The 114577-nt window shown below is 41.1% G+C and carries 104 protein-coding genes, 2 tRNA genes, 1 other RNA gene and 1 pseudogene (1 of these 108 cut by a window edge); 46 read left to right on the top strand and 62 right to left on the bottom strand.

Features of this window, described 5'->3' with window-relative positions:
- Window positions 1-241: 241 nt before the first annotated feature.
- The 3 genes from ACK4HU_RS07645 to ACK4HU_RS07655 form a co-directional block, all read right to left on the bottom strand.
- Window positions 242-324, bottom strand: a tRNA-OTHER gene (locus ACK4HU_RS07645).
- Window positions 280-588, bottom strand: coding sequence for a GIY-YIG nuclease family protein (locus ACK4HU_RS07650; protein ID WP_409805450.1), 309 nt, complete (start codon window positions 586-588; stop codon window positions 280-282). The genes ACK4HU_RS07645 and ACK4HU_RS07650 overlap by 45 nt, the downstream gene beginning before the upstream one ends.
- A gap of 42 nt (window positions 589-630) precedes the next feature.
- Window positions 631-704, bottom strand: a tRNA-Asn gene (locus ACK4HU_RS07655).
- 634 nt (window positions 705-1338) lie between these two features.
- Between ACK4HU_RS07655 and ACK4HU_RS07660 the strand changes: the two genes are divergently transcribed.
- Together ACK4HU_RS07660 and ACK4HU_RS07665 are read left to right on the top strand one after the other, a co-directional pair.
- Entirely contained in the window at window positions 1339-1797 is a 459-nt protein-coding gene (locus tag ACK4HU_RS07660; protein WP_409805060.1) for a (2Fe-2S)-binding protein, read from the top strand.
- Between the two features lie 19 nt (window positions 1798-1816).
- Entirely contained in the window at window positions 1817-4129 is a 2313-nt protein-coding gene (locus tag ACK4HU_RS07665) for a molybdopterin cofactor-binding domain-containing protein (protein WP_409805064.1), read from the top strand.
- Window positions 4130-4620: 491 nt separating this feature from the next.
- Here the strand turns inward: ACK4HU_RS07665 and ACK4HU_RS07670 are convergent, their stop codons facing one another.
- Window positions 4621-5022 (bottom strand): hypothetical protein, encoded by a 402-nt coding sequence (locus tag ACK4HU_RS07670; protein ID WP_409805067.1) that lies wholly within the window; start codon window positions 5020-5022, stop codon window positions 4621-4623.
- Window positions 5023-5286: 264 nt separating this feature from the next.
- On the opposite strand from ACK4HU_RS07670, the gene ACK4HU_RS07675 reads away from it, so the two are divergent.
- Window positions 5287-6147 (top strand): hypothetical protein, encoded by an 861-nt coding sequence (locus ACK4HU_RS07675; RefSeq protein WP_409805070.1) that lies wholly within the window; start codon window positions 5287-5289, stop codon window positions 6145-6147.
- 3 nt (window positions 6148-6150) lie between these two features.
- A complete protein-coding gene (ctlX, locus tag ACK4HU_RS07680; protein WP_409805073.1) occupies window positions 6151-7083 on the top strand; it encodes a citrulline utilization hydrolase CtlX in 933 nt (310 codons plus the stop codon).
- A 222-nt stretch (window positions 7084-7305) separates the two neighbouring features.
- Here ctlX and ACK4HU_RS07685 read toward each other — a convergent pair whose 3' ends face one another.
- The 4 genes from ACK4HU_RS07685 to rsfS form a co-directional block, all read right to left on the bottom strand.
- Window positions 7306-8136 (bottom strand): hypothetical protein, encoded by an 831-nt coding sequence (locus ACK4HU_RS07685; RefSeq protein WP_409805076.1) that lies wholly within the window; start codon window positions 8134-8136, stop codon window positions 7306-7308.
- The gene (locus ACK4HU_RS07690; RefSeq protein ID WP_409805079.1) at window positions 8133-8909 is read right to left on the bottom strand and encodes a UDP-2,3-diacylglucosamine diphosphatase; all 777 of its coding nucleotides are present in this window, start codon (window positions 8907-8909) and stop codon (window positions 8133-8135) included. Before ACK4HU_RS07690 ends, ACK4HU_RS07685 begins: the two co-directional genes overlap by 4 nt.
- 62 nt (window positions 8910-8971) lie before the next feature.
- The gene (ftsH, locus tag ACK4HU_RS07695; protein WP_409805082.1) at window positions 8972-11026 is read right to left on the bottom strand and encodes an ATP-dependent zinc metalloprotease FtsH; all 2055 of its coding nucleotides are present in this window, start codon (window positions 11024-11026) and stop codon (window positions 8972-8974) included.
- A gap of 67 nt (window positions 11027-11093) precedes the next feature.
- Entirely contained in the window at window positions 11094-11441 is a 348-nt protein-coding gene (gene rsfS, locus ACK4HU_RS07700) for a ribosome silencing factor (protein WP_409805084.1), read from the bottom strand.
- 58 nt (window positions 11442-11499) lie between these two features.
- Between rsfS and ACK4HU_RS07705 the strand changes: the two genes are divergently transcribed.
- Window positions 11500-12264 (top strand): biotin--[acetyl-CoA-carboxylase] ligase, encoded by a 765-nt coding sequence (locus ACK4HU_RS07705; RefSeq protein ID WP_409805087.1) that lies wholly within the window; start codon window positions 11500-11502, stop codon window positions 12262-12264.
- Window positions 12265-12340: 76 nt separating this feature from the next.
- A complete protein-coding gene (ahcY, locus tag ACK4HU_RS07710) occupies window positions 12341-13660 on the top strand; it encodes an adenosylhomocysteinase (protein WP_409805091.1) in 1320 nt (439 codons plus the stop codon).
- Window positions 13661-13709: 49 nt separating this feature from the next.
- Here ahcY and ACK4HU_RS07715 read toward each other — a convergent pair whose 3' ends face one another.
- A complete protein-coding gene (locus ACK4HU_RS07715; protein WP_409805095.1) occupies window positions 13710-14510 on the bottom strand; it encodes a hypothetical protein in 801 nt (266 codons plus the stop codon).
- Between the two features lie 79 nt (window positions 14511-14589).
- Here ACK4HU_RS07715 and ACK4HU_RS07720 point away from each other — a divergent pair, with 79 nt between their 5' ends.
- Window positions 14590-15462, top strand: coding sequence for an SDR family oxidoreductase (locus ACK4HU_RS07720; protein WP_409805097.1), 873 nt, complete (start codon window positions 14590-14592; stop codon window positions 15460-15462).
- 63 nt (window positions 15463-15525) lie between these two features.
- On the opposite strand, the gene ACK4HU_RS07725 is transcribed toward ACK4HU_RS07720, so the two are convergent.
- Entirely contained in the window at window positions 15526-16572 is a 1047-nt protein-coding gene (locus tag ACK4HU_RS07725) for a PAS domain-containing protein (RefSeq protein ID WP_409805100.1), read from the bottom strand.
- Window positions 16573-16652: 80 nt separating this feature from the next.
- On the opposite strand from ACK4HU_RS07725, the gene ACK4HU_RS07730 reads away from it, so the two are divergent.
- Entirely contained in the window at window positions 16653-17264 is a 612-nt protein-coding gene (locus tag ACK4HU_RS07730) for an HD domain-containing protein (RefSeq protein WP_409805103.1), read from the top strand.
- A gap of 33 nt (window positions 17265-17297) precedes the next feature.
- Here ACK4HU_RS07730 and ACK4HU_RS07735 read toward each other — a convergent pair whose 3' ends face one another.
- Window positions 17298-17789, bottom strand: coding sequence for a DUF4494 domain-containing protein (locus ACK4HU_RS07735; protein ID WP_409805106.1), 492 nt, complete (start codon window positions 17787-17789; stop codon window positions 17298-17300).
- A 198-nt stretch (window positions 17790-17987) separates the two neighbouring features.
- Here ACK4HU_RS07735 and ACK4HU_RS07740 point away from each other — a divergent pair, with 198 nt between their 5' ends.
- Complete coding sequence (locus ACK4HU_RS07740; RefSeq protein WP_409805108.1) at window positions 17988-20276, top strand: patatin-like phospholipase family protein; 2289 nt, start codon at window positions 17988-17990, stop codon at window positions 20274-20276.
- 396 nt (window positions 20277-20672) lie between these two features.
- Here ACK4HU_RS07740 and ACK4HU_RS07745 read toward each other — a convergent pair whose 3' ends face one another.
- Window positions 20673-21152, bottom strand: a complete 480-nt coding sequence (locus ACK4HU_RS07745) for a DUF962 domain-containing protein (RefSeq protein ID WP_409805111.1) — start codon at window positions 21150-21152, stop codon at window positions 20673-20675.
- A gap of 77 nt (window positions 21153-21229) precedes the next feature.
- Here ACK4HU_RS07745 and ACK4HU_RS07750 point away from each other — a divergent pair, with 77 nt between their 5' ends.
- Genes ACK4HU_RS07750 through ACK4HU_RS07760 form a run of 3 tightly spaced genes read left to right on the top strand, consistent with a single transcriptional unit; the run spans window position 21230 to window position 24468 of the window.
- Window positions 21230-22357 carry an NAD(P)/FAD-dependent oxidoreductase gene (locus tag ACK4HU_RS07750; protein WP_409805114.1) on the top strand — a complete coding sequence of 376 codons (1128 nt, stop codon included), beginning with the start codon at window positions 21230-21232 and terminating at the stop codon, window positions 22355-22357.
- Between the two features lie 51 nt (window positions 22358-22408).
- Window positions 22409-23866 (top strand): Na+/H+ antiporter NhaC, encoded by a 1458-nt coding sequence (gene nhaC, locus ACK4HU_RS07755; RefSeq protein ID WP_409805117.1) that lies wholly within the window; start codon window positions 22409-22411, stop codon window positions 23864-23866.
- Window positions 23863-24468, top strand: a complete 606-nt coding sequence (locus ACK4HU_RS07760) for a 3'-5' exonuclease (RefSeq protein WP_409805120.1) — start codon at window positions 23863-23865, stop codon at window positions 24466-24468. The genes nhaC and ACK4HU_RS07760 overlap by 4 nt, the downstream gene beginning before the upstream one ends.
- On the opposite strand, the gene ACK4HU_RS07765 is transcribed toward ACK4HU_RS07760, so the two are convergent.
- Window positions 24455-25081 (bottom strand): IMPACT family protein, encoded by a 627-nt coding sequence (locus ACK4HU_RS07765; RefSeq protein ID WP_409805122.1) that lies wholly within the window; start codon window positions 25079-25081, stop codon window positions 24455-24457. The genes ACK4HU_RS07760 and ACK4HU_RS07765 overlap by 14 nt on opposite strands.
- A gap of 84 nt (window positions 25082-25165) precedes the next feature.
- Here ACK4HU_RS07765 and ACK4HU_RS07770 point away from each other — a divergent pair, with 84 nt between their 5' ends.
- The 3 genes from ACK4HU_RS07770 to ACK4HU_RS07780 are packed head-to-tail and all read left to right on the top strand — an operon-like array spanning window position 25166 to window position 27463.
- Window positions 25166-25597 (top strand): sugar 3,4-ketoisomerase, encoded by a 432-nt coding sequence (locus tag ACK4HU_RS07770; protein ID WP_409805125.1) that lies wholly within the window; start codon window positions 25166-25168, stop codon window positions 25595-25597.
- Window positions 25581-26507 (top strand): hypothetical protein, encoded by a 927-nt coding sequence (locus tag ACK4HU_RS07775; protein ID WP_409805126.1) that lies wholly within the window; start codon window positions 25581-25583, stop codon window positions 26505-26507. The genes ACK4HU_RS07770 and ACK4HU_RS07775 overlap by 17 nt, the downstream gene beginning before the upstream one ends.
- Before the next feature lie 2 nt (window positions 26508-26509).
- Entirely contained in the window at window positions 26510-27463 is a 954-nt protein-coding gene (locus ACK4HU_RS07780) for a glycosyltransferase (RefSeq protein WP_409805129.1), read from the top strand.
- Here ACK4HU_RS07780 and ACK4HU_RS07785 read toward each other — a convergent pair.
- The 5 genes from ACK4HU_RS07785 to ACK4HU_RS07805 are packed head-to-tail and all read right to left on the bottom strand — an operon-like array spanning window position 27460 to window position 34538.
- Window positions 27460-28731 (bottom strand): M16 family metallopeptidase, encoded by a 1272-nt coding sequence (locus ACK4HU_RS07785; protein ID WP_409805132.1) that lies wholly within the window; start codon window positions 28729-28731, stop codon window positions 27460-27462. The genes ACK4HU_RS07780 and ACK4HU_RS07785 overlap by 4 nt on opposite strands.
- On the bottom strand, window positions 28731-29951 hold the full coding sequence (porV, locus tag ACK4HU_RS07790; RefSeq protein WP_409805135.1) for a type IX secretion system outer membrane channel protein PorV: 1221 nt from the start codon (window positions 29949-29951) through the stop codon (window positions 28731-28733). The genes ACK4HU_RS07785 and porV overlap by 1 nt, the downstream gene beginning before the upstream one ends.
- Window positions 29948-33196 (bottom strand): type IX secretion system sortase PorU, encoded by a 3249-nt coding sequence (gene porU, locus ACK4HU_RS07795; protein WP_409805137.1) that lies wholly within the window; start codon window positions 33194-33196, stop codon window positions 29948-29950. Before porU ends, porV begins: the two co-directional genes overlap by 4 nt.
- A complete protein-coding gene (gene pssA, locus ACK4HU_RS07800; RefSeq protein ID WP_409805140.1) occupies window positions 33193-33888 on the bottom strand; it encodes a CDP-diacylglycerol--serine O-phosphatidyltransferase in 696 nt (231 codons plus the stop codon). Before pssA ends, porU begins: the two co-directional genes overlap by 4 nt.
- Entirely contained in the window at window positions 33885-34538 is a 654-nt protein-coding gene (locus tag ACK4HU_RS07805; protein WP_409805143.1) for an MBL fold metallo-hydrolase, read from the bottom strand. The genes pssA and ACK4HU_RS07805 overlap by 4 nt, the downstream gene beginning before the upstream one ends.
- A gap of 55 nt (window positions 34539-34593) precedes the next feature.
- Here ACK4HU_RS07805 and ACK4HU_RS07810 point away from each other — a divergent pair, with 55 nt between their 5' ends.
- The 4 genes from ACK4HU_RS07810 to ACK4HU_RS07825 all read left to right on the top strand — a co-directional run bounded on the left by ACK4HU_RS07810 (window position 34594) and on the right by ACK4HU_RS07825 (window position 41418).
- Complete coding sequence (locus ACK4HU_RS07810; RefSeq protein ID WP_409805145.1) at window positions 34594-35640, top strand: NAD(P)/FAD-dependent oxidoreductase; 1047 nt, start codon at window positions 34594-34596, stop codon at window positions 35638-35640.
- A 21-nt stretch (window positions 35641-35661) separates the two neighbouring features.
- Window positions 35662-38949 (top strand): biopolymer transporter Tol, encoded by a 3288-nt coding sequence (locus ACK4HU_RS07815; RefSeq protein ID WP_409805148.1) that lies wholly within the window; start codon window positions 35662-35664, stop codon window positions 38947-38949.
- 15 nt (window positions 38950-38964) lie between these two features.
- Entirely contained in the window at window positions 38965-39843 is an 879-nt protein-coding gene (locus ACK4HU_RS07820; protein ID WP_409805151.1) for a YicC/YloC family endoribonuclease, read from the top strand.
- 417 nt (window positions 39844-40260) lie between these two features.
- Entirely contained in the window at window positions 40261-41418 is a 1158-nt protein-coding gene (locus ACK4HU_RS07825) for a hypothetical protein (protein WP_409805154.1), read from the top strand.
- A gap of 288 nt (window positions 41419-41706) precedes the next feature.
- Here the strand turns inward: ACK4HU_RS07825 and ACK4HU_RS07830 are convergent, their stop codons facing one another.
- From ACK4HU_RS07830 to ACK4HU_RS07905, 16 genes are all read right to left on the bottom strand, one after another.
- Complete coding sequence (locus tag ACK4HU_RS07830) at window positions 41707-42375, bottom strand: energy transducer TonB (RefSeq protein ID WP_409805157.1); 669 nt, start codon at window positions 42373-42375, stop codon at window positions 41707-41709.
- A 134-nt stretch (window positions 42376-42509) separates the two neighbouring features.
- Window positions 42510-43190, bottom strand: coding sequence for an energy transducer TonB (locus ACK4HU_RS07835; protein WP_409805160.1), 681 nt, complete (start codon window positions 43188-43190; stop codon window positions 42510-42512).
- Window positions 43191-43260: 70 nt separating this feature from the next.
- Window positions 43261-43605, bottom strand: coding sequence for a VanZ family protein (locus ACK4HU_RS07840; RefSeq protein WP_409805162.1), 345 nt, complete (start codon window positions 43603-43605; stop codon window positions 43261-43263).
- A 37-nt stretch (window positions 43606-43642) separates the two neighbouring features.
- Window positions 43643-44020: a glycine cleavage system protein GcvH gene (gene gcvH, locus ACK4HU_RS07845; RefSeq protein ID WP_409805165.1), complete on the bottom strand. Its 378-nt coding sequence runs from the start codon at window positions 44018-44020 to the stop codon at window positions 43643-43645.
- 51 nt (window positions 44021-44071) lie between these two features.
- Window positions 44072-51007, bottom strand: a complete 6936-nt coding sequence (gene sprA / locus ACK4HU_RS07850) for a cell surface protein SprA (RefSeq protein WP_409805168.1) — start codon at window positions 51005-51007, stop codon at window positions 44072-44074.
- Window positions 51008-51214: 207 nt separating this feature from the next.
- Window positions 51215-51811, bottom strand: a complete 597-nt coding sequence (gene ruvA, locus ACK4HU_RS07855) for a Holliday junction branch migration protein RuvA (RefSeq protein ID WP_409805170.1) — start codon at window positions 51809-51811, stop codon at window positions 51215-51217.
- Window positions 51808-54081 (bottom strand): NADP-dependent malic enzyme, encoded by a 2274-nt coding sequence (locus ACK4HU_RS07860; RefSeq protein WP_409805172.1) that lies wholly within the window; start codon window positions 54079-54081, stop codon window positions 51808-51810. Before ACK4HU_RS07860 ends, ruvA begins: the two co-directional genes overlap by 4 nt.
- 20 nt (window positions 54082-54101) lie before the next feature.
- Window positions 54102-55199 carry a DUF4837 family protein gene (locus ACK4HU_RS07865; protein ID WP_409805174.1) on the bottom strand — a complete coding sequence of 366 codons (1098 nt, stop codon included), beginning with the start codon at window positions 55197-55199 and terminating at the stop codon, window positions 54102-54104.
- Window positions 55200-55309: 110 nt separating this feature from the next.
- A complete protein-coding gene (locus tag ACK4HU_RS07870; protein ID WP_409805177.1) occupies window positions 55310-56701 on the bottom strand; it encodes a transglycosylase SLT domain-containing protein in 1392 nt (463 codons plus the stop codon).
- 6 nt (window positions 56702-56707) lie between these two features.
- Window positions 56708-58138, bottom strand: a complete 1431-nt coding sequence (gatA, locus tag ACK4HU_RS07875) for an Asp-tRNA(Asn)/Glu-tRNA(Gln) amidotransferase subunit GatA (protein WP_409805453.1) — start codon at window positions 58136-58138, stop codon at window positions 56708-56710.
- Window positions 58139-58156: 18 nt separating this feature from the next.
- A complete protein-coding gene (tatA, locus tag ACK4HU_RS07880; RefSeq protein ID WP_077353614.1) occupies window positions 58157-58354 on the bottom strand; it encodes a twin-arginine translocase TatA/TatE family subunit in 198 nt (65 codons plus the stop codon).
- Window positions 58355-58465: 111 nt separating this feature from the next.
- Window positions 58466-59707 carry a murein hydrolase activator EnvC family protein gene (locus ACK4HU_RS07885; RefSeq protein WP_409805181.1) on the bottom strand — a complete coding sequence of 414 codons (1242 nt, stop codon included), beginning with the start codon at window positions 59705-59707 and terminating at the stop codon, window positions 58466-58468.
- A gap of 5 nt (window positions 59708-59712) precedes the next feature.
- Entirely contained in the window at window positions 59713-60450 is a 738-nt protein-coding gene (locus ACK4HU_RS07890) for a DUF4292 domain-containing protein (RefSeq protein ID WP_409805183.1), read from the bottom strand.
- A complete protein-coding gene (locus ACK4HU_RS07895) occupies window positions 60443-62191 on the bottom strand; it encodes a tetratricopeptide repeat protein (RefSeq protein ID WP_409805186.1) in 1749 nt (582 codons plus the stop codon). The genes ACK4HU_RS07890 and ACK4HU_RS07895 overlap by 8 nt, the downstream gene beginning before the upstream one ends.
- Before the next feature lie 74 nt (window positions 62192-62265).
- Window positions 62266-63771 (bottom strand): lipopolysaccharide biosynthesis protein, encoded by a 1506-nt coding sequence (locus ACK4HU_RS07900; protein WP_409805189.1) that lies wholly within the window; start codon window positions 63769-63771, stop codon window positions 62266-62268.
- Window positions 63772-63786: 15 nt separating this feature from the next.
- A complete protein-coding gene (locus tag ACK4HU_RS07905) occupies window positions 63787-64572 on the bottom strand; it encodes an enoyl-CoA hydratase/isomerase family protein (protein ID WP_409805192.1) in 786 nt (261 codons plus the stop codon).
- A 210-nt stretch (window positions 64573-64782) separates the two neighbouring features.
- Between ACK4HU_RS07905 and ACK4HU_RS07910 the strand changes: the two genes are divergently transcribed.
- From ACK4HU_RS07910 to ACK4HU_RS07930, 5 genes are all read left to right on the top strand, one after another.
- Window positions 64783-66237 carry an NADP-dependent isocitrate dehydrogenase gene (locus ACK4HU_RS07910; protein WP_409805195.1) on the top strand — a complete coding sequence of 485 codons (1455 nt, stop codon included), beginning with the start codon at window positions 64783-64785 and terminating at the stop codon, window positions 66235-66237.
- A 226-nt stretch (window positions 66238-66463) separates the two neighbouring features.
- Window positions 66464-67753, top strand: a complete 1290-nt coding sequence (locus tag ACK4HU_RS07915; RefSeq protein ID WP_409805198.1) for a glycosyltransferase family 4 protein — start codon at window positions 66464-66466, stop codon at window positions 67751-67753.
- Window positions 67734-67916: a hypothetical protein gene (locus tag ACK4HU_RS07920; RefSeq protein WP_409805200.1), complete on the top strand. Its 183-nt coding sequence runs from the start codon at window positions 67734-67736 to the stop codon at window positions 67914-67916. The genes ACK4HU_RS07915 and ACK4HU_RS07920 overlap by 20 nt, the downstream gene beginning before the upstream one ends.
- Before the next feature lie 205 nt (window positions 67917-68121).
- The gene (locus ACK4HU_RS07925; RefSeq protein ID WP_409805203.1) at window positions 68122-69255 is read left to right on the top strand and encodes a DUF819 domain-containing protein; all 1134 of its coding nucleotides are present in this window, start codon (window positions 68122-68124) and stop codon (window positions 69253-69255) included.
- Between the two features lie 166 nt (window positions 69256-69421).
- Window positions 69422-70285, top strand: a complete 864-nt coding sequence (locus ACK4HU_RS07930) for a bile acid:sodium symporter family protein (RefSeq protein ID WP_409805205.1) — start codon at window positions 69422-69424, stop codon at window positions 70283-70285.
- Window positions 70286-70540: 255 nt separating this feature from the next.
- Here ACK4HU_RS07930 and ACK4HU_RS07935 read toward each other — a convergent pair whose 3' ends face one another.
- From ACK4HU_RS07935 to ACK4HU_RS07965, 7 genes are all read right to left on the bottom strand, one after another.
- On the bottom strand, window positions 70541-71239 hold the full coding sequence (locus tag ACK4HU_RS07935; protein WP_409805208.1) for a hypothetical protein: 699 nt from the start codon (window positions 71237-71239) through the stop codon (window positions 70541-70543).
- Window positions 71236-71859, bottom strand: coding sequence for a hypothetical protein (locus tag ACK4HU_RS07940; protein WP_409805210.1), 624 nt, complete (start codon window positions 71857-71859; stop codon window positions 71236-71238). Before ACK4HU_RS07940 ends, ACK4HU_RS07935 begins: the two co-directional genes overlap by 4 nt.
- A complete protein-coding gene (locus ACK4HU_RS07945; protein ID WP_409805213.1) occupies window positions 71856-72515 on the bottom strand; it encodes a hypothetical protein in 660 nt (219 codons plus the stop codon). The genes ACK4HU_RS07940 and ACK4HU_RS07945 overlap by 4 nt, the downstream gene beginning before the upstream one ends.
- Window positions 72512-73207, bottom strand: a complete 696-nt coding sequence (locus ACK4HU_RS07950; RefSeq protein WP_409805216.1) for a hypothetical protein — start codon at window positions 73205-73207, stop codon at window positions 72512-72514. The genes ACK4HU_RS07945 and ACK4HU_RS07950 overlap by 4 nt, the downstream gene beginning before the upstream one ends.
- A gap of 131 nt (window positions 73208-73338) precedes the next feature.
- A complete protein-coding gene (locus ACK4HU_RS07955; RefSeq protein WP_409805218.1) occupies window positions 73339-73662 on the bottom strand; it encodes a DUF5615 family PIN-like protein in 324 nt (107 codons plus the stop codon).
- On the bottom strand, window positions 73659-73892 hold the full coding sequence (locus ACK4HU_RS07960; RefSeq protein WP_409805221.1) for a DUF433 domain-containing protein: 234 nt from the start codon (window positions 73890-73892) through the stop codon (window positions 73659-73661). The genes ACK4HU_RS07955 and ACK4HU_RS07960 overlap by 4 nt, the downstream gene beginning before the upstream one ends.
- A gap of 11 nt (window positions 73893-73903) precedes the next feature.
- Window positions 73904-74251, bottom strand: coding sequence for a PadR family transcriptional regulator (locus ACK4HU_RS07965; protein WP_409805224.1), 348 nt, complete (start codon window positions 74249-74251; stop codon window positions 73904-73906).
- 94 nt (window positions 74252-74345) lie between these two features.
- On the opposite strand from ACK4HU_RS07965, the gene ACK4HU_RS07970 reads away from it, so the two are divergent.
- Together ACK4HU_RS07970 and ACK4HU_RS07975 are read left to right on the top strand one after the other, a co-directional pair.
- Window positions 74346-74858 carry an N-acetyltransferase family protein gene (locus ACK4HU_RS07970; RefSeq protein ID WP_409805227.1) on the top strand — a complete coding sequence of 171 codons (513 nt, stop codon included), beginning with the start codon at window positions 74346-74348 and terminating at the stop codon, window positions 74856-74858.
- Between the two features lie 66 nt (window positions 74859-74924).
- Window positions 74925-77297, top strand: a complete 2373-nt coding sequence (locus ACK4HU_RS07975; RefSeq protein ID WP_409805229.1) for a tetratricopeptide repeat protein — start codon at window positions 74925-74927, stop codon at window positions 77295-77297.
- A 64-nt stretch (window positions 77298-77361) separates the two neighbouring features.
- On the opposite strand, the gene ACK4HU_RS07980 is transcribed toward ACK4HU_RS07975, so the two are convergent.
- Together ACK4HU_RS07980 and ACK4HU_RS07985 are read right to left on the bottom strand one after the other, a co-directional pair.
- Entirely contained in the window at window positions 77362-78030 is a 669-nt protein-coding gene (locus ACK4HU_RS07980; protein WP_409805232.1) for an OmpA family protein, read from the bottom strand.
- 181 nt (window positions 78031-78211) lie between these two features.
- Complete coding sequence (locus ACK4HU_RS07985; RefSeq protein WP_409805234.1) at window positions 78212-78877, bottom strand: OmpA family protein; 666 nt, start codon at window positions 78875-78877, stop codon at window positions 78212-78214.
- 236 nt (window positions 78878-79113) lie between these two features.
- Here ACK4HU_RS07985 and ACK4HU_RS07990 point away from each other — a divergent pair, with 236 nt between their 5' ends.
- From ACK4HU_RS07990 to ACK4HU_RS08005, 4 genes are all read left to right on the top strand, one after another.
- Window positions 79114-80355, top strand: a complete 1242-nt coding sequence (locus ACK4HU_RS07990) for an alkaline phosphatase family protein (protein WP_409805237.1) — start codon at window positions 79114-79116, stop codon at window positions 80353-80355.
- Window position 80356: 1 nt separating this feature from the next.
- Entirely contained in the window at window positions 80357-80752 is a 396-nt protein-coding gene (locus tag ACK4HU_RS07995) for a group III truncated hemoglobin (protein WP_409805240.1), read from the top strand.
- A 234-nt stretch (window positions 80753-80986) separates the two neighbouring features.
- Window positions 80987-82027 carry a hypothetical protein gene (locus ACK4HU_RS08000; protein ID WP_409805244.1) on the top strand — a complete coding sequence of 347 codons (1041 nt, stop codon included), beginning with the start codon at window positions 80987-80989 and terminating at the stop codon, window positions 82025-82027.
- 212 nt (window positions 82028-82239) lie between these two features.
- The gene (locus ACK4HU_RS08005; RefSeq protein WP_409805247.1) at window positions 82240-82911 is read left to right on the top strand and encodes a DUF1080 domain-containing protein; all 672 of its coding nucleotides are present in this window, start codon (window positions 82240-82242) and stop codon (window positions 82909-82911) included.
- A 42-nt stretch (window positions 82912-82953) separates the two neighbouring features.
- On the opposite strand, the gene ACK4HU_RS08010 is transcribed toward ACK4HU_RS08005, so the two are convergent.
- The 3 genes from ACK4HU_RS08010 to ACK4HU_RS08020 form a co-directional block, all read right to left on the bottom strand.
- Window positions 82954-83409, bottom strand: coding sequence for an RES family NAD+ phosphorylase (locus tag ACK4HU_RS08010; protein ID WP_409805250.1), 456 nt, complete (start codon window positions 83407-83409; stop codon window positions 82954-82956).
- 3 nt (window positions 83410-83412) lie between these two features.
- Complete coding sequence (locus tag ACK4HU_RS08015) at window positions 83413-83874, bottom strand: antitoxin Xre/MbcA/ParS toxin-binding domain-containing protein (RefSeq protein ID WP_409805253.1); 462 nt, start codon at window positions 83872-83874, stop codon at window positions 83413-83415.
- 216 nt (window positions 83875-84090) lie between these two features.
- Window positions 84091-84735 (bottom strand): Uma2 family endonuclease, encoded by a 645-nt coding sequence (locus ACK4HU_RS08020; protein WP_409805255.1) that lies wholly within the window; start codon window positions 84733-84735, stop codon window positions 84091-84093.
- Window positions 84736-84966: 231 nt separating this feature from the next.
- Between ACK4HU_RS08020 and ACK4HU_RS08025 the strand changes: the two genes are divergently transcribed.
- The 3 genes from ACK4HU_RS08025 (at window position 84967) to ACK4HU_RS08035 (ending at window position 86781) form a co-directional block, all read left to right on the top strand.
- Window positions 84967-85209, top strand: a complete 243-nt coding sequence (locus tag ACK4HU_RS08025; RefSeq protein WP_409805258.1) for a hypothetical protein — start codon at window positions 84967-84969, stop codon at window positions 85207-85209.
- A 4-nt stretch (window positions 85210-85213) separates the two neighbouring features.
- On the top strand, window positions 85214-86368 hold the full coding sequence (locus ACK4HU_RS08030; protein ID WP_409805260.1) for a DUF4221 family protein: 1155 nt from the start codon (window positions 85214-85216) through the stop codon (window positions 86366-86368).
- 122 nt (window positions 86369-86490) lie between these two features.
- Window positions 86491-86781 carry a hypothetical protein gene (locus ACK4HU_RS08035; protein ID WP_409805262.1) on the top strand — a complete coding sequence of 97 codons (291 nt, stop codon included), beginning with the start codon at window positions 86491-86493 and terminating at the stop codon, window positions 86779-86781.
- Window positions 86782-86784: 3 nt separating this feature from the next.
- Here ACK4HU_RS08035 and ACK4HU_RS08040 read toward each other — a convergent pair whose 3' ends face one another.
- Window positions 86785-89745 carry a DNA polymerase III subunit alpha gene (locus tag ACK4HU_RS08040; RefSeq protein ID WP_409805265.1) on the bottom strand — a complete coding sequence of 987 codons (2961 nt, stop codon included), beginning with the start codon at window positions 89743-89745 and terminating at the stop codon, window positions 86785-86787.
- Window positions 89746-90289: 544 nt separating this feature from the next.
- Between ACK4HU_RS08040 and ACK4HU_RS08045 the strand changes: the two genes are divergently transcribed.
- From ACK4HU_RS08045 to ACK4HU_RS08060, 4 genes are all read left to right on the top strand, one after another.
- On the top strand, window positions 90290-90784 hold the full coding sequence (locus ACK4HU_RS08045; RefSeq protein WP_409805268.1) for a hypothetical protein: 495 nt from the start codon (window positions 90290-90292) through the stop codon (window positions 90782-90784).
- Complete coding sequence (locus ACK4HU_RS08050; RefSeq protein ID WP_409805270.1) at window positions 90781-92226, top strand: CCA tRNA nucleotidyltransferase; 1446 nt, start codon at window positions 90781-90783, stop codon at window positions 92224-92226. Before ACK4HU_RS08045 ends, ACK4HU_RS08050 begins: the two co-directional genes overlap by 4 nt.
- Window positions 92227-92232: 6 nt before the next feature.
- Window positions 92233-92940, top strand: coding sequence for a tetratricopeptide repeat protein (locus tag ACK4HU_RS08055; RefSeq protein WP_409805272.1), 708 nt, complete (start codon window positions 92233-92235; stop codon window positions 92938-92940).
- Between the two features lie 179 nt (window positions 92941-93119).
- Entirely contained in the window at window positions 93120-94511 is a 1392-nt protein-coding gene (locus tag ACK4HU_RS08060; RefSeq protein WP_409805275.1) for a fibronectin type III domain-containing protein, read from the top strand.
- A gap of 327 nt (window positions 94512-94838) precedes the next feature.
- Here ACK4HU_RS08060 and ACK4HU_RS08065 read toward each other — a convergent pair.
- The 6 genes and pseudogenes from ACK4HU_RS08065 to ffs form a co-directional block, all read right to left on the bottom strand.
- Window positions 94839-95060 (bottom strand): annotated as a pseudogene (locus tag ACK4HU_RS08065) (S8 family serine peptidase); the annotation flags it as partial.
- 61 nt (window positions 95061-95121) lie between these two features.
- On the bottom strand, window positions 95122-96507 hold the full coding sequence (locus tag ACK4HU_RS08070; protein WP_409805278.1) for a S41 family peptidase: 1386 nt from the start codon (window positions 96505-96507) through the stop codon (window positions 95122-95124).
- Window positions 96508-96576: 69 nt separating this feature from the next.
- Window positions 96577-97287 (bottom strand): cell division ATP-binding protein FtsE, encoded by a 711-nt coding sequence (locus tag ACK4HU_RS08075; RefSeq protein WP_409805281.1) that lies wholly within the window; start codon window positions 97285-97287, stop codon window positions 96577-96579.
- Between the two features lie 3 nt (window positions 97288-97290).
- Entirely contained in the window at window positions 97291-97494 is a 204-nt protein-coding gene (locus ACK4HU_RS08080; RefSeq protein WP_409805284.1) for a fructose-6-phosphate aldolase, read from the bottom strand.
- Between the two features lie 166 nt (window positions 97495-97660).
- Window positions 97661-98320, bottom strand: a complete 660-nt coding sequence (gene fsa / locus ACK4HU_RS08085; RefSeq protein ID WP_409805287.1) for a fructose-6-phosphate aldolase — start codon at window positions 98318-98320, stop codon at window positions 97661-97663.
- A 138-nt stretch (window positions 98321-98458) separates the two neighbouring features.
- Window positions 98459-98545: signal recognition particle sRNA small type (gene ffs / locus ACK4HU_RS08090), an RNA gene on the bottom strand.
- A 138-nt stretch (window positions 98546-98683) separates the two neighbouring features.
- Between ffs and ACK4HU_RS08095 the strand changes: the two genes are divergently transcribed.
- A complete protein-coding gene (locus ACK4HU_RS08095) occupies window positions 98684-100324 on the top strand; it encodes a M28 family metallopeptidase (RefSeq protein WP_409805290.1) in 1641 nt (546 codons plus the stop codon).
- Window positions 100325-100464: 140 nt separating this feature from the next.
- Here the strand turns inward: ACK4HU_RS08095 and ACK4HU_RS08100 are convergent, their stop codons facing one another.
- From ACK4HU_RS08100 to ACK4HU_RS08110, 3 genes are all read right to left on the bottom strand, one after another.
- The gene (locus tag ACK4HU_RS08100; RefSeq protein WP_409805292.1) at window positions 100465-101022 is read right to left on the bottom strand and encodes a pentapeptide repeat-containing protein; all 558 of its coding nucleotides are present in this window, start codon (window positions 101020-101022) and stop codon (window positions 100465-100467) included.
- Window positions 101023-101185: 163 nt separating this feature from the next.
- Window positions 101186-101998 carry a creatininase family protein gene (locus ACK4HU_RS08105; RefSeq protein ID WP_409805294.1) on the bottom strand — a complete coding sequence of 271 codons (813 nt, stop codon included), beginning with the start codon at window positions 101996-101998 and terminating at the stop codon, window positions 101186-101188.
- Between the two features lie 202 nt (window positions 101999-102200).
- Entirely contained in the window at window positions 102201-102761 is a 561-nt protein-coding gene (locus ACK4HU_RS08110; protein ID WP_409805297.1) for a hypothetical protein, read from the bottom strand.
- Between the two features lie 270 nt (window positions 102762-103031).
- Between ACK4HU_RS08110 and ACK4HU_RS08115 the strand changes: the two genes are divergently transcribed.
- A complete protein-coding gene (locus tag ACK4HU_RS08115; protein WP_409805299.1) occupies window positions 103032-103724 on the top strand; it encodes a ferritin-like domain-containing protein in 693 nt (230 codons plus the stop codon).
- A gap of 24 nt (window positions 103725-103748) precedes the next feature.
- Window positions 103749-104570, top strand: a complete 822-nt coding sequence (locus ACK4HU_RS08120; protein ID WP_409805302.1) for a ferritin-like domain-containing protein — start codon at window positions 103749-103751, stop codon at window positions 104568-104570.
- 508 nt (window positions 104571-105078) lie between these two features.
- On the opposite strand, the gene ACK4HU_RS08125 is transcribed toward ACK4HU_RS08120, so the two are convergent.
- Window positions 105079-105609, bottom strand: coding sequence for a GNAT family N-acetyltransferase (locus tag ACK4HU_RS08125; RefSeq protein ID WP_409805305.1), 531 nt, complete (start codon window positions 105607-105609; stop codon window positions 105079-105081).
- Between the two features lie 511 nt (window positions 105610-106120).
- Here ACK4HU_RS08125 and ACK4HU_RS08130 point away from each other — a divergent pair.
- The gene (locus ACK4HU_RS08130; RefSeq protein ID WP_409805308.1) at window positions 106121-106750 is read left to right on the top strand and encodes a hypothetical protein; all 630 of its coding nucleotides are present in this window, start codon (window positions 106121-106123) and stop codon (window positions 106748-106750) included.
- A gap of 529 nt (window positions 106751-107279) precedes the next feature.
- On the opposite strand, the gene ACK4HU_RS08135 is transcribed toward ACK4HU_RS08130, so the two are convergent.
- The 3 genes from ACK4HU_RS08135 to dinB form a co-directional block, all read right to left on the bottom strand.
- A complete protein-coding gene (locus ACK4HU_RS08135) occupies window positions 107280-107531 on the bottom strand; it encodes a DUF2442 domain-containing protein (protein ID WP_409805311.1) in 252 nt (83 codons plus the stop codon).
- A gap of 1 nt (window position 107532) precedes the next feature.
- Window positions 107533-107793: a DUF4160 domain-containing protein gene (locus ACK4HU_RS08140; protein WP_409805314.1), complete on the bottom strand. Its 261-nt coding sequence runs from the start codon at window positions 107791-107793 to the stop codon at window positions 107533-107535.
- 100 nt (window positions 107794-107893) lie between these two features.
- Entirely contained in the window at window positions 107894-109084 is a 1191-nt protein-coding gene (gene dinB / locus ACK4HU_RS08145; RefSeq protein WP_409805317.1) for a DNA polymerase IV, read from the bottom strand.
- Between the two features lie 439 nt (window positions 109085-109523).
- Between dinB and ACK4HU_RS08150 the strand changes: the two genes are divergently transcribed.
- The 4 genes from ACK4HU_RS08150 (at window position 109524) to ACK4HU_RS08165 (ending at window position 111748) form a co-directional block, all read left to right on the top strand.
- A complete protein-coding gene (locus tag ACK4HU_RS08150) occupies window positions 109524-109730 on the top strand; it encodes a hypothetical protein (protein ID WP_409805319.1) in 207 nt (68 codons plus the stop codon).
- Between the two features lie 2 nt (window positions 109731-109732).
- Window positions 109733-110143: a type II toxin-antitoxin system VapC family toxin gene (locus ACK4HU_RS08155; protein WP_409805322.1), complete on the top strand. Its 411-nt coding sequence runs from the start codon at window positions 109733-109735 to the stop codon at window positions 110141-110143.
- 215 nt (window positions 110144-110358) lie between these two features.
- Window positions 110359-111054 (top strand): XRE family transcriptional regulator, encoded by a 696-nt coding sequence (locus tag ACK4HU_RS08160; RefSeq protein ID WP_409805325.1) that lies wholly within the window; start codon window positions 110359-110361, stop codon window positions 111052-111054.
- Window positions 111055-111283: 229 nt separating this feature from the next.
- Window positions 111284-111748 (top strand): methylated-DNA--[protein]-cysteine S-methyltransferase, encoded by a 465-nt coding sequence (locus ACK4HU_RS08165; protein ID WP_409805328.1) that lies wholly within the window; start codon window positions 111284-111286, stop codon window positions 111746-111748.
- A 158-nt stretch (window positions 111749-111906) separates the two neighbouring features.
- Here ACK4HU_RS08165 and ACK4HU_RS08170 read toward each other — a convergent pair whose 3' ends face one another.
- The gene (locus ACK4HU_RS08170) at window positions 111907-112419 is read right to left on the bottom strand and encodes a RidA family protein (RefSeq protein WP_409805331.1); all 513 of its coding nucleotides are present in this window, start codon (window positions 112417-112419) and stop codon (window positions 111907-111909) included.
- A gap of 540 nt (window positions 112420-112959) precedes the next feature.
- Here ACK4HU_RS08170 and ACK4HU_RS08175 point away from each other — a divergent pair.
- On the top strand, window positions 112960-113784 hold the full coding sequence (locus ACK4HU_RS08175) for a universal stress protein (RefSeq protein ID WP_409805334.1): 825 nt from the start codon (window positions 112960-112962) through the stop codon (window positions 113782-113784).
- On the opposite strand, the gene ACK4HU_RS08180 is transcribed toward ACK4HU_RS08175, so the two are convergent.
- Window positions 113785-114577: the 3' portion of a hypothetical protein gene (locus ACK4HU_RS08180; protein WP_409805337.1), read on the bottom strand. The gene runs 131 nt beyond the window's last position; only the last 793 of its 924 coding nucleotides appear in the window; the start codon falls outside the window, past its right edge; its stop codon occupies window positions 113785-113787.

A 114577-nucleotide genomic window follows, 5' to 3' on the forward strand; every position in this document is an offset into this window, starting at 1 on the left:
ATAATAGAATTTGCTTTAAACGCAAAAAGCCCTGCATTTCTGCAAGGCTTTAGCTCCCCCTCTAGGGCTTGAACCTATCCCGTAAGTACGGGACATGATTAATCCCGCACGTGCGGGACTCTAACCAACTGAGCTAAGGAGCCAGAGATTTCAAAGTAATAAATGAAAACGGTAAAAAATAAGGTGTGCCGATAATAGAATTTGCTTTAAACGCAAAAAGCCCTGCATTTCTGCAAGGCTTTAGCTCCCCCTCTAGGGCTTGAACCTAGGACCCCATGATTAATCCCGCACGTGCGGGACTCTAACCAACTGAGCTAAGGAGCTAGAGGGAATAAATTGAGGACCGATTTGCTTCTCAATTAGTTTCCTCGACTTTTGTTTTTTAATAAAGGATTCGATTTTTAAGGCATCGCCTCGACCACCAGGTATTTCAAAAATAGCCTGAATCTCCCAAGGCCTTCCTGATGTGGTTGATTTATGGAATTTCCCAGAATTATGTTCAATTAACCTGCGAAAAGGGTCTTCTGATTGCCCGACGTAGTATTTGTCAGTTGAACTTGAGTGGAGGATGTAGATAAAAAATGGCATAGATAAAAATAAAAAAAGCCTTGCAGAGATGCAAGGCTTTAGCTCCCCCTCTAGGGCTTGAACCTAGGACCCCATGATTAACAGTCATGTGCTCTAACCAACTGAGCTAAGGAGGAATATCTCTTATTTCAATCACTTTGACTCTATGATTAATCCCGTACTTACGGGACTCTAACCAACTGAGCTAAGGAGGAATATCTCTTATTTCAATCACTTTGACTCTATGATTAATCCCGCACGTGCGGGACTCTAACCAACTGAGCTAAGGAGGAATATTTTCTTATTTCAAATCTCTTTGGCTCATGATTAATCCCGTATGTACGGGACTCTAACCAACTGAGCTAAGGAGGAATTTTGTTTGTTTTCGACTTCCCTTTTAGAAATCGTGTTGCAAATGTAGTCTATCCCCTTTTTATTCCAAACCTCTTTTTGAAAAAATCTTGGAATCTCTTGCGTTTACCTTACTTCTGTTTCTTTTTCAGGGACTTATTTTTTTCAGGTTATAGAGTAAAGCTCTACATGGCTAAAATTGTATCCTGAGAAATCTTCGGGAATTGGTATTTTTACATGAATCCCTTATGCTATTGAAATTTATAAAATCTATTGGCAAACTCAGGCTATTTCAGTCTCCGGTCTCCGGTCTTCCAACTCGTCGCCTAGAAGAAGTTCGTCTTTTGGCATAAGGACCAGTCCAACTATTTCAATTCTTTTCCCTAACTTTTATATTCCCAAAATAGAAATTACCAACCTATGGAAAATTACACGCTCTCAATTAACGGAAAATCGCAGCAAGTCACTGCCTCTGAAGATATGCCCCTGCTTTGGGTCATTCGTGATTTATTGGACTTGAAAGGGACCAAATTTGGTTGCGGTCAAGCCCTTTGCGGTGCTTGTACTATCCATTTGGACGGTGAAGCGGTTCGTTCCTGTAGTCTTCCTATTTCACAGGTTGGATCTGGGAAAATCACCACGATCGAGGGACTCTCCGAAGCAGGTGATCATCCACTTCAAAAAGCTTGGGTGGATCATGTCGTTCCGCAATGTGGCTATTGCCAATCCGGTCAGATCATGAATGCGGCAGCTTTGCTCGCAAAAAATCCAAGTCCTTCCGAATCGCAAATCGAATCGGCTATGGAAGGTAATCTCTGCCGCTGTGGTACGTACAACCGAATCAAGGACGCCATTGTCACCGCTTCCAAATCCCTCTAAATCCTAAATCAACAAACTCATGATGCCTAAATTGCCATTTTTGACAAAGCATGCTTCGACTTCCTGCCTACCGGACAGGCAGGCGCTCAGCACAAGTGATCGCAGTGAGATCTTTAGAGCTTCAAGACGGGATTTTCTCAAAATCGGCTCGCTAGCAGCCGGAGGATTTGTATTGGGAGTCAACTTCCAGTGCAGTGGGCCAAAAGGTGAACTGATCACCTTCGCTCCAAACGTATTTGTAAGTATTGGTTCGGATAATATTGTCACCATACTCGCTCATCGATCCGAGATGGGAACGGGTATTCGAACTTCCCTTCCGATGATCGTTGCTGATGAATTAGGAGCGGATTGGACTAAAGTAAAGATCGTGCAGGCCGAAGGGGACGAAGACAAATTCGGCAACCAAAATACAGACGGTTCTTTTTCCGTCAGGATGTTTTACGAACCGATGAAAAAGGCCGGAGCCACAGCCCGACACATGTTGGTGCAGGCCGCAGCTACGGAGTGGAAAGTAGATCCTTCCGAATGTGATACCGAAGCCAGCCATGTGATTCTAAAGGGTTCGCGCAAAAAAATTCCTTTTGGTGACCTCGTTTCTCAAATTCAAACCATGGAAATCCCAAAGCCTGAAGCTCTGGTGATGAAGGATTTTTCCAGCTACAAGCTCGTAGGAACTGATGTTCCAATTTATGATGGAAAAGATATTGCCACAGGTAAAGCCAAATTTGGAGCGGATGTGAATCTGCCTAATATGCTGATTGCTGTGGTTCAACGAAGTCCGGTTGTCGGTGCTAAGGTTGTCACCTACAATGATGAGAAAGCACTGGCAGTTCCTGGAGTAAAGAAAGTTGTAAAAATAGATGGCCCTGGGCTTCCAGCAGGTTTGGATCAGCCCTTGGAAGGAATAGCAGTCTTGGCTGATAATACCTGGGCCGCTATCAAAGGAAGCAAGGCTTTGGAAATTGAGTGGGATTTGGGTCCAAACCAAACCTACAATTCAGCAAACCAGCTTCAGGGAATGCTGAAAAGCACCGCATCTAATGGTACGGTCAAGCGAGAGCGAGGAAACTTTAATCAAGCAAAATCATCTTCAGGAATGGTCCTTGAAAAGACCTATTTAGCTCCTTTCTATGCGCACTCAACCGTTGAGCCTCCTGCCGCAATTGCAGACGTGAAGGCTGACGGTTCGGTTGAAATATGGGCGCCAAGTCAGCATCCACAGTGGGCAAGGGGAGCAGTGGCGGGAGCTTTGGGCATAGATGTTTCCAAAGTCAAATTAAATGTCACACTTTTAGGGGGTGGATTTGGGCGCAAGTCCAAGCCGGATTTTGTCGTGGAAGCTGCTTTGCTATCCAAGGCGGCTGGAGTGCCTGTTCGGACCCAGTGGACCAGAGAATGCGACCTACACCATGATTACTTCCATTCCCACAGTGCTCAGCGAATCGTTGCGACTTTGGATGGTTCAGGCAATCTGACAGGTTGGAATCACCATACTGTTTTCCCCGCTATTGGATCGGGTCTCGATGCTGCAACTCCTTCAGATGGAGAATTGGATTTAGGATGCCGGGATTTTCCTTATGACGTTCCAAACATTCGAATCGAAGCGCATAAAACCACCGCTCATACTCGGGTAGGTTGGCTTCGTTCGGTAAGTAATATTCACCACGCTTTTGCGATCTGTACCATGTTGGATGAGATTGCCGAAACTCGCAGAGTTGATCCGATTGATCAGGCCATCCAACTTTTGGGTGAGGACAAAGACCTTGCTTTTGCAAGTGAAATGGTAGGGGAATATGGAAACTATGGGGAGAAAATCGAAGACTTTCCATGGAATACCGGACGCATGCGAAAGGTCATCGAAACAGTAGCAGAAAAGTCAAACTGGAAACAGAATCTTGCCGCGGGTAAAGCTGTTGGATTTGCGGCACACAAGAGCTTTCTTACCTACGTGGCATGTGTCGTAAGGGTAGAAAATGATGCCGCGGGTAATCTAGTCATTCCGGAAGTTCATTATGTAGTGGATTGTGGAATTCCGGTAAATACTGATCGAATTCGATCTCAGTTTGAAGGAGGAGCACAATTCGCAACTAGTTTGGCGATGACTTCCGCCATTACTTTTGAGAACGGAAAGGTGCAGCAAAACAACTTTGATACTTACAAGGTCATTCGAATGCCTCAGTCTCCAAAAAAGATCCATGTGCATATCATTCCAAGCATGGAAAAACCTACCGGTGTCGGCGAACCCCCTGTTCCGCCATTTATTCCAGCTCTGGCTAACGCAATCTATAAATTGAGCGGAAAGCGGAATTATGAATTGCCTTTTAAGGCATAATTGAAGTAGGCAGTGGTCAGTGGTCAGTCGCGGTTCTCAGTAGACCGGCTTTTGTGTAAGTTGTAAAGAGTAAGTGGTAAGTAGTGAGTTGTGCTAACGACTTACAGCTAACTGCTTACTATTCACAAGTTACAACTCATTAGCATTGATACAACTGCCAACTGCGACTACCTACTGATCACTGAGACTTCTAAATAACCGCAAAGTTGCGCAAAGGAAGAGAGATTAGTCATTTGTTACCTTTATCTGAACACCTAGGGTTTTGCAGTAACCAATCGTTTTCAAGGGTACAAAGTAAAAAAGCTAAAGCTTTTCTAGTCTCCGCGTTCAATTCATCTGGGTTCTAAATGAAAAAAATCAGCAGACTGGGTTGAAGAGTAAATGGCAAGTCCTTAGCACACTTTACGACTTTCCCCTAACAACTTACTGATTACAATTTTTGTAGAGAAAACTCTGCCAACTGAGACTGCCAACTGACCTACTGCTATTGCCTACTGGTTCTTCGCACTAAAATTTCTCGTGAGTGTCTTAATAAACTTCAATTTCCGGAATCGTAGCGCAGACCAATCCTCGTCAATGGCAATTTGTCTCACGCCTTCGTAATCCATGTCTCCGACGATCTTCCAACCCGAATCTCGATTTATTTGGGGTTTATATTTTTTTGATGTCCCTTTTGGGTAAGCCATCCAAATTGCCTCATCACCCGGAGAAAGTGCATTCATTTCTAGGAAGTACTTTCTCACTTCTTCTTCAGTCTGGACAAAAGCGATCATGAAGGTTGGTTTTTCATCAGGTTCAGATAAGAAGCCTTCTTTTTCCCATGAAATAAAAAGTGAGTTTAGGTCATTTGGAGTGTTCCAAATCCGGATTTTCATCCCTTCCTTAAAATACATTTTCTTTAAAATTGGGTCCATCTTGAGATTAAATTAAGTGTTTAATAATTAAATTTAACAGGAAGGAATCGGACTTTTTCAGACAAAAACCACCTTTTCCCGTAATTTTACTCCGGCCCCGCTTTCTTACTGGCATTTTAAATTTGCTATTTGAAATCCCGAGAGACGATTGATTGTGAATTCTTCGGTCTCCGGTCTTCCATCGGGTTATAAAACGATAATTCGTTTAGCGGCAGATTATTATATTTCCTCATATCTGATTCAATGTATAAATTACTTTCTTTCTTCGTCTTACTTTCTTGTTCAGGTTTTGCGCAGCAAAAAATTGATTCTGTCTACCTGCCTGGAATTACCATTCGTACGATCGACAATCCAGTTTTGGAGGAGATGAGTGGCTTGGCTTTTTCCAAAAATCATCTTGATAAATTCTATACGCACACAGACAGTGGAGGCGAGGCAGCGGTTTATGTCTTGGATTCTTTGGGAAATGAGATTGGAAAAATCATTTTGGAGGGAGTTGAGAATCGGGATTGGGAAGATATTGCGGTTGGGCCCGGTCCCAATGGAAAATCCTATGTCTATGTTGCGGAAATTGGAGATAACGCTGCGGTTTACAAATCAGTGAAGATTTATAGGTTTTTGGAACCCGCCAAAATTGAAAAGAAAATCACGGTTAAACCTGAGGTGCTGAAATTCACCTATCCTGATGGTGCCATGGACGCTGAAAGTCTTTTTGTGGACCCTATCTCCGGGGATTTGTTTGTAGTTTCAAAACGGGATAAGAAAAACACCCTGTTTAAGCTTAAATCTGATGATTTTGGGAAAAAAGATGTGGTGGCTAAAAAGGAGGGGAAATTGACTTTTACCAGCGCAACGGCAGCAGATATCAGCCAAGATGGAAGCAAGATTCTGATCAAGAATTATTTTAAAATTTTTTATTGGGATCGAAAAAAAGGTGAGTCAGTTGCTGAGGCTCTTTCAAGAGCCCCAAAGGAATTGCCCTATGTGCCAGAGCCGCAAGGTGAGGCCATTGGTTTTCAGCCGGACGGTAAAGCTTTTTATACGATCTCTGAGAAGCGATATAACATTCATCCGATTTTGTATCGCTTTCCAGCCAAAAAATAAGTCATGCAGACTAGTTCCACGATATTGATGGTGCGTCCGGCAAACTTTGGATTCAATTCTGAGACGGCGCAAAATAACTTTTACCAAAAGCAGGATTCTCGTTCTCAGGAAGAAATCAGGGCTTTGGCCCGATCAGAATTTGATGGCTTTGTAGCAATGCTTCGCGATCAGGGCGTAAATGTGTTGGTCGTAGAGGATACTGAGGAGCCGGTTAAAACTGACTCTGTTTTTCCAAACAACTGGTTTAGTACTCATCCCGATGGAAAGTTGATTCTCTATCCGATGTTTTCTACCAATCGAAGACTGGAACGAAGAAAAGACATCATCGAGCAGTTGATGCATTTGGGATTTAAGGTCAATGAGATCATTGATCTCAGTTTTTTCGAGGAAAGTGGACAGTTCATGGAAGGCACCGGCAGTATGGTGATTGATCATCAGACCAAAGTGATTTATGCCTGTTATTCAGAGCGAACGCATCCGGTTCCATTGGACTATGTGGCGAAGATATTGGGATACGTTGTGATAGGTTTTGAAGCCGCTCAGGAGATCGATGGTGAAGTCAGTCCTATTTACCATACCAACGTGATGATGCATGTAGGGACAGATTTGGCTGTAGTTTGCTTGGATAGCATTCCGAAGTTGGCAGAACGAAGGAAAGTGCAGGAGTCTTTGACTAAGTCCGGGAAAAAATTGATTCCGATCACAGCCAAGCAGAAATTCAATTTTGCCGGAAATATGCTGGAAGTCAGCAATGATGGAGGTGAAAAATTTACCGTGATGTCTCAGGCGGCTTTGGATTCTTTGAATGTGGGACAGATCCAACAAATTGAAAAGTACACGACCATCATCAGTCCTTCCATTCCTATCATCGAAAAGCTCGGAGGGGGCAGTGCGAGGTGTATGATGGCTGAGATTTTTTTACCTAGGGATCAGTAAATTAGGTGCCCACGTGAGTGTCTCCACTCACGTGATTTTCGAATCCCATAGGTGATGTCGCCATTCAAGAAATTATCAGCTTCACTGACTGAAACCTACTTGATACAGCGCTTTACTAATCCAAAAGAAATGATATTATCAATTGAGTAAGCTGTGAGTGGCGACACTCACTTCGGCGGAGAGACACTTACTTCGGCAGAGTGTCACTCACTTAGGCAGACGTTATTTTATCCTCTTTAACCTCTCAGGCAGCGCATAAACAAGAATCCGATCCTTCTCCACAAATGTGATAATATCCTGACCGATCTGAACAGATCCTAAATTTCCTGAAGGTAATTCGCCCAAATCTAAAAAAGCTTGGGACGTAAGCGAATACCCTTTCAGATTTTTACCCTCAACCCAAAATAAATTCTCTTTGTAAAAGCACATTCGTTGCTCGATTTGAATCGCTACTTTTTTCAAATAATTACCCTGATTGTCAAAGATGAAAATGCCTGACTCTGGTACATTCATGAAAAGTCGGTTTTTAAATTCTCGAATCTCAGTCACTCGTAGATTGTCTGAAGCTAAAATCAAATTCAAAGGCTGAGACTGAATGATTTGTTTTCTGAGATAGTCTACACTTTTTAAAGACAAATCGGACTCATCCCAAACCCAGATGACATTGTTATTTCCAAGAGTAGCTGCCTTCGGCAAAATAACATTGTCGAGCAAAAGGCTATTCTCAGCAATGGGATTAAGGAAGCGATCCATTACCCGATATTCCTGTAAGTCCGAAGAGAAAGTGAAAATATTGACCGTCCAGGAGGCTTCTAACTGCTGAATTCTAGCTTGCCGTGGAGGCGAAAAAAGGTTGATCTCTTTACCTGATTTGCTAAATAAGTAAATATCCCCTGATGCGGTACTGGCGAAAATCTGATCTCGAGTATCTAAGGAAACTATTTCCAGATTTGATAGGTGAATTTCGGCCAGGGGTGATCTTAACTCCAGAATTTCCTGGGAGTAAAGCCCAGTAAATAAGTTGCAAAACAGGAATGTCAGTAACAGTCTCATTTCTCGAAAGTCAAAAGCTTACCGCCTGATGCGTCAAATTCAAGATACGTGTTTTGAGTAACCCATTCTCCAAGATTGAAGTAGGTGGACTTTTTCCCAACGGGAAGCTCCAAAGGCAAATGCCGATGTCCAAAAATATAGAAGTCGTGTGGAACCTTGGCATCTATTTCCCTACAATACTGCCAAAGCCACTCGTTTTCATTCAGAAAATGATTTTCATTTTTCCCCATGTTTGAAATCCGGCTGCGGCTTGACCATGCTTTCGCAAGTTTGATGCCTAGATCAGGATGAAGCCAACGGAAAAACCATTGTGCAGTGGGATTTGTGAAAATTGACTTCAGGTATTTGTAGGACTTATCGCCCGGACCCAAGCCATCTCCATGACCTACCAAGATTTTGTGACCAGCTACTGTAAGCTCAATGGGATGCTGATAAACAGGAATTCCCAGCTCCTGAGTGAAATAATCTTTCATCCAGAGATCGTGATTTCCTGTGAAAAAAAGAATCGGGATTTCTTGGTCTCTGAGTTGAGAAATCTTGGAAAGGAAGGGAATAAATCCTTTGGGAATTACTTGTCCGTATTCAAACCAAAAATCAAATATATCACCTACCAGAAAAATCGCTGCGGCATCTTCTGCAATCGAATCCAGCCACCGAATGATTTTTCTTTCTCTGATTTTACTCTGTGCTGCATCCGGTGCTCCAAGGTGAAAATCAGAAGCAAAATAGAGTTTTTTACCCTTCAAAGGGAAGTCAAGAGGTGCAGCTTGCATGTACTAAGTTAATGTCTTGGGACAAAAATAAAAAAGCCCCAATCTGAGTGGGGCTTTTTTGATTATTTTTCTGCTTTTACTTCTGATTCCTCTGTTTTTTCAGCCTCAGGATCAGCAGGAGAGATATCGTCTTTTACTACATCTTGCTCAGTTATTACCTTGTCTTTCTTATTGGTGAAAGCCTGATAGGTTGTTTCTCTTTCAAAAGGACGTTTACCGATCAATTTTTCCAGATCTGCCTGGAAAAGGATTTCTTTTTCCAAAAGCTCCTTTGCAAGAATTTCCAGATGCTCTTCATGTTCTTTCAAAAGATCAATGGTTCTGGTATATGCAAATTGAATCAATTTACTCACTTCCTGATCAATCATTTCTGCAGTTGCCTCAGAGTATGGCTTGGTCATTTTATAACCATCAGCCTTACTGTCGTAGAAGGAAATATTTCCCAATTTCTCGTTCATTCCATATACTGAGACAATGGAATAGGCCATTTTGGTAATTCTTTCCAAATCGCTCAAAGCGCCTGTAGAAATTTTGCCAAAGATGATCTGTTCAGCTGCACGTCCACCGAGGGTCATGCACATCTCATCAATCAACTGCTCGGTTTGATATAGAAATTGCTCTTTTGGCAAATATTGAGCATAACCTAAAGCTGCGACACCACGAGGTACAATACTCACTTTGACCAAGGGATCTGCATGCTCCAAAAACCAGCCAGCCACTGCGTGACCTGCTTCATGGTAGGCTACAATTCTTTTTTCTTCAGGAGAAATGATTTTAGTCTTCTTTTCCAGACCACCGATCACCCGATCCACTGCATCCTGAAAATCCTGCATGTCAACCGCAGTCTTATTTCTTCTGGCTGCGATCAAAGCTGCTTCGTTACACACGTTGGCAATTTCAGCACCTGCAAAACCAGGAGTCTGAGCTGCCAATTTTTTAGGATCAATATCATCAGCAATTTTGATCGGCTTTAAGTGGACTTTGAAAATTGCCTCACGCCCGTTGATATCCGGCTTGTCAATAGAAATCTGTCTGTCAAATCGGCCCGCTCTCAATAATGCGCTATCCAATACGTCTGGCCTGTTGGTAGCGGCAAGCACAATTACACCTGAGTCCGTACCGAAACCATCCATTTCGACAAGGAGTGAATTCAAGGTGTTTTCACGCTCGTCATTTGAACCTGGCATTTGACCTTTTCCTCTTGATCTGCCGATTGCATCGATTTCATCAATGAAGATGATACATGGTGCTTTCTCTTTTGCTTGCTTAAACAAGTCACGCACTCGAGCTGCACCCACACCGACAAACATTTCAACGAAGTCGGAACCTGAAAGAGTAAAGAAAGGAACTCCAGCCTCGCCTGCAACAGCTTTTGCCAGCAAGGTTTTACCTGTACCCGGAGGGCCAACCAGCAATGCACCTTTTGGAATTTTACCACCTAGTTTGGTGAATTTTCCTGGGTTCTTAAGGAACTCGACAATCTCCTGAATTTCTTCTTTGGCCTCATCCAGTCCTGCTACATTGTCAAAAGTGATTTTCACTTTATTTTCTGCATCGAAAAGTTGGGCCTTAGATTTTCCGACATTGAATATTTGTCCACCCGGACCTGAAGGGCCTGCCATTCGACGCATCATAAACCAGAAGAATACGAATAGCAGGATCAAGAATCCGAAGCTACCGAAGTAGCTGCTCCAATTTTCCTCATTTGTTACTGAGGCACCAATTCTATTTTCTACTTCAACTTGCTCTTCAAGTGCTTGAAAATCTGTTTGAAACTTATCCGAGGTAGTTACCTGAAGGGCATAGTGGGGCCCGGTAGGATTAGCAAAGGAGGAGTTTGCCTCGAGTTCTGTTTTATATTTTGCGTTTTGAAGTGCAGCAGGCTTTAAAGTGACATCCACCCGATTCATATTTCGAATGATGACTACTTTAGCAATATCACCGGACAAATACATGTCCTCAAATCTTTTCTGAGTGATGTCGATTACGGCACCTCGCTGTTGAATCCATGTCAACCCCAAAAGCACCATGACTGCAGCAATGATTAACCAGAGCTGGATATTGGGTTTCTGTGGAGATTTAGGGATTATACTTTTATTCTTATTTTTATCGCTCATCGCTCTTTTGGTAATTCTTAAAACTTATGCTAAAACGGATTTACCTTTTGAAAGTTTATCCGAAATTTTAATTGATTTTGGTGGTTTTGGCGTCACCCCAAAGTTCTTCTAACCCGTAGTAATGTCTTTTTTCTTTCAGAAATATATGAACAACCACATCAAAATAATCCATTAATACCCATTCACCATTTGCTTTTCCTTCTAATCTCTTGGCTGGTTTTTCGTTGGCTTTCTGAATCTCCTCTTCAATTGATTCAGAAATGGCCTCTAATTGGGTATCGGAATTGCCTGAACAGATTACAAAAAAGTCGGCTACCGCATTCTTTATTTTCCTAAGATCCATTATTAAAATTTCAGAAGCTTTTTTTTCTTCCATTCCTTTGACGATAACCTTGCTCAGCGCTTCTGCTGTCATATATTGATTTAATTTTGCGATGCGGAAATGATTGTTGTATTAGTCCAACCGAAAATTAATGTATAAAATTCTTGCCAACACGATTTTTTTGGGGAAAGATGTTCTTTTCCTGCCAGAGTGTCACTCCACAAATGACAAGGCACTTGAACTTATCCGTCTAGGTAAGGCGAATGAGGGATCAATTGTGATCTGTGCACATCAGACTCAAGGTAAGGGACAGCGTGGAAATAGTTGGGAAACCCAATCAGGCCAAAATTTGACATTTTCCTTGGTCCTTAGACCTGAATTTTTGGATGTGTCTGAGCAGTTTTTTCTGAACATGATGATATCTAACAGTATTCGAAAATTACTTCAAGAATACCTGCCAGATCTCAAAGTTAAGTGGCCAAATGACCTAGTCGTGCCCGATCATGGAAAAATAGGAGGTGTGTTGATCGAAAATATCGTGAGTTCAGTGGCTTGGGAATACGCAGTGGTGGGTGTGGGTCTGAATATCAACCAGCGAATTTTTCAAACAAACAAGGCAACTTCTTTGTCATTATCCACGGGTGGCAAGTTTGACTTGGAAGAGCTCTTTAGGCTTCTCATAGCGCACATAGAACAGGGCTACATTTCATTGAAAAAAGGCAAAACAGAGACCGTTCGAAATGATTATCTCAATCATCTCCATCTTATAGATCAATGGGCGATCTTTATGGAAAAAGAAATCCATTTTGAAGGAAAAATTACGGGTGTTTCAAAAGTCGGAAAACTTCAAATGATACTCAGAGATGGTTCCGAGCGTTTTTTCGATTTGAAAGAAATCGCCTTCCCAAATCTCTAAAGCCGTTTTCTATTCCCGATTTTAAGCGGTAACTTTGCATCCATCGAAAGTTTTTAATTCTTTAACTATCAATCACATGTCAGAAATTAAATCTGAAAAATTCATTCAGTACAAAGTAAAAGACATCTCTCTAGCTGAGTGGGGGAGAAAAGAAATAAGGTTGGCTGAGTCAGAAATGCCTGGTCTAATGGCTCTAAGAACTGAGTTTGGCCCAACCCAGCCATTGAAAGGCGCAAGAATCGCAGGATGTCTTCACATGACTATCCAAACTGCGGTTTTGATTGAGACGCTCGCTGCTTTAGGTGCTGAGGTGACTTGGTCTTCTTGTAATATTTTCTCAACGCAGGATCATGCAGCTGCCGCTATTGCTGCTGCTGGAATTCAAGTTTATGCTTGGAAAGGTCAGACTGCTGAGGAATTTGATTGGTGCATCGAGCAAACTTTATTTTTCGGCGAAGAAAGACAGCCATTAAATATGATTCTTGACGATGGTGGTGACTTGACCAACATGGTATTGGATCTATATCCCGAGCTAGTAGCTGGTATCAGAGGGCTATCTGAAGAGACCACTACGGGTGTTCACAGATTGTATGAGCGAATGAAAAACGGAACACTTCCGATGCCTGCAATCAATGTGAACGACTCAGTGACCAAGTCAAAATTTGACAATAAATACGGTTGCAAGGAATCTTTGGTAGATGCGATTCGTCGTGCTACTGACGTGATGATGGCAGGTAAAGTGGCCGTTGTGGCAGGATATGGTGACGTTGGAAAAGGTTCTGCTGCATCTCTAAAGGGTGCGGGTGCTCGTGTGATTGTGACTGAGATAGATCCAATCTGTGCGCTTCAAGCTGCTATGGATGGTTTTGCTGTGAAGAAAATGGCTGATGCTGTAAAAGAAGCTGATATCGTGGTGACTGCGACCGGTAATAAGGACATCATCTCCGGTTCGCATTTCAAAGCAATGAAAGACAAGGCAATTGTATGTAACATCGGCCATTTTGACAATGAAATCGATATGGCTTGGTTGAATAAAAACTACGGTCATACCAAGAATGTGATCAAGCCTCAAGTTGACCTTTATGAATTGGATGGAAAAGAGATCCTAATTTTGGCTGAAGGCCGATTGGTAAACCTTGGCTGTGCTACAGGTCACCCATCTTTTGTAATGTCAAATTCATTTACGAATCAAACTTTGGCTCAGCTTGAACTGTGGGCTAACCATAAAAATTATGAGCCCGGTGTTTATGTACTTCCAAAGCATTTGGATGAGAAAGTAGCATTCCTCCACCTAGCCAAATTGGGTGTGGAATTAGATACTTTGTCTGACGATCAAGCGCAATACATCGGTGTGGAGGTAGAAGGACCATTCAAGCCGGAATATTACAGATATTAATAAAGAGTAAAAGTTGCTTAAAAGGGCCTCGGAGAAATCCGGGGCTTTTTTATGGATTAAGCTGAAGGGTTCTTCCGTCTGGTAAGGTTGAAGTCACAAGTGTATTACAAGCTTCCTTTTTTTCAAATCTGACCATATAATCAAGGCTTCTGGAATTTCCTCTGGAAATTATCCAGGTTTCTTTTCCGGATTGGGGTAAGGCCCAACCTTCTCGGTAACAGGAAAAAAGTTGCTCTTTTGCCTCGGTGATTACTAATGAAAAATCCCTGCCAGCGGGATTTTTTCCTTCTACCCGTCCTCTGGTACTCATAGCAAATGGTCTAAAACTAAGGCGAGCTACAGAATAGGATAGCGACCCAGATGCTGAAAACCCTAGATTTTTTTCCAATTCAATTCTTAAGTTTTCAAAGGTTTCCCGATTTTCACCAATTGATGGATTTAAAAAAATTCGGACACCATCAATTTTGGTCTTGCCAAATGAATAATCAGCGTAGGTAAGTTTCCAAGAGGGGTTTGCCGTAGTTGAAGTGGAAAAATCCAAAATAATCTTTCCACTCCTTGGAGTTTTGTTTCCTTCTTCACATTCCTGTGGATTGGAATAGTCCAGTTCGATTTTTCGCGTGTCAATATTCCGAGTGATTTTTGGGCAGCCTGGTAAGTCCTCAGGAAGCACCCTGGCATAATCTCCAAAAGAAATGTTTCCTATGTAGCTACTCTCGCTCAATGCTTCAGAAAATTGAAAAAACTGATCTGCTTCTTTCGTTAGATCAGTTTCAATATTTCTGCTGACATCCTCGGAGCAGGATCCAAAAAAGATCAAAACTGAAATTAGTATTAGGTATTGCTTCATTTTACTACAGTATTTGAATTTCCTTTCAATTTCCGAGCCTGATTGCTATCTTGGACTAAAACGAAATAATTATATCCAGATGAACTTTAACGAAGGAATGCTCCGTGAAGGAGCGCTTAAAGGTAAAAATATTCTTGTCACAGGTGGTGGCACTGGTTTAGGAAGATCTATGGGTGAATATTTTTTGCAATTGGGAGCAAATTTGGTGATCACTTCCCGGAAATTAGACGTCCTGGAAGAAACAGCAAAAGAAATGATGGCTAAAAGTGGCGGCAAAGTACTGCCGCTTGCTTGTGACGTCCGAGATATCGACCAAGTAGAATCCATGTGGGATAAGGCAAAAGCTGAATTTGCTCAAATTCATGTCGTCTTGAATAATGCAGCTGGAAATTTCATCAGTCCTACCGAAAGATTGTCCACCAATGCTTTTAATACTGTTTTGGATATTGTTTTAAAAGGCACCTCACAGGTTACACTCACAGCAGGCAAGGACTGGATTGCTCAAAAACAGCCAGGTACATTTTTAAATATAGTCACTACCTATGCTTGGACAGGCTCGGGTTATGTAGTGCCATCTGCGGCCGCTAAGGCTGGCGTTCTAGCTTTGACCCGTTCACTAGCGGTGGAATGGGCCAAGTATGGGATACGGTCAAATGCAATAGCTCCTGGACCGTTTCCGACAGAAGGTGCCTGGAGTAGATTGTTGCCGGGTGATTTGGTGAAAAAATTTGATCCGGCTAAAAAAGTTCCTGTAGGAAGAGTCGGGGAGCATCAGGAGCTCGCCAATATTGCAGCGTATCTCGTCTCTGATTTTTCAGCTTATGTCAATGGTGAAGTGATTACCATCGATGGTGGAGAATGGCTCAAAGGTGCCGGCGAATTCAACAATTTGGACCAAATTCCCCAAGAAATGTGGGATATGATGGAAGCATCTAGAGGAAAAAAGCCATGAGCCCCAGCATAGTTTGGGGCTATTTAAAGGCTAAATGGAAAATCAGGAATTTGTAATAAAAGATCAAGTGGAACCTATACCTCGCTCCCAGGATTTATTTTGGTCTACGGATTCTTTGATACTTTTCTTGAGTGCCTCGTCAAGTTGTTTAGATTCCGTCTTTAATATATCCAGTAGCTTTCTGGATTCGGGCGATTGTGGTTCAATATCCAGTATTTCTAAAACCCCAAGAATATTTGCTACTCTTGCCCTTAACGAATGGGATTGCTGGAAAGCCAAATCCCTTAAAAAATAATGATGCTCTCTCAACCAAATTTCCTGTTTCTTTTTTTCGGTAATGTCAATTAATAGCCCCTGCACTTTTAATGGCCATCCTTGCTCATCCCATTTGGTAGTTTTTCCATAGCCAATCACCCAACTGATCAGATTGCCTTTGGAGACAATTCGAAATTCTTTTCTAAATGGAAGGTTACCAGTAGTTTTAAAGTGTAAAGCCAAGTCTCTAAAAAGTGAAGTATAATCATCGGGATGGATGTGCTTTTGCCAGGATATATTTTTCAATCGGAGAATCTCTTCTTCAGAGTAACCCAACATTTGAGCTAATCCACTACTGATATAATCTGTTTTGGTGGAGGGATCAAAATCCCAGAAACCCAGAAGTTTGTTTTCGAGCAGAATGTCTACTAATTCGTTGCCATTGGTTGTGCCGTCAATAAATTCTCCAAGTCCTAGGTTATAGGGCCGAAGTGGTTCTATCGGGTGTCCCAAACCCAGACATGTCCCATGGTCATTTGAAATGAAAAAAAACTCCCATTTGGTTAATGTTGTATTTTCGTTTGGATGATTGATTTTTTGTAAATCCACAAGGAAAGATTGGTGGCTATTTTTCCAAGCTTTTATTCGCTGATTTTCATATTTTGACCAGTCGGAAGCTAAAAAACAATCTGAAAAATGGACCGGCTTTTCCTTATGGTCAAAAAGAGAGGGTACAGGTCCAATGCCGGAATCGGAAGACAATACTTTCCCATACTTATCTAAGGTCACCTGAAGAAAATACTCCGAGGTAATGGCTAGGTTACTTAGGACTTTTATTGATTCCCATTTTTGCATCTTGCAAAGATAATTGAATTCTTCGTTTGAAGTATATATGACAATAAAATTTATACAAAATACATAAAAATATATTTATAATGGAAATTTCTTCGCTTTTATTAAATCGATCGAGCTTTGGTAATTCGAAAAACATTGGAAAAATCTTGACTACTGAGGAGGCAAAAAGTTTACTTGATGATTGGGTAATCAATGTAAAACTCAAAGTGCATATGAAGCAAGTTGGTCATCTGATGAAAGCCTATGCACTTTCAAAAGCCTATGAAGACATAGAGGTACAAAAGTGGTATCTCGCCGGATTGCTTCATGATGCGGATTGGGATCAGTGGCCTGATCAGCATTGCAAAAAAATCATTGAGGAACTGGAGGTCAGAGAAATTGATCCAGCGGTCATTCACGCCATAGCCGCTCATGGTCATAGATATTTTGGTGTTGAACCAGTCACTGAGATGGATAAGATGCTATATGCTTTTGATGAGCTTAGTGGATTTATTCATGCATATTCCCTGATGCGACCGGAAGGATACGCAGGTATGGAAGTTAAAGGTGTTAAAAAGCGATTGAAGGATAAAACCTTCGCAGCTCAAGTCAGTAGAGAGGACATCCAAGATGCAAGTGAACGAGTAGGAATTGCGGTAGAGGAACTCATTCAATTTGTTATTGAAAATCAGGCAGCAGCAGATCTATCCTAAAAAAAAAGGCCGCTTTCTGGCGGCCTCATAAATCTATTCTTCCTCAACTTGAGTCACTGGCTTGAAGTTTCCCGAAGGAAGCTGATCAGCTACTTCATCTTTTTCGAAGGGAAATACTTCTACAATCGGACTTTCGGTGATGTCAGGTACTCTAAAGCTCACTAACATGTTACTCAGACTTTCCTGAATTCTATCATAGGCCTGACGCACATCCTCTGCGGTCACAATCATATACTGCGTCACTTTCTTTTCTTTACCATTATCTCCATCAGCGATCAAATAGGTGATTTTACATTTGTGCCACTGATCTGCATCCTCGTAGAAAAATACATCCACAATGTTACTCTTGCTGATGCCAGTCACTTGAAAATCTCCCCTTATTTGAGATCCGAGTCGATCGTAAAGGATTGCCTCAGCTTCTGTAAATGAAACTGCGTCTACTAGATATTGCTCGGAAATGCTTTTCAGCAGACCCTCTTCATTTTCTTTTGCGTACTTTACTTTGCACAAAAACCAGGTTCTCATCTTTTTCTGTTTTAATGTGTCGAAGGTACTTTTTCTAATCTAAAGCTGCGAATGATTTATGGGGATATCTTTTGAAAATATCTTAAAGAAACTATCAATCAACTCTGAATCAGTTACAAAGCTTGACTTTAACTTGTTGGCTCGTATTAAGTAAAATGATTTCTTAAAAAAGTTTATCTTGTTCTCAACAATAGGTCCATGCGAGAAAGAATTTTATTCAGTTTCCCTGTTCAGCTTTTCATTCTGCACCTTCGAAAAAACCTAGCGCTATTGCTGGTTTGGGTTATTTTGGCAGGAATAATCCTCGAACAATTTGGTGTCGTTCTGGGTATTCCCTTTCTTTTTCTGGACCCTGAGTATCTCCATGAGGTTTCGTGGCTGAGTTTTGCCTTGATGGGAGTAGGCTTAGCTATCCTGACCATGGCTTTTCACATGACTACTTACATTGTTGATGGGAGGCAGTTTAAGTTTTTGGCAGTTGTGCCGAAGCCTTTCATCCACTTTTGTATTAATAATTCAATCGTCCCCTTACTTTTTTATTTGCTGTATATCATAAAGTTCATTGTTTTTCAGCTTGACAATGACCTGCCATCTGACTGGGATGTATTAAAGTATTATTTGGGTTTTTCACTCGGTAGTATTTTGAGTTATGGGTTGATTTTCGGCTATTTCACATTTACCAATAAGGATTTCTTTATTCTTTTCGCTGGCAATCTGGATAAGAGACTTCGAAAAGTTCGCCTGACACGTGCCACCGTTTTAAGCCAATACAAAGAAATTAAGAACAAAAAAGATCAGGTGATTACCTATCTGGACTTTCGATTGAGATTGCAGGATGTTCGTCCGGATCTGGCTCGATTTGATTCAAAAATGTTGCTTCGGGTATTTGACCAGAATCATTTGAATCTTTTTCTCATTCAGAGTTTCCTGATTCTTTTTGTCTTGTTTCTGGGTTTCTTCAAGGAAAAGGAAATCCTTCAGTTTCCCGCAGCGATGAGCGTTACTCTGCTTTTGGCGATATTAGTGATGCTTGTCGGAGGTTTGACATTTTGGTTGAGAGGTTGGGCTACCTTTGTAGTGATTCTATTGATATTCTCAGCTAACTATTTTTCAAATTTTTCCTTTCTGAATCGACCTCATGAGGCTTACGGGATTGACTATTCCCAAGCGCCAACCCCCTACACTTTAGCTAGACTTGACTCTTTGGTTCATCCTGATACTTTGATAAAAGATCGGACAAATACGCTGGTCATTTTGGATAATTGGAGATCAAAATTTCCTGAAGACTCTTTACCCAAATTGGTTTTGGTAGCAGCAAGTGGGGGAGGGCAGCGGGCAGCCCTTTGGACCCTGCATGTGCTTCAAACTATTCACAAAGTGACAAATGGGAAAATCACTAAACACACAGAACTTTACACAGGAGCTTCCGGTGGAGTCTTAGGTGAAGCATTCTTCAGAGAGATTTACTTGAGGTCACTTTCCGATTCATCGATTGATCCTATGAATCCGGAATATTTGGACCAAATCTCTTCGGATAATCTAAATTCGATCATTTTCACACTCTTAGTTAATGACCTTTTGATCAGAAATCAACGATTTGAATATCGGGGGTATAGCCACTTGAAGGATAGAGGATTTGCCTTTGAGAGTCAACTCAATTCAAACACCAAAGGAATCATGGATAAGCCTATGATTGACTATCGTCAACCCGAATTTGATGCGCTTATTCCGCTACTTCCTGTCACTGCACTCGTTACAAATGATGGGAGAAAATTGGTGATTTCTCCGCATTCCATGTCGTATTTGGGGAGTTCGACCCTCGGTAAAACCGGCATTGAAGAAAAAAAACAGTCCATAGATTTTCTCCGATTTTTTGCTAATCACGACCCGGGAAATCTTCGTTTTTTGAGTGCGCTTCGAATGAGTGCCACTTTCCCATTTATCACACCCAATGTAGAACTCCCATCAATGCCTACAATGGAAACGATGGATACCGGGTTGTCTGATAATTTTGGGGTGCAGGATGCTTTAAGGTTTCTCTACGTTTTTCAGGATTGGATTGGAAAAAACACCAGCGGTGTCGTCCTCGTGTCCATCAGAGACTCTCAAAAATCAGCCGAAATTCCACAAACTGATCTCCCCCGGATATTTGAAAAAATCTTTAATCCCCTTAAGAATATTTATACCAATTGGGACAACGTACAGACCATTCAAAACGAAGTATTATTCAATTACATGAATGAATCCATGCCTTTTGATATGGAGCGAGTGGAATTTGAATATGCTCCTGAACAAGTCCAAACCGGTGAATTAACTGGCTCACAAGAGACCATGCAGCGTGCTTCATTAAATTGGAGACTGACGGCCAGAGAGAAAAAATCAATCCTGACCAGTATTGAGTCCTTTAGGAATAGGCGATCCATTGAGCGAATTCGGGAGATCTTTCCGGTTGATCAAACTGATAGCGTTCCTAAAATTAAAATTTGACTTTCAGCTTCTTGTAATAGAAACCCCCAACCAATGGGGAAAGACCTAAAATCTAACTTTTTGTCCTCTTTGATCGCCTGTACAGATCAGCCTGACCACCGTGGGAAGCAAAAGAATCGGTCTTTGAGGGTTTTTTAAAGAGATTATTCAGTTGGTGGCTGACTAGCGCAAATCAATAAAATTCAATATGTATATCCGCAATTCTGCCAGTAACCAAATTTTATTAAGTTTCACCTCGGCTTCGCTCGGTGTCCGTTAGTTTTGCTTTTAGGGGAGGGGAGGTATATGCGGCTGTGCCGCATATACCTCCCCTCCCTTTAATAACCTGAAATCCGGTGGCCGAGCGAAGTCGAGGCCATTTTGATCTACTGGCAAAGAAGCGGATAATCAGAAAATTCAATAAGCAAGCCCAATTTTTTTATAAATGAAATGCATCAGCCAAGCTGGACCAATCAAAAGGAACTGAAGATCTTTGAAAAAAGAGGGTTTCTTCCCCTCGATTTTGTGTCCGAAAAACTGGATTATCCATGCGATGACAAAAATTCCCAAGCTGATCATCCATAGTTTTCCGGGGAAAGCAATACTTAGGAAATTGGCCAATGCGAGACAAAGTGCTGAAAAAAACAGCATCCCCAAACTCAAGGGAACTGATAGTGAAACGTAATAAATCAAAGTGAATATTAAAAAAATAGTGGCCCAATTGGCAAAACTGCCAAGAAATGATAAAGGCTCAAATAAAATACCCGCTGGAATGCTGAATATTAAACCAACTACACTGAAGAAAATAGCCGGAACACAGAACCAGTGAATCAGTTTATTGGTCTCATTACGATGACTTTCGCCGTATTCTTCAAGAAATGAATCTATTTTTCTCATGGTTTTTCGGATTTAATTAAGGTAGTTTTGATTCAAATTAGTTAACTCATTTCAAATTTTAAACAATCCGCAGAAAGATGTTTAGTTACTGGGAACAAAAAAACTTCTTTAGCTATGACTTAATTGTGATTGGATCGGGCTTTACCGGGCTTTCTACAGCGATCAATTACAAAAAGAAACACCCAAAAGCGAGTATTTTAATTCTGGAAAAAGGGGTTTTCCCAACGGGTGCAAGCACAAAAAATGCTGGATTTGCTTGTTTTGGAAGTCTTACTGAGATTTTGGATGATTTTTGGAATATGAATCCCAAAGAAGTGACTACTCTGGTCGGGAGGCGATACAAAGGCTTACAACAGATTCGCAAAACTTTTGGTGATTCAGTACTTCGGTACCAACATTCTCATGGCTTTGAACTTTTGGAGGAAGAAAATTTAGCCGCTGTTGATCAGATTTGGGAAGTAAATAAGATGCTGAAAAAGATCTTCAAGAAAGATGTCTTTAGTCTAGTGAAAAAGCCGGAAAAATTTGGGTTTTCAAGTAGGGTTAAAACGGTCGTTGAAAATCATTTTGAAGGAGAACTTGATCCCGGAGCTTATTTGGGAGCACTTTGGGCCAAGGCATCCAAATTGGGTGTTAGAATTTTGACTGGGGTTTCCGTGGTGGAAATACAAAAAGATGCAGGAATAGTATTGGCTGAGAATACTGGGAAAAATAAAGTCTTTGAATTCAAGGCTGAAAAAGTTGCCGTTTGTACCAATGCATTTTCCAAAAAACTTTGGCCTGAGTCTGAGTTGGAACCCGGCCGTGGTCTGGTGTTACTCAGTAAACCTCTAGCGGACAAGATTCCATGGAGGGGTTCTTTTCATATGGACAAGGGGTATGTTTACTTTCGGGAAATTGACGGTAGATTGCTGCTCGGAGGTGCTAGAAACAAAGATTTCGAGAAAGAAAAAACGCTGGAATTCGAAACCAATCCCAAAATAAAAAGTCATCTCGAAAGTTTGGCAAAAGAAGTGATTTTCCCCGGAAAGGCTATCGAATGGGAAATGGAATGGACTGGAATTATGGCCTTCGGTCCAAAGAAAATCCCACTCATTCAGCCTATTGGAGAAAAAACTGCTGCCGCTGTCCGTCTCGGAGGTATGGGGGTAGCGATTGGTTGGCAAGTAGGAAAAGAACTTTCTCAACTTCTTTCGAAAATGTAATTGATTTTTTTTCCTTAGATTCAAACCCTTCAAACGTCCGGATTAAACTGAATGAAAGTCCCGCAAAAAGCTCCAAGTATTCTAGATGCGCTGATTCCAATTATTTTTTTAATTATTCTCCTAGTCATTAATATTCAGATTTTCGGCACGGATAGTTTATCGGGATCCAATCAGATGGTATTAATCCTGTCTTCTGTAGTTGCAGGGTGTATCGCAATTTTTAGACTGAAAATAACATGGGAAACACTCCAGGATGGAATCGTAAAGAGTATCAGTTCTGCGATGAGTGCTATTTTGATTTTATTTCTGATAGGATCGCTTGCCGGTACTTGGATGCTAAGTGGAATAGTACCTGCGATGATCTATTATGGGTTGAAAATCCTCAGTCCAGAAATATTCCTCGGGGCAGCATGTATTATTAGTGCAGTAGTTTCTATTGCAACCGGAAGCAGCTGGACTACAGTGGCGACAGTTGGCGTGGCATTATTGGGTATTGGGAAGGCACTGGGATTTGAGGAAGGAATAATAGCAGGAGCAATTATTTCTGGAGCGTATTTTGGAGATAAAATGTCCCCCTTGAGTGATACGACAAACCTTGCCCCAGCCATGGCAGGTACGGACCTTTTTACTCACATCAGGTATATGGCCAAGACGACCGTTCCTTCCATTTCAATAACTTTAATCCTCTTTGTAATCATTGGTCTTAATTATGAAACGGCCGGCAGCGTAGATGATGTGAAGGCAATTTCTGATACTATTTTGGCGAACTTCAATATTTCGGGGTGGCTGTTTATAGTTCCTCTTGCTGTTTTGGCGATGATTGTAAAAAAAGTACCTGCCATCCCAGCCCTGCTTGCAGGGGCACTACTTGGAGGGGTTTTTGCATTAATTTTCCAACCTGAGATAGTGGCACGTATTGCTAATGATACTGGTTCATATGCCTATTTGGGATTTAAAGCAGTGATGATGGCGCTCTATGGGGAAATCGCCATAGTGACCGACAATGCCATCGTGAATGAACTTCTAGTCACGGGAGGAATGTCAGGAATGTTGAATACCATTTGGTTGATTATTTGTGCGATGGTATTTGGGGGAATTATGGAAGAAAGCGGGATGTTGCGAGTCTTGGCAGAAGCTATTATCAAAAAAGTCCATTCCGTTGGTTCATTAATTGCTTCCACTGCCGCGACCTGTGTGTTCTTTAATATCACCACTTCAGATCAGTATTTGGCGATTTTGGTTCCTGGAAGGATGTATGCAGATGTGTATCGAAAGCGTGGACTAAAACCTGAAAATCTCAGTCGTACCTTGGAAGATTCAGCAACTGTGACTTCGGTATTAGTCCCATGGAATACCTGTGGTGCTACACAAGCTTCAGTCTTGGGTGTTGCTACTTTAGTCTACGCCCCATATTGTTTTTTCAATATTATCAGTCCGTTTATGACCATCCTGTATGGTTATTTGAAAATTGGAATTCGTTATTATGAGCCGGAAGAAGAGTTGGTATGATTCCTTACAGTATTAGCAAAGAAGAAGTAAACGAACTGCCCCTTGGGCAGTTTGAAGGTGAAATTTATTTAATTGATCATCCCGATCAGGTGGAGGAGGCTGTTGACTTTTTGGAGGAGCAACACATCATTGGATTTGATACCGAGACTAAGCCCGCCTTCAAAAAAGGACAATTCAACCATGTTTCGCTGCTTCAATTATCCACTACCGAGCAGGCATTTCTATTCAGAATGAATAAAATTGGTTTTCCGGATTCTTTGAGAAATTTGATGGAGAAAGAAAATCTTATCAAAATCGGTGCAGCAGTCCATGATGATCTAAAAGGACTTAGTAAGCTTACAGACAGCTTCTACCCTCAATCTTTTTTTGATCTAAACGATGAGCTGAAAAAAGTCGGTTTTCATAATGTTGGGGTTAGAAATCTCAGTGGAATGGTCTTGAAAATTCGAATTTCCAAATCAGAGCAAGTTTCAAATTGGGAATCTGAACTCCTCACCGAAAAGCAGCAGCGCTATGCAGCTACAGATGCCTGGGCCTGTTTGAAAATCTTTAATGTTCTTAGAGAAGAAGGTTTTCTCGATGAGCTTTTTAAGCGGTCTTAATTTCTAGTCCGTCAATTTCTCCTAATTTCCCGAAGACTTGATCCGATAATCCCTCTTTAATTGAAAGGATGATTTTGCAGTCCAATTCCATTTCTTGGGCAATTATCTCCAAGTTATGAGCTTTGACTACTTTCATGACTTCATTCATCAACTGGTAGGAGAATCTCAGTTCTATCGTGACTTTTATCCATTCTTCCACGATTTGGTTTTCCTCGATGGCAAGGGCTGCTGAAGTTTTATAAGCTTGGATCAAGCCACTGACGCCAAGCTTGGTGCCTCCAAAGTATCTAACCACTACAATCAGTACATTGGTGAGATTGTTTGATCTGATTTGGCCTAATATAGGGTCACCTGCTGAATGATTGGGTTCACCATCATCGTTGGCCCTGTAAGTATCCCCGTTCCTGCCCAAGACCCAAGCATAGCAGTGATGAGATGCATCAAAATAAGTCTTTCGAAGTGCTGCGAGCTGCGTTTTAATTTCTTCCTCCGAGCTTACTCTAAAACTGAAATACAAGAATTTGCTCCCTTTGTCTTTAAACAATCCTTCACTATTCGCTGCTAGCGTCAAAAATGAATCAGAAAGAAATTGATTTTCGGAAAGATTATTCATCTATGCGGTTTGGAATGAAGTGGTGAAAATAGAAAATTAACTTTTTGCTAAAGTTCATTCCCGTGATTTGTCTTATTTTTAGCTATGATAAGTGAAGAATTGAAAATGGAAGGTTTGAAATATCAAGCACCACGATTGATAGATATTCCAGGCCATATCAATGATACCGGATCTGTTCATTTTTGGGAAAATATTCAACTTTTCCCGCAGGGAATTCTTCGGTGTTTTTGGATATCAGGAGTAAAAGAAGGCGAGTCTCGTGGGAATCACGCACATAAGCGAGAGTCTCAAGTGTTAATAGCAATTGCAGGAAAACTTGAAGTCAAGGTCAGTGGTGTTGATGGAAGCAAGAGAGTTTTTGTGCTTGATAAACCCAATAGAGGTTTATTTGTGCCTATTTTTAATTGGATTGAAATATATTTTTCTTCGGATGCGGTACTATTAGGACTTGGAGACCAATACTTTTCAGAGGACGAATACATAAGAGATAAAAGCGATTTTGAAAACCTACGATAAAGCACTTTCAGATCTTCATGAATTGCTGGTAGTTCCTTCTGTGGAGGAGCGTAGAGCCTATTTCCTGAGAAATTGTGAGACAAATGGGTTTGCTACACAATTGGATTTTAAATGGCTCAAAAAGGGCAAGTCCAAGGCTTCTTTGACTTTAGCGATTTCTGAAACTGAAGCAGTTTCGCTTCCAATGTCTCCTTTTGGAGGAATCTGGATTGAAGATCTCCTTTCGTCTGAGGCTTTGGAAGCCTTTATTAAGGCCGTTTTGGAAGATTTGAGGGGACGGAAAATTTCCTGTATTCGCATTTCCCAAGCACCCAAACCGTATGAGCCTAATTTTGATTTGATTAATTACATCCTGTTCAAACTAGGATTTAAGCAAGAATCAATTTTGAGCCATCAATTTTTTATCGGTAAAAAGAAAATTAAAAAATTTGTCCTGAAGGAGAATTCCAAATACTCCAAAAAAATAAAGGAATTGGGATTAAAGATCGAGACGGGGCCAATTCAGAACTTTGGTTTTCTTCAGGAAATTAGGGCATGGAATAATGCCAGAGGTTACAATATCTTATTCGATGATGCTAGATTGATTAGTCAAGTTTCAGATTTTCCCGAAAGATATTTTCTGGTCAGTATTTTGAAAGATGGGAGTCCAATAGCCCATATTCTAGGCGTGAAATTGACTCTGGATTCCATTTATTATTTTCTTTCTGCCACTTTACCAAAATCGGAAATTAAGAATCTCGGAGAACTTGGTCTTTTCCACCTTTTTCACCTCGCCTCAGATCAAAAATTGAATTTTGTTGATTTAGGGTCCTCTGATTTGAATGTTGGACCCAATCATAGTCTGATATTCTTTAAGTCCCGTTTTTCCAACGATATTAGCAATAAAGTCACTTGGACTTTGACCCTTTAAAGATGGAAAGCACTGGTCTGGTAACGATTATCTGTATTGCATTCAACCACGAAGAATGGATCGAGGAGACATTGGAGAGTGTACTCAGACAGGACTATTACCAAAAGGAATTGATTGTTGTGGATAACGGAAGTACTGATGGTACAGCCGAAAAGATAAAAAATTGGGTAAATAGGTCTTCTGAGCATTTACCTGTTGAGGCTATTTTTTATGAGGAAATGCAACCCTATTGTCAGCTTTTTAATCAGATTCTTTCCAGAATAAACAGCCAATACGTAGTGGACTTATCAGGGGACGATGTGCTCTACCCGGATCATTTACAGTCCTCTATTTCTGAATTGAAAATGGTCCCGTATGCCGGATTTGTATTTTCGGATGCTTATGTTTTAGATCAAATGGGAGAGGTAACGACATTCTACAAACGAAACTTAAGTGGAGACCTGATCGAAGAGATAGAACTAAGCAACATCTATGAGACACTGATTCAAAAAAATTTAATTTGCAGCCCTACAGTAGTTTTCAATACAACTATCCTCCGAAGGGAAGGTGGGTATGATGAATCTCTCTATTATGAAGATTTTGATATACAGGTCAGGCTATCAAGGAATCATCCGGTGGTATTTTCCAATCATATTGGAGTCCTAAAGCGCAAACACAATAAATCTATGTCAGCAGGCCAATATCAAAGCTATCATTCCAAGATGCTCCCCAGTACAGTGAAAGTTTGCTCAAAAATCCTTGGAATGAATATTTACCCAGAAGAAAATCAAGCCCTAAAACGAAGAATACTATACGAACTGAAGCATTCACTTTGGTCTGCAAATTTTGATTCGGCCAAAGATTTAGTAGATCTAGGAAATGAGTTGGGGATAAAAAACCTTAGATTTTTGTTTTACAAGCTTTGGGCATCCCTGCGATGGGATATTTCATGGCTGTACATGAAACTTACTGATTAGCCTACGACCACTTCAATAAATGGTGGATTACCAAAATACTTTTGGCCGACCGTGAGAATTTCTTCAGTAGTGAATCTTCTTAAGAATGCAAGCTTCTCCACATAAAAAGTAAAGTCCAATCCTGAATGGTGAACAGCTCTGAATCGATCGATTAGGTCAAAGGATGAGCTAAATCGACCAATCATTTGACCAATTAAATAATTCCTGACTACCTCCAATTCTTCTGAAGAAACAGGCTCGCATACCAATCGATTAATTTCTTTATAAATCTCAGTGATCACTTCAGCCTTAAAGGCTTTTTGGACGTCCGCACCGATCACCCAATAGCAGCTTTCTCCTATTTCTGCCAAAGAAGAATTGATGCCGTAGGTATGGCCTTTTTCTTCTCTGATATTTTTGATCAAACGTGACCCAAAGTATCCTCCCAAAATCGTATTGAACACAGATAATGCCTGAAAATCAGGATGTGTTTTTGGAATTGACCAACTGCCCAGACGAATACTGCTTTGCAATGCTTGGGGTCTTATCTCATCTATTTTTAAAGTAGTTGAGATGGTATGGAGAGGGGTCGATTTTTTTGCACTTCGAAATGGAAATGAATTTAAATCAGCAATTATTCGCTCCAACTCTTCATCATTTAGGTTTCCGCACAGGAAAAATTCTGTGTCTATCAGTAAGTTGTTTTGAAAATATTCAAGCAGGTCCTGTCTGTCCACATTATCTACATGGTCCTCATTGATTTCCTGTCCATAAGGATGCTCATTTCCATAGAGCGCTTTTCTGAATAAATGACTGGCCCGAGATGCTGATTTTTCCCGATCCATTCGGATTCCTAGTTTGCGCTGGGATTTACGTTTCTGGAGACTCTCATCCGGGAAGACCGCTGCACTAAAAAGCGAACAAAAAACAGGCAATACTTTGTAAAGATGCTTCGTGGTAGTCACCAAGCTCATTCCCTCATGTGAATAGGTCACTAGAGGATGGACTTCAGTAGCGTGGAAGTCAAAAAATTCTGAAAGTTGAGATTCTGTTAGATCTTTTGTGCCTTCAGTCAGCATTTGTAATGTGAAGGAAGGTACTAATGATTTACCTAATGGAAGATCCTGTCTTTGACTTTTCCCGATTACTTCCAGCTTAACAGCGTCTAGATTGGGTGTGTAAACGAAATAAAGTGAGCGACCATCCTTTAGCTTTTTCTGCTGCGGAGCAGGCAACTCAAAATCCTCCGGAACGATAAATTCAGGTGCTTTTGATCTGTCAAGAAGCATTAATTGCTGTTAATCGTGTATAACAAGGAAAACCGGAGGGTTTCTGCTAATGGGTGATTTTGGGTTTGAGGTACTAGGTAAGAAAAATCAAATCCAATTTTTTTGAGGTCAAATCCCAGTCCCATGGTGAAATATCTACGTCCTCCTTTACTCTGATTTTCATAAAAATATCCTGTGCGAAGAGCGAATTTTTCAGCATACTCATATTCAATTCCTGCAGAAATGGTGAATTCTTTTAATTCTTCTCTAAACCCATCTGGTGCATCCGAAAATGAACCAAACATTCCGGAGATCAATGCTCTATTCGGGTCTTTCCCATTCCCAGGAGCAATTATTAGATTTCCATTTTCATCAGTCTTAAGCGTTCCATCTTGATTTGTTTCATATAATGGTGGGGTAGGCACCATTAATTTATTGAAATCAAGCGCAAAGGTGATTGAGTTGACGGGGTCAAGGTTTATTCTATAGGCAGTCCCTACTCTTAAGTTGGTTGGAATGTAATCTAGGTCCTCTGCGCTGTTGTATGTGATTTTAGGTCCGATATTGGTGATTGCCATTCCCCAAGACCACACTCCATCTCTTGCTCCTGTAAATACAGGCTTCTGATAATAAAGTCCTATATCAGCACCCACACTGATACCTGCTCTAGCTTCTGATCCACCGGCAGAGGAAATTGCTCCGGAAAGGTTGGAATGAATAAATCTTGCAGAAATCCCCAAACCCAGATTTTGTGACAATTTTCGGGAGTAAGTCCCTCCGATGGCAATATCGCGGGGGTTAAATTCTCCCAAGGTATTGCCAAAGCCATCTGTCAGCTGAATACTTCCCATGTTGAAATATCTCAGATCAAAGGCAAAGGCTGAGTTTTCATCGATTTTCTTGAAACCTGTGAGATAGCTCACTGACATGTCATTGACTAACTTGCCTAGCCATGGAGAATAAGAGAGGGAAAATCCCATATCATCCTTTATGAAAGCCAGTTTTCCGGCATTCCAATGTGCAGAATTAGCATCAGGGGAGGTGGCTACACCTACGTCACCCATTGCTGAATGCCGCGAATCTGGTGCAAAATTCAAAAATGGAACGGCAGTGGTAATAACCCTTCTGTTGGGGTCTTGACCTGAAATGATGACACTGTTCTGCGCAAAAGAAGAAAAACCGCTTAAGGCGAAGACAATTAAAAATATGCTTTTAAAGCTTTCTATGTCCTTTTTGTTCATCGAATAACTATTTTACCACTTACGGAATCTGAGGTTAGGTCGGATTCTGATTGTAGCTCTAATTTGTAAATATAAGTTCCTTTTGCTGGATATTTTGTTTGGTTTTGCAAAAATATCCATGATAAATCTTGGATATTTTCCTCAGCTTTAATCAAACGATACGACTCCTTAAATAGTATTTGCCCAGTAAGTGAATAAACTTCAAGTATGATATTTAAGTTTTCTCCGCGCCGATTATGTTTAATTTCAAAATTACTTTCTGTAGAAGCGGGATTGGGATAAACTTTGTGATCTGTGATTTTTAGTGAATTGCTACCTTTAATTCCCACTTCAAATGTGATAATGCTCTCATTACCAACATTATCCCATGCTCGAATGGTGACTGAATTTTTTCCTTCCAGGAAACCAGCAATGGTGATTTTAAAAGTCCCTTCTTGATAGCTGCCGTTCTTCGCAATATAATATTCATTCAGAATAACTGGTATTTGATCATTCAGTTGGATAGTCAGGTTTTGACCGGGAATAAATCCTGATACATTCATCCCGCTCTGATCGATAAGTGTAGCTTCGATCTCGAGTGTAGGGGAAGGAAAAATAAATGGTGCCGCATTTTGACCATTCACTTTAGGAATGATTTGAGGTCCACTCGTATCTTGATTGTTCGTCAATTTTTTCCCACCGACCAATTGTGAAAGGCTACCTATTGCTTGCAAGCCAGAACTAGAATCCCATCCTCTGATTCTCAACTTGCCATTTCCAAATTCAGGGTTGATGCCTATTGGCACTAAGAATCTTGCTTGTAGGATACCCGATTCAATTTTTCCCTGACCTCTGAAGACTAATACGGCTTCTTCTTCAAACTCAAAGGGAGAACTTTCATCTCCTAAAGTTTTCTGCACAACAGGTTTGTCCCTCACCTCAATTTGATACTCACCATTGAATCCGGCCTGGAAAGACTGAGTCAATGGATCTATGATTTCTGCTTTGAGCACAATTTCTTGGAGGGCTTGAAGGGTATCTGCCTGAATTCCATTCTTGGCATCCTCTATCGAGGTGATTTTTACTTCAAGTTCAGGAAGAGCTAATTTCAAGCTAGGATCACCCAAAAGCGAAAAATTTCGATTCAAAGAGCCATTAAGGCTGCGATTTTTGGTGTTTTTAAAAATTGAACCTAAGTTTTGATATTGCTCATCTTCTTTTCTGAAAACTTCCTCAATAAATGCTTCGTTCAGCGTAAAATTTACACTGCTGAAAACAGGCCTTCCTGTGGTCAGTAATGCTACTGCTCCTTTATTTCGAGCAAAAAGCAATTCCTCAGCCGCTGACCGGATGAATGGACTATCGTGTCTTCCAAATTCACAGGTAGCAGTAACCCAAAGGGCTAAATTTTCCTGTTTTGCCCAATCGGCAAGGTCCGAAACCTTAAAAATCTCTTCAGCTGTCAAAGTGGTTTCGTTCCCGTGTCCAATGTAGTTCAATATCAATGTCCCTTCGTCCAGAGTTTTTTTCAAGGCATCTTTGGCTTGAGGTGAGCGCTGATTGGTACCCGATTTTACCTGCTCAAATCTGTCCAGATAAAGCTTATTCAACCGAAATTCGGGGTGGTTTTCGTTTAAATAGTTGGCATGAACCTCAGCATCTCGAACGTGAATATTGTTGTCTGCATCATCAGCTAAAAAAGTCACCGTTGAAGATTTGGGCGATCGAATAGGGTTAGTTTCATATCGAATAATTTTCTCCACCATTTCATTTGCCTCTGCAAAATTGATCGCAGGAAGTCTGCCTACACCGATTTGCATCTGCTCATCACCCTCCCGAGTTTCAATCCATTCCCCCTGCCCCCAATCGACCAATCCATAATAATCATCTGAACTGAAGGTGGTCAATGGATTGAGGCTTTCTCTACTGCTGTAAATAGGAACAAGATTTGGCCTGCCACCAAGTTTTCCTTTGTGGTCAAATGTTCCTTTTCCAAGGATTAATACATTTTCGAGTGTTTTATTGGTGTGATAAGTAAAAGCTATAAAATTTCGGATTGCGGTCAGATCAGGATTTCCATAGCCAAAATTCCTGTAGATTTCTTCAGTCGTGGCAACTAGGGTTTTTATCCCCATGTTCTCCTTATGGTTTTTAAGCTTATTTGCCGAGGGGCGTAATAATGGCGAGCAGATTATCAGAAGTTCTGGAGAAATCTCAGTTTTCCTCAAATCCATCGAAATCGATTTGAATTCCTTGATTTCTGTTGTTTTCTCGGGAGAGAATATCACCCATTTTTTTCCTGTCGCACTGTTACCAGAAGTATTCCCAAAAGCTAAGGGCATATATAAATTACTTACTTCCCAAGTTTTGAATGTGGCCTTTAGTGATATAGCTTTTGGTGATTCGGATTCAAAAATCCCTTCAGTAAGCTTTTCATTGGAAAAAGGAACACCCACAACAACATAGTCGAGGAATCCGGCAGATTCAGATCCTGTTCCCTGAAAAGTAAATCGGATTTGAGAAAGTGAATTGTTTGTAGGACTGATTTTCAAGTCGAAACCTACTTCCCGGCCTTTGATCCCATAAGTGGAATTTGGAATGGCAAGAAATCCAACCTCTGATAACAGTTGATCTCCTGTAAGCATCCGCATGGTGGAGGCTGAAAAGGATTGAGCCATTAATTTTCCATGCAAAATCCAGGGAGAATTGGTTTCTGATCTTAAGCCTAAATTGATATTGAAGCTTTGCCCTTGCCGGATGGGATTTGAATACCATGCCCTCCCTGAATTCAAAATATTATTTTTTTCTTCCTTGAAGGTTTTGAAGCTATACCAAATCTGGTTGGGATCAGCTGGCACTGATTGACCCTGCAATTCTGATATTCGTATTGGGCTTTCTTTTTTCCCAATCAGAAAACTCAAAGAATCTGAAAATAAATGATGAGTATAGCTGATTCCTTCTTCAGAGAAAGTGAGAGAATTCGGACCGGAAAGAAAGAAATACAAGTTTCCTGCAAACTCAAAAGCGGGGATTTCTTGTAGTTCAAGTTGTTCCGGTTGCAGTTGCTGAGGAAGCATGCCCGGATACCCGAAAATACTGACTTGAGAAAGATTGGCGAAACCTAGTTTAGCTGCTTCTTGAGTTGAAATTTTATAAACACCTTGTTCTTGGACTTTGAATTGAAAAAAATCTGACTGCGCAAAAGAACGCTCAGCGTAAAGACCTAAAAACAGACTCAGAGCCCAAAGTGTAAATTTCCTCCTCATTCACTTCCGATTGCATTTTCGACTACCGATAGTCCAATATACGCCAAAATCACCAGCGGGATGCCTGCGAGTTGAAGCCAGGCGAATATCCCTATACTAATAAGTATGAGGATGTACCGAAAAATGTTTTTCGAAAAGGAAAGGCTTTTGAATTTTAATGCAATGAGTGGGATTTCAGCAATCAAAAGTAACGCAAAAGCCCAGGCCAAAATGATGAGTACAATTGGAGAAGAAAGCCATTGTTCAACAAAAGTCCATCGAATAATAAGGTAGGGGAGTGTGCTTAGAAACAAAGCATTTGCCGGTGTAGGCAAACCAATGAAGCGGTCACTTTGGCGCGTATCCAGGTTGAATTTGGCCAATCTATAAGCGGAAAGCATCGGCACAATCAGGGTAAAGTAAGGCAAATAGGACTCTGGTTCTGATTGGTTTTTTGTCATCATAAACAGAATCATACCCGGCAATACGCCAAAAGAAACCACGTCAGCGAGAGAATCCAGTTCTTTTCCCATATCACTCTGAACTTTGAGCAAGCGTGCTACAAATCCATCAAGAAAGTCAAACCCCGCCCCAATCAGCACAAAGAATGCACCGGAAAGAATGTCGCCATTCAAAACCCAAATAATGCCAATCACTCCGGAAAGAAGATTGAGAAGCGTCAGTAGGTTTGGTATTTGAGCTTTTACGTTCATAATGTCGCCCGCTCTCCCACGAATGGGTTGTGGATTCTTTCAAAACCAATTTGTGTCTCTGGCCCGTGTCCAGGATAAATAATAGTTTCAGCCGGAAGGGTCAATAGTTGAGATTTTATTCGCTCCAATAATAGTTGGTGATTTCCGCCCGGGAGATCTGTTCTGCCAATACTGCCTCTGAAAAGTGTGTCTCCTGCTATGACTTTTTTACTTTCTTCATGATAAAAAACCACATGACCTGGTGCGTGGCCAGGTACAAAAAGGATCTTTAAAGTTTCTTCTCCCACATTAAATTTCTCGCCCTCGACTAGGAAATAATCTGCTTCGGAAGACTCATATCCCTGAAAACCGTAATTGGGAGCATAAACTTCTACCGATTTCAGGACAGGTATTTCTTTTTCATGAATCCAAAGTGGAACTCCAAATCGTTTCTTTGCCCAAGCATTGCCCAAGACATGATCAATGTGACAATGAGTGTTCAACAAATGGCTGACTTTAAGTTGGTTCAATACGATAAAATCCTCCAGCTCAGTTCTTTCATTTGCGGTATGACAGCCGGGATCGATTAAAGCAGCTTCACCCCGATCGTCGTAGAGTAAATAGGTGTTTTCTTGAAAAGGATTGAAGGTGAATGATTTAATGTGGAGCATTTTTAAAGTTGGAGTGAACGCAGCAAAGTAAAGAATTATGCCTTTAATTTGGATTATGGAAATTGATTTTTTGATTATTGGGCAGGGCCTTGCAGGTACCGCATTGGGATATAGGCTGGAGCAATTAGGTCAGAAAATAGTGATTTTTGATCTTCCAGGATCTAACAATAGCAGCAGGGTGGCAGCAGGTCTATATAATCCAGTGACCGGTCGAAAAATGGTCAAGTCATGGATTGCAGAATATCTTTTTCCTGAAATCGAGCCCTTTTATCAAGAACTGGAGCAAATCACAGGTAGGGAATTTCTCACAAAGAAAAAAATCTACCGCCCCTTTCTCTCAATCGAGGAGCAGAATGAATGGATGGGACATTCAAGTGATCCTAAAATCAGTATGTTCATTGATCAGATTTTTACCAAAAGTCAATATCCAGAACTTCGCGATCCATATGGAGGAGTTCTTCTTCAAATGTCCGGGTGGCTAAATATCAATGAATATTTGGATGGGATGGCTGACTACTTTGGTGATCGCTTGCATGCTAGGGAATTCAACGAGAATTTGCTCGAAAAGACTTCTGGAGGCTGGAGATATGAAAACTTTCATTCCAAAAATTTAATCTTTTGCAATGGACTTGGTGCATTAAAAAGCAGATTTTTCAGTTATTTACCGTTCGCTCCTGTGAAAGGAGAAATCTTGGAAGTAGCGCAGGACTTTGATCCCGATTTTATTGTAAATAGGGGAGTTTTCAGAGTTCAGCTGAGCAAGGGAATTTATCGCGTAGGATCGACTTACACTTGGCATGATTTGGAGACTGGACCTTCAGAAACCGCAAAAAAGGAGATTCTCGGGAAGTTATTAGAGGTGGTACATGTTCCTGTGGAATCGGTAAAAAGTCATAAAATTGGGATAAGACCAGCGACAAAAGATCGAAAACCATTTCTTGGCAAACATCCTATAAAAGATAGCGTTTACATGTTCAATGGTTTCGGCGCTAAAGGAGTGTCGCTAATACCATATTTTAGTAAAATGATGGCTCAATATCTGGTTAAATCTCATCCAATTTTGCCTGAGGTGGATATAGCTCGGTATTTTAAGTATATTTAAAACCTATCAATCTCGATCTGAATGCGATACTTGGTCTTTCGACTTTTGATCTTAGTCTTATTCTTTGGAAGCTACTCCATTTCTTTGGCTCAATTTGACCAAGAAAGGTTTGGGAAAAACCGTGTTCAGCACAAGGAGCTCACTTGGTATTTTTACTCCTCCAATAATTTTGAGGTTTATTACTACGACCGTGGTGGAGCTAATGCCAAAATGGCAATAGAATATTTAGAGTCGGAGTTTGATAAGCTGACTCAAATGATTGGCTACGTAGCTTACACCAAGCCAAAGATTTACATTTACAATTCACCCGAAGAGGGACTTCAAAGTAACCTAAACCTTAATGTCCAAAAGTATACCGAGGATGGTCAAACCAAGTTTACCCGGCTGATAGCAGAGGTTTCATACAAAGGACGTATCGACCAGTTCAAGGAGGATATCATTTATGCGACTGCCAAGGTAATTATTCGTGAAATGCTATATGGAGCTTCGGTAGCAGACGCTTTTCAGGCTAATTTGATCAATGATTTCCCGCAATGGTATATTGATGGAGCTGCACTCTATCTAGCGAAAGGCTGGAGTAGAGAAATGGATGATTTTATCAGGAAGTATTTAAAAGAAAATAAAAATCCAAAAATTCTGAATTTAACAGGAATAGAAGCGGCTCTTGTAGGACAATCGATTTGGAACTATATCTCTGAAAAGTATGGACGAAGATATGTGTCCAGCATATTAAATCTCTCTAGAATCAACAGAAATGAGGAGAATAGTATCGCGAATACAATTGGTGTAAACGCCAAAGTTTTTTTCGATGACTGGAAAAACTACTATCTCAAAGTAAATGAACCAGTCTATGCTTCATTCAAAAATGTCTCTCCAGAATCAGCGCTTGCCAAGACATCTTCACGAGTAGATGGTGCCATCAGTGATGTGAAATTCAGTCCCGATGGGCTCCTCCTAGGTTATGTAGTGAATAATGCTGGTAAATATAAGGTGATCGTTCGTGATTTGTCCAGTGGTTCGGAGCAAACAATTTTCCAAGGTGGAGCGAGTTACGATGAACTCACTCCAAATCTCTATTCACCTATAATTGCTTGGAGAGATTCTGCCAATTTGGCTATTGCTTCCTTCAAAAGAGGATTTACAACATTGAGGCTAAGATCGATAGATGGCACAAATCAGGATAAAATCTTTCTAAGGAACATTACCCAGATTCTTAGCCTTGATTTTAATGAGTCAGGTAGGAATATGGTGCTCTCAGCCATATCCAATGGCAAAACTGATATTTATACCCTTAATGCGAGAGGCCAAGGAAAGCGTTTGACCAATGATTTATTTGATGATTTGAGTCCAGCCTTCCTCAATGATTCGGTTATAGTTTATTCTTCAAATTTTGTCGATTTGCCGGATTCCGTTTTGACGGCTACTCCTGACATTAATTTACTGCCTAATCAATACAACCTTTTCAAAATGGAGGTTCTTAAAGACACTACAATTTTGACCAAGTTGACAAATTCCAACAGTAAAAATATTCATCCCCGAAAGGTGAACAGTAATACGCTCCTTTTCCTGAGTGATTTGAGTGGAATCACTAATCTTATGCGATTCAACATTGGGAATCAGGTATCCAATCAAATATCAGCATATGATAAAAGCATTGAGGTCTACGACGTAAGCAGTAGAATGAACAAAATTGCCTACGCGCTTCGAAGTGGTAAAGAATCCCACCTTTACGTGGAAGGCTATAGCGGAGTGGACCAATTCACCCCAAGTACTCCAAGGGTACAGCTTTCACAGGCCAAAGAACTGAATGAACGCCTTGCTGCTAGGAGACTGCTTGAACAAAGAGCTAATGCAGCATTACCTTCACCGCCAGCTGCTGAAATAGAAATACAGCAAGTCCAAATTGACACTACGGCCACAAGTAAAACCTCCTCTATCAGTTTGGATCGTTTGAGATTTGAATCACGAAAAGGAGTCAATACCGAGAATTATACTTTCGACACCTTGCCCCCGCTTCCTAATCGAGCTGAAAACATTAGACCAGAACAGAGTAGAACAAATCTTCTGGAAACATTTAGAAGGCAATCGTTGCAGAAGCGTGTGACAGGACCAAGAAGAATGGACCCCCAATTTTTCACAAACAATATCAATACTAGGTTCGTGGTAGATCCTCTAAGAGGTTTTGGGATTAATCTTAATGGTAAAATGACTGATATTCTTGATAACCATATGTTTTCAGGCGGGATCATGCAATCATTGGATTTCAATTCCGGCGGAGATATTTGGTTTGAATATGAATATTTAAAAAGCAGACTTGATTTCAGAGGTAGGTTTGATAGAAGGACGATTCAGCTTTTTGAAATTAACTTTTATCGTCAAAAATATGTGTTGACCAAAGTCGAAGCAGGAGTTTCCTATCCATTAAATGTCAATTCCAGGATCTATGTGGCACCGTTGATAGCAAAGACTCAGTATTTTAACCTTTATTCAGATTCTTTAATTTTCGGTCAAGTTCCCGAACAGAATCGACTTGATGTCAATTATTTAGGAGGAAAAGCAGAATTTGTCTACGACCGAACTGAGCCTATGGGACTCTATTCGCATACTGGATTGAAGGGGAAAGTTGGATATATGCACTACCAAGGATTAAATAATAAGTCCCGATCCTTTAGTAATTTTTATCTTGACGTGAGAAATTATCAAAAAATCCATAAGAATATTACACTTGCTTCTAAGCTTTATGCAGGCTCATTTATGGGAAATAATCCCCAAAGTTACCTAGTTGGCGGAATGGATAATTGGATTTTCAATCAATTTTATAGCCCTCCCATAAATAGACCTGAACCTTCCCCTGTTCGTAATCCAGCAGGAAACGAAAATTCAAATATTCTTTTTGCTGACTTTGTTGACCTCAGAGGATTTGATTATGATGAAATAAGGGGTAGAAACGTAATTACATTTACCACAGAACTGAGGATACCGCTCTTTACTTATCTGACCAGAGGTAATATCACGTCAAATTTTGTGAGAAATTTCCAACTTGTCGGTTTTTACGATATCGGTTCTGCTTGGAATGATTTTGCTCCATGGGAGCGAGTAAATGACCAGAATACTGAAGTAATTAGTACCGAAGGTTCACCATTTGTTGTGGTGCTAAACAACTTTAATAATCCATGGCTGCAAAGTTATGGGGCTGGATTAAGGACGGTGCTGATGAACTATTATGTCAAATTTGACGTGGCTCGTCCCATCCGAAATTATGAGGCACAAGACTTAAGGTTTTATTTTACCTTAGGGTATAATTTCTAATTTTCATCCTACACTATGATCAAATCAATGACCGGCTTTGGAGTAGCCGGATTTGAGAATGAGCAAATGATGATTCAGGTCGAAGTTCGATCGCTCAACTCAAAATTTTTGGATTTATCCATTCGCAGCCCAAGACAATTTTCTGACAAAGAAAATGAGATTCGGACTTTAGTCCAGTCCATTTTAGATCGTGGAAAAGTCAATGTATCTATAGAGTTTGTACCAAAAGGAAGTCAAAACCTCCCCGTTACAATCAATCAAGCACTTTTTAAGGCATATTTCAACGAGTTTAAAAACTTGGCAGGACTAGTTGGAGAGAAGTCCGACGACCTATTTAAGCTTGCTTTACAGTCTCCAAATGTGATCACATCTATTCCGATGGAGCGTGAGGAAAGCCAAGATTGGGATCAGACTAAGCTGGTATTGGAAGAAGCTTTGAAAAAGTGTGATGGCTTTCGAAAAGATGAAGGAGCTTCATTATTTGCCAAACTTGAAGAAAATATTTTGGTGATAAGATCGGCCTTTGAACGAGTAAAGCAGGAAGAACCAATCCGAAAAGAGCGCATCAAACAGCGAATACGAAATCATTTTGAACAATGGATGGATGAAAATTCTTTTGATGCCAATCGCTTTGAACAAGAATTGATCTACTACTTCGAAAAACTTGACGTGACTGAGGAGCTGGTAAGATTGGAAACACACCTAAATTATTTCATAAAATCGCTCCGTGAGGAAATTAGTCAGGGAAAAAAGCTGGGATTTATCAGTCAGGAAATAGGAAGAGAAATCAACACAATCGGCTCCAAGGCAAATGATGCCGAAATTCAAAAGCATGTCATTCTGATGAAAGATGAGCTAGAAAAGATCAAGGAGCAATCGCTTAATGTGTTGTAGAAACTTTGGAAAAATAGGGGGTTCCTTTTTGGTTTTTTAACTGACCGGTTAACAAATTTTTAGTTGTTCTTTTTTTCAGAAAAGCGGATAAGATTATCTTTGATTAAACGTTTAATCTATCTATCTAAGATTAGACAATAATCTAAGTTTCTATTTCCAGCATTTTTAAAATCCAACATAATGAAAATTATAATTTCAGCCCTGCTCACATTCGTTTGCTTTATCGGTCTTGTTGCGAACAGTGCAGCGCAAAGTAAAATTAAAATGGAATTGTATGGAGGCCCGCAGTACAGTTATCAAAAAAGCATAACGAGACTGGGACAACCGCTGAACACCAATTCACAGATAGACTATCATTTAGGGATTAATTTTTTATTTGGTCTCCGAGATAACTTACAGCTAAGCTTTCAATCGGAAATGATAAGACCCAATTTTAGCTTTGATTATTTTCCTGCTTTTCCAAGTTTGACCCCAGATTTTCAAGTCCAAAGGATAGACGCCTTAGGTAATTATCGACTAGGGATTCGGAAAACATGGGAGCAGGGTAAGCATGCATTTTATGCTCAGCCCTCGGTCGGATTTACGGTAAATAATTACTGGGATTTTGCAAGAACAGATTCTACTTCATTCTTTTTTGCCAATCGGGAAACCAAAATAGTCGGAAATGTAGGAATGGAGGCTGGAATGAAATTTAATACTAGAAGGAAAAATTATCTTTTGGTAGGCTTAAGGCATCAGTCAGGTCTCAGTTCACTCAATCCAATTGAAATAGGTCTTTATGCTGGTAATTCTCAGGCTCAAGTTCAGCGACGCGGCTCTTACACAGGCATGTTTGTGGGTTACGGGATAGACTTCAAAGGAAGAACCAGAGACGAAAAACTTGAAGAGAGACTTGAACGACAAGAAAACAAATCTGCGAAAAGAGAAATTGCCTGGGGGAGTGGACCTTATTTGTCAGTCAATGGACTTTTAAGATTTCGTCCAAAATCAGAGCGTGAACCTAACCTGGAATTTTCCCACATTTCCGGTGGATATGAGTTTTTGGGAGGGTACACTTTGGGGTCTTTTAGTGTGGAATCTGGCTATAGCAAATTCAATGCATACACCAACGTCAGGTTGCCTGGTGGTTTGAATATAAATACTCCTACCAACTATTCAGTGAGTGCTATTCCAGTAAGATTGCGTTATCACATGGATATTGGTGATAAGAAAAGATTGCGCTTGGGCACTTCTTTAGCCGCTTTTTATACTTTAGATACAAAAGGAAGGATTTGGTATGAAGGTGCTATTGGTGGATATAGTAATACAACCTACAATTTAACTTCAACTCCTTTGGACCAAAACATCCAGGGCAAGCTATTTTTTAATGCAGGTGTCTTTGCTGAGATTCCGATTTTCAATTCCAGCATGATTACCTTTAATTTTTCCAGAAACTTTGGAAGTCCTGAAGTAGGTAAAATCAATGTTTCCGGAAATGTCAATGCAGAGCCCGTAAACTTCGATTCATCCGGTTCATTAAATGGCTGGATTATGGAAGTGGGGTATAAATTGCCACTAAAATCACTGTTTAAATAATGATCAATGGACAATGATCAATGAACAATGGTCAATTACCAATGCTCAATTTATAATGATTAATGCTAAATGACCAATAACCAATAACCAATTTTCAATGACCAATTTTCAATGACCAATGCTCAATGACCAATTTTCAAGTAGACCAATGCAAAATGACCAGTTATCAATTCTCAAGTGAGTTTCAGGAGTATTATCCTTGAAAATTGACCATTGAATTTGAGAATTGGACATTGGAAAAAAAGTCTGCATGACCCCATGCAGGCTTTTCAATTAAAAGGAGTTGGTTTAGTTAAGCTTGAATTTAATGGGCATAGTCATTCGGGATCTCACAGGTTTACCGTGATGCATGGCAGACTTCCATTTAGGAGAATTTCGGACCACTTCTAGGGCTTCTTTGTCAATTAATGGATCAACTGATCTTACTACTTCTACATCTTGAATACTTCCATCTGTATTGATGACAAATCTTAGAAAAACGGTTCCATCAATTCCCATTCGTTGCGGCTGCTTTGGATACGTTAGATTGGCTTTTAAGTAAGCATACCAAGCATCCATTCCGCCCTGAAATTGTGCCTGAACTTCTGTGAAATCCAAGATCTCTGATGCAACTTCGATAGTAGGAGGGCCTTCAAAAATTAGTTCAGGTATTTCTTGATCTCCTGAAAAGTTGATGTCAATTGAGATTAAGTCTTCAATTTCAATGTCATCGTCTAAGATTTTGATTTCAGGGGCAACAATCGGAGGCGGTGCCTGTGGGGGAGATTGAATGGTAATAGGAATTACTTCCGAGTCCCAATTCGAATTAGAATTTGAAATTTCCAAAAGAGGTTTTTCTTCATAAGCCTTCCATTCAAAGGCTGCCAAAACTGCACCGACTGATATAATCAGTCCAAAATTTAAAAAGGGAGCGTACCATCTTCGAAGGTCCGACCCGAGGTTCTTTTTTAATTCCATGGTTCTTAGCGTTTTATTTTAATAAAAGCTACAACTATCACTGGGAATTACCTATTTCAATAACATTTATTAACTATCTAAAAAGGTGTTAAAGTTTATAAAAAAAAAGACCCGATTTCTCGGGTCTAATATTTTTAGCTAAGCTTGAATCGAATCGGTAGTCTCATTCGAGTACGAACCGGACGGCCTCTTTGCTTTCCAGGCTCCCACTTAGGAGCTTCCTGAACAACTTTTACAGCCTCTTCGTCGCAACCTCCGCCGATACCTCTCAAAACTTCAACGTCTTGAATGGATCCATCAGTGTTGATAACGAAAACAACGATCACAGTTCCTTCGATACCCATTCTACGGGCTTGAGTTGGATATTTCAGATTTTTGGAAAGGTATTGATTCCAGCCTGACATTCCCCCCGGAGGATTTGGTTGAGTTTCTACGACGTCAAAGATTTGATCTGCCTTTTCTTCCACTGGAGCTTCAGCAATAATCACTTCCTTGATTTCAGTAGTTTCTTTCACATCCACATCGAAATTCACATCGATTTTTTCCTCGATTTCAATTTCATCTGGAATTTCCTCGATGATTGGCTGCTCCATTGGTGGTGGAGGCGGCGGCGGTGGTGGCTGTTCGGTGATAGGTATATCAAGCAGCTCTTCGAAATTGTCATTTACGCCGCCCAAGTCCTTAAGTCCTGAGTCATCAAATGACTTGTATTCGAAGGCAGCAAGAGTAAGACCTACAGCTACTGCTAGACCAAGATTGGTAAACATACCGACCTTCCTGGTGATATCAGCGCTTGGAGACTTTTTTGCTTCCATGGTGAAATTGGTTTATACTAATTGAATTTCTTTTTAAAATCTGAATAACAAGTGTAAGAATTATTGAAGATTATTCCAAAATGTATTTAATGAACGGCCATTTTAAATATGCTAATAATCCCAAACTAGCTCCTATTGCGTTGGCAATCATATCCATTATCTCAAACGATCGATTCGGGATAAATTGTTGTGCTAATTCAAATCCGATCCCACAAAATATCCCAAACAAAATAAAATTTTGCCAAATACGGGGGTTTCTATAATTTATCTGTTCCTTTTTTATCCCAACACCACTCCAAAGATAGGCCAACAGGAAAAAAGAAATCAGATGTATGGCTTTGTCCTGAAAATCAAACAAAGCAACTTCTGGGATTTTCTCACCTGGTGTGAGCATACCAAATGCCAGGATGATCAACCAGGTTATTGCCAGAAATATTCTCAATGATTTAAATTTATTCGCCTACAAGTTCAGTGTATTCCTTTGCATCCATAAGATCATTACCTGATCCATCTGAGATTCTTACCTTGATCATCCAGCCTGATTCATAGGGCGAGTCATTGACTAATTCCGGAGATGAATCCAATGCTTCATTGAATTCGATGATCTCGCCTGTCAAAGGCATAAATAGGTCAGAGACAGTCTTCACGGCTTCCACAGATCCAAATACCTCTCCTGCTTCAATTGTCTCGCCGACTGTCTCTACCTCAACATATACAATGTCCCCCAATTCTTTTTGAGCAAATTCAGTGATACCGATGGTAGCTACTTCACCTTCGATTTTTACCCATTCGTGGTCTTTGGTGTACTTTAATTCTTGTGGAAAATTCATGATTAGTTTTTTAGATTGTCAAAATTAAAAGGAATCAGATTAGATTGAAATCTATTGTGATAAATTAAATCTTAGCTGTCCCCCAAAAGCTGTGGAAGTTCTTCTAAAGGCTGTTGTTACCCTAGGATCATTGATAGTTCGTTCAAAGTAAATGGTAAGATTTAGGTTTTGATTGACTACATAACCAACTGTTGGTCTTAATTGAATATTTACGTTGCCGTTGGTGACAGTACTTCCTTCTTCTATTTTTCGCTGAACTTGCCTTACGTCTACTACTTTGGAATCCAGTCTGAGTTGAAGGTCATTTTTGAGTACCTTTTGTCCTCCTTGAACCTTAAATGGCACTTTGACTCCAGCCTTGGTATAGGCTAAAGTTAATCCAAAGTCACTGCTTTTTTGCTCTGTGACCTGGGAGTTTGAAAAATTCAAACCAAGGTTTCGCTCTCGATTATAATTAATAGCCACATTTAGTCGGTCTTTAGTCAATAAATCAATTCCTATAAATGGTGCAAATCTTTCCGAAAGCACAACTTGGTTCAAAACATAAATTGGAATAAACTGCCCGTCGTCATTAGTAAGATCTGGTCTTTGGACATTTTGTAATCTATTAAATAGCTCCAGTCCTTGCTGATATTGCAAAGAATTGGAAAAATTACTCACATCGTAATTGGAAGAGTAAGCATGGGTAAGATTAATGCTACTGAATTTTTCACTTAAACCTTTCAGTCGTGACAGACCTCTGTAATCAACTCTCCAATTTGGAAGAGGAGTTTTTGGAAATGGATTAAGATTTACATTATTCGGATCCTTTCCCAAGTAGGCAGCAAGGAATGACGGAATCAATACATCCTGTCCGTTTAGCCCATATTCACCTGAACCAATTGCCGCCTCATCCAATCGGGATTTGATGATGGATCGATAATTTTCAAAATCCGTAAATAGTGGGGAATTATTTCGTGAATCATCTCTTTTAAATGTAGTTCCAATCATGATGCTCGAAATAGAATATGAGCCTAGACGATTTGGGCTGATGCTTTGGTAGTTTCCTGGATTTTCGAGTGAATTTCGAAAGATCTCCTGATAATCTCCAGTTTCACGTTTCCTAGCTTCAAGAGTCACCCTAAAGTCACGAATTGGTTCTACTATGCTGGTTAGCCTTAAGTTAATCGCCCTATTTTGTAGGAATGGCTGGGTCAATTCAGCACTTGGGGCAATTTCCCCATTATTGGCAAGATCGTATCGAATGTTAGGATTTTGACTGCCAAAGAGGAAGGCCCACCCTGGATTATTCCATGCTCTGTCCATACCGAGTAGTCCGGTATTTGGCATATATCCAGGCAAGAAAGTCCCATCAGTTACCCCATAATTGAAGGTGATTTCCTTGGTCATCATCAGGAACTTCAAAAGTTTGCTACTGAATGGTGTGCCAATTGTATCTTCCGCAGCCAGCGTAGTTCTTCCGGGTATACTCGGACGTTTAGGAGCATTCAGGGCTGCAAGTTTTTTGTTTTTATTGTAAAGTTTCATCAAGTCAAACTTCCCGGTCAGACTTTGATCCCGAGTGTTTTGAATTGCATTTCCTAAGGTGTCCCTTTGTCCGATCGCACCTGTCTGCCAAGTATAACTTGTGACATACCGATAGTCCGTTTGGATCCAGTCTGTAAGGGGTAATTTATTTAGAGGCAGGGAATAATTAAGCGTGGCCATGTGGTTGTAATTCATAACCCTTCCAAATCGCCAGGCATTAAATTTTATTGAATCTCGCTTTGCCTCCGAATCTATATCGCCCTCTGGTTCATCTACCACAGCACTTACTCGGGAATCAAAATCTACCCGTAAGCTTTTGGAAAGGTCCCAGTTAACATTAAAGGAACGGTTCATAAAAAATGATTTCTGGAAGAGTGGATCCACCCCAGCGGAATTCAATTGGTCATTTCTATATTGTGATCTCAGGAATCTTCTATCCACATCCAGCCTTGCCAGCACCAGAGTAGGGGATAGGTTAAGATTAAAATCTTTGATCAATTTTAAAAATGGAGAAGTCATTCCCTCTGCATTTTGAAATGGTGCTACTACCCATTCCTTAGGTTGGTAGCTGTAAGTGATATTGCCCCGATTGGTTTTGAAATCATAACTCTGAATCTGAGCATTAGTCTGAGTCACTGATCCAATCGCATATGAAAAAGCAAAATTGGACAGGTCATAGATCCTGTTTGGAGCATCTGGATTGCTTTTGATTTTCCGGACATTATTGAAACTTAAATTCCTCCTTTTCATCTGATCTTGAGCGATATTGCGATATTCAGCACGCTGGTCATCGGTTTCAAATTTTCCTAGGGCAACCTCAAAAGGTACGTCTGGATTGAGTGGATCAAACTCGGGTCTTGATGAGGTGTTCTCAATGGAAAAATACATGGGAATACTTACCCCTAAAGCCTCTGGTAAAAGTTTGTTTACTTCAACATTTGTCGAAATGTCATATTGTGTAGTTGCTTGACGGGTACGCTGTGAAAGCTTGGTTTCCAATCCTCCGAATCCAATGGTATTGTGTCTGAATGAAGCAGAAACGACGGCTATGTCTGCGATTTTTGCATTCAAAAATGCGTTTGCGGCCCAGCCGTTGTTCTCATTCTGTCCCGTTACTCGAAGTTCATTTGCCCAAAAGCAGAATGATTTCGAAGACCCAATGCCTATCCCGGGATTCCTTGCCCCGAGCATCATTCCCTGAACCATACTCAATTCCGGTCGGCCTACCACAGTTACTTTGTACTGTCGGATATTTTGTGAATAGGGAAGATTAAGTGGAGCCCGATTATTATCCCGGTCTACTTTGACTCCAACAATCTCTTGAATGGCAATGTCAATTTCATTTTCAAGTGGCCAAACCGCACGAGGATCGTTTGTTCCTAAAGGAGAAACAACAAGAGGAACTTCAATTTCATAGTAGTTATCTGTGTAGTCTGTTCCTAATCGTAAGAAAGCGGTGATTTCGCCATCTTGCGCATCCTCGCTGTTAGCATGAAAGAACATTTTGATTCTTTCATACTGCACCAAGTCGATGGTTAGGTTTTTGAACACCGCTCGGGCATCTTTTGGACCTAAATCTTCCACACATACTCTAAGCGATTGCTCGTTTAGTCTTCTTTCGACGGTGGAAGTATTGTCCCGATCTCGATTGATTCCTGGAGGCAGTACGTAAGGACTGGATTTGTCACTTCCTTGTGCATTTTGCTCGATGTTAACTACATCTACTACGACATTGGAATTGTCAGGCTCCGGGATTTCAAAAAAGCCCTTCTCAAAAAGTGATTCCTGAAAGACCCGCCATTGACTCCCTACCATTCTGAATTCCGCCATTCTCAACACCACCGGCTGCTCAAAATCAGTCAAATAGGTTCTCATCCAACGGATCGATTTAAAGCCAACTATATCACCCTCCACTCGATCCGGCTGTCGGACTGGGATACGGAATAGATACCAATTGACCTCTTCACCTCTTTCATTGTGAGTAACCTGGTCCACAATATAATTTTGCCCTACATTTAATTGTCCGGGTCTCAGGTCAATCTCATATTCGTAGTAGTTTTCCAGTTCATTGATTGTGTTGTCAGAGTTTAAGTCCTCATTGTCAGGCATATTACCTCCAGATTCTGTATAAGGTAGGTTTGGGTTAGCCGAAACAGGTGTATTCCCCTCCATGCCGTTAAATTTCTTATAGCGCTCCAAGATTTTTACATCAGTCTGATCAAATCTCGAGTCCAAATAATATTGGAAGTTATCTGCTGAGACATCTTGTAATATGGTATTTCGTGCTTGTTGTGAGACATTGAGTCGGTCCAAAAATCTGCTTTGAAAAAATGCAGGTTCATCGGCATTTTTCAATCCATCCAGTCCTACGTCTTGGTTAGCTCGTGAGGTCTCAGAATTATCAAATGCCGGGATCAAAAACTGCTTTCGGGTGATTCGTCCCCATTCATTTTGACCAGCTTCGGAGGGATCGCCATCGGCAGGAAGACCATTTTCGAATGCATGGCTTCCATCTTTCATCACGTCCTCGGAGATATCTCCAAGATTGAGGAACAGTTTACCTCCAGTGGTATTATTTTGATTAAATACCCCATCCAAAACTCGTCCATTTTCACCAGGCAGGAAAGGGTCCATCAGCCAGAATTCGATGTATTCGATATTCGTTCTATCAAAGTCTACTTCGGTGGTGATCGCACGGGTTACTCCACCGTAGTTAAGTTTTGGGCTTGGCAGTAAACCATCAATGTTCAAATTTGGATTATAATTAAACATGCCTCTCTCACTTGGAAAATAGGCCATTTCAAAAAGTGGTTGAGGAACCACTATTACATCCCGATCTTGATTTTTAAAGATTTCCTGAGGAATTACTCTTCTGACATAATGGTTCCTTTTGTCTTGAGGGCTTAGATTGGTAGGTACTCCGGGTCCGCTTTCTCTATAGAAGATGTTGTCAATATTGTACCATGCTAATCTTGCTCTTCTGTAGGCATTTCCAAGATTATCTTCTGTTTGATTACTTAGATCAAATTTGTTTCCTACGGTTTTTGGAGTTGCTGCAAGTTTCCAGTTTTGATTCGCAGCAGCACCAAGGAAGAAAGGTGTGACAGCGGCTTCAAAGTCATCAATGTATGATGCAGCATCACCAGCTACTGTATTGGATGTTCCAGGAAGTAAGTGGGCAAATTCAGCATTGAATTGAACCAGTGATTTCTCTTTGGTACTAGTGAATGGTAGCGCATCTGCTAGCTTGGTCAGGAATCTAGATTCGTCATTAAAGTTGACGTCAAGACCCCAGAGACTGTTTCTCAGCGTCTCATTGCCTGTAGCGATTCGAGTTACGTTTGGACGTTCGTTCAGGTATAGAAAGGTTCCTCCGATATTTAATTTTGGGCTAGCTAGGTAATCTAACCTTGTTCCAAGCAAACTGCGTGTTTGAAAAGAAACCAAATCTGCCTTTTCGAAGCTTATATTGATCTGTTTTCCGGACTGCAGGATGGCGTCATTGATGATTACCAGACGGCCGACATTGTAGTCTATCGTGAAATCTACTCCTTCAGTCAAAGGAATATTACCTGCCTGTACGATGACGGAGCCCGGAGCAATGTTTAATCCGGGAAGTTGAATTTCACTTGCAGAACCAGCAGTTAGCCGGCCTTTGATGAAATACTTATTTAATCTGGTGACGAGTTCAGCATCAGCCTGAGTAGTGCGATAAAGTGTATCATAGACGTATTTGTCTTTTAGGACCAATTCCCCCGGAAGGAAATTTTTCGCAAGATTTGATCCGAAAGGTTCTAGGACTGGGAAAATCAATAAGCCTCGGTCAGAAATCATCGTGATTCCCTCCACGAAATCGAAATTCCCATCTGGTGCAGGGTCATTTTGTGGGTTGAGGTTGTCAAGACCCGTTAGCCGAATTAGCGGTTTGTCTTTTACATTGGCTCCCTCAAGTAGCGATGGATTGTCCAAACCGGTACGGTCATCACGATAGATTACCTGTAGCTGAAAACCATCTCTGAGAATTTGGCTCGCATTAAGACTGTAGACGTTTTTCATCATCAAATCCCAAGTAGGAACTCTGGGATTGATTCGAGCAGGACGGAGTAGTTTTAGAAAAATGAGTTCGTCTTCTCGTCGAGTTTGGTAGTCTTCTGTCAATTCACCGACTTTGTAAACTTGACCGTTGTAAGTGTATTCGAAGGAAACTGCCAGAACTTCATCGTTTTGGAGTCTTCTGAAAAGAGAAACATAACCCAACTGGGGATTAAAGAAAAACTCCGTCTGATCTAGCTTTCTTGCACCGTTTATCTGTTCAAAATCTACTCCCTTTCTGAGTCCAAGACTAGATTCCATCGCTCTTGACCCCGTATCAAATGGACGGAATGAAGCGTTATTTGCAATATTGGAATATAGTAGGTTGGCGTTATTTGCAGCGGCTCCCGGCGTGCCCGTCCCGATAGAAGGATTCGATGGATTGAGTAGTACCCTACCTTCACCCAGATCCATGAATGCGGCGAAATTCCGTAGGGTTTCCGTTTTGGTTGCCCTGTTCATGATATACACTTCTATTCGGGTCACATTCACTCCCGAAAGCACTTGGGGAAGACCTCTTAGCCAGCGTTCGTAATTGTCCCGGAAAAAATGAGAAAGGAAGAAATGGCGGTTTTCGTCATATCTGGACGCCTGAATATCAAAGGATCTTCCCTGACCATTTGCATCGATGACCAAGTTGTCTCTACGGCCCCGTTGAGTAGAAGCCACCGCCGTGACATTTAATTTACCAAAGCGCATCTGAGTTTTCAAACCAAACAGGTTCTGTGCACCTTGGATCAATCGGTTTTGAATCGGCATGCTGACATTGCCTATTTCGACAGATTGAATGATGTCTTCATCAAAGCCATCGTACTCTAGTTTGAGTTGATTTTGGAAATCAAAAGAATTATTGGAATCAAAATTGGCCCCTATTTTTACTTTTTCACCCATTGAGCCGTTTACAGCCATTTGGATTTGTTGCTGAAAATTGAAGCCTCCATTCTGTTGCTGCCTGATTGGAAGGGTAGGGTTGTCTATACGCCTAAATATTGCTCCAAAATCCAGGTTGACATAGCCCGTTGGGACAATATTGATCTCGCTTCCTCCAAAAATTCGATCAAAAGAAGGACTTACAGTCATGGGAGGAATCAAACTACGACCGGCTACGGCACTTTCTCCGTCCATTCCACGAGCGCGGGACCGCCAATAATCTTGCCTTACTCGATATTGTTGGATCTCTGAAAATCGCTCAAAATCGTATTCTTGCTCATTGCCATATCTAGTGGTGTCAAGCTGGTCTACGATGTTGTACCGAAGTGTAGAATCAACAATTACCTGAACTTCCTGATTTAGTGGAGGGATGGGAATAAATGGGGATCTATGTTGAAGGAATGGATTCCGCTGGGGATATAAGGGATTTGTCCTCATATTTTGCCAAAGCAAAAATGAAGGCGACAACCTACGGATATTCAGGGAATCAAGTCGGGATTGGTTGCTGTCTCCTGATACTTGTTGGGCTTCAGAAGTTGATATAGCAAATGCAAATCCCAACAGGATTAAGAGAACAGGTCTTTGACTTCTGATTTTTCCCCTGCAAAAAGTCAGTAACTCCTGAATGTTCAATCCAGCTTCAAATTAAGGTGTCTTTAAAGATGCTTTAATTAAATTTTCTAAGGAAATTTCCCCTTCGGTTTTTTTGAGTATTTGAGTGATATTTTTCTCAGCCACAGCTTTTGGGAAACCCAAAGTAACTAGCGCTTGTAACGCCTCTTCCCGAACTTTATTGCTTGACTTTAAGAATCCCAATGGAGTGGATGATTCAGACCCACCTTGTTTGCCGACTTTGTCTTTTAATTCTAAAATAATCCGTTGGGCTGTTTTGACTCCGATACCTTTCACGGCTTGAATTGTTGCTACATCACCGGAAAGTATGGCTTGCTCGATTTCTCCTGTATCCAAAGAGGATAAAATCATCAATCCTGTGTTCGGCCCGACTCCATTGATGGAAATCAGAAGAAGGAAAAGTCGTTTTTCCGACTCCTCTTTGAAGCCATACAGGGTGTGAGCGTCTTCCTTGATATGTAAGAAAGTGAGGAGCCTGATCTGTTCCTCATCCTTGATTTTACTGTAAGTCTGAAGTGAAATTTTCACCTGATAGCCCACACCTCCAACATCGATGATGACATAGGTAGGGTCTTTGAAGACAAGTTTGCCACTTAAGTACGCGATCATAGGACTCCCTCAGAAGATTGTGCGTCTACTACTGCAATGGCTACCATATTTACGATTTCACGTATCGAGCTTCCAAGTTGAAGTATATGGACTGGTTTTGCCATTCCGAGCAAAATTGGGCCTATCGCTTCTGAATTCCCTAGCTCTGCGAGAAGTTTATAGGCTATGTTGCTGGAAGCTAGGTCAGGGAATATCAGGGTATTAACTTGATTATCAGCTAGAGAAGAGAAAGGATAAACTTCACGCTGAAGTTCCTGATTGAACGCCACATTGGCTTGCATTTCGCCTTCGATGATTAGTTCGGGATATCTGGCTTTTGCAAGGGCTGTTGCCTTAGCCATTTTCGCCGGAATTTCTCCTTGAGCTGAGCCGAAATTGGAATAGGATAAAAGCGCAATTCGTGGTTCCATATTGAAAAACTTCACCGCATTAGCAGTCAAACCTATAATCTCCACTAATTCCTCAGCGGTTGGATTTAAATTTACTGTGGCATCGGCAAAGAAATAGGGGCCCTTAGGAGTATTCATAATATACATCCCTGCTACACGATTTACTCCTTTTTTTACCCCAATTGTTTGAAGGGAAGGGAGAATCGTTTTCGGGTAATCCCGGGTCAAGCCGGAAATAAATGCATCTGCAAAACCAGTTTCGACCATCATCGCACCGAAGTAATTCCGCTCTCGTACGAGTCGGTTTGCATCAAAGAGTGTCATCCCTTTGCGTTGTCGCTTTTGGTAGAGGAATTTACCGAACTCTTCGATCATCGCAAACTCTTCCATCGGATCAACAATTGTTGCATGGGCCAAATCCAATGCATTATCCTCAATGAGAGAAAGAATTTTTTCACGATTACCGAGAAGTATTGGAATTGCAATTTTTTCATCCCGAAGCATCTGTGCGGCTTTAAGGATTTTTAAATTATCAGCTTCGCCAAAGACGACACTTTTTGGATCTTTTTTTGCTCTTCCAATCACAATTGACATAAGTCGTTGATCAATGCCAATACGCTTTTGAAGTTCAAGTTCGTAAGCTTCCCAGTCGTGGATCATATTTTTCGCCACACCGGAATCGATGGCAGCTTTTGCGACAGCAGGAGCTATTGTGGTGATCAGTCTCGGGTCGACGGGTTTGGGAATTAGATAAAGTCTTCCAAAAGCCATATTCAAATCACCATAGGCTTTATTTACAATTTCTGGAACAGGCTCTTTTGCTAGCTTAGCGATTGCTATTGCTGCAGCAAGCTTCATTTCTTCATTGATTACCGTTGCTCTGACATCCAAGGCACCTCTGAAAATGTAAGGAAAACCTAAGACGTTGTTTACTTGGTTAGGATGATCTGAACGGCCTGTGGCCATTATGACATCTTCTCTTGCCGCTATTGCTAAATCATAGGTGATCTCAGGATCAGGATTTGCAAGGGCAAAAACAATCGGATTTGGAGCCATGGACTTAATCATGTCTTGGGAAATGATATTCCCAGCTGAAAGTCCTAAAAAAACATCGGCGCCTGGCAAGGCTTCACTTATGTGAGTGATATTCTTATTGGTGGCAAAATCTGCATGGATATCAGTAAGTCCAGGCCGATCAGTACGGATCACACCATCTTTATCGCAGACGATGATGTTCTCTTTTTTAACACCAAGACTGACATAAAACCGCACGCAAGAGATAGCAGCAGCTCCGGCACCACTTACTACAAGCTTGATTTCATCAATTTTCTTATTAACGATTTCGAGGCCGTTCATCAATGCTGCTCCTGAAATAATCGCTGTACCATGCTGATCGTCATGCATCACTGGGATTTTCATCTGCTGCTTGAGCGTCTGTTCTATTTCAAAGCATTCGGGAGCCTTGATATCCTCCAGGTTGATTCCTCCAAAAGTCGGTTCAAGAGATTTTATTATTTGAATAAGTTTCTTCGGATCCTTTTCATCAATCTCAAGATCAAAAACGTCAATTCCTGCAAATTTTTTGAAAAGTACAGCCTTACCCTCCATGACTGGCTTGGACGCTTCAGGTCCAATATCGCCAAGTCCCAGTACGGCTGTCCCATTGGAGATTACAGCGACTAGATTCCCTTTTGCAGTGTATTTATAGACGTTTTCTACATCCGCCTCGATCTCCTTGCAGGGTTCGGCCACTCCGGGGGAATAGGCAAGTGCAAGATCGATTTGACTGGAAACTGGCTTGGTAGGAATTACTTCTATTTTCCCCGGTGAACCTTGACTGTGGTAATTTAGGGCGTCTTGTTTTCTGATTTTAATGGTCATAGATGGTGTATAGACAAAAGTCAGGCACCCTGGTCTTCTTTCCAGCTAATATCAGTATTGAGCAAAACGGTTTGAATCTCACGGAGTGCATCTCGGTGTATTTCGTTGGGGAAATAAACAAAGCCTTCCATGTAGTAAAGTTTGCCTTTTGCTTGATCCACCATTACATATCCGAGGTAAGTTCCCCCCATACTATTATTGTTGGTCTTCCAGGTGCCCCTGATTTCCACGGTAAAATTATCATTTATCACCATGTTTCTGAATGCTGGTGGAATTTGTTTTTCACTGACCACATAGGAAGTTGGATCTTCCGGGTCTCCGAAAATATATTGTTTGGTGATGGAGTCCCTGAGGCTCAGTATGTTTACAGGGAAGGTTTGCTCTTCAGAAGTGTAGTCAGTTTCGAAATAAAAAATACTGATATCTGGCCTTCTTTCAGTGGGTGTAGGAGATCTCATCCAAAGAAAGTTGTTAGTAGCTTTTACGACTTGATAGGAAGCAGGCGCACTTATCTTTATCCCAAGGTTTGTTCTAGCTTCGTATTCCGCTGCCGAGTTTTTCCTGGAAAAAAGTGGTTTTTCTAATCTTCCTCGTTCTCTTACTTCAAATAGATTTTGTAGTCTGTCCTTATTTTTGCGCAGATTGGTGATGAGTTCATCTTCTGTATTTCCAAATAGATAGAGGACTTCCTGTCCTGTAGCATATTCATCTTGCATGCGAAGGGAATATAGACCTGGATCAGCTTGTGCTTTTTCTTTGGATTCTTTGGTAAACTGGGAATTGATCACTTGACTACCACCTCTTTTGTCATCAAAAGTGGTCACATAGATCAGGTTAGTATATCTTTTGAGCATAGAATTCATCGCTCTGGGATCAACACGAACTACTTTGAACATGCTCTCTGATCTCAGCATTCCAGGCAAATCAGCTTCAAAAATTTCTCTTAACTCTTCACCCACAGGACCTGCCCACTTCGTGGAATCTATTGCTAATAGGATTTCGCCGACTGAACCCCTTGCTTTAGGTTTGGACCCACCAAAACCATCTTTTCCCTCTTGATCGCAGGAAATTAGAAGGATTGACATCAAAAATAGAATGGAATAATTTAATGCTTTCATTGTTTTCCTTTTTAGAAATAGTATCAATATAATTACTAAAAACGGTTTGTGATTGTTTTTTGCAATTAAAAGGTAAGTTAAATAACTTTAAAAAAATAATTCCATCTCAATTATCCAATCACAAGTTTTTGACCAGGTTTAATATTATTGGAATTCAGGTTGTTGAGTCGTTTGATTTGCTCTACAGAAAGTGAGTGTTTTTGGGAAATGATCCAAAGCGAATCACCGGGACGGACAGTATATGTTTTTGGATCGATCGATTTAGAATTATCAGCTAGGGTGGATGAGTTTACCGTTTTTCCTGAATTGATGTAAATGATTTGGCCCACCTTTATCAGGTTTGAATTTAAATTATTCCACTCCTTCACTTGGGTGACACTTACACCATGCCGTGAAGCAATAGATCCCAATACATCGCCAGACTTAACGGTATAAGCAATTCTTCCAGTGGATGTATTTGCCACCGCTTTTTCTACAGGCACTAATGTGGTAGTGGCGTTAGAGGCAATCAATACCGAGGGTTGATTTCCTAGTGAATCACTTATCCACGCCAAATTTTCTTTGAGGAATGGAGCTTTAGTTCGTGGAATCTTCACCTCCATATTGCGATTACTCAAAGGAATGTTCTTGTTTTTAACTGATGGGTTTAATTCCTCAAGGTCTTTGAGGCATATTGCCGTTAATTCCGAAAGCTTATCAAGGGAGAGCGCTCTTTCAAATCTGAATTTTTCATACTCAATAGGGTATGTAGGTTCTTCCAGGTTGAAATTGTGTTCTTCTAAATGATTTAATAAGTATATGAAGGCCTGTACCTGAGGGACATAACTTCTAGTTTCTTTTGGCAAGTGGTTATAGATCCCCCAAAAAGTGGTTTTTCCTCCTGATTTCTTAATCGCCTTTCTCACATTTCCCGGTCCGCAATTGTAAGCTGCCATGGCCACCTCCCAATCTCCAAACATTCGATAGAGTGATTTAAGGTATTTGGCTGCTGCATCTGTCGATAGTTCTGGGTCCATTCGGTCATCCACATCAGCATTTACGTTCATGCCGTACATTTTGCCAGTTGCGGGCATAAACTGCCAAAGGCCCATTGCACCGACTCTGCTTTTGATTTGTGGATCCAGTCCGGATTCTACGATAGCGAGGTATTCGATCTCTCTTGGCATTTCATGCTTAGAAAGTGTCTCTTCAAAAAGAGGAAAAAACTTTTCCTTCCTTGCCAAAACCATTTTGGTGTAGTCGCGATTCCTGACAGTGAAATATTGGATAAATGAAAAAATACGGTCATTCAATTCAAAATGCATTTCATTTTTCATTGCCTTGATCCGTTGATTCACCTCTTCATAAGTGAAGTCTGGAATATATTCATAATGATAATTTGGGAAAATCTCATCAGTCAAAAGGGTGGCTCCGTCCAATGGAGATTCTTGAGAAAAGCCTTGGGTCAGTGGGGTCATGCAAGTAATGGCAAGAATGAACAGACTGCGGAAAGGCGTTTTCATATTTTTTTAGTACGGAGTTAATTCTGTAAGATAATTACTGAAAGCATATAATTCAGCTTCTTTAAATGAATTTGAAATCACCTGAAGCCCAATTGGCATTCCCGATTTATCTTTCCCGTTGGGAATTGAAATCGCCGGAACTCCTGACACTGAAGCTTGCACTGTAAATAAGTCCTCCAAATACATCGCTACAGGGTCACCGCTATGCTCACCAAACTTAAACGCTGTGGATGGCGTAGTCGGCATAATAATATAGTCAAATTCATCCAAAAGATTCTCAGTAAATTCTTTTATTAATCTTCTGACTTGTTGAGCCTTAGTAAAATAGGCGTCGTAATAGCTCGCTGATAGGACAAATGTTCCAAGCATTATTCTTCTTTTTACCTCTTCACCAAATCCTTCGCTGCGTGTCATTTTGTACATGCTTTCCAGATTATGGGCATTTGGGGAGCGATAGCCATATTTTACACCATCAAATCGGGAAAGGTTGGAACTTGCTTCCGCTGTAGTGAGGATGTAATAAGTCGGAAGGACATATTTCAAAAGAGGAAACTTTACTTCGCTTACCTCATGTCCTTCAGATCTCAATCTCTCCAGAATTGAAAGTGTATTTTCCTTGATCTCTGGCTGTAATGCTGAAGATTCAAGTGTCTCTTTCAGGTAAGCCACCTTTGCTTTTTTCTCAAAATGCAAAAGTTCGCTGTAATGAAACACCGGTTTTCTTGACGAGGTGCTGTCAAACTCATCGTGTCCAGCCATGATTTCCATGACCAAAGCGTTGTCTTTGACGGTCTTGGAGAAAACTCCAATTACATCAAAAGATGATGCATAAGCAATTAATCCCCAGCGTGATACTCGTGAATAGGTGGGTTTCATTCCGATAATTCCTGTGAAAGCCGCTGGTTGTCTAACTGATCCACCTGTATCTGTTCCTAAAGAAACTGTGCAGAGATTTGCCTGAACGGCTACTGCGGAGCCACCTGAAGAACCTCCGGGAACCCGGCTTTCATCAGCAGCATTGAGCACTTTGCCATGAGCTGAGTTTTCATTGGAACTGCCCATTCCAAATTCATCGCAATTGAGACGTCCGATAATGATGGCGTCTTCGTCGATCAGTCTTTGAACAGCAGTAGTGGTAAGTTGGGATTGAAACCCTTTGAGGATATTGGAAGAAGCGTTGGCCTCGTGTCCTGCATAGCAGAGGACATCTTTGATTCCAATGACCATTCCAGCGAGTTTGCCGGCCTTTCCTTTGGCGATTTTTTCATCGATCAGGTCTGCCTGGTCCAAAGCAGATTGCTTATAAACTTCAACGAAGGCGTTGAGATGCGCCTTCGTTGTAATGTTTTCTAAGTAATGGGTAACGATTGTACGGCAATCAGTTTCTTTGTTTTCGAGCGATTTCTTGATTTCGTCGAAAGAACTAAATTTTTCCAATGGAATTGACTTCAAGGATTACTTCTTTTTGTCTTTCAGACCATCTTCAAGATCGTTCTGAATTTCTTTAGTAGCATCTTTGAATTCTCTGATGCCACGACCCAGTCCTCGGGCCAATTCAGGGATCCTTTTGGCACCAAACAGCAGGAGGATAACGACAATGATCAATACGATCGAACCTCCGCCCATGTTTTGAATGAAACCTAATGTAGTCATGATGGTGTGTGTGTTTAAGGATTATTGTTGTAAAGATACAATTGTCATGCGCTTAGTCAAAGGTATGTGGCAAGACTCTTCTTCTTTTTTATGAACATACGATATTAATTTCTATTTGGACGTAATCCATGTTGCAGGGTCCATGATCTGAAGTCCCTTCCATGTCTGGAAGTGAACTTCCGACTGTCCATCGGTATTGGTAGCCACCTGACCTATAACCTCTTTGGCTTTGACGGCTTGCCCTACTTTCACGGAAATATTCTTCAATCTACTGTACATCGTGAAATATTCCCCATGTTTAATTATTACAGTCAGGCCATATCCCGGGATGGTTGAAATTTTACTCACTGTCCCGTCAAATACAGTTCTCACATTTGAGTTGGGTTGTGTACGGATCTCCAGACCATCACTCTCTTGTACGATTCCTTTCAAAGTAGGATGCGGGTAAGTTCCATAGCCTTGCGACACAAATCCAGTCTCCACAGGCCAAGGTAATTTTCCTTTATTTCCCGCAAAAGAACTGGAGAGCGCTGCAGCCTCTGGAGTCATCGGCATACTAGTTCCAGCTGATTTTGTAGTGGTGGTATTGGCTTTTTTGGATTCAGCTTCAGCCCGACGGATTTCGTCTTCAATCACTTGTTTGATCATGCGATTGAGTTGCTCCTGTTGTTTTTTGGTTGCTGTGATTTGGCGTTGGATATCTTTTTCCTTTCGTGAAAGCGTATTGACCACCCCTTGTTGACCTTTTCTCAGCCGCTCTAATTCTGCCCTTTCTTTTTGCTCCTCGGATAGGACTGTGATTTTTTCGGTCTTTTTTTGATCTAGAAGCTCACGTGAAGCAACCAACTCAGCAGATAGCTTTTCGATCTGTTCGGCTTGCTGCTTTCTACTGTCACTATATTGCTTAAGATATTTCAAACGCATGTATAGCTGATTGAAAGTACCCGAGCTGAATACAAAGGCTACAATTGAAAGTCCTCGATTGAGTTTGGAAGAGTTATATATCATCCGGGAATATTCCGCCTTCAGGTCTTTGAGCTGAATCTCCAATCCGGAGATTTTCTTTTCTGTTTCGGTGATTTCTTGATTGATCAGCCGAACTTCCCTGTCCAAGGTATTTACAAGTTTGGTTTGGGTCTGAAATTGTCTCGTCAGCGCATTGAGTTCGCCAAGGGAAGTCTGTTTGGTAGCGGTAGTCTGCTTGAGGATGATGTCAAATTCCCTTAAACGAGCCTGAACTTCAGCTTTCTCCCGCTCCAGTTCTTCTCTGGATTTTTTTGTTTGAGAAAAAGTCTCAACACTTCCAAGAGTTAGGAAGAAAAATAATAATGGAAGAATTCTATAAATCCGCATAGTGATTAGAACCTGAAAGGAAAGCTTAGAGATTCAGAATTTGGATCTATTGAGGTCCATTCAAGGTGGATAATTGTATTTTGGGTTCCTCCTGGTAGTTGGTAGGCAAGTTTGAATAAAACTTCGGCTGGGAATGGTTGAGAGCCAGCGTTTTGGAACTTCGGAAAACTAGCCAACATAGAACCTCGGTCGTCCAAGGAGTTGCTGACCAATTCGGAAACCTTACCATGACTGGTTTCTATTTTGGAAAAATATCTCACCTTGTCCCGAACTTGTGTTAACTCAAATTTTCTCCCGATTCTTAGCAATCTATCCTGATAATCAAATTCAAATGGAACGTTGGCCCAAAGTACGTTTTGAAACAGTTCAAGTGACAACTTTAATCCATAAAACTGTTCGAACTCTGCATAGGTTAAGTTGATATTTTCATTCCCTATTCGGTCACGAATCTGAATTCTTTCTTGTGTAAAAAACCCGCGAATTGCCTCCATCCCCATTCCCGGTGACATGGTGAACCATAATACACTGTCTTTTTTTGCACGGAGACTTAATGAGCCACGAGTGACTTTGCCGTTTTCTTCCTCGATTACGATTTTAGCTTTGGCGCTGATGTAATCATACTGAGCTTCTACAGGTTGGAATTCCTCCATCTGCCCGTCGCCTTCATAGAGCACGATCTTTCGGGCGCATGAAGTCATTGAAATGACCAAAACTGTCAAAAGACCTATAAAAAGTCTATTCATGGTATTTTCCATCTTTAATCTTTTGAGTGAGTTTTTCTGAGGCCTCGGAACTTCCTTCTGCTTTTTTCCACCAAGTCACTGCTTCAGATACTTTGCCTAAGTGGAATAATATATCGCCATAATGCTCCAACATGACTCCACTGGGTTCTGATTCGTTTTTTATGGCCAATTCCATGTATTTGGACGCTTCTTCATAGCTTCCCATCTGGAAAAGAACCCAAGCGTAGGTGTCGAGATAGGTGGCATTGTTAGGATATTTTTTTATTACTTTTTCAGCCATTGTACGCGCCTTTTCCAAGTCTCTTTTCTCCAACGATAGAAAATAGGCGTAATTGTTTAGCAATTGATCATCATTTGGATTGAGTTCTAAGGCTTTATCGAAAAATACAAAAGCGGAATCTTTTTCTCCCAAGTTATAAAGCGAATTTGCCAAAGATCCATAAGCAACTTGATCTAACTGTGGGTTTTTGCTTGTATTTAATTCTATAGCCTTTGAAAGTGAAATGACAGCTACTGAGTCTTTCTTTCGGGCTGACTTGACTACTCCATCATAAAACCAAAACTCAGGCGAGGTGGGGAACTCATCCACCCCCATGATTGTGAAAGCCTCAATTTCCGCAAAGTCAGGACTGTCACCGAACGAATTCAATATCACCTGCTCCAATATCGGCGCATTTTTTGGCTGGACACGAAGCGATTCCTTATAAAAATTCATCGCACCAATATCGTCTCCATTTTGCTTTTTTCGATCTCCAATTACCTCCAACACCATAGCATCCTTGCTATTGAACTCTAACAGAATGGACTCCATCTGGTCCAACAGTGCCTCGCGATGAGAGGTCTTCAACTCCGCAAGTAAAGATTTAAAGGTTTTAGCTTTGATTTCTCCATCGAGATCAGGACTTTTTAGGGCGGAAATCAGATTTTCATTTGCCTTGGCAAGTTCTCCCTTTTCTTTGAGCAAAGTGTAGGACGCCATTTGGAGTTCTGGTTGGTTGGGATATTTATGAATTTCTTCAGTAACCAAATTCAGCGCTTCCTCCAATCGGGCATTATTGTAAAGGACCTCCACTAGATTGAGTACATAGTTGGGATTGCCTGGGAAGGCATCGATCAATTTTTCACCCTCTCGAATGGCGTTTGGCAGGTCGTTTTTTCGTAAATAAATCCGCTGTTTCTGAACAGTGAATGGTTCCCTTATTCCAAAGTAGACTTCTGCTCGATCCAAGACCACCAAGGCTTTATCAAATTCTCCGGCGTTGAGGTAGATGGAGGCAAGGTCTAGGTTATATTGCTGATTACTTTCTCCATCATCCATAAGTCGATCCAAAATTTCGGCTGCCTTCAAAGGCTGATTGAGATTGGTATGGATCTCTGCCACCATCAGGGAGTAGTATTTATTGTCCGGATCCTTTATTGCCGCTTTTTCTGCAAAAGGAAGGGCTTTTTGAGCCTGATCTGATCTGACTAACACCTCGGCGATCTTATAACTTATAGCTGGCTCCAGTGGCGAGAATTCCAAAGATCGATTAAAATAGAAATATGCTTTTTCTAAATCCCCCAATACCAGTGCTTTCTGTCCCTCAATAAAATATCGACTTGTTTTAGTCTTATTTTCCTGAATTTTGGAGTCTTTCTTTGAAAGGGCTTGCTGGGCAAAACCTGTGGTCCAGCTTAAGGAAATAAGAGAAACAAAGTATAGAAATCGGATAATTTTCACGTTGACTTGGGAGAGCAGCATAAGTCTGCAAACATAATGCCTTTTGCTTAAAATGGCTGGAAAATTCGATAATTGACGCAAAGAGATACGTTGTATTAATCCGTTTGTTTTCCTCGGATTAAAGTTGTCAGTCGCTTTTTTTCTAAAAGTCCAATAATGATTATGAATAGAAGAATCAAGCTGTTTTTTGCCAGAAAACCTAGTATTAAAGAGTCGATTTTGAGATAGAATCCGACGTAACTAAACCCAAAAGCTATAAGAAGATATAATACTCCCTTTCCCGTTTGATAAGGTATTGGAAAGTGCTTTTGTCCGAAGTAGTAACATAACACGGTCATGACTAAGTAACAGAATAATGTACTGAGTGCACCGCCGAGATAGCCCAAAATGGGCACAAGAGTAAAAACGACGATCAAACTGACCATAGCGCCAACAAGTGTAATATAAAAGCTGTATTTGGTTTTATCAGTTATTTTAAACCAGATAGAGAGGTTGAAGTAAATTCCCAAAAGCAAATAGCCCATCAACAAGACTGGAACAATATAGAAAGCGGAATCGTAACCCTCATCTTTTGGAAAAAGATAAGCGACCAAGTCAAGGTTAACCGAAATTGCTATCATCAATACCGAACAGAAAATAATAAAGGCATGCATCACCTGCGCATAAAGCTGAGGGGAGTTTTTATCGGTAGACTTTCCGAAAAAAAACGGTTCTGCCGCATACTTAAAGGCTTGAATTACCAAATTCATCAGAATAGCAAGTTTGATACTTGTTCCAAAGATCCCTGCAGCCTCTCTTGTATTGAGTCCGGGATAAAAGTTTTCCGGAAGGAGATATTCAAATGAAAGTCTGGAAACCAGTTCGTTAGTGACACCTGCCAAACCCATAAAAAGCAAGGGAATGGCGTATTTCCACATGGGTTGGAGGATTTCCTTATCCAGAGAAAAGCGAAAAAACCCAGCTTTCCACCAGACATAAGGAATGATAAGCCCGTTGGCAAATAGGTTAGCCAAAAGAATATATTCCACTCCCCAGTCTAATTTGTATCCAAGAAAATCAGTTGGCAAATTTCCATTTGAAATCAAAATTGGTATCCAAATTATAAGCAATAGGTTGAAAAAGACATTGAGTAGAACGTTGATCATTTTGGCTCCTGCAAATGCAAAGGCACGATTTGTCAACCTCAGCTTCGCAAATGGAATAGCCAAAATGGCGTCAAAAGATAAAATTAAAGCGGTCCAACGAAATAGGTAAGCCTGTCCGGGATAATCCATTACTTCCGCAAGCCAAGGTGCGGCTAGAAATACGCTACTTCCAAAAATGAGCGTAGAAATGACTAATAGGGACTGTGTGTTATTGTAGACCTTTTCGGGATCGAGATTTTTCCCGGTGGAAAATCGGAAAAATGAAGTTTCCATTCCGTAGGAAAAAATGATATTTAAAAATCCTATGAGTGCGTAAATTCCTGTAAAAGAACCGACTACTTCCTTGTTGAGATAGGAAGTATAAATGAAAATCATTAAAAAATTAATGGATCTAGCCAGAATACTGCTCAGCCCATAGATTGCTGTCTGTCCGGCTAATTTTTTGAGATTACTCATGTAAGAGCAAGGAGCCTACTCTCCTCTGAAAATTGGTTTTCTCTTTTCCAAAAATGCGGTTGTTCCCTCCTTGTAGTCTCCGGATTTTACACATCTGGCAAAACTGTTAGCTTCAGTTTGGAATCCATTTTCATCCGGAAGGAAAGCAGCATTGACACAATCCACGACCATTCCGATAGCTAAAGGAGCCTTACTCATAATTTTGCCAATGACTTCCTCCGCTTTTTCCATGGCTTCTGCTTTAGTTGGAAGCACATGATTGACTAAGCCAAAGGCTTTGGCTTCTTCTGCCCCAATCATATCGCCAGTCATCATAAGTTCATTGGCTTTACCTCTCCCTATTAGCAGAGTGAGACGTTGAGTGCCTCCGTAACCTGGAATGATTCCTAGGTTCACTTCCGGCTGTCCGAATTTGGCATTGGCAGAGGCTATTCTCATGTGGCATGCCATAGCTAATTCACAGCCTCCGCCTAAAGTAAAGCCATTGGTGACGGCAATTACAGGCTTATGACAGTTTTCGATCATGGCAAATATCTCCTGTCCGTTTTCAGCAAATTTTCTTGCGTTCACTTCGTTTAAGGAAGCGATTTCGCTAATGTCTGCTCCGGCAACAAATGATTTTTCTCCAGAACCGGTCAGAATTACGGCCTTGATAGATTTGTTATCTACAACCTCCTCAAAAATTTCTTTCAATTCTGCCAAAGTAGCATAATTGAGGGCATTCATTTTGTCCTCTCTGTTGATAGTAAGGTAGAGGACGCCATTTTTTTCTTCAGTCAGGATGTTCAGATATTCTGCCATGAGTTAGTTAGATGTTCCAAGCAAATATACGCTTAGGGGAGGCAAAGCCAAATTTACGCACTTAGAAAAATCCAAATTCAGGTAATAGGTTAGCTTTACTCAAGAAATTTAAACTTGACCTTAGAGGGAAATAATTGCGGATTTGGGTCGTTTTCAGGCATTTTTGATTACTTTTGCAACATTAAATTTTCAACTAAATTCGCAAATAATATGTCTTCAAAAAGAAAAATTACAGTGGCTTATGGTGACGGAATCGGTCCGGAAATCATGACAGCTACTATCAATATTTTGGAAGCAGCAGGTGCTCAACTTGAATATGACGTGATCGAAATAGGTGAACAAGTCTACCTAAAAGGAATCAGCTCAGGCATGGAACCAAGTGCTTTTGACTCACTGCGTGAGACCAAAGTTTTTTTGAAGTCCCCTATTACCACCCCTCAAGGAGGCGGATTTAAGTCACTTAATGTAACTACCCGAACTTCATTTGGACTTTTTGCAAATGTTCGCCCATGCAAAGCTTTTTCGCCTTTCATCAGAACTCACTTCCCAAAAACTGACTTGGTCATTATTCGTGAAAACGAGGAGGATCTTTATGCTGGCATCGAGCACCGCCAAACTCAGGAAGTGGTTCAAAGCATCAAGTTGATATCGCAGCCAGGTTCTGAAAAAATCGTCAGATACGCATTCGAATACGCTAAAAAATACGGAAGAAAGAAAGTGACTTGTATGACCAAAGACAACATCATGAAGTTGGCTGATGGACTATTTCACAGGACTTTCGATGAAGTCGCTAAGGAATACCCTGGCATCGAAACTGACCATAAAATCATCGATATCGGAACCGCATTGATAGCGGATCGTCCGGAGACCTTTGATGTGATCGTCACATTGAACTTATATGGTGATATCATTTCTGATGTGGCAGCTCAGGTGACCGGATCGGTTGGACTAGGCGGGTCTGCCAATGTTGGCGATGAAGTGGCGATGTTTGAAGCGATTCACGGCTCTGCGCCTGACATAACAGGAATGGGTATTGCTAATCCATCCGGTTTGCTCAATGGAGCGATCATGATGTTAGTACACATCGGTCAGCCTGAAGTGGCTGAGAAAATTTCCAATGCTTGGATGAAAACTTTGGAGGATGGAATCCACACAGGTGATATCTACCAGGAAGGAATTTCCAGCAAAAAGGTCGGTACACAAGACTTTGCGCAAGCAGTAATAGAACGCTTGGGTCAATTGCCTTCAAGTATGGTGCCTGCCTCATTTGACAAGGACGACACTGCACCGATGAATACAAAAGTAAAAGGTAAGGCTTTCCAGAAAAAAGAATTGATAGGGGTTGATGTCTTCATTGATTGGAATGAAGCGGGTCGAAATCCAAATGTGATTGGAGAAAGATTGCAAAAAGTCAACGCCGACGGACTTCAACTCCAACTCATCACCAATCGTGGTGTCAAAGTCTTCCCGGCTGGGATGAAAGAAACTTTCTGCACGGATCACTGGAGAGCTCGCTTTGCAAAATCAGATCAGTCTAAAGTGACCCATACTGAGATTCTTGACTTGCTGGCTCAAATCAATGAACTTGGTTTTGATACTATCCAAACTGCAAATCTCTATTCCTTTGATGGAGTGAGAGGCTATTCGCTTGCGCAGGGAGAATAAAGAGATTTACGATTTTTGATTTACGATTTACGAGGCGCACAAAAATCTTTGAGTGCGCCGAGGCGTACTCGAAGGCTTGATAAAAGTGACCCTCGAATTTCGAATAGTTAATATCGAACACCTAATGTCGAACATCGAATAATGAAGAATAGGGGGAGAGGAAACTTTTCCCCTTTCTTTTTGAGGCGTTTCCCCTAATTTCAAATTTCAAACTTTAAATCCTCTAATGTCCCGACGTGTCCTCATCATCACCTATTATTGGCCTCCGAGTGGAGGTTCGGGTGTGCAGCGTTGGTTGAAATTTGCCAAGTATTTGCCGGATGCAGGTTGGGAGCCTGTGATATTTACTCCTGAGAATCCAGATTTTGATTTGAAGGATGAGACGTTGCTCAAGGAAATTCCGATGCAACTCGAAGTGATGAAATTTCCGATTTGGGAGCCTTATCAGCTTTTTTCCAAGATAAAAGGAAAGTCAAAAAGTCATCCTGGAAGATTGATGGAGCAGAAGGAGCGGGGCTTTTTAGAGAAAACTGCCATCTGGATGCGGGCAAATTTATTGGTCCCAGATCCTCGCGTTTTTTGGGTAAAACCCTCAGTTAAATTCTTGACAGATTTGGTGAAAAGTGGGCAGTTTGAGGCGGTGATTACTACTGGACCGCCACATAGCATGCATTTGATCGGACGAGACTTGAAGCGGAAAACGGGAATCACCTGGATTGCTGATTTCCGTGATCCGTGGTCTCAATGGGAGTTTTTGGATACGCTTCCCATGAGTTCATTGATCAAAAAAAAGCATCAGCAATTGGAGCAAAGTGTGCTGAAGGAAGCCAATGCGGTTTTGACCATTTCTCCGACTTTTCAACAAGACTTGGAAAAACTTGCTAATCGAAAAATCAAGCTTTTGACAAATGGGTACGACCCCGCAGATATTCCTTTGGGCTTTTCCCCGAAGAAAAAGGAGAGCGGAAAACTCCACCTCGTCTATTCTGGAATCATCGATGCGATCCGAAATCCCATTCCGCTGATGGAAGCCATGAAGTCTGAATTTGAAAATTCCGGGGAACTAATCGAATGGACTTTTGTAGGAAAAGTAAGTGAGCAAGTTCAAAACTATGTTAAGTCGGATTCTTGGTTGAGCACTAGAATTCACTTTGCGGGATATGTTTCGCATCAGGAAGTTTTTGGGTTTTATGCCAAAGCGGACGCCTTGGTATTGATTCTCACAGATACCAAAAATGCCCAAGGAAATATCCCCGGGAAGCTTTTTGAATACTTGGCAACAGGTATTCCGGTCATGGCCTTGGGAGATCCAATTGGGGATTCTGCTCAAATTTTGAAAGATTCGGGTGGGGGGGAAGTGATTGCGCATACTGATTCAGAGGGAATCAGAAAGCGGCTTCGTCATTTATTGGAGTCTAATTCTACCGAGACCAAATCCGCCGATTTGGAGAAATATTCCCGAAGAAATCTCAGTTTTCAATTGGCCAAAATTCTCAATGAAAATACCATTTCTTGATTTAAGCCGAATGGAAAAAGACCTGAAGGAACGATTGAAAAATCGATTTTCCGAGGTTTTGGAGGCTGATCACAACGCCCATCTTTTTGTTATCCAAACAGAAAAGCGAGATGAGCTCAAAACTTTTTTGGCTGCAAAAGGTATCGGAACAGCGATTCATTAACCGATGATTTTGCCGGATCTGAAGCCATTTCAGTGAAGGAGACTTTATAAATGCCAGAAAACTTGCAAATCAAGGGCTTTCTCTCCCTTTAAATCCTTTGTTGAAAGAGGAGGAGGTAGAGTTTATTAGTAAAATGATCTTGAAATTTTTTGACAAGTAGTAAACCCCACGTCATTCATTTTCTGAATTTTCGTTACTTTCCATCATGATTTTCACGCAAGAGCCAATTTTTATTGCGGCTACACTCTGTATCTCAGTCTTTTTTGCGAATTGGCTGACGCGTTTTCCTTGGGGCAAAACTGTCGGCACACCGATTTTGGTGATTGTTCTCTGTGCGATCTTCTCCAATTTCGGGATCATACCGAGTGCGATGGATGGAAGTTCGGTTTACGATGGAGTTTTCCTGTATTTGGCGCCTTTGGGAATTTTTATAGCACTTCTTGAAGTGGATCTGAATAGCGTAAAAAAGGCAGGTCTTCCACTCCTTTCCATGTTTTTGCTTGGGGGAGTTGGTACTGTGGTGGGAGTTTTAGTGTCTTGGGTTGTCGTCAACCCTGCCGTAGAAATTGGAGATTTGGCACCTGCAGTGGCTGGAATGTTTACCGGAACATACATAGGCGGCTCAATCAATTTCAATGCTGTTGCGCTTCATTACAAGGTTAACGAATCTGGAAATCTGTTTGCTGCTACGACTGTGGTGGACAATCTGATCGGTACTCCATGGATCATTGCCACGCTGATTTTACCCAAATATTTGCAGAAATGGTTTCCAAGAAAAAAGCTGGCATCGGCAGCTACAGCGGTGAGGAATGACGGAATTGAATCCATTTCCATCAGTTCTCTGGCTTCTATTCTAGCCTTGGGTTTGCTCGGGATGACTGTGAGTAAGGTATTGGTTTCCTATTTCCCGCAAGTACCAGAGATTATCTTTCTGACGACATTAGCTCTGATTCTTGCACAATTTCCTTCAGTTCAACAGCTCTATGGGAAACATACGTTGGGATTCTTCTTTATCCTGATCTTTCTGGCAGTGATCGGTACTTTGTGTGATTTTAGGGCATTGTCGGGAGTGGGGAGTTTGGCTGGGACGCTGATTCTATTTGTCGGGCTTCTGGTTTTAATTCACGGCGTGGTTATTTTTGGAGTTGGAGCCCTGTTCAAAATGGATTGGGACGTGATCGCTGTGGCTTCGCAAGCAAATGTGGGAGGGAATACGACGGCGATTGCAGCGGCAGAAAGTTTAAATCGACCTGATTTGTTGATTCCCGGTGTGTTGGTGGGAAGTTTGGGGAATGCGCTGGGAACCTATGTAGGTTTTGCCGTAGCAGGAATTTTATGATTATCAAGTAGCTAGACTTTAGTATCAAGAAATGAGACAAGAGACAAGAAGCAAGATTATTAAATTTTCAATTATCAATGACCAATTTTCAATTCTCAAGGAATGATTACCGAATAACTTAATAACCGATAACTCAATAATCCAGTAACAAATAACCCAAAAGACCATGGAAGCCAGTATTCTCACTCAGCTTTTTTTGCCCCTTGCCTTAGCTGTAATCATGTTTGGGATGGGCCTGAGTCTCCGGTTTGGAGATTTTAAACGGATTTTGATCTATCCCAAAGCAGTAGCTATTGGTCTTACCAATCAACTTGTCCTGCTGCCTTTGGTGGCTTTTGGCTTGATTAAGGTTTTTGGTTTGCAAACCGAACTTGCTGTCGGTCTCATGATTTTGGCTGCTTGCCCTGGAGGAGCTACTTCCAATTTGATCACGCATTTAGCAAAAGGCGATTCTGCACTTTCAATCACTTTGACCGCTTTTTCTTCCCTGATTACTGTATTGACGATTCCTTTTATCGTCAATTTTGCTATCCTTTATTTTATACCAAGCGGTGAGGAGCAGCAGTTGAATGTGTTTGGAACGGTGATTTCTGTGATTTTCATTACGATAATTCCTGTAGCAATTGGAATGATGGTATTGAAAAAAGCTCCTCAACTTGCGCAAAAGTGGGATGCTCCATTTCGAAAGATTTCCGCCATTTTCTTTGTGATCATTTTGCTTGCTGCGATTCTGAAAGAGCGGGAAAACCTGATTGAATACTTTGCTGAAGCAGGTCCGGTAGCGCTTACACTTAACCTTGCGACCTTAGGGCTTGGGTATTTCAGTGGAAAAATATTTGGCTTGAGCAAAAAGCAAAGCACCACGATTGCGATCGAGTCAGGAATTCAGAATGGAACTTTGGGGATCACTATTGCTGCGACACTTCTGGTAAATTCCGTCATGACCATTCCCTCCGCGATTTATGGTTTGCTGATGTTTGGGACAGCAGGGGTAATTATATTTTTGGGGAATAGAAAAAGCAAATCTTAAGATCCAAAAGGCGAGAAACAAGGAGCGAGACGAAAAATATCTAGTTTCTGAGTTTGGACTTTCGGTGGGTTGAGACACTCACCGAGACGGAGGTTTGGAGGATACAAGGTGGAGAAACAAAAGGCAATACAAGAAAAATGAGGGATTGAATTTTTCTTTTGGCTTTGAGTTTAGGTTTTCGTTCCTGTGAGTGTCTCCACTCACAGAACAATTTCTCTTTAACTTGCCGATGAATTATTTCCTTTCACAGAAGCTTTAACTTTCATGGATGGCTTTCAAACGCTGAGTTTCCTCCGCAGCTTCTTTGATGATATTTGGCAAAAGAAAAATGGAAATCCAGCAGATAGACGTAACAATAATGGTGATCCAAGCCATGATGCCCTCAAAACTTACTTCCATTGGGATTTCAGTTCCTGTCAGGTATTTGGTTCCGTGAAATGCTAGTTGCAGTATTAAATGCATTCCCCACATAAAGCTAAAAGCGTGTTTAAAAACTGCGTAGTTTTTAAATTGCCTTCCGACTCGATAATAGTAGATAAGGAAAAAGATCACAGTGATCACCAATGCAATCACACCCCAGCCAGGAGCAGTCATCGGCTCACCAAAAAGCGTAAAATTCCTACTTGCAAAATATAAAGCCCAACCCAATAGAACCAGATAAGTCACTCGGTAGGAAGTTAAAAAAGACCTTAAACTAGTCCAATATCTTGACTGAAACTTCTTTTGAATTCCTTTTTTGTAGGATTCCTCCAAGTCGCTGAAGCCAAAAATCCCAAACTCGGAATGGGTCTTTCGGAAAGCTTCTTCCAGACTCAGTTTTGGATTTTCTTCCATCAGTACCTCAACCCGACAGGCGACATGATCCAGGATTTCGTATTGCACATCGATCTCATCATAGCCTTTGAAGGAAATGAGTTTTTTGAGGGTTGTGATTTGGTCGGGGGAGAGATTCATGCCGTTTTCAATTTTTTGAATTGGCGGTAGATGTTGGTATATCCGGAACAAAGGATGAAAGAGAAGCAAGCTGTCATTGAGAACAGAAGTTGTTGATTGTTTAATTCGGTCCAAGTAAGCCACTCAAGTCGGAGAAAGAACTGCGAAAGTGAAGCGATTAGGAATAAAATATTTGCAGCAGTCAGCAATCTAGAGTTGCCAAAGTATTTATTCCCCCAAAGCACTAAGATAAAGCCGCTATAGCAAGCGATCAGGAATGCGGTTTTTAGCACAGTCTCGGCAAATTCAGGCGTGTTTTTCGAGAAAAGATTGATGAAAGAGCCGATGATAAAAGTCATTACTATAGATTTTACCAAAAGTCTCAAGTCACCGATATTTCCAAAAAACTCCTTCACAGCGTTTAAGTGAGCTTGTAACAGAAGGCTTTGTTGAAATTTTTTTGGATTGATTTCTGTCATGGCTTTTTGGAGCAACTTTTCAAACTCATCCTCATGGCTAAGTTCTGACTCGATTTTGCAAGCGATGTGATCAGCTAATTCGGACTTGATATCCAAATGATGGATTTTTTCCAAACCAATCTGTCGCTGAATCTGGGAGAATTGTGATGAGGTTAGTTTCATACCACTTGAAGCTTTTTATTGAACACTACCTTGGTAAGAGTTAGTAGAAAGATGGCTTGAGAAATGATAAGGAACATGATAAATAAGTCAATAAGCCAAAAAGTGTTATACCCAGAAATCCACTTAGCGCCAAAGTATAACCATGAGTAGGAAGAAAGCGGAAAAACCATTCTTCCGAAAAGTTCCGCAGAGATGCAGGACATCGGCTTATGTCTTGAAATTGAAAAATTGATTGCGCTTTTGATAGCCACCCAAGCCCAAATTGCTATTGCGCTGAGTAGGCTGATTAATCCTGTTGCAGTCATAAGATCAATCAAACCAAACTTAAAATAAATTGCAGGAAAGGTACAAATCAATATTCCTGAAAGGGCTAATTCCCAACAGCTTAACTTCCAAAAAGTCAGTGAATCCCATTGCAATTGAGCAATTTTTCTGCTGGTGGCTTTCCGAAGTTCCTTCTCCATCCCTTTCACCACCGACCACGCAAAGGTTTCATTGAGTTGCTGGAAGGTAGCCTCAAACTCCTCGTCGGACCTTTTCTCCAGTTCGGTGAAATAGTGATCCCGAATCTCATGATAGATCTCGAGATAGTGGATTTTCAAGCTTTCGAGCCTTTGATCGATTCGGGCGATTTCTAGTGAAGAAAGTGTTCTCATATCAAAGCAGTTTTGGATTTGATTTTCCAGGCTTCGTGGATAGTCAGGGTATGCAGAAATAGAAAAAACGAGAAAAGTAAAATAATCAAGGTCATCCAAGGACCGGAGAAATCATCTATAAAACCGAGGTTTTTTGGGGCTAAAATGAGAAGGCTAAATAGGTTTATTGGAAGTATCGAATTCAATAACAAATAAGAAGACTCACCAGATGTTACGATCAAACCCATTGATTTAAAATTGAAAATTGATTTCAATTTCCTAAACTTCCTATTTGATTTAAAGCTCATGCTTATCGCATAGATGAGTACAAAAACAAGGATTGGAATTATTACTCCAAAGAAGTAAATGGTGGTTGGAATCAGCGATGCACCTAAAGATGCTGCTAAAAACAACAAAATAGTGATCACGAGTTTTGGCCATGTGAAATAGCTTTTGGTTAGCTTCCATTGGAATGAGCGAATCGAGCTGTTTATGTTTTTATAGAATTCTTTTTGAATTTTTTGACAATAATCATAAGTCCATTTGGATTCCAGATTTCGAAGGTCTAATGAGAAATTTTCATCTGGAAGGCTTTCTAAATGAGTAACATAGTGGTCATAAATCTCTGCCAGCAACTCCAAAACTGCAATCTCCTTGGTAATGATTGCTTTCTGTACCGATTTAAATTCTTCTTCCGATAATTTTCTCATCATTCAAAAGATTGAATTTGGTCTTGAGTTAATATCAGCATGGAGTGATCATTCAAATGATTTAGAATTTCCTCCATATTCAATCTGAAGTAGCTCCTAAGCTCCCTAGTTTTCATGTGTTTATAATTTTTTCTTTATGGCCACACCCGCCTGCCGGCGGGCAGGTGGAATCTCGCATTTCTGATAATCATCCCAGTGATTGACGTTCTCATCATGCTCGATTTCATATTCCCAAGTTTCACTAATATTACTTTTTGTGGCTTTCTGCTTTGAATAAATGAATAAAAGAAATCAATATCTTTTGTAATAAGAATTAGTTCATTTTCAAATGCATACGTGATAATTTCAGAGTCTTTTGATGCATTTCCTTTGGGTAATGAACTTGATAAATGGACCTCAAATTCAGAGAATTCTTCTGCAAGGGAAGGAGGGATATTTGCATCGAGAAGGAACTTCATGCTGCAGGAACCCGAAATTCTTTATGATCTATAGCTTTAGATGCATAAGCCAAGCAAGCCAAAATATCTTCTTTGGTCAATTCCTTAAATTCGGTCAAAACATCCTCGATGCTATCTCCACCTGCCAAATATTCTAAGATTGAACTAACCAAAATCCGAGTACCACGAATGGCTGGTTTACCGTGAACTACCTCTGAGTCAATGGTGATTCTTTCAATTAGATTTTCCATTTGATTACTATTTAAAGTGAATATTCCGGCTTCAAACCCGGATTGATAATTCGTTGCATATTTTCGACAAATGCTTGAAGTTCGGCCAATTTCGAGCTGACTTCCTTCTGTCCGTCCTTGGTCAGGCTATAGTATTTCCGCACCCGATTGTCCACTTGCTGGATTTCGGTAGTGAGCAGTCCCTCAGCTTCCAGTTTGTGTAGGGCAGGGTAGAGGGCACCCTCGGTGATTTTGATCTCGCCAGCGGTGAGTTCCTTCACTTTTTGGGTGATTTCGTAGCCGTACATCTTTTCATTTTCCTCGAGAAGTTTGAGAATAATGGTCTGAAGGCTTCCTTTGATCAGATTACTATTGGACATGGTATGTTAAATCTTGCTTCGAATATATCAATTCCTTTTATACATAAGAAACTGATGTATATTTTTTTCTTTGATTTTCGAGTTATTTCAAACCATGATTCACATCCGAAAAGCCACCTCTGAAGATCTTGGAGACCTACTCCACGTAGCCCGAACCTCTTTTCTTCAAGAATTCACTACAGGAAACAAACCCGAAAACGTCCAAGCCTATCTCAATGAAGCCTTCACATTGGAGCAATTTGAAAAAGAGCTTGACAATCCCTCTTCCATCTTTTTTGTGGCAGAAAAGGCTGGAGAAATCATTGGCTATACCAAGGTCAACCAAGTGCCGGCACAGACAGATATTCATGATCCGGATAGTTTGGAGATCGCACGATTGTATGTGCTGGAGGAGCACCTTGGCAGCGGTTTGGGTAGGCGGCTATTGGACACGGCCATTGATTTTGCGAAGCAAAATGAGAAAAAATACTTGTGGCTTGGTGTATGGGAAATGAATGCAAGAGCCATCCGATTCTATGAAAAAAATGGCCTCCGAATCTTCGGAAGCCATCCATTTCCATTTGGAGACGAAATCCAAACGGATTTTTTGATGAGGTTAGACTTGTAAAAATTGAAGCCTTTTTTTTAGCTTAGTACCTGCTAGTAAACAGAATAGGATTTTTAACTTCAACTTATGAAAAACAAAATCTGGATTTGGGTTTTAACCATCGCACTTTTTGGTACCCTCCTTTTTGTCCCCTCCATTAATTTTGAGTACACGCTTGACGATGAACTATATGCCGAAAAAAATCGGGTGACGACAAAAGGATTAGAAAACTGGACAGAGCTTTTTCAATATGGATCCATGAATTTCTTAGAAATTGGAGCGACAAATACAGGAACGTATCGGCCATTTACCCTATTAACCTTTGCTGTAGAAAACGAACTTGAAGGAAAGTTTAATCCTAAAGTCAGTCACACCATAAATTTGATTCTTTATTTCGGTCTGTTGCTGGTGTTAGGTTTTCTGCTGGCAGGATTAGCAGCAAGAAGAAATCTTCCTTGGTGGTTTCCAGCTTTAGTTTTACTTCTTTTTGTGGTACATCCCCTGCATGTAGAAGTAGTGGCATCGGCCAAAAGTCGTGACACCTTGCTTACTTCTCTGCTTGCTTTCAGTTCCATTTTGATTTGGTGGAAATTTCAGCCAAATCTTAAATTAGTTCACTGGATCCCCATCGTGTTTCTTTATTTCCTTTCGCTGGTTTCAAAAGAGGAAAGCATTCCTTTAATTGCTGTGGTAGGTTTGATTTCTTATTTTTTCCTTGGGAAAAAGCCTTTGGACTCAGTCAAGTCAGTGCTCCCTTTTCTAGGGACAGCGGCAATTTATCTAGCCATTCGCAGTTTGGTATTGGATAGTGGTTCCTCCGCCTATGAATCCTACGTCAATAGCGTTTTGTATATAGCCAATGGATCAGATCGTATAGCTACTAACTTTTTCATCTATCTCCAGTATATCAAACTTCTGTTTTTTCCACATCCGCTTTCATGGGATTATTCATTTAGTCAGTTGATTGTCCAAAATTTTTCCAACTTATGGGTATGGGTGAGCATCTTTTTTTTCGCAGCCTTGATTTGGTTGGCTATTCGAGGTTTAAAGGATAGAAGCTTACTCAGTTTTGGACTGATTTTCTACTTTGCTACATTTTCCATTTTCGCTAATCTGGTGCCTTCCCTGACTATAGGTTCTAACATGGGAGAGCGATTTCTTTTTATTCCATCCCTGGCTTTTGCCTTTTTGATGGTTTTTGTTCTGTGGAAACTAGGTGAAAAACTTTGGCCTAAGAAAAATTTTCTCTTTCCAATATTAATCCTTGCTCCGGTTTTGGTTGGGTTTACTTGGAAGACGATCGATCGGACTCAAGTATGGAAAAACAGTTTAACGCTTACCAAAACTGATGTGATTAATGCGCCTAGAAGCTGGAGAACTCACACGTTTTATGCTATCAATCTTGGCGCAATCGCAAAAGACTTAAAAAGTGAAAATCCGGACTCATCGCAAAATCTTTTCTTGGAGGCGAAGCTTGAATACGAAAAAGCTTTCGATATTTTGGGTCCCAATATTCCAGTATCTCAATACCTAAATAATTATGCTGAGGTATTGATTTATCTTGGGGATACTGTTCAAGCTGTTTCCATTCTGGAAGAAAGTGCCCGGAAAAATCCAAAAGCTTTTTATTCTTTGTTTCAGTTGGGTAGAATTGCCTATGAAAAAGGGGATTATGACAAAGCTGAAAATACATACCTCCAAGCTTTAAACTCAGAAAGACCAGATTTTGCACCACTCTACAGAAATCTCGGTATTACTTTTCAACGAAAATCAGAAAAAGAAAAAGCAATTGCGGCATTTGAAAAATCACTGGAATATTGGGATGCCCCTGAAGTTCGGAGGGTTTTAGGCTTTCTCTACTCTGAGACTGGAAATATCCAGAAGGCATCAGAATTCTTAAGTACAAGTGCTGAAAGTAATCCAGACGAAATAGTGTTTATCAACTCAGTTTTGAAGGGAAACGAGGCATTTTCTAAAAATAACTTTCAGGCTGCTCTAGTCGAATACCAAAAAATCGAACAAATCTTTGATCAAGTGGATGGAATATCTAAGTTTCCCTCTTTCTATGCAGCTTATGGTAAATCTCTTTTAGCATCAGGTGATACCGCAAAATCAAAGCGCTATTTCTTGCTTGCAATCAATGAAATAGATTCACTTGATCCTGTTGTTTATACCAATTTGGGAACAATTGCATTTATGAAGGATAAGAACTTTGCTGAAGCCGAGAAATATTATAAAAAAGCTGTTGAGCTAAGTTCTACAGATCAATTTGATGCTTATTCCAATTTGGGGATGGCTCAGCTTGCTCTGAGAAAAGAAGAAATGGCTGCCTCATCTTTTGAAAAAGCGCTTCAGTTTGGTTCAAACAGGGCGATTATCGCTAACCTTTACCTTATAAATAAGAGTATCGGAAATCAGGATAAAATGAATTTTTACGCAAATCGATTAAACCAAAAATAAAATAAGCCTCGATGAAGAAGCTTATTTTTTTCTTGGTCATAATTAATAATTTTTTTTGCTTAGCTCAACCCAATTGACCTCTTTTTGCCATTCGCTGCATTTTCTTGTTTGCGTATATCGCAACTTCGACTCGACGATTTTGGGCCCTACCTGATTCGGATTCATTTGAGGCCACGGGACTTGATTCGCCTAGTCCGGTACTATTCATTCTGGAGGTAGCTACTCCTAAATTCCCAAGGTAATTTTTGACCGCAGCCGATCTATTCCGAGATAGAGACAAATTGTAGCTCTCTTCCCCTACAGAGTCTGTATGTCCTTCGATGAGAATTCTAGTATCCTCATATTTCTTTAAAGTGGAGGCTAGATTTTCTAAATTCCCTTTTGAGGATGAATTAAGCGTAGCTTGATCAAATCCAAAAAGCAAGCCTGAATCAAAGGTGATTTTGATTCCTTCTCCAACTCGCTCTACTTTGGCACCTTTAAGATCTCGGCGAAGTTCTTCGGCTTGTTTGTCCATTTCCCGACCGATAATGGCCCCAGCGGAACCGCCTATTGCAGCACCGACAATAATTCCTGTAGCAGTATTCTTTTTGGAAAGCAATCCTCCTATCACTCCGCCTGCCGTTCCTCCGATGGCTCCACCTTTGACAGCATTGCTTGTCTTACAGTTTAGGCTGACAAAAGCCATTGAGATAATTAACAAAAGAGAGAAAAATTGATTTTTAGTTTTCATAGGGTGTTGGGTTATCAATAAGCAAATTTAATCTTTCAAATTCAATTCTCATTCCAACACAAACAGAACTTAAATTCTCAATTTTTACAAAAAAAATTGGGGAATACTTCACCAATTATGGTCAGTATCCCCCAATTTAATTTTTAAACTCCTCAGGAAGAATTCTCAGCCTTTTATAAGCTTATTCTCCGCCTTCAGCCTTTTTGGCTTCTTCTTGCATTTTTTCATTTGCAAGAATTCCGATTTCTACTCGACGGTTTTCGCTTCTACCCTGTACAGTTGTATTATCAGACTTAGGGACTGATGGGCCAAAACCACGTGTTGCAATACGTTCGGAATTTACTCCTTGATTTATAAGATAAGTCTCTACAGATCCCGCTCGCTCAATTGATAGCTTCATGTTATGTTTGTCCGTACCTGTATTGTCTGTATGACCATCAATAATGATGTTGGTTTCAGGATATTTCTTCAAAGTTTTGGCAAGGCTGTCCAGGTTTGCTCTAGAAGAAGGATTAAGTGTTGATTGGTTAATGCCAAATAATAGACCTGAGTCAAAGGTCACTTTAATACCTTCACCTACTCGTTCTACTTCTGCCTGCTTGAGATCTCTTTCGAGTTCTTCGGCTTGCTTATCCATCTCACGGCCAATGATAGCCCCTGCCGATCCACCGATTGCTGCACCTACAATGACTCCCGTTGCTGTATTGTTTTTAGATAGTAGTCCACCTAATACACCACCTGCGGCACCACCAATAGCACCACCTTTAACAGCATTGCTTGTTTTGCAACCAATTGTCGCAAAAGCTAAACTAGAAACAAGAAGAAGACTTAAAATTTTATTATTCATTTTCATAAGTTGAGGTACTCCGCAGTTTTAGATTTGAAATTGCTTAATGCGGCCTTATAAATTACTCAATACTTGTACCATTTCGATTGGTGTCTCTGAAGCCTGATTTGATCATAAAGAATGGGGATAATAAACCCGATTTTGCGGAAATCCCTCTTGTTTATTCCCATTTGGAGCAAAATCCTTGTAATAATTGGATACGTAGGTGGGTCAGGGTATTTTTGGAGAAAAAAGTCATGCGTCGAGTCCTTTTTTTTCTACTGTTATATCCAGGAATTCAATTCCAGGTTTTCGCTCAAGCGAAAGAGCCCATTGTCATCATGATCTCATTGGATGGCTTTCGCTATGACTATGTGGAGCGGTTCCAACCCGAAAACTTGCTTAGGTTTATTTCTGAAGGAACGGCAGCCAAGGGCTTGATTCCATCTTTTCCTTCCAAAACTTTCCCTAATCATTACACAATTGCTACCGGTATGCTTCCCGAGCATCATGGATTGGTGGATAATTCATTTTATGAACCATTCAAAGATCAGGTTTACAACATGGGAAATCGGGAAATTGTCCAAGATGGGTATTGGTATGGTGGCACACCGATTTGGGTGCTTGCAGAAGAAAATGGAATAAAGGCAGCCAGTTACTTTTTTGTTGGTTCAGAGGCTCCAGTAAATGGAATCAGACCGAGTGAGTATTATGATTACAATGGAAATGTGCCTAATCTCACGAGGATTTCTAAGGTGTTTGAATGGATACAGCTACCTGATGCGGAACGTCCAAGGATGGTGACTCTATATTTCTCCGACATGGATGATGTGGGTCATGCCTATGGTCCATCAAATGATGAAAAGCTGAAGGAGCGACTATACAAGCTTGACAGGGAATTAGGAGCATTATTCGAAGGTCTGAAAAGTTTTGATCTACCGATTTCCATTATCCTGGTTTCAGATCATGGTATGGCTGACGTCCACAAAGACAAATTGATCAACTTAGATCAGCTGACAGAAGGCATCAAGGCAAGGGTAGTAAATAATGGAGCTCTGGCACATGTACATTTGGAAAACCCCAATGAAAAAGCCAAAGTAATCAAGCTACTAAAGTCACGTGGAGGAAATTTCATTATTGATGACTTGGCCAAAAATGAGAATTACACAGATATTACCAAGTATCCTCAGCGTTTCGGGGATTTTTTGATCATCCCCGAGATGGGCTATTATTTAGCGGATAACCGTAGTATGCTTCGTTATCAAAACCGATCAGCGATGATAAAAACCGATGTATTTGGGGAACATGGTTTTAGTCCTAAATATCAAGAAATGTGGGGGATTTTCTATGCCAAAGGACCAAGAATTAAAATGGGTAATCAGGTAGATCCTTTTCAGAATATTCATATTTACCCACTGTTATGTCAACTCTTAGGTCTTGAAATTCCGACTGAAATTGATGGTAAGAAAGAAGTTTTGGATCCGGTTTTAATCGATTAACATGGACAAAATAGCCATTGGAAGTCGGAAAGAGGTTGATTTTTTAGTCAGAAGATTTTACGATCGTGTCCGGCTTCACTCCGATCTGGGACCAATATTCAATCAGGTAGTTGCTGACTGGGAATCTCACTTGATTCATCTTTCTGACTTTTGGGAAATGATTCTTTTGCAGACTGGTCCGGGTGCTGGGAAGTTTAACCCCGTCAAAGTTCATCGAGAGGTAGATGCATCTGTGAAACACTCTATTGAGCAAGCCCATTTTGGAAATTGGCTGGAACTCTGGTTTAGCACTATTGATGAATTTTTTGTGGGAGAAAATGCAAATTATGCGAAAGAACATGCCCGAAGGATGGCACACATTCTTTTTTTTCGAATTTGGGAGGCTAGAACAAAGTAATTCTGCAATAGGATTAGACTTTTATTGGAAAAATATCACGAAATACTTTTTACAATCAGCTAAATGAATTTTTAATCCCCTGAAATCAAGCATGACGCAAAGCGACACACACTGGAATGATTATAAAGCATGCGAAGATTCCATGTGGCCTTTAAAAAACAAATTATAGACACATGAAAAAGAAGTGAATCAGGAAAAAAGTGTAATTTAAAATTGTGAAAATCAAATAAACTTATGCAAAAGCTTTTTTCGATTATCGTTTTTCTGATCCTTTTTTCAGCACAATCAGTTGTTGGTTTCCAAACCAGTGCCCTATTTCAAATCGATGACCCTTTGCCAATAAAAATGGCATTTTCCGTTAAGGATCTTCGGAGAAATACCAATGATTCTACCTATATGGATTCTTTTCTGATGATTGAATCCAGCCCAGGAAAGTGGGACTCCATTCCTTTGGAAATGAGAACCAGAGGTAATTTCCGACTTGCCAACTGCTATTATCCACCGATACGGATCAAGTTCAAAAATAAGCAGATCAACGGAACGGTATTCGAGAAAAACAAAAGTCTAAAACTGGTAATGCCCTGCCAAAAAGGTAAAGGGGCAGATTCTTTTATTGGTAAGGAATTTCTGGCCTATCAGCTTTTAGAGGATATCACTCAATACCATTTTGATACAAGATTGGTTAAACTTAAACTCACTAACCTAGACGACAAAAAAACCGGGGAGATAGAAATGTTAGGTTTTTTAATTCAGGACGATGATGAAGTGGCAGACCGTTTTGGAGGAAAGATCGTCGAAGGAAGGAAAATCTTACCTACAATCATGCAGGATTCTGCTACTGTGAGACAGGATTTTTTCCAATACATGATCGGAAATACGGATTTTTCCACCCTTTTTCTTCACAATCAGAAAGTACTTCAGCTAGACGAAAAAACAGTCATTCCCTTGGCATACGATTTTGATATGAGCGGATTAGTGAATCCCCCATATTCTCAGGTAAGTGAAAAATTAAGTATAAAATCAGTTACAGATCGGTTATATCGAGGTTTTTGTAGAGATGAGGCTTTTTTACAAGTGATAAGACAAGAATTTTTGGCTAAAGAGACTCAGTTTTGGAGTACTGTTGATCGACACCAGCTATACTTATCAGATGCTGATATGAAATCCACCAAAAACTTTCTTAAAGGGTTTTTTGATGTGTTGAAAAATGATCGGCTGTTTAGGGACCAAATTGTAAAGGCATGTAGAGGAGCCGACGGTTCGGTTCAAAACTAGAACTTTCAATTTCTCCTATTTCAAGGTGAATTTCTTTGAGGGCATTTATATTTAAGTTGGAATTTGGACTTGTAAAAAAAAATTCTAAAAAGAATTCGACCAATAAATTCATTGGCCTTTGGAGGTCATTCGCCTATTAAAGGCAACGCAATTATATAATTTGAAGCTGGGAAAGTAATTTTTTGGTAGATTGGTGTTTAACATTATACCCAATGAAAAACCTATTTCTTCTCTTTGCTTTTATCCTAGGAATTCAAACCGCAGCAAATTCCCAAGTTTCTTTGTTTGACGGCAAAAGTCTGTCGGGTTGGTACATGGATGTACCTGATCTGCAGAAAGACAGTTCTTTGCGAATACCATTTATCGTCAGAGATGGGCTTTTGGTCAGTTTGGGGACTCCACAAGGCCATTTGATTTCAGAAAAAAGTTACGAAAACTACATTCTGGAATTTGAATATCGTTTTGCCGGAGAACCTGGAAATTGTGGTGTTTTGGTTCATGCTTCTACGCCAAGGTCATTATACAATATGTTTCCTAAGTCTATCGAAGTACAGATGATGCACAGCAATGCAGGAGATTTTTGGTGCATCCAAGAAGATATTCAAGTGGATGATATGGAGAAACGACGCGGGCCTAAGGAAAATTGGGGCGTGTCTGAGGGTAAAGAGCGGCGAGTAATGAATCTGACTGATAATTCAGAAAAGCCGCTTGGTGAATGGAACCGAATGAAGATCAAATGCGAAGGTGACCGAATCACTGTTTGGGTGAATGGTGACTTGGTAAATGACGGATATGGTGCCACTGCTCAACGAGGTCAAATTGCACTTCAGGCCGAAGGGGCAGAGGTTGAGTTTAAGGATATTGTTTTAAGTAGGTTGAAATAGGGAGAAAAAATTCAATTTTTAATTTTTCTTACTTCAAAAAAATCACCTTAAAAGGCACTTGTCCAGTTCAAGTGGATAGACTTTAAATTCAAGTAAAGAGAAATTTTCAGAAAGTGGATTGATCACATAATTCAAAGAACTTGGATCCACCACAGAGGGTATGGCAAAGCATAATACTCCAGATTTCAGTAAAGCCGTTCCAAATTCCATCGATGCTCTTACAGCTGGGATGTGGTTCCAGTCCAATGGTAAATCAACAGTTTTTGGGGTGAAAATTAGGTGGTCAGGAATGCTGATTTCCATGATTGAATAGCGTATATATCGCTCTGAGGAAAGCAATTCAGGGTCAATAGTCAAGCGTTCCAATAGTGAAGCTGAGACACTTGATCCTGCATAGACTGCCGGAGTGCCGGGGAGATTCCATCTCCCTCCGTAGATTTTAGCACCTTCACCACTGGCGTCGCAGTATTGAGTCAGTGCAAGTCGGTAGACCTTCATCTGTCAAATAGCAATCCCGTGCTGTAGCCGCATGATCTCTGCCTTGAGAAGGTCAAGACCTGCCGAGACATCAATCAAATCAAGCGGGGTACGATTACCCAGCGAAAAAAGTGGCCGCTCCATCCATCTTCGGAAACCCTCGCGACCAAAGTAATTAATCCCTATTGCATAAAGCTCAGCTAATTCGTAGAGCTTCTCTGACTGTCCAGTGTCAAAAACATCCTTGCGCTGCAAAGTCTTGGCAGAGACTCCCAAGGCATCAGCAAGCGTAATGTAATCCAAGCCCGAAATCTCCTTGAAGCTCTCTAAAGAGCTTTTGTCAAGGCCATTGCGAAAAGTATCAACCCGATTGAGCGGCTCATCCAACCAATCAAAATCTACTCTAAGAATATCTTGAGCAGATAAATGGGCCTTTTGGTAAACTGCAATTGCAGGCTCGCTGACTTTGAGGATTTTTTTTGCCATGACTGAAATCGGTAAAATGTCCTTTAATATAACGTAATTTGTCTGATTTTTGATTTATTTCGCCACGATAATTTACAAACGCAAGCAAAGATTTTTTATTCAAATCTTCTAGAGAGTTGTTTTGGCTTTTTAGAAATGTGGGGAGTTTACAGAAATGGTCTATACAATCTCAACTGTAAGTTTTCACTGTTAATTTTGCTTTTTCCCCTCTATCTATTAGCAAATGAAAGGTTGTTTTAGAGGCGGAAATTGAAAACAGATATTTTCAAAAACCTCAGTCAAGTCAAGTTTGAAATCGGAGATTATTTTGGATTCGACGATTTCTCCGATGGTAAAAAGTTTCGAAGGAAGATATTTTCCCTCAACCAAAGTATAAATCATCAAGGTGCACTCATTGGGATGAATAACCCAATATTCTTGAACTCCGGACTCCTCATACACCTCGTATTTGTTTTGGATTTCTTTTCGGTTGTTTCCGGGAGAAAGGATTTCAATAATCAGATCCGGTGCCCCGATGCATCCGAATTCGTCTATTTTTTCAGGATCACAAATCACGCAGATATCAGGCTGCACTACGGTGTCAATATCCTCATTTCTTTTGGATTTGACTGGAAGGCGAACATCAAAAGGCGCACAAAAGGCCTCGCATTTTTGGCCTTTCAGGAAGTTGTAAATAGTGTTAAATACCATGGCTAAAACTCGCTGATGATTAACACGAGGAGCAGCGGCTTGCTTGAAGATTTTCCCCTTGATCAATTCCACCATTTCATCCATTTGCCAAGTTAGGTAGTCGGCATAGGTATAGTGCCCATACTCGGAGAGGGGTTCTTCGACTTTGTTGGGTAGCTCGGGCTTTTTCATAAGTTAAAAATAAGGAAATCATGGAAGAAGAAAGCCTTGAAAGGTCTTTTCTGAACGCAGGAAGCCTGAAGCGCAAAAAAAAATAAAAATATTTCGGAAAAATTTGCTTTTCTAGTTTCAGGGGGGGGGTATTTTAGTTTAAAAATCAGACCAGGCGCCAGTATTTTGATTTTTAACGGGTTAAACAATCCCGCCCAGCGTAGTGCGAATGGGTTTTAAAACTTAGTTATTATGAAAAAGTTTGGGATTTCAATTTTGGTTTCGGTACTTACGCTTTTAGTAAGTCCTATGATTTCTTTTTCTCAAGGTCTACCTCCATGTAGTGGTGGCGTTCTGATTTCAGGAGGTCCAGGTTCTGGGCAAGCGTCAGTTTATGATTGCGGGTCCTATATCCAAGTAATCAGTGCCACATTACCAGGCGGTGGCTGTGCAGGTGCCCATAGAGATTGTTCAAGTACTCCTCCAACTCCTTAATAAAATGAGGCAAGTAATTTTGTTAGTTATCAATATTTTATGGTTTGTGATTTCTTGCAAACCTTCTGAAGAGTCAGCCCAGGAGTCTGGGCTGATACTTTTAGATACAGTTAATATAAACTTGGACGGTCAATCTGCACCAAGTCTTTTATTTAACCAAGTAACAATTAGAGGTGAAGAGGAGCTTTTAGTAAACCTGAATCAACTTTCTGGAAGTTTAGATTTATACGATCTTGCTACTGGTGATCTTAATCAAAGAGTAGCTATACCTTCAGAAGGGCCAAATGCAATTATGGGGGTTTCTGGATTTTATGTACTCAATTCGGATTCTGTTTTCCTCTTTCCCAAGATGAGTTTTAACAAAATGGCAATTAGCAATTTGGATGGGTCAATTGTCAATTCTTTTTCACCAGAATTACCTTTAAATAATGAAATTGGAAAGATTTTAAATCATTCTTCCACCAATTCATTACCTACGTTTTTTCATGATGGAAAAATCTATTTCGATCAATTAACGCTTAAAAACACCACTCAGGATGGTACGTTAAATCCTGACTTTAAGGTGACAGGCTTTGTAGATTTTGGAGCAGATTCAATTCGACTATTAGAAAACTCAGGATATCCTTATTCCTATTTGGGCAAGACTTTTTCGATTTATGCGGCTGTTCATTCCAGAGTATTAAATGACATCGGTAAACTTGTTTACTCATGGGGAGCTTTGGATAGTTTGGTAATTGTGAATTCAAACTGGGACATTGAAAAAAAAGTCTTTTCTAGGAGTAAATTTAAATCCAAAGATTTTCCAGAGACCCCGAATGCAAGTCTTGAACAAGAACTTGAGGCAGTTATCGGAAATGGGTATTATGGAAGAGTTATGTTTGATCCATTTCGAAATCTTTATTATCGGTTTTATCATATTGGAAGAACCTATTCATCAGAAACTGACAATTCAATTGCTTCAATTTTTAAAAATGACTTTAGTGTTTTGGTTTATAATCAAGATTTTGAGTTTTTGAGTGAAACTAAGTTTGAAGGAAAAACTTATGATTTCTATCAAGCATTTATTGGTCAGAAAGGTCTTTATCTACCAAAGCTCAATCAATTTTACGACAAGCTGAATGAGGATTATATAGTTTGTGATATTTATGTTGCCAAATGAGTCGTATTTTTTTGTTTTGTTTTATTGTTTTTTACTCATGTCAACCTAATTCAGAACAGGGTAGTAAAGCTCAGCTTTCTGCATTCCTAAATAGTTTTCCAGGAGCAAATTTTAATAAGTTCTTGTTTTTGTATTTAGATGGTTGCAATAGTTGTCAAGGATTTCAAAAGCAATTGTATGAGGAGGCTTTATTGGACAAGGATTATCAGATTTTTTTGGTGACTCGTTCTACCAAAAAGGGAAGATTGACGTTCGGATTGTTGCCAGAAGGGAAAGTGTTTTTTGATGATAAACTAAAAGCGCTTGATTTTGGATTGATTACGGGGTTTCCTGTCGTTTACCAAAAAGATCAGCTTGGGAATTATTCCAAGGTAGAAATAAGCTTTGATCAGGTTCATCTAGGATTACCATAAACGCTAATCCCCCGCATTCCAGTACGCCATTCGCTCCAGCATATTCACTTCTATCGAGAAGAAGTCAAATTCTTCGGTCACTTTTCCCTCGATTCGGTAGATTGCCCGGCCTTTGAAGGGATACTTTTTCACTATAGGAGGGAAGTGCACCGTGTCGATCCAGTCACCGTCCCGATCCAGAAAAGTCCCGAAGTTCATCACTTCACCCTTCACGGTTCGGGTGTATTTCACTGTGACGAGATAGCCAAGGATCATCACCGTTTTCCCTAGATGACTTTGCAGATCTTTGGCTTTGATGCCTTGAATGCTTTGATCCTTGACCAGGTGAAAAGGGGAGTCCAGCGGAAACTCCAGAATATCGATCTGATCGAGAATTTCCTGCCGGATATCCACAGCTTCCAAGACTGGGATTTCAGGTTGGCGATTACCAAAAGAAAGTCCTCCTGTGCGGAAAAGCTCATTGGTTGCCGGAATAGCTTTCTTCTTGTTCAGAATAAAGTGAGCTTCCCAGAGGAGTTCCTGCTTTGTTTTTCCTGTTAATCGAAAACAAGTCATCCGGATCAAGATTAGGAGCTGCTCCAGACTGATCGCCACTCGCGCCACAAAATCCGCCAAACCTAGAAAATCCCCATTTTCACGACGCTCCACGAGAATCTTTTCTACCGTCGCTTTTTCCAAAAATTTCATGTGGATCAGGCCCATGTACACGGTCTTTCCTGTGATGCGGGTCAGGTATTCGCTTTCGTTGATATGTGGAGCCTGAATGTCGGCTCCGTTCATTCGCAGCTCATGAATGTAGAACTCAGTGTGGTAAAATCCCCCGAAGTTATTGACCACGCCCACCATGAATTCCAGCGGAAAATAGGCTTTCAAATACATGCTTTGATAGCTCTCCACGGCAAAGGAAGCCGAGTGACCTTTGGCAAAGGAATATCCTGCAAAGCTCTCGATCTGATACCAGACTTCAGCTGCGACTTTGTCCTCCCGACCCATTTCCTTGCAGTTGCTGAAAAACTTCTCCCGAATCCGCTGAAACTCATCCTTGGAGCGCGACTTTCCACTCATGCCTCTTCGCAGCACATCAGCTTCGCCCAGACTCAGCCCCGCGAAGTAGTGAGCCACTTTGATCACATCCTCCTGATAGACCATAATCCCATAGGTTTCGGGCATGATCTCGGCGAGTACGGGATGGGCCATTTTTCTTCGCTCTTCATTCACGTGACGCAGGATATATTCCCGCATCATTCCGGATCGCGCCACTCCGGGCCGGATGATCGAACTAGCCGCTACGAGTTCCAGGTATTCGTCTGCTTTCATCTTGGCCAATAGCATTCGCATGGCCGGAGACTCCACGTAGAACGCCCCGATTGTGTGACCCGTCCGCAGCATTTCCTTGATTTTCGGGTCTTTTTTGAACTTGTCGACTTCTCGAATGTCCACTTTCACGCCTTGATTCTGATAGATCGTCTCGATCGCAGACTTGATGTGGCCAAGTCCCCGCTGACTCAGAATGTCAAACTTGTGCAGGCCGATATCCTCCGCGATATGCATGTCGATATGAGCGAGTGGAAAGCCTTTCGGCGGCATGTCCGTCGCAGTATAATAGTGAATGGGTTTGTGTGCAATCAAAATCCCGCAGGCATGAATCGTCAGATGCGAAGGCATGTCGTGCAGCACCTGACTGTACTTGATGATCAGCTTGCCGAATTGATCGGGTTCATAGCCCTCCTTGTTTGCAAAATGGATCAGCGACTCGATATCTGACTTAGGCAGGCCGAAGACTTTTCCCAGTTCGCGAAAGACGGAGTTGTACTGAAAGGTGCTGTAGGAGCCCAACAGTGCCACATGCTCTTCTTTGCCTCGATTGTACTTTTGGAAAATGTAATCCGTGACCTCATCCCGATCTGTCCAGCTGAAGTCGATGTCAAAGTCAGGGGGATTTTCCCGATAGAGATTAATGAATCGCTCGAAATACAAGTCCAGCTCGATCGGATCCACATCGGTGATTCCGAGGCAATAGGCCACGATGCTATTGGCACCGGAACCCCGACCTACGTGGTAGAAGTTGCGGTGCTGCGCAAAAGTGATGATGTCGTAATTGATCAAAAAGTAGGAGACAAAGCCCTTTTGCTGGATGAGTTCGAGCTCTTTTTCGATTCGTTTGCTGACTTCCGGCTGTAGGGCGGGATAGCGTCGCAGTGCGCCTTTGAAGGTTTCCTGCCGGAGAAAGTCGAAGTCCTCCCAGTCCGAACCCAAGATGTCGCGACGGTTTTTTACTGCCTGAAAATAGAACGAGAACTGGCACTGTTCCAGAAGTTTTTGGGCATTGACGAGCAAGTAGCTGTGGCTTTCGCAGCGGGAGACCATGTCGGCATAGCTGTAGAATTGGTCAGTGGCGTCGCCTTGCGCTTCTTTGGGGAGCTTGCTTAGGAGCGTATTGAGATCGATGCTTCGCAAAAGGCGATGCGCGCTAAACTGGACTTTGGATGAAAAGGTCGCCGGTTGGAGTAGAACGAGCTTCTCTTTTTTTCTAAACCAAGGAGAAGAAATCAGCCGATTAAGCTGTCCGGGATGTACGCCTATAAATTCATTTTCCCGCAGGGGAATCAATTTTTCAGGCAGAGGATATATGACAAAACTGTTTTCAAAAGTAGGAGCTCTGGATGTAAATTCCTTTTTGTGAATGAGATGATCGGAGAGGTGCTTGTTGAGCTCATAGAATCCTTCCTGATTCCGGGCCAAGCCGATGTACTGCTGTTGAGTTCCATTGCGGAAGTCGATGCCGATCACGGGATGGATACCGCCTTTTTGCGCAGCACGGATAAATGGAAAAATCCCAGCGGTGCAGTTGATGTCGGTGAGGGCAAGGGCATCGAGTTTTTTACCTTTCGCCTCAGCGATCAGCGCTTCCACAGACATCGTCCCGTATTTGAAGCTGAAGTGAGAATGGCAATTGAGAAACATTTACGATTTACGATTTTGATTTACGAGGTGTAGGAGAACCTTTGAGGTTTTTCATACCTCGAAGGTTTTGAATTTTAAATCCCGAGAGCGGAAATACGCTTCGTGAAATATGCGTTGCGAAATAAGCTTCCTGCGGAAGCGAGATAGTTTCAGCATTGGTGCTGTCCTGCTTCTCCAGAAGCTGGACTTAACGTTGTCACTTCCAGAAAAGCGGGCCTACAATTGAATTTTGGATTACAAATCCTATGATCGGACCTCGGGATTACAAATCCCGAGGAGCGGGTGCCCGAGGCAGTGCCTCACTGCCTCTTATTTCCGTCTTAGATTCAAAATGTTAATTATTTTAACATTTATATGTTTATAAATTAGACAAAAGGATTGGAATCATGTCAAGGGCTTGACTGATTTTTGGAGGAAAATGTCGGGAAAGGGAGGAGAATATTTTGATTAACCCATCACACACAAGCGAAAAAATTCACCAAAAACACGGTTGATTATCCCGTGTTTTAGATTTTAGCCACCGAGCCGGATAATCTGATTATTTTTGCATCAAAATATAGAACTATTGGATCAGCAAGCTATCGTCAAAACCTTCCGTGAAAACGGCCAAGTAACCATCCGGGAAGGAAACGGAAAGAATCTCACCCTCCTGAAAATGGAGAATTGGAAGCCCGAAATGGGATTTGACTGGACTTTCCTCTTGTTCGATATGTTTCAGATCCGTACTGTTTGTGAGCCATTTGCAGAGGTGTCGCTCGATGTAGTGGAGTTTGCGTCAAAGCCTACCATCTACCACAGTCCTGTCAGCCGAGTGATTAAAAATGCCCCAATTCAGGAGGGAAATATCAGTTTTTCCCTGATCCGAGAGCCTAACTGGAACAAATTGCTTTTCCAGATTTCGCAGCCCGTTTTGTCAAAAATCGGTTACGTAACAAAAGAGGCAGACGCTCAGACCGAACTTTATTTTCCGCTTTTGGGCCCCAGCACCAAAGAAATGTTTCTGGGTCCGGAAGGCGATGTCAAAATTATTAATCGATGAATTTCAAAACCAAGCTTGACGAGCTCGAAATATTTAGAAAAGTCGCAAATGCCGGTAAAGCACTGGGTATCAAATCCTATGTGGTCGGTGGCTATGTGCGTGATCTGATTCTCAATCGGCCTAGCAAAGACATCGACTTTACCTGTATTGGAAGTGGAATCAGCCTTGCGCAAGAGGTTGCTAAGTCCTTTGATCAGCATGTTCCGCTTTCTGTTTTCAAAAATTTTGGCACAGCCATGCTTAAACTTGACGATTGGGAATTGGAGTTTGTCGGGGCAAGAAAGGAGTCCTATAGACTGGAATCCAGAAAGCCAATCGTGGAAGATGGGACCTTGCAAGAGGACTTAGAGCGCCGTGATTTCACGATTAATGCGATGGCCATTTCGCTTAATTCGGAAGATTATGGAGATCTGGTTGATCCCTTTGATGGATTGGGCGATATCAAGCGAAAAAACATCAAAACACCACTGGAGCCAGGGATTACATTTTCGGATGACCCGCTGAGAATGATGCGAGCGGTTCGTTTTGCTTCGCAGTTGAACTTTGATATTGAAGCGGAAACGTTTTTTGCCCTATCAGAAAATGCAGCAAGACTTCAGATCATTTCCGCGGAGCGGATTATTGATGAATTAAACAAAATCGTTGCCACGCCAAAACCTTCCTATGGCTTTAAGCTTCTGTTTGCATCCAAGCTGCTTCATGAGTTTTTCCCTGAAATGGTCGAGCTTCAAGGTGTGGATTCCGTTGATGACAAATCGCACAAGGACAACTTCTATCATACGCTTCAGGTACTCGATAATCTCTGTCAGATGTCGGACAATCTTTGGCTTCGCTGGGCTGCGATCATGCACGATATTGCCAAGCCTGCCACTAAGCGCTTTAACCCAAAAGTGGGCTGGACATTTCACGGACATGAGGATAGAGGAGCTCGAATGACTCCTAACATCTTTCGCCGGATGAAGCTTCCGATGGATGACCGGATGAAGTATGTGCAAAAGCTTGTTCGCTTACATCTCCGACCGATTGCTTTGGTCAAGGATGAAGTGACGGATTCTGCTATGCGTCGGTTGCTTTTTGATGCTGGGAATGATATTGAGGATTTGATGATGCTTTGTCGTGCAGACATTACTTCCAAAAACAACAAAAAAGTACAACGCTATCTGGAAAACTTTGACAAAGTCGAAGAGAAAATGAAGGAAGTGGAGGAAAAAGATCAAGTTCGCAATTTTCAGCCTCCTATCAGCGGAGAAGAAATCATGGAAACTTTTGGGCTTTCACCCTCAAAAATCATCGGAGAAATCAAGGAAGAGATAAAAGAAGCTATATTGGAGGGCAAAATTCAAAACAATCCCGAGGAAGCCAGGAAACTTATGTTAGATATTGCCCGTAGCAAAGGCGTAGTTCCAAAGGATCATACATCAAATCACCTTTCAACAAATTAATTGACAATGAAGCGCACATTTCTACTGCTGCTACTGGCCTTTTGTGCCGGAAACTTAGCTGCTCAGACAGCAAATGATTCTATTCCAAGATTAGACGCAAAAACAAAAGCTGCCTTAAATGCAGCTGATCAAACTGTTTACCAACTGGCTATGCGATATAGTGACCTCAGTATGGCTAAGAACAAACTCTATGACTTGATGGTCCGAAATCCGGAGAATTCTCGTTACATGGAAGCTTTGGCAAATATTTATTTTGATAATAGTCAATTCGCTTCGGCCGCTTTAGTTTCCATTGATTTGCTTCAAGGCAACGATAAAAATGTCGGCGCGCTGGAGATTGCTGCCTATTCCCTGGAGCAATTGGGAGCTTTGGATCGGGCACTGCCCCATTTTGAAAGCTTATATTTATTGACCGGTGATAATTTCAGTCTTTACAAATCTGCCTTTATTCAATTTAATCTTCAGCGCTATGAAGAAGCGATGAACTCGGTCAATATGCTAGTGAAAAATGCCAAAGAAGACGAGAAAATTGGCTTTCCAAAATCTCAAACGGAAACGCAGGAAGTTATCATGAAAGCAGCTGCACTTAATTTGAAGGGTTTGATCTATTTGGATCAAAATTCTAAAGCCGATGCAAAAACTGCATTCAATGAAGCAATTGCCTTAGATAGTAGCTTTGAGCAAGCAAAAGAGAATTTGAAGAAAACAAATTGATATCTATCACTTAGAAATATAAAAGCCGGCCTAGTGCCGGTTTTTTTGTGTTATTGGAATGTCAGGAAATATTTAGGATATCATTATTTTTTTCAGATCAGGATAGCTAAAGATTATAAATTGAATAGCTTAGAGAGCTTAATTTAGCTTTAATCCTGTTTTATCAAGACTCTCTTTTCATGATCGCCTCAAGAATATTCCTATTTCTATCGCTTTTTCTTTTTCTTTCCATTCAACTTTTCGCTCAGGAAACCAAAGTTTACAAAGAGCCCAAGTTCCATTTCGATTGGTCAAAACCTTCAGAATATCCTGATCGAATTGTACTGAATTTTGGCCAGAATCCTGCCACAGAAGTGAATGTGACGTGGAGGACAAATACCGAAATTTCTACTGCTTATGCAGAAATTGCGATCGCAACCGCTGCTCCTAAGTTTTGGAAAAATGGAAAAACGATCAAGGCTAAAACGGAAGTTCTGGATGCCAGGTCTATCCAGACTGCTGAAGTAATTGCTCATTATCATTCTGTAGAATTCAGGAATTTGATTCCTGACACCACTTATGCATACCGAGTAGGGGATGGAGAGCGATGGAGTGAGTGGTTTCAGTTTAAGACGGCCTCCGATCAAGCTGGGGATGAATTTTCATTTCTGTATGTAGGCGATGCACAGAATTATGTCTTGGAACTTTGGTCTAGGTTGATCCGAGAAGGATTCAGAAAAGCGCCGGAAGCGACATTTATAATTCACGCAGGTGATTTGATCAATACTGCTCATCGCGAACAGGAATGGCACGAGTGGTTTACTGCGGGTGGATTTATCCATAGTATGATCCCTTCAATGTCAGTGCCGGGTAATCACGAGTACCGGGCAAAAAATCAAGAAGAAGCAGATAAAAGTCAAAGAAGCCTTTCTGTTCAATGGAGGCCACAATTTACTTTCCCTCAAAATGGTCCAAAGGAATTGGAAGAGACAGTTTACTATATGGACTATCAAGATGTTCGATTTATCTTTTTGGATTCCAATCGAGATCATGAGATTCAGGCGATATGGCTAGAGGGGATTTTATCAAAAAACCCAAAAAGCTGGACAATTGTAAGTTATCATCATCCGCTTTTTTCCGCATCCAATGGAAGGGATAATGAAGGGCTGAGGAATCTTTGGAAGCCAATATTTGATAAATATAGAGTGGATCTAGCACTGCAGGGTCATGACCATACCTATGCACGGGGAAGAGTAGCTCCGGGAGAAAATGTCATGGACGGTTTGAATATGAAAGATCTGACGGGAACAGTTTATGTGGTTTCAGTATCAGGAGGAAAAATGTACGATATCGGTGACGATTGGACAGAAAAAGGAGCCCAACGAGACCGGACAGCTGAAAATACCCAGCTATTTCAAGTGATTACCAAAGTGGGCAACAGACTGAAATTTGAATCTTTCACAGCTGTGGGTGAACTATACGATGCATTTGAATTGGTGAAAGGAGACGATGATCTCAATCAATTCATAGAACTCCGAGTAAATGCCGTACCTGAGAAAACCCATTCCAACACAATTCCCTACAAAAATTAAGGGAAAATCATGTAAGCGATGGTGGTTGTAATTAGCGACAACAAAAAACTCAAAGCCAAAATTTTCAGGTGATTTGATTCTACATGTTTGCTTCCTCCATTTAGATCCTGAACCATCCGTCTCATGGGTCTAATGGCCAATTGGACAACCGCCAGACATCCAAGAAAATAAAACATAAGTAGAATTAAAAAAGATGCAATTGCTTCCATATCAGCAAGGTAACCCTCCTAGATTTCAGAAAAAATGATTTTTGATAGGTTTAACAATTTCTTAACATAAAAAAAGTCGGCCCTTTTGGTCGACTTTTTCATCTTATTGAATTGATGATTAACGGACTGCAATTGGATCTGGATTTCCATCAGGGTCATTCTTGACGGTCCCTCCAGATTTCACCGTTCCCAATAGTAGTATACCTGCCACATGGGGTGCCGCCATGGAAGTTCCGCTGATCGTATTATATCCTCCGCTTTTCCAAGTGGACGTAATTGCAGATCCTGGAGCGCAATAATCTACCGGAGGGTTGCCGAAATTTGAGAAGGTAGACCACTTGCTCGATGGCTTTGACAGATGGATCTTTTGCCGGCACAGCGTATTGTTCGTCTGAGAGAGCTTATTTTCCAATTGGACTTTCCAACATCAATCCAGCTCTAATTTTGGTATCCAGAGTACTTCCAACATCGATGCGGTCAAGTTGCTGAAATCTCGCGCCAGTAGGTAGGCCCGTAATATGACTGATGGCCGTTCTGAGTAATAACTCAGTCACATCACCAAAAGGGCGAAGTCTTTCTTGGCTTTCTTTTATTGTAATATTTGGGGTGAAGCCGTTGGAGTAGTCGGATTGATCCAAACTGTTGAAGCTCTGAGAAATAATGGGTAAAATTCCGTAAAGATTTTCTTCATTTTCTTCGTCTTCAAAAGCGACAGAGCCTACATTTTTACCTGTTGTTTTGTCTCCGATAATAAAAACGTCCATGTAAGGTTTTAAACCGTTGATAATCAATTCAGAAGCAGAGGCAGTTCGCGATGAGGTCAATATATATACTCTATTTCCTTCAAGAGTATTTCCGAGATTTTGAGCCTTATTTCTAAATAGTGTTTGAGCATTGCGGAGCCCTTCAACATTTTCAGTCAGGAACTTATTGTATTTAGTTTTTGAAAATACACTAGCTGAACCCACTCCAGGAGCAATCAAGCTTGCTAGGTTTACAGCAGAAGAAACAAATCCACCTCCATTATACCTGAAATCCACGATGAGGTGATCAATATTTGCGGCTTTGAATTTTGCAAAAATCGCATCCATTTCATTATCATAGACAGTACTGTTTTGCCCAGGACCAGGAGCGAAGAAATGATAAACCACATATCCGATTTTTTCATTGTTCAATGTGTAGACCGTATCCAGGAAATTTGGCTTCTCTGCTAATTGGACGGCAGTGAGGCTAACGTCAGCTTGCGCAACAAAAGCTTGTGCCTCCTTATCAAACCGCAAATACGAAAGTGTATGCAATCCATCAATTTCCTTGAGTAAATCTCTAAAATTGTTTATGGTAATTGTTTTACCATTGATTTGAGTGATCACATCCCCTCTTCTAAGATTTACATTTGATGCGGGGCTATTCTTTTTGATGTAGGTAATCTCAGCTACGACATTATTACCTGTGGGATTTTCCCTAAAGAGAATGAACTCGTAACCTGCGTCCAAATTTATCCCGTTGAGTGAATTGATCAATTCCTGATAATTAGGGAAAATAGCTGAAAAGCGATCAGTAGGTCTAAATAAAAGTGCTTCAAAATAATCTTCAGGGTCAGATGTTTCAGCTATCGGGGTACCCATATTTTCTACCCAAAAGTAGACCTGCTTCATCACACCCAAAATCCAACGGTTTGCAGCTGCATTGGAGTCAGGGTCTACACTAGGAAGTTTGTCCTCTTTGTCCTGGCAGGAGAATAATACAATCGCAATAAGTGGAATTAAGAGGAATTTGGCGAGTTTCATGGGGAATCAATTAGACTCTCCCAAACGTTTACTTTCAGGAAGTTGTTTTACATGAAAGAGTTTTTTCTCTCAAAAAGAAGAGCCAAAAGAAATATCATTGACCTGACTATCAAGCAATCTCCCTTTCTCACACTTCAGTACCCGATAAGGAAATTTACGGAGTAGCTCATGGTTGTGGGTTGCCATGAGGATGGCAGTTCCTTTTTTATTGATATCCTGAAAAAGTCTGAAAATTCCGTCAGCAACATCCGGATCTAAATTTCCGGTAGGTTCATCTGCCAAAAGGATGGAAGGTTCATTCAATAAAGCCCGGGCAATCACTACACGTTGTTGTTCCCCGCCTGAGAGTTGGTGTGGCATTTTTTGCAATGAATCAGTCAATCCGACTTGGATCAACACATCACCAATTCGTTCTTTGATTTTGACTGGATCGGTCCAACCTGTCGCTTTTAGGACGAAGGATAAGTTTTCCTGAATAGTTCTGTCCCCGAAAAGCTGAAAATCCTGAAAAATGATCCCGATTTTTCGACGCAGAAAGGGAACTTCGGTATTTTTTATTTTCGTCAAGGAATAGCCTACGATTTCTGCAAGGCCAGATTGGAGTTTGAGGTCTGCATAAAGGGTTTTGAGCAAGGAACTTTTTCCGCTTCCTGTTCGACCAATAAGGAAGACAAATTCGTGTTGCTCAACTGAGAAATTGACATCAGAAAGCACGGGAGTCTCTCCCTGAAAAATAGTAGCCTGCATCACCTGAAGTACAGGTTTGGTACTGAAGTCCATAAGTTAGAGATCTAGTTTTTGAAGTTTTCCGAATGGAAGGTTTTTGATCACTTCTTCAAGCTGAAGTTCTTTACCTTCCAGTCCAAATTTTTCAATGTTTTTGAGGGGTCTGTCTGCGCGGAAATAGGCTACCAAAACGAAATTTATATCTCGAATTTGAATATAATCGGGGATTTTAGCTTTCCCTTTTACTTTAATGATATACATAGAGGTAGATTGAAAAAGAGACTGTCTCAAAAGGATTATTTATGTCAGCCTGAGCATCTTACCAACGAGAGTTGGGAAGTACGAAGGCGATTTGTAGCGAATACTACCACATTTCGACTTCGCTCAATGTGACAATCGGTATTAATGAGACAGCCTCTTTGTAGAATTATTTTCCGGCTGCTTTAGCATGGTCTGCCAGAAACTGTGCCAGACCTGAGTCGGTAAGTGGATGCTTGAGTAATCCTGTGATTACTTTAAGTGGACAGGTAACGACGTCGGCACCTAACTCAGCACATTTGATCAGGTGCATAGTGTGACGAACGGATGCTGCAAGGATTTCTGTCTCATATCCGTAATTCTGATAGATATGAACGATCTGTCCGATCAGTTCAAGGCCATCGAAGGAGATGTCATCCAAACGTCCGATGAAGGGAGAGAGGTAAGTTGCCCCGGCTTTGGCAGCAAGAATTGCCTGACCTGCTGAAAAAACAAGTGTACAATTGGTGCGGATTCCTTCACCGTGGAAGTATTTGATGGCTTTGATGCCGTCTTTAATCATTGGAATTTTCACGACGATTTTGTCATCGATTTTTGCCAGTTCTTTTCCCTCACGTATCATTCCGGCATAGTCAGTAGCAATCACTTCAGCAGAAACTTTGTCATCAACAATGTCACAGATTGCTTTATAATGAGCTCTAACTTTTTCATCGCCGGTGATGCCTTCTTTGGCCATCAGGGAAGGATTGGTAGTCACACCATCCAAGACGCCGAGATCATAGGCTTCGCGGATTTCGTCCAGATTGGCGGTATCAATAAAGAATTTCATATATATAGGTTTTTTGGTGAATGCTTGGCAAAACGCGCAAGCTTAAAATTGATTTACTTTTGGCGTGTGAGCAAAGTTAGAAGATAAATCAGGATTAGGAATTCCAAAAAGTGGATGAATCGGAAAATTTAGGGCAAAAAAGAAGCGGCATCGCACCGCTACAACCGCTTACCCTTGCTTCCTTCCGGACCTGGGGGATTCAGCAGGAGCTGGTCGTGCCGCTAGGTCACAAAGGTAAACCAATTTTCACTTGAAGCAATGTCTCCTTTCCAAATAGAATCTATACTTCAGGAAATCAACTTATAAAAGTTTTAACTTGGGTTTTATTACCCAATTTTCCCCACCAACCCCCGACTAAACAGTATGAAGAAATCTCCTGTATTTGCTTTTTTGATTTCTGCTGGGCTTTCCGCCTGTCAAGCTCCCAAAGATTCAACGTACCAATTTCAAGTATCAGACTTGGAGCCCAACCTTATTACCCTCTCTTCAGATGAATTTATGGGACGAATGCCTTTCTCTGAAGGAGAAAAAATCACCACCTCCTTTTTGGAATCTGAATTCAAAACCTTGGGTCTGGAGCCGGGAAATGGAGATTCCTACTTTCAGGATGTTCCTATGGTATCTATCGTCAGTAAGCCTGTTGGGAATATTGAATTGAAAAATGCAAGCAAAGGCATTTCCTTGGAGGGATTTAAGGATTTTGTCGTCTGGACTCAGAAAACCGACTCCTTGGTAGAAGTCAAAGATGCAGAAGTGGTCTTCGCTGGCTTTGGAATCGTGGCTCCCGAGTATGGCTGGAATGACTATGCCGGACTGGATGTCAAAGGCAAAATCGTCGTGGTTTTGGTCAATGACCCAGGTTTCGGAACAGAAGATGCCTCTTTTTTCAAAGGAAATACCATGACCTACTACGGTCGCTGGACCTATAAATATGAGGAGGCGGCGAGGCAAGGGGCTTTAGGTTGCCTGATTGTCCACAATACCATTCCTGCAGGCTATGGATTTAATGTGGTTCAAGGCAAACACAATGCTCCGATTCTCTATTTGGATGACCGGGGAAATGAAGCCTACAAAATGGGCTTTGAAGGATGGATCACACTTCCCACAGCTAAAAAACTATTTGAACTTGCGGGGCAGAATGAAGGTGAGCTTTTGGCGAAAGCCAGAAAGCCAGGTTTTCAAGGCATTCCTTTAGGAGTTAATCTTTCTGCAACTATGGAAGTGGAAGCTGAATACAATGTTTCCCAAAATGTGGTGGCCAAAGTCACCGGCAAAACCAAACCCGATGAATACTTGATTTATACTGCGCATTGGGATCACTTTGGCATCGGCAAACCAGATGAAACAGGAGACAGCATTTATAATGGAGCTTTGGATAATGCTTCAGGAACTGCAGCATTGATTGCTTTGGCAAAAGCCTTTAAAACAGATGCTCAACCTGATCGAACAGTAATTTTTCTAGCTGTCACAGCTGAAGAGCAAGGGCTTTGGGGTTCGGCATACTATGCCCAAAATCCAATTTATCCCAAAGAAAAAACAGTCGCCAATATCAATATGGATGGAATCAACCCTTACGGGAAAATGAAAGACGTATCTATCATTGGTGCAGGCCAAAGTGAAATGGAAGACTTGCTTGATGTAGAACTGGAAAAACTGGGTCGATACAGTGCTCCCGAACCCAATCCAGTTGCAGGTTACTACTTCCGCTCAGACCATTTCAACTTTGCCAAAATCGGAATTCCAGCCTTGTATTTCGGAACGGGAATCGACCATTTCGAAAAGGGAAAGGAATACGGAAAATCGCTTCAAGACGATTATGTGGCCAATTATTACCACAAGCCTAACGAACAATATGATCCTGAGCGATGGAATCTTGATGGTGCAGTAGATGATGTGCAGTTACTCTACCATGTTGGAAAAAGCCTAGCCAACTCTGACAAATGGCCGGAATGGAAAGCCGGGTCGGAGTTTAAAGCGGTGAGGGATGGGTATATGAAGAAATGAGCAATTCTCAATTACCAATGGTCAATTCTCAATTCTCAAATACCAATGGTCAATTCTCAATTACCAATAGTCAAGTGCTTTTTCCTTGAAAATTGAATATTGAACATTGAGTTTGCTCATTGAACATTGAAAATTATTTTTCACCCCACCTTTATCCCATATTTCCCCAACAACCCCGGCAAGCCTTCCAAGTCAAATCTTGCGCCTTTGATTTTGTTGGTTTCGGGATCGAGGCGATAGTTTTGGGCTTGGCGAAAGTCGGCTTTCTCAAGATTTGTTCGGTCAAAGACTACACCTGAAAAATCTGAACCCTGAAATTCTGCTCCCGATAAATCAGATTGAGAAAAGTCCACCTCAAGTAACCGACATTTCCTGAAAATGGATTTTTTGAGTTTGAGGTTGAAAAAATTACAATAATCCAGTTGACAACCCTCAAAATTGAATTCCAGCAAAAATGGGTTTGCTGCATTGAAATGAACTCCGAGAATTTTACAGGTTTCAAATTTTACCTGCCTAAAACTGACAGATGAAACCTTGGCATTACTCAGATCACAGTTCTGAAATCTGCAATTCTCGAAACTGCAACCGTGAAAATTTAGATTGGAAAAATTACAGCCTACAAAGGTGCAGGCTTCATATTCCCCAATCTGAAAATCAGAGGCAGAAAGATTTTGGTATGTCTGGTCGGAAAGAAACATTGGCTAGAATTTAAGCATTTCTTCAAACACTTTTATTCAGTGTTCGTCATTCAGAATTTTAAAATCTTCGAACTACCTTGATAAGTGATTGTATATTGCGGCCTCTTCGAAAGGATTGATGCTAAGTTCCAGATCGTAAATCGTACTTCAAAAATCGTACTTCTCAAAGTCCCGCCAAATCCCATTTCCTTATTGTTTCTTTAATCAATCCCGCCACTTTAGCATTGACTTTTCTGAAGTATTCTTCCGCTTGTGCCTGATTGAAATTAGGGTAGCCTTGCCCTTCCTGATATAATCCGATAGAGGATGGAAAGGGTACGGCTGACCAAGTATTAGGCTTGGGATAAGCTGTGGCTTGATCGGGATTGTAACGCTCCTTGTGAACCAACGTCGGGTCAATTGCTTGGATATAAGCCGTCTCATTTAATCCAGCATGTCCGCCATCTTCTTTGAAAACTTCCAAAGTCACATCTGAAGCGTAGGACCACCAGTTGATTACAAGCGTCCGGATTCCAAGTTCATTAGCTACTTCTGCGGCTACTTTTTGGAGAACGGCAGTCTGTCCACCGCCATGTCCGTTTAGGATAATGATGTTTTTGAATTTGTTTTTTGCCAAGCCTTTCAAAATATCCCGGATAAATGGTGCATATGCCTCTTCTGAGATTTGAAATGCTCCGGGAAATGCTGCCATCGAACCAGTAATGCCATAGTTCAGGGTAGGAGCGACCATGGCATTTAATCCTTCGGCGATGTCCATTGCCATTGCAAAAGGAGCGGTGTTGTCTGCACCGTTATTGATCACGCCGTGGGGTTCTAGGGTTCCAGTAGGTAGCAAGACTGTATTGATTTTATCTGGAACAAACTCTGCGAATTCCATCCAGTTGATGCGATCCATCTCTCTGGTAGAGATTTTTTGCTGCGCAAAAGTGGAATTGACTGAGAAAAGTAGAAAAATGCTTATCAATAGTAATTTCATAGCTGATAGATTTTCCTTAAAATTAAAGGCTTTCCTTCGGAATCAAGCTATCAGGAAAAGGCCATTTCTCGTACGCTTTGATTAAATTCTGTTACCCCGCAGTCTATGTCTAACAGACCACCTAACTCCAATTTCGGTCTATAAGCACACAGACCGAGGCAGGCTAATGAAAAAATTTTGGCTTTCCTTCGAAATTCAGCTATTATGGATATGACATTTGGTGAATGATTTGTTTGAAGTCCTCTGCTTCCTTTTTGGCGGTTTGCCACCTCTTCCAAGCAAAGAAAAACAGAGCTGCTCCTCCGATATAACCTAAAAAAGGCACAATAAAAATCATACCGATTCCCCCAAGAATCAGAAGGATCTGCACCGTAAGGTTGAGGAACATCTTTTTGACTTCTCCCTCATCAAAAAACACCTGATCTGTTGTATGATTTTTGACAGCAAGGTAACTTCCATTCGACTTTCCTTTTTTGATTCCCCAGAAAACTGTGACTTCATTGCCTTTTCGACAGGCAAGGTTGAAATCCTGAAGCTGAAAGGACCTTTCCTTTCCTTCTTTATTGGTAAGGAAAAGTTGATCATGAATCACGGTTTTGGATGTGATGGATATAGGTGCTGTGCCTCCTGTACCTTGATATGTAGCACCTCCGCCACCTCCACCACTGACACGGGTCTCCATATTTTTACCACTTTCTTCAACTTTTCCTGAAAATGATTGAAGATCAAATGCTGTTGCTCCGCTGGGGTTGAAAGATTTCATTTTGATCGATGTTTAAGTCAAAATTTAAATTCAAGCTGATTTCAAATAAAATGAAAAGCGGTAACTGAGGGGGTTTTCAGAATAGCTGGCTAAAAGAATTTATTATTTGAGATGAGGGATTATAAAATCAGATTTTAAAAAAGATATAAATCCACTCAATCCAACCTTTCACTTGACTTCGTATTTCTTAGAGAATTATCAAAGTCAGGTCAAACTAACCTTTGATTTTTTAAAAACTATAACCAAGTGATTAACCTAAAACACACCACAATGGAAAATGAACTGATCAGGCCGCAGGGTTTGGTGAAAAATGCAAACAGACGTCAGTTCCTGAGAATGGGAACGATGACAGTCGCAGGAGCAGGATTGCTTTTGATAGGATGTAATGATGATAAGGATATTATGCCTGATGGCATGGTCAGTCTTGGATCAGGGGATACAGGTATTTTGAACTATGCTTATGCTTTAGAGCAATTGGAAGCTGCATATTATGCTGAGGTAATGAAAGGAGGCTATTTTGCCAGTGCAAATGCTGAAGAGAAAACTATCATAGGAGATCTTGAGAAGCATGAAAGAGCGCACCGGGAATTTTTCAAGGCAGCATTAGGCACCAGTGCCATCGGAGTATTGGAGTTTAATTTTAGCAGCATTGACTTTGGTAGCAGAACATCTGTTTTGGGAGCAGCCAAGACTTTTGAAGACTTGGGTGTAGCTGCTTATAATGGTGCTGGTCAGTTTTTGGAAAGTTCAGATTTTCTTTTAATCGCCGGAAAAATTGTATCTGTAGAAGCTCGTCACGCAGCGGCTATTCGAGATTTGATCAATCCAGGTACAGCGGATTTTGCAGGAAATGATATCATTGATGCAAATGGTTTGGAGCGTACATTAAATTTCACACAGGTGCTTACAGCTGCCAGTGCTTTCGTAAGGACTAAGATTGATTTCAGTCAGCTTCCAAAGTAATCCCACTATTAAAACACAAAAGACATGAATTTAATTAAATTATTAGATACAATGTGCCCGGACACGCAAAGTGCCGAGGACCAAGACCGTTTCTACTCTCGTAGAGACGCATTTAGACAGTTTGGAGATTTTGGAAAGAAGGTTGCTCTTGCAGCCGTTCCATTGTCCATCTTTACTTCCATTCCTCACATAGCCAAAGCAGACACAGCTAGTCTGATTGGTGCTTTAAACTTTGCTTTGACGCTTGAGCATTTGGAATACAGATATTACCAAATGGCTTTGGATTCAGGAGTTGTTGCGGCGGCTGATCGAGTGGTTTTCCAGAAAATTCGAGATCATGAATTGGCTCACGTGAAATTTTTGCAGGAAGTAATAGGAAATGTATTGAAAGGTATGCCTGTAGCAGAGCCAAAATTTGATTTTACAGCGAAAGGTGCTTTCCAACCGTTCACGGATTATCCTACGTTTTTGGCACTTGCGCAAGCATTTGAAGATACGGGAGTAAGAGCATATAAAGGACAAGCTGCAGCTGTGAAAGAAAGCGATGTGGTGTTGACTGCGGCTTTGTCCATTCATTCAGTAGAGGCGAGACATGCTTCTCAAGTAAGACGCCTTCGTACCAAAAAAGGCCTAGATACAGTTAAAGGTTGGATCACAAATGCCTCAATTGGCACCTTGCCTGCAGCCACTACACCAATCTATGCTGGCGAAGAGATCGTAACTCAAGGTGGAGTAAATGTTGTCACTTTGACAGGAATTGATGCTGCAGGAGTATCTGAAGCATGGGATGAGCCTTTGAACAAAGATCAAGTATTGGGAATTGCATCCCTCTTTTTGGCTCCTTAAAACTTTATTGCTGGGTTAAAGTTGGTGGAGTTGATGCCATCCTCGCAAGGGGATGGCATCTTTTTTTATCTAAGATTTTTCACCACAGACCTGCCTGCCGTCAGGCAGGGTTCTCAGAGGAAAAAGAGCTTTTAGGATTAGGCTTTTAATTGAACTTCAAAACTAGCAGGCTCAATAGGTCATTTTCAAGGTCATTGAGAGAAAAGCTAAAGCTTTTTTTCTGGAGATCTTGGCGTAAAAGGGCTAAAGGAATGATCTGTTTTTTGCCGCAAAGCACACGAAGGAGCGCAAAGGTTTTTCACCACAGACCTGCCTGCCGTCATACAGGGTTCGCTGAGAAAAGGTGTGTCAAGGATCATACCTTGAATTGAACTTTTAACCTAGTATGCTCAATTGTATTTTTTCCTTAAAAAACCCGTGTCAACCTACCTGTCGGTAGGCAGGTCTGTGAGTTTTTCTATGAAAAACTTGCCTGACGGCAGTCAGGTCTGTGGGAAATCAAAACTGTTCAAAAAGCTATCTGATACAAACTGCAGCGCTGAATTTCAGGGAAGTTTTCGAGTTCGGGATGGTCAAATTCTTTCCAGAAGCTCATTCCAGTCTTTATCATCACCTTAACCGAAGCGATATTTCCCACTGAAGCCATCGAGAGCACTTCGGTGATACGTTTCTGCTGCGCAAAGCTCAGGCAAGCTAAAGCCCCTTCTGTAGCTAGGCCTTGGTTCCAAAATTTTTTGGCTATCCTCCAGCCGATATCTACACAGGGAGTAAAATCCGATTCAAAAGTTTTCCATCCCAGTCCGATCGTACCAATCAATTCTTTGGTCTCCAACAGATCGACTGCAAAATAGCAATAACCCTTTTCTTCAAACATCCGCTCCATGCGGTTCATCATAGCTTGGGTTTCCTCGCGGGAAAGAGGTTTTTGGAAAAAGCGCATCACCTCTGGGTCCAAATTGATCGCAGCAAAATCATCCAGATCAAAGGTCTGCCAAGTGCGGAAACCGAGTCTGGGAGAAGTGAAGATATATTGGTTCATTTGGTGTAAAATCTGTTTTTCTTCGATCGTAATCGAGAATTTACATATTTATTTTCGGTCCCGATTGGGGATTTACATTCCAAAGCTTCTTTACTTCTCCTTTCAAACTTTAGATTTCTTACTTCACTTCACACCTCCATCCCATTAAACGGATTAAACCGCCGTCTTCCCACGCCCATCGCCACGGCCCGGCAGACAGTTTTATCTCCGTATTTGACATTCAGCTTGTCGAAGTCCGGGAGTTGCTTATTAATTTCATTTTCAAAATTTCTCCACTAATACTTGTTTTATAGCAGTTGATTGAAATTTTGCTAAAAATTTTATTTGACCCCTTGACTTACACACACACACACACACCATATTTTAGTTTCAAAAAAGAAGCTAATGTAGGGTTGGCAACCCAATCTAAGTCGGGGATGTGAAAGCGAAAAACGACTTAAAAAAATCCAGAGTAGCCCCGGAAACCGAAAAGGGAAAGAGTATGACAGACTTATTTAATATCTTTTGAAAAATGTTTAAAAATTGTATACTTCCTGCGGTTATTATTTTAATCAGTTTCTCTGGTTGTTCAATAACCGAACATGATAATCCAATTAATAATGATGAGCTTGAAATTTCCAACGAATTCAAAGTTCCAAAAGGCCTCGATTTCAAGGATGTTATTCATATCGGGCAAGAACTAAGCAAAGTTTTGGGTAGAGATCAAAAATCAAATGCTTTCGCTTTTAGTATGGATTACAGTGAACTACAAATAGGAGGAGTTTTGAACCCCTTTGTTGAAAATGGAAGAATTATCCATCAACAGCTATTGGATCAGATTAATGCTTCTCCAGTATGGAACACGCTATCTGAAGACGATAAGCAGTCAATTCTTAGCCTTTCGGACCAAGAATTAGCGGAATTGTCTTTCATAATTAGTGTTTCAAATCAGATTACCAGTACAAGTGTAGATGGGGATCGAATTAGAAGTTGTGTTGCTGGCGTTTTAGGTGTTGGTGCTGTGAAAGAGTTGGTTAAAAATACGGCTGCTTTAGCTTCTGCCGAGGTGGCAGCAGAGATTTTGATTTTAGTGGGGAAGAGAACTTTAGGATGGGTGGCTTTAGGTTGGATGATTTGGGACTTTTACGATTGTGTTAAATAAAAAAATATGGAAATTCTTCTTAAAAAAGCCCTAGCCAGAGCCTCTGTTTTGACTGTATTAGTTTACATAATTTCTGGTATTCTTTTTCGGATATTTCCAGAATTTAAATTCTCTGAAATAGTGCTCGGTGTCTTGGTTGGCTTTAATTTGATATTTATGACAATTCAATTTAGGCGAGCCATAAATCCATCTTCTTTTTTTGATTTGGATACTTCTTTCAAATCGAAAATTATCAGCCAATACACACTTAATATTTTGATCTTCATCATTTTTATTTTAAGATCTTAGATAGGTATATTAGCTAGAAGTTGCCTCTATTTTTTAGAGGCAACTTTTTTGGATTTTCAAATTTCCATCCCATTAAACGGATTAAACCTCCGTCTTCCTACTCCCATGGCGACGGCCCGGCAGACGGTTTTGTCGCCGTATTTGACATTCAACTTGTCTAGTGCCTGATAGAGGTGGATCTGCTCTTGGCGGTCTTCGAAGAGTTTTCTGATTTTTATTAAAAACCTAAAAAGTAAAAATCTTAAGCCAATTCTATTTTTTCTCCTTTTAATTCTTTTAAAAAATTAGGGCAAAAGTCATAGCCATTTTGCCAAGCTATTCCCCCACCGGGTTCGATAAATACCTTTTCAAATTGCGAATGATCTAATAGCACTGCGGTGAAGCCTTTGCCTAGGAATGGTCGAAGGTTGACTATTTTCTCTTCTCCGTCTTGAAAACGTAACCAAACATGATAGTCTTGTAAGACCTGAATTTCAATTACTTCGTTCATCATTTTAGTCTAAGGGTTCGATTCGTTCAAGTTGAGCAGGAATTTGAGATTTTTTCCAGTTTTCGAGTAGTTTGTCCCGGTGCTTGGATGCCCATTCCAACACCAAAACATGAGCACGGTTAGGAAGATTCCCCGCCAATACTTCTAAAGTTTTGATATCGTATTCTGCTTTCATTCCCTGATATTCCGCATGGAAATGTGGAGGATTATGATCCTGAAAATACATTCGAATGATAATTCCGTAGAATCTTGATATCTCTGGCATTTCTATAAAGATACATTCTTGAGTGGGAAAAATGCTACAATCTGTTTGGCAGGTTATTCAAATTATCCCTTCAAACTTTATATTTCTTACTTCTCAATTTTCAAATTTCCATCCCATTAAACGGATTAAACCGCCGTCTTCCCACCCCCATGGCGACGGCACGACAGACGGTTTTGTCGCCGTACTTCACGTTTAGCTTGTCAAGGGCCTGGTAGAGGTTGATCTGCTCTTGACTGTCTTCGAAGAGCTTGATCTGATAGTTGCCATACACGAGGCTGCTGAACCGTACCCCGATCAGTCGGATCAGCATTCGTCTGCTGTAGAGCTTACGAAAGAGCGCCTTCACCACAGGTAGGAGCGTATGGTCTGCCGAAGTGTAAGGAATGCGCTGTTGCACGGTATGTGTCTCAAAGTCCGAGTAGCGGATCTTCACGCTCACACAGGCGGAAAGTTGCCCTTTTTGGCGAAGTTTGGAGGCGAGTTGCTCGGTCATGGCAATCATCGTAGCTTCCAGTAGCCTCACATCGATGGTGTCCTGCTCGAAGGTGTTTTCGGAAGAGATCGACTTGGCTTCAGAGTAGGGCGTGACCAGTGAGCGGTCGATGCCGTTCGCTTTTTCCCAGATCATAGTTCCGTTTTTCCCGAAAGTTGCTTCCAAGAGCTCGGCTGGCATCTGCTGGAGTGTATGGACTTTTTTGACGCCCATGTTGTAGAGCGTTTGGGAGGTTTTCTCACCGATCATGGGGATTTTGCGCACGGATAGTGGTGCGAGAAAGGGTTTTTCCTGACCGAATGGGATCTGCTTTTCATTGTTGGGCTTGGCTTCCCCGGTGGCAACTTTGGATACGGTTTTGTTTTCCGAAAGTCCCATGGAGATGTTGAGACCGCTTTGTTTGATAATTTTTTGGCGAAGCTCATGGGCAAGTTTGAAGCAGCCAAAAAAGCGATCCATCCCCGTCAGGTCGATGTAAAACTCATCCACGGAAGATTTCTCAAAGAGCGGCACACTCTCCCGGATGATCTCAGTGACTTCGTGGGATTTTTGGCTGTATTTCTCAAAATCCCCCCGCACGAGAATAGCCTCAGGACAAAGTTGCCGAGCCGTCCGCATCGGCATGGCCGAGTGTACTCCAAATTTCCGTGCCTCGTAGCTGCATGAAGCCACTACTCCCCGGTCGCCGGAGCCCCCGATGAGAATGGGTTTGCCATTCAGCCTGCTGTCAAAAAGCCGCTCCACTGACACAAAAAATGTGTCCAAATCCATATGCACGATATTCCGCTTTCCTTCCATGACTTTTTGTTAATTATTTTAACATTTTAATGTTTATAATTTAAGCAAAAAGAATAAATTTGATGTCTGTTAGCGACGCAGATTGTCGAGATTAAAAAAAAGATACGCTTCGCGAGATAAAGAGATACGCTTCGCGAGATAGGAGTGTGTAATTGTCCTAGCCTCAGCTATATCTTGAAAAAGTAGCTGTGTAGCTATCTTGAAAAAATGAAGATATGCTTCGCGAGATAAGGAGATATGATACGCTAGATAGGGCTGGAACTATCTCGGCTTTAGCTATATCTTGAATATATCTTGCGCAGCATATCTTTCAATCAATATGAATTCTATAGTATTTCCATGTAAACCCCACACACAATGAGCGCCAACTCTCAAATCTTCAATAGAATAAAAAACGTAATTTGTATGGGTAATAGCCTTGTAATCAAAAAAATCAATCATGTCGAAAGTTGAGATCTTAATTCAGGAAATCAGGGCCTTAGAGCCTGAGGACCTTCAGAAAGTTCTTCAGGAATTACTGAAGCAGGCGGATCGCTTGCAGTTGGCAAAGGATTCGTTGGGAAAATTCGCAGGTTTAGGGAAAGGAGTTTGGGGGAGAGATGCTCAAGAATACACCGATCAACTCCGGGAAATTGACAGACCTTGAGCATGAAACTGTTCGTTGATACTTCCCCGTTTATCTATCTTGTAGAATCTCATGCATTTTATGGGGAGAAGGTTCAGGATTTGTTCCTGAATAGTATCGCAAGAAATGATGAGTTGATCACCAGTGTTATCACTTTGATGGAGTTCAGTGTGATGACCCAAAAGACCAAGAGGCTGGATCTGATCGAAAAATATCAAGATCTTCTGAATCGGCTTGGAATTCCATTGATTGAAATCACTCAGAGTATGGCTGAGCATGCTGCATTGATGCGAAGTAAATATGAATTTTTGAAACCTATGGATGCACTACAACTTGCTGTAGCAATTGATTCGGGTTGTATCCAGTTCATCACCAATGATAAAGGTCTTCAGCGGATTACTGAAATTCAGGTTATGACACTTGATCAATTTTGAAAAATTGGTTTATACCTACATTGAATAACTTTTCTTGAAAATTGAAATATACTTTGCCTGATAAAATGAAGATATGCTTCGCGAGATAAGGAGATAAGCTTCGCGAGATAGGAGGGGGTAATTATCTTGGCTTCAGCCATATCTTGAAAAATATCGCGCGCAGCATATCTTTCAACCGATCTGTATTCAATAGTATTTCAAACAATCGTTATCTAATGACCATCAATACCAACCTCAAATTCCTCCGGAAAAAGAAAGGACTGACCCAAGAAGCTTTGGCAGAGGCCTTGGGAATCTCTAGATCCAAGCTTGCCGGATACGAACTCAGCATTACTCCTCCGATTGAGACCTTGGTGAAAATCTCCGATTACTTGCGTGTGTCACTCGATATTCTCATCAAAGAAGATCTCGCATCCTATTCTGAATTCAAACTCCGGGAACTGCTGGAGACAGATCAGTTTCTGCGTGGCAGGAAGCTGCGGATTCTGGCAACTACCGTAGATGAGCAAGGGCGTGAACTCATTGAGGTTGTCTCGCAAAAGGTGAAGGCGAGTTATTTGGCGGGGTTTTCTGATCCGGAGTTTATAGCTGAGTTACCACGATTTGCTTTGCCTTTTCTTCCGATGGATAAGAAGCACCGGGTTTTCCAAGTGGATGGAGACTCTATGCTGCCGATTCCTGATGGAGCCTGGATTGTCTGCGAGTACATGGATGATTGGACGGCTATCAAAGACGGGGAGCGCTACGTCATCGTCACCGAACAAGATGGTGTCACTTTTAAAATCGCTTACAATCGAATCAAGGAAGAACAAAAACTTTTGCTCTGCTCGGCCAACCCGATCTACATTCCGTTTGAAGTAGAAGTGGATCAGATTCAGGAAGTATGGAAATATCGACTGGCGATGAGCTGATCAATGAGCAATCATCAATTTTCAATAACCAATTATCAATGGATAATTGGCAATGAGCAATAAACCTGTTTCCAGTTCCTTGAAACTTGTCCCGATAGTTATCGGGATGAGTTTGATCATTGAAAATTTCGTACTACCAATCATCAATGAGCAATGATCATAGTATCGATTTCTTGAAACTTGATCATTGAAAATTTTCCAAACCAATAACCAATAACCTTTTCCCTCTATGGCAATCATCTCGTCTCCCTATGGCAATATCCGAATCAGCTCCCGGGAAGGTTGTCTTTCTGAGTTGAAGTTTACCGATGAGGAAACGGATGGAGAGATATTGGATCAGGTCCTGTTGAGTACTGTGCAGCAGTTGGAGGAGTATTTTAATGGGGAACGAACCACTTTTGATATGCCGATCGGGTTGGGAGGGACTGATTTTCAGCGCAAAGTATGGTTAGCAATGAATGAAATTCCTTTTGGACAGACGACTACCTATCTGAAAATCTCCAAAAAATTAGGCAATCCCGGAGCGATTCGAGCTGTTGGGGCTGCCATCGGGGCAAATCCAATTTTAGTCGTACTTCCCTGCCATCGAGTGCTCGGAAGCGACGGGAATCTTACCGGCTATGCCGGCGGCCTGGACAAAAAAAAGGCCCTCCTGGAGTTGGAAGGCCATGCTTTTCAGGGGAGTTTGTTTTAGTGATTCGCCTCTTCCAGAGGCTAGACACAAGATTTTAGATACAAGAAATAAGACTGAAACACTACTAAGAGTCCGAACAATTGGCAACTGCAAACTGTAAACTGACCACTTAACCTTTACTACTTACTAATCTTCCGACTTCCCAACTTCCCAACTTCCTATTCATCCTCCAATTCCACAATAACCTCAATCTCCACAGCCATATTATTTGGCAGTGAACCCATTCCGACTGCAGATCTGGCGTGCTTTCCTTTCTCTCCAAAGACTTCTACCATCAAGTCCGAAAATCCATTGATTACGGCAGGCTGTGCGGTGAACTCTGGAGTAGCATTGACCATTCCCAAGACTTTTACAAACTGCTTGATGCGACTTAGGTCCCCGGTAGCAGCTTTGAGTACAGCAAGGATCTCCAGTCCTGTAGCACGTGCTGCTTCATAACCTTGTTCGGTGCTCAGATCTGCCCCGACTTTTCCATAGATTTTTGGGCCCGCGCCAGAGAGGTAAAGTAAGTTTCCAACTTGTCTCCATTTGACATAGTTTGCGATGGGTTGACTTACCTCAGGGATGACCAAGCCCATTTGTTTGATTTTTTCTTCCGGACTTTGGGCAAAAAGTGTAATAGAACAAAAAACAAGGATTGCGACAAGTAATGTTTTGAGGAAGATTTTCATTGTTTTTTCAAAGTGATTTTAACGCTCTAATATATAGTATTCTTTAGTGAATGATGAATTAAGGCCATAAATATTCCCACGAGCTTTAATTTGGAGCTTTCATCCAAATCCTCCCTCAACCCCAAATGGTATTGGTTAAGTCCCATCATTCTCGGGCCATTGAATTGAATCGCTGCTATTCCTTCATTTTCACTGAAAACTTCCCATCCATAGGCTGGAATATACCGTTGTTTTCCATCGGAAAGATTGGAATTTTTTGGTCTTTTTCACAAATTATATTGCACCTTCATTCCAATTTCAAGTTGAGTTATTTTCATTCCGAAAAAATAATTTCCTAATATTTATCACTTTTTCCCCTGATTTTTCACAAGTGATTTTCGATCGGTAATTAAGAAATTTAGGATCTAACAATAAGCCACTTGTCATGAAATCAAGCAAGACCCAGTCGGTGTCACACAGAGGAATGATTATCTGTCATGCGAAGATTCCACCTGCCCGCCGGCAGGCGGGTGTGGTCTTTAAAAATCAAATTATAATCATATGAAAACTATTCTAGTTCCTTTTGATTTCTCGACTTATGCATTAGCCGCCCTACAGACTGCCCAGCGGATTTGTGCTAAGAATCAAGCTAAAATCATCTGTGTCACAGTGATACCTTCCGAAATTGATTGGGATCTTCTTTCAGAGGAAGCCAAATTAAAATATCCACAATTGATGGAGGAGCGTCAAGAAGCCATGGAGGTTCTTCCCGGTTATGTAAAATCGGTAGCGCCGGCAAAAGCACATATAGAGCAAGTAGTCAAAATCGGTGTCCCTTACGAGCAGATTATCAGAGTTGCGGAGCAATCAGGCGCGGATTTGATCGTCTTAGGCGCTTATGGGAAAGGCCATATCGAAGGCAATTTTGTTGGATCAACACTTCAAAAAGTTCTTCGCTTCGCTAATTGTCCTGTCCTAGCAGTCAAAAGTGCGCTTGATGGAAATGCTTTCCGAAAAATGGCTTTTGCCACAGTATTCAATCCTGTTGGGAAAGTTGCTTTTGAAAAAATTCTCCCACTTGCCAAACTCTTCAAAACCTCCATTCATTTATTATATGTGAATACGCCGGATCATTTTACCAATTCCTCCCAGTCGGATCAAGAAATGGCTGAATTCGGCAAAGGTCATGAGCAATTTGTAATTCATCGTCACATTTACAACCATAAAAATGTGGAGGAAGGGATCAGGGAATTTTGCCTCAAAAATGATATTCGCTTGGTCGGAGTTGCTTCAGGAAATCGCACTCGTACATCTGCGTACATCGTAGGTACGACTGAGACTCTGATATTCAAATCAGAATTTGGAGTATTGAGTGTAAAATCTTGATTACCAGAATCTAAATCGCTTCTCATAAATCCTGTTTCTGAAGATCCAGTTATCCCAGATATCGGGTGAGAGGTAGATTTCAAGTCCTATGTTGGCGGTCAGATACCCATCATATCGGTGTGTAAGACCGGAACCGCGTCGTATCCTGCCATTATTTCTCAATATTTTATCGACATCGGGTTCACCATTGTCTAGAACAAAACTGGGATTCCTTATGGCTAGTCTTAGTCGATCCGGATTTTTACCCGTGATATAGTCGTCTACCAAATCGAGGTAAAATTCGTTGATGTTGAAGGCGGAGATGTCATCGATGTAATCGGTCAAAGTAAATCGATAGTTTCCTTCGATCTTCAGATCCATGTAGACATTAAGTTTGTATTTGAAGCCAAGTCCCATTGGAAATACCACGATTTTATCGTTGTAAGGATTGTTTTCCAATTGGAGTGGCCTAAGGTCTACCCACCTGCCATTTAGCTCTGCTTGAGGATTATTGGTTGACAAACCCACTCCGGCAAAGATGTAAGGATTCCAAAGGTGCCTTGTAATATTATTTACTTTCACAGGGTGCCAATAGTACTCGATGAGTGCGGCAACTTCAATGTTTGTAGCTCGAAAATGTAAATTTCTAGGCGTTCGAAAAGCTCTCGGGTCAGATGGGGGATCTTGACCCGATATTTTATAGTAAGTTCCTTCCAATCTCGCCTTGAGGTGCGTTCCAAAAATATAGTTTACTGCAAAATTCGCATGCCAGTCTGGTTGAATTCCTTCGTTGTATTTCCAAAATGAGTAAAGT

The sequence above is a fragment of the Algoriphagus sp. genome (assembly GCF_046296635.1).
In the GTDB taxonomy this organism is placed as follows: Bacteria; Bacteroidota; Bacteroidia; order Cytophagales; family Cyclobacteriaceae; genus Algoriphagus.

What these genes read in the sequence shown, in the direction of transcription:
- ACK4HU_RS07915 (WP_409805198.1), top strand. Translation starts at nt 66,464, where the DNA reads ATGTCCCGACGTGTCCTCATCATCACCTATTATTGGCCTCCGAGTGGA.
- ACK4HU_RS08120 (WP_409805302.1), top strand. Translation starts at nt 103,749, where the DNA reads ATGAATTTAATTAAATTATTAGATACAATGTGCCCGGACACGCAAAGT.
- ACK4HU_RS07815 (WP_409805148.1), top strand. Translation starts at nt 35,662, where the DNA reads ATGCGATACTTGGTCTTTCGACTTTTGATCTTAGTCTTATTCTTTGGA.
- ACK4HU_RS08175 (WP_409805334.1), top strand. Translation starts at nt 112,960, where the DNA reads ATGAAAACTATTCTAGTTCCTTTTGATTTCTCGACTTATGCATTAGCC.
- ACK4HU_RS07950 (WP_409805216.1), bottom strand. Translation starts at nt 73,207, where the DNA reads ATGATGAGAAAATTATCGGAAGAAGAATTTAAATCGGTACAGAAAGCA.
- ACK4HU_RS08020 (WP_409805255.1), bottom strand. Translation starts at nt 84,735, where the DNA reads ATGAAAAAGCCCGAGCTACCCAACAAAGTCGAAGAACCCCTCTCCGAG.
- ACK4HU_RS08075 (WP_409805281.1), bottom strand. Translation starts at nt 97,287, where the DNA reads ATGGACTTCAGTACCAAACCTGTACTTCAGGTGATGCAGGCTACTATT.
- ACK4HU_RS07660 (WP_409805060.1), top strand. Translation starts at nt 1,339, where the DNA reads ATGGAAAATTACACGCTCTCAATTAACGGAAAATCGCAGCAAGTCACT.
- ACK4HU_RS07685 (WP_409805076.1), bottom strand. Translation starts at nt 8,136, where the DNA reads ATGAGACTGTTACTGACATTCCTGTTTTGCAACTTATTTACTGGGCTT.
- ACK4HU_RS07900 (WP_409805189.1), bottom strand. Translation starts at nt 63,771, where the DNA reads ATGAGTAATCTCAAAAAATTAGCCGGACAGACAGCAATCTATGGGCTG.
- ACK4HU_RS07865 (WP_409805174.1), bottom strand. Translation starts at nt 55,199, where the DNA reads ATGAAAGCATTAAATTATTCCATTCTATTTTTGATGTCAATCCTTCTA.
- ACK4HU_RS07945 (WP_409805213.1), bottom strand. Translation starts at nt 72,515, where the DNA reads ATGAGAACACTTTCTTCACTAGAAATCGCCCGAATCGATCAAAGGCTC.
- ACK4HU_RS08105 (WP_409805294.1), bottom strand. Translation starts at nt 101,998, where the DNA reads ATGAAATTACTATTGATAAGCATTTTTCTACTTTTCTCAGTCAATTCC.
- dinB (WP_409805317.1), bottom strand. Translation starts at nt 109,084, where the DNA reads ATGGAAGGAAAGCGGAATATCGTGCATATGGATTTGGACACATTTTTT.
- ACK4HU_RS07930 (WP_409805205.1), top strand. Translation starts at nt 69,422, where the DNA reads ATGGAAGCCAGTATTCTCACTCAGCTTTTTTTGCCCCTTGCCTTAGCT.
- ACK4HU_RS08110 (WP_409805297.1), bottom strand. Translation starts at nt 102,761, where the DNA reads ATGAAATCTTTCAACCCCAGCGGAGCAACAGCATTTGATCTTCAATCA.
- ACK4HU_RS07835 (WP_409805160.1), bottom strand. Translation starts at nt 43,190, where the DNA reads ATGGAAGCAAAAAAGTCTCCAAGCGCTGATATCACCAGGAAGGTCGGT.
- ACK4HU_RS07745 (WP_409805111.1), bottom strand. Translation starts at nt 21,152, where the DNA reads ATGAGAAAAATAGATTCATTTCTTGAAGAATACGGCGAAAGTCATCGT.
- ACK4HU_RS07965 (WP_409805224.1), bottom strand. Translation starts at nt 74,251, where the DNA reads ATGTCCAATAGTAATCTGATCAAAGGAAGCCTTCAGACCATTATTCTC.
- fsa (WP_409805287.1), bottom strand. Translation starts at nt 98,320, where the DNA reads ATGAAATTCTTTATTGATACCGCCAATCTGGACGAAATCCGCGAAGCC.
- tatA (WP_077353614.1), bottom strand. Translation starts at nt 58,354, where the DNA reads ATGACTACATTAGGTTTCATTCAAAACATGGGCGGAGGTTCGATCGTA.
- ACK4HU_RS08130 (WP_409805308.1), top strand. Translation starts at nt 106,121, where the DNA reads ATGTTTAAAAATTGTATACTTCCTGCGGTTATTATTTTAATCAGTTTC.
- ACK4HU_RS07690 (WP_409805079.1), bottom strand. Translation starts at nt 8,909, where the DNA reads ATGCAAGCTGCACCTCTTGACTTCCCTTTGAAGGGTAAAAAACTCTAT.
- ACK4HU_RS07940 (WP_409805210.1), bottom strand. Translation starts at nt 71,859, where the DNA reads ATGAAACTAACCTCATCACAATTCTCCCAGATTCAGCGACAGATTGGT.
- ACK4HU_RS07870 (WP_409805177.1), bottom strand. Translation starts at nt 56,701, where the DNA reads ATGAAAACGCCTTTCCGCAGTCTGTTCATTCTTGCCATTACTTGCATG.
- ruvA (WP_409805170.1), bottom strand. Translation starts at nt 51,811, where the DNA reads ATGATCGCGTACTTAAGTGGCAAACTTGTCTTCAAAGACCCTACCTAT.
- ACK4HU_RS07780 (WP_409805129.1), top strand. Translation starts at nt 26,510, where the DNA reads ATGGAAAGCACTGGTCTGGTAACGATTATCTGTATTGCATTCAACCAC.
- ACK4HU_RS08060 (WP_409805275.1), top strand. Translation starts at nt 93,120, where the DNA reads ATGATCGCCTCAAGAATATTCCTATTTCTATCGCTTTTTCTTTTTCTT.
- ACK4HU_RS07860 (WP_409805172.1), bottom strand. Translation starts at nt 54,081, where the DNA reads ATGACCATTAAAATCAGAAAACAAGACGCCCTAAATTACCACAGTCAA.
- ACK4HU_RS07955 (WP_409805218.1), bottom strand. Translation starts at nt 73,662, where the DNA reads ATGAAGTTCCTTCTCGATGCAAATATCCCTCCTTCCCTTGCAGAAGAA.
- ACK4HU_RS08010 (WP_409805250.1), bottom strand. Translation starts at nt 83,409, where the DNA reads ATGAAGGTCTACCGACTTGCACTGACTCAATACTGCGACGCCAGTGGT.
- ACK4HU_RS07970 (WP_409805227.1), top strand. Translation starts at nt 74,346, where the DNA reads ATGATTCACATCCGAAAAGCCACCTCTGAAGATCTTGGAGACCTACTC.
- ACK4HU_RS07925 (WP_409805203.1), top strand. Translation starts at nt 68,122, where the DNA reads ATGATTTTCACGCAAGAGCCAATTTTTATTGCGGCTACACTCTGTATC.
- gcvH (WP_409805165.1), bottom strand. Translation starts at nt 44,020, where the DNA reads ATGAATTTTCCACAAGAATTAAAGTACACCAAAGACCACGAATGGGTA.
- ACK4HU_RS08135 (WP_409805311.1), bottom strand. Translation starts at nt 107,531, where the DNA reads ATGATGAACGAAGTAATTGAAATTCAGGTCTTACAAGACTATCATGTT.
- ACK4HU_RS08030 (WP_409805260.1), top strand. Translation starts at nt 85,214, where the DNA reads ATGAGGCAAGTAATTTTGTTAGTTATCAATATTTTATGGTTTGTGATT.
- ACK4HU_RS08040 (WP_409805265.1), bottom strand. Translation starts at nt 89,745, where the DNA reads ATGTTTCTCAATTGCCATTCTCACTTCAGCTTCAAATACGGGACGATG.
- ACK4HU_RS07990 (WP_409805237.1), top strand. Translation starts at nt 79,114, where the DNA reads ATGCGTCGAGTCCTTTTTTTTCTACTGTTATATCCAGGAATTCAATTC.
- pssA (WP_409805140.1), bottom strand. Translation starts at nt 33,888, where the DNA reads ATGAACGTAAAAGCTCAAATACCAAACCTACTGACGCTTCTCAATCTT.
- ACK4HU_RS08050 (WP_409805270.1), top strand. Translation starts at nt 90,781, where the DNA reads ATGAATTTCAAAACCAAGCTTGACGAGCTCGAAATATTTAGAAAAGTC.
- ACK4HU_RS07725 (WP_409805100.1), bottom strand. Translation starts at nt 16,572, where the DNA reads ATGCAAAAATGGGAATCAATAAAAGTCCTAAGTAACCTAGCCATTACC.
- ACK4HU_RS07975 (WP_409805229.1), top strand. Translation starts at nt 74,925, where the DNA reads ATGAAAAACAAAATCTGGATTTGGGTTTTAACCATCGCACTTTTTGGT.
- ACK4HU_RS07920 (WP_409805200.1), top strand. Translation starts at nt 67,734, where the DNA reads ATGAAAATACCATTTCTTGATTTAAGCCGAATGGAAAAAGACCTGAAG.
- ACK4HU_RS07670 (WP_409805067.1), bottom strand. Translation starts at nt 5,022, where the DNA reads ATGTATTTTAAGGAAGGGATGAAAATCCGGATTTGGAACACTCCAAAT.
- ACK4HU_RS07810 (WP_409805145.1), top strand. Translation starts at nt 34,594, where the DNA reads ATGGAAATTGATTTTTTGATTATTGGGCAGGGCCTTGCAGGTACCGCA.
- ACK4HU_RS07750 (WP_409805114.1), top strand. Translation starts at nt 21,230, where the DNA reads ATGTTTAGTTACTGGGAACAAAAAAACTTCTTTAGCTATGACTTAATT.
- ACK4HU_RS07805 (WP_409805143.1), bottom strand. Translation starts at nt 34,538, where the DNA reads ATGCTCCACATTAAATCATTCACCTTCAATCCTTTTCAAGAAAACACC.
- ACK4HU_RS07905 (WP_409805192.1), bottom strand. Translation starts at nt 64,572, where the DNA reads ATGGCAGAATATCTGAACATCCTGACTGAAGAAAAAAATGGCGTCCTC.
- ACK4HU_RS08025 (WP_409805258.1), top strand. Translation starts at nt 84,967, where the DNA reads ATGAAAAAGTTTGGGATTTCAATTTTGGTTTCGGTACTTACGCTTTTA.
- ACK4HU_RS08055 (WP_409805272.1), top strand. Translation starts at nt 92,233, where the DNA reads ATGAAGCGCACATTTCTACTGCTGCTACTGGCCTTTTGTGCCGGAAAC.
- ACK4HU_RS08160 (WP_409805325.1), top strand. Translation starts at nt 110,359, where the DNA reads ATGACCATCAATACCAACCTCAAATTCCTCCGGAAAAAGAAAGGACTG.
- ACK4HU_RS07895 (WP_409805186.1), bottom strand. Translation starts at nt 62,191, where the DNA reads ATGCTGCTCTCCCAAGTCAACGTGAAAATTATCCGATTTCTATACTTT.
- ACK4HU_RS08170 (WP_409805331.1), bottom strand. Translation starts at nt 112,419, where the DNA reads ATGAAAATCTTCCTCAAAACATTACTTGTCGCAATCCTTGTTTTTTGT.
- ACK4HU_RS07890 (WP_409805183.1), bottom strand. Translation starts at nt 60,450, where the DNA reads ATGAATAGACTTTTTATAGGTCTTTTGACAGTTTTGGTCATTTCAATG.
- ACK4HU_RS07720 (WP_409805097.1), top strand. Translation starts at nt 14,590, where the DNA reads ATGAACTTTAACGAAGGAATGCTCCGTGAAGGAGCGCTTAAAGGTAAA.
- ACK4HU_RS08115 (WP_409805299.1), top strand. Translation starts at nt 103,032, where the DNA reads ATGGAAAATGAACTGATCAGGCCGCAGGGTTTGGTGAAAAATGCAAAC.
- ACK4HU_RS08155 (WP_409805322.1), top strand. Translation starts at nt 109,733, where the DNA reads ATGAAACTGTTCGTTGATACTTCCCCGTTTATCTATCTTGTAGAATCT.
- ACK4HU_RS07960 (WP_409805221.1), bottom strand. Translation starts at nt 73,892, where the DNA reads ATGGAAAATCTAATTGAAAGAATCACCATTGACTCAGAGGTAGTTCAC.
- ACK4HU_RS08165 (WP_409805328.1), top strand. Translation starts at nt 111,284, where the DNA reads ATGGCAATCATCTCGTCTCCCTATGGCAATATCCGAATCAGCTCCCGG.
- ACK4HU_RS08070 (WP_409805278.1), bottom strand. Translation starts at nt 96,507, where the DNA reads ATGAAACTCGCCAAATTCCTCTTAATTCCACTTATTGCGATTGTATTA.
- ACK4HU_RS07730 (WP_409805103.1), top strand. Translation starts at nt 16,653, where the DNA reads ATGGAAATTTCTTCGCTTTTATTAAATCGATCGAGCTTTGGTAATTCG.
- ACK4HU_RS07765 (WP_409805122.1), bottom strand. Translation starts at nt 25,081, where the DNA reads ATGAATAATCTTTCCGAAAATCAATTTCTTTCTGATTCATTTTTGACG.
- ACK4HU_RS08100 (WP_409805292.1), bottom strand. Translation starts at nt 101,022, where the DNA reads ATGTTTCTTTCCGACCAGACATACCAAAATCTTTCTGCCTCTGATTTT.
- ACK4HU_RS08005 (WP_409805247.1), top strand. Translation starts at nt 82,240, where the DNA reads ATGAAAAACCTATTTCTTCTCTTTGCTTTTATCCTAGGAATTCAAACC.
- ACK4HU_RS07770 (WP_409805125.1), top strand. Translation starts at nt 25,166, where the DNA reads ATGATAAGTGAAGAATTGAAAATGGAAGGTTTGAAATATCAAGCACCA.
- nhaC (WP_409805117.1), top strand. Translation starts at nt 22,409, where the DNA reads ATGAAAGTCCCGCAAAAAGCTCCAAGTATTCTAGATGCGCTGATTCCA.
- ACK4HU_RS07820 (WP_409805151.1), top strand. Translation starts at nt 38,965, where the DNA reads ATGATCAAATCAATGACCGGCTTTGGAGTAGCCGGATTTGAGAATGAG.
- ACK4HU_RS07985 (WP_409805234.1), bottom strand. Translation starts at nt 78,877, where the DNA reads ATGAATAATAAAATTTTAAGTCTTCTTCTTGTTTCTAGTTTAGCTTTT.
- ftsH (WP_409805082.1), bottom strand. Translation starts at nt 11,026, where the DNA reads ATGAGCGATAAAAATAAGAATAAAAGTATAATCCCTAAATCTCCACAG.
- ACK4HU_RS08015 (WP_409805253.1), bottom strand. Translation starts at nt 83,874, where the DNA reads ATGGCAAAAAAAATCCTCAAAGTCAGCGAGCCTGCAATTGCAGTTTAC.
- ACK4HU_RS07675 (WP_409805070.1), top strand. Translation starts at nt 5,287, where the DNA reads ATGTATAAATTACTTTCTTTCTTCGTCTTACTTTCTTGTTCAGGTTTT.
- ACK4HU_RS08150 (WP_409805319.1), top strand. Translation starts at nt 109,524, where the DNA reads ATGTCGAAAGTTGAGATCTTAATTCAGGAAATCAGGGCCTTAGAGCCT.
- ACK4HU_RS07980 (WP_409805232.1), bottom strand. Translation starts at nt 78,030, where the DNA reads ATGAAAACTAAAAATCAATTTTTCTCTCTTTTGTTAATTATCTCAATG.
- ACK4HU_RS07785 (WP_409805132.1), bottom strand. Translation starts at nt 28,731, where the DNA reads ATGCTTCTTGACAGATCAAAAGCACCTGAATTTATCGTTCCGGAGGAT.
- ACK4HU_RS08140 (WP_409805314.1), bottom strand. Translation starts at nt 107,793, where the DNA reads ATGCCAGAGATATCAAGATTCTACGGAATTATCATTCGAATGTATTTT.
- ACK4HU_RS07760 (WP_409805120.1), top strand. Translation starts at nt 23,863, where the DNA reads ATGATTCCTTACAGTATTAGCAAAGAAGAAGTAAACGAACTGCCCCTT.
- ACK4HU_RS08080 (WP_409805284.1), bottom strand. Translation starts at nt 97,494, where the DNA reads ATGTATATCATTAAAGTAAAAGGGAAAGCTAAAATCCCCGATTATATT.
- porV (WP_409805135.1), bottom strand. Translation starts at nt 29,951, where the DNA reads ATGAACAAAAAGGACATAGAAAGCTTTAAAAGCATATTTTTAATTGTC.
- ctlX (WP_409805073.1), top strand. Translation starts at nt 6,151, where the DNA reads ATGCAGACTAGTTCCACGATATTGATGGTGCGTCCGGCAAACTTTGGA.
- porU (WP_409805137.1), bottom strand. Translation starts at nt 33,196, where the DNA reads ATGAGGAGGAAATTTACACTTTGGGCTCTGAGTCTGTTTTTAGGTCTT.
- sprA (WP_409805168.1), bottom strand. Translation starts at nt 51,007, where the DNA reads ATGAGGACAAATCCCTTATATCCCCAGCGGAATCCATTCCTTCAACAT.
- ACK4HU_RS07650 (WP_409805450.1), bottom strand. Translation starts at nt 588, where the DNA reads ATGCCATTTTTTATCTACATCCTCCACTCAAGTTCAACTGACAAATAC.
- ACK4HU_RS07825 (WP_409805154.1), top strand. Translation starts at nt 40,261, where the DNA reads ATGATAAGACCCAATTTTAGCTTTGATTATTTTCCTGCTTTTCCAAGT.
- ahcY (WP_409805091.1), top strand. Translation starts at nt 12,341, where the DNA reads ATGTCAGAAATTAAATCTGAAAAATTCATTCAGTACAAAGTAAAAGAC.
- ACK4HU_RS07910 (WP_409805195.1), top strand. Translation starts at nt 64,783, where the DNA reads ATGTCTTCAAAAAGAAAAATTACAGTGGCTTATGGTGACGGAATCGGT.
- ACK4HU_RS07935 (WP_409805208.1), bottom strand. Translation starts at nt 71,239, where the DNA reads ATGAATCTCTCCCCCGACCAAATCACAACCCTCAAAAAACTCATTTCC.
- ACK4HU_RS07665 (WP_409805064.1), top strand. Translation starts at nt 1,817, where the DNA reads ATGATGCCTAAATTGCCATTTTTGACAAAGCATGCTTCGACTTCCTGC.
- ACK4HU_RS07740 (WP_409805108.1), top strand. Translation starts at nt 17,988, where the DNA reads ATGCGAGAAAGAATTTTATTCAGTTTCCCTGTTCAGCTTTTCATTCTG.
- rsfS (WP_409805084.1), bottom strand. Translation starts at nt 11,441, where the DNA reads ATGACAGCAGAAGCGCTGAGCAAGGTTATCGTCAAAGGAATGGAAGAA.
- ACK4HU_RS07830 (WP_409805157.1), bottom strand. Translation starts at nt 42,375, where the DNA reads ATGGAATTAAAAAAGAACCTCGGGTCGGACCTTCGAAGATGGTACGCT.
- ACK4HU_RS07995 (WP_409805240.1), top strand. Translation starts at nt 80,357, where the DNA reads ATGGACAAAATAGCCATTGGAAGTCGGAAAGAGGTTGATTTTTTAGTC.
- ACK4HU_RS07885 (WP_409805181.1), bottom strand. Translation starts at nt 59,707, where the DNA reads ATGCGGATTTATAGAATTCTTCCATTATTATTTTTCTTCCTAACTCTT.
- ACK4HU_RS08125 (WP_409805305.1), bottom strand. Translation starts at nt 105,609, where the DNA reads ATGAACCAATATATCTTCACTTCTCCCAGACTCGGTTTCCGCACTTGG.
- ACK4HU_RS07705 (WP_409805087.1), top strand. Translation starts at nt 11,500, where the DNA reads ATGTATAAAATTCTTGCCAACACGATTTTTTTGGGGAAAGATGTTCTT.
- ACK4HU_RS08095 (WP_409805290.1), top strand. Translation starts at nt 98,684, where the DNA reads ATGAAGAAATCTCCTGTATTTGCTTTTTTGATTTCTGCTGGGCTTTCC.
- ACK4HU_RS07715 (WP_409805095.1), bottom strand. Translation starts at nt 14,510, where the DNA reads ATGAAGCAATACCTAATACTAATTTCAGTTTTGATCTTTTTTGGATCC.
- ACK4HU_RS07735 (WP_409805106.1), bottom strand. Translation starts at nt 17,789, where the DNA reads ATGAGAACCTGGTTTTTGTGCAAAGTAAAGTACGCAAAAGAAAATGAA.
- ACK4HU_RS08000 (WP_409805244.1), top strand. Translation starts at nt 80,987, where the DNA reads ATGCAAAAGCTTTTTTCGATTATCGTTTTTCTGATCCTTTTTTCAGCA.